This is a genomic window from Micromonospora kangleipakensis, assembly GCF_004217615.1.
In the GTDB taxonomy this organism is placed as follows: domain Bacteria; phylum Actinomycetota; class Actinomycetes; order Mycobacteriales; family Micromonosporaceae; genus Micromonospora; species Micromonospora kangleipakensis.
The window spans coordinates 1,296,545-1,406,718 of the sequence record NZ_SHLD01000001.1 but is presented as its reverse complement, the minus strand read 5'-3'; the positions used below and the strand labels follow the sequence as shown (position 1 = coordinate 1,406,718).

113 protein-coding genes and 3 pseudogenes (2 of these 116 running past the window's edge) are annotated in these 110,174 nt (G+C 73.2%); 52 read left to right on the top strand and 64 right to left on the bottom strand.

Features of this window, described 5'->3' with window-relative positions:
- On the top strand, positions 1-802 hold the 3' portion of the coding sequence (locus tag EV384_RS06840; RefSeq protein WP_130331157.1) for a coiled-coil domain-containing protein. 221 nt of this gene lie to the left of the window's left edge; only the last 802 of its 1,023 coding nucleotides appear in the window; the start codon falls outside the window, past its left edge; its stop codon occupies positions 800-802.
- A gap of 70 nt (positions 803-872) precedes the next feature.
- On the opposite strand, the gene EV384_RS06835 is transcribed toward EV384_RS06840, so the two are convergent.
- Positions 873-1,544 carry a carbonic anhydrase gene (locus tag EV384_RS06835; protein ID WP_130331156.1) on the bottom strand — a complete coding sequence of 224 codons (672 nt, stop codon included), beginning with the start codon at positions 1,542-1,544 and terminating at the stop codon, positions 873-875.
- Positions 1,545-1,774: 230 nt separating this feature from the next.
- Between EV384_RS06835 and EV384_RS06830 the strand changes: the two genes are divergently transcribed.
- Positions 1,775-2,104 carry a helix-turn-helix transcriptional regulator gene (locus EV384_RS06830; protein WP_130331155.1) on the top strand — a complete coding sequence of 110 codons (330 nt, stop codon included), beginning with the start codon at positions 1,775-1,777 and terminating at the stop codon, positions 2,102-2,104.
- An 80-nt stretch (positions 2,105-2,184) separates the two neighbouring features.
- Positions 2,185-3,420, top strand: coding sequence for a type VII secretion-associated serine protease mycosin (mycP, locus tag EV384_RS06825; protein WP_242623963.1), 1,236 nt, complete (start codon positions 2,185-2,187; stop codon positions 3,418-3,420).
- Positions 3,421-3,482: 62 nt separating this feature from the next.
- On the opposite strand, the gene EV384_RS06820 is transcribed toward mycP, so the two are convergent.
- The 6 genes from EV384_RS06820 to eccCa form a co-directional block, all read right to left on the bottom strand.
- Positions 3,483-4,850, bottom strand: coding sequence for a WXG100 family type VII secretion target (locus EV384_RS06820; protein WP_130331153.1), 1,368 nt, complete (start codon positions 4,848-4,850; stop codon positions 3,483-3,485).
- Positions 4,851-4,866: 16 nt separating this feature from the next.
- On the bottom strand, positions 4,867-5,427 hold the full coding sequence (locus EV384_RS06815) for a hypothetical protein (RefSeq protein WP_130331151.1): 561 nt from the start codon (positions 5,425-5,427) through the stop codon (positions 4,867-4,869).
- Positions 5,428-5,465: 38 nt separating this feature from the next.
- Entirely contained in the window at positions 5,466-6,914 is a 1,449-nt protein-coding gene (locus EV384_RS36685; RefSeq protein WP_130331149.1) for a S8 family serine peptidase, read from the bottom strand.
- A gap of 85 nt (positions 6,915-6,999) precedes the next feature.
- Positions 7,000-7,278: a WXG100 family type VII secretion target gene (locus EV384_RS06805; protein WP_130331147.1), complete on the bottom strand. Its 279-nt coding sequence runs from the start codon at positions 7,276-7,278 to the stop codon at positions 7,000-7,002.
- A 28-nt stretch (positions 7,279-7,306) separates the two neighbouring features.
- Positions 7,307-7,615 (bottom strand): WXG100 family type VII secretion target, encoded by a 309-nt coding sequence (locus EV384_RS06800; protein ID WP_109801118.1) that lies wholly within the window; start codon positions 7,613-7,615, stop codon positions 7,307-7,309.
- A gap of 218 nt (positions 7,616-7,833) precedes the next feature.
- Complete coding sequence (eccCa, locus tag EV384_RS06795; protein ID WP_130331146.1) at positions 7,834-11,796, bottom strand: type VII secretion protein EccCa; 3,963 nt, start codon at positions 11,794-11,796, stop codon at positions 7,834-7,836.
- Positions 11,797-11,968: 172 nt separating this feature from the next.
- On the opposite strand from eccCa, the gene eccD reads away from it, so the two are divergent.
- A complete protein-coding gene (gene eccD, locus EV384_RS06790; RefSeq protein WP_130331144.1) occupies positions 11,969-13,366 on the top strand; it encodes a type VII secretion integral membrane protein EccD in 1,398 nt (465 codons plus the stop codon).
- Here the strand turns inward: eccD and EV384_RS06785 are convergent.
- Positions 13,350-14,522 (bottom strand): type VII secretion protein EccE, encoded by a 1,173-nt coding sequence (locus EV384_RS06785; protein WP_130331142.1) that lies wholly within the window; start codon positions 14,520-14,522, stop codon positions 13,350-13,352. The two genes, eccD and EV384_RS06785, sit on opposite strands and share 17 nt — an antisense overlap.
- A gap of 163 nt (positions 14,523-14,685) precedes the next feature.
- On the opposite strand from EV384_RS06785, the gene eccB reads away from it, so the two are divergent.
- The 9 genes from eccB to EV384_RS06740 all read left to right on the top strand — a co-directional run bounded on the left by eccB (position 14,686) and on the right by EV384_RS06740 (position 22,402).
- Positions 14,686-16,167: a type VII secretion protein EccB gene (gene eccB / locus EV384_RS06780; protein ID WP_130331141.1), complete on the top strand. Its 1,482-nt coding sequence runs from the start codon at positions 14,686-14,688 to the stop codon at positions 16,165-16,167.
- Between the two features lie 119 nt (positions 16,168-16,286).
- Complete coding sequence (locus tag EV384_RS06775) at positions 16,287-16,658, top strand: hypothetical protein (RefSeq protein ID WP_130331139.1); 372 nt, start codon at positions 16,287-16,289, stop codon at positions 16,656-16,658.
- Complete coding sequence (locus tag EV384_RS36680; RefSeq protein WP_130331137.1) at positions 16,651-17,940, top strand: WXG100 family type VII secretion target; 1,290 nt, start codon at positions 16,651-16,653, stop codon at positions 17,938-17,940. Before EV384_RS06775 ends, EV384_RS36680 begins: the two co-directional genes overlap by 8 nt.
- Positions 17,941-18,059: 119 nt before the next feature.
- Positions 18,060-18,512 (top strand): hypothetical protein, encoded by a 453-nt coding sequence (locus tag EV384_RS06765; RefSeq protein WP_130331135.1) that lies wholly within the window; start codon positions 18,060-18,062, stop codon positions 18,510-18,512.
- A gap of 186 nt (positions 18,513-18,698) precedes the next feature.
- Positions 18,699-19,526 (top strand): hypothetical protein, encoded by an 828-nt coding sequence (locus EV384_RS06760; protein WP_130331133.1) that lies wholly within the window; start codon positions 18,699-18,701, stop codon positions 19,524-19,526.
- 58 nt (positions 19,527-19,584) lie between these two features.
- Positions 19,585-19,938: a YkvA family protein gene (locus tag EV384_RS06755; protein ID WP_130331131.1), complete on the top strand. Its 354-nt coding sequence runs from the start codon at positions 19,585-19,587 to the stop codon at positions 19,936-19,938.
- A 214-nt stretch (positions 19,939-20,152) separates the two neighbouring features.
- Positions 20,153-20,584, top strand: coding sequence for a pyridoxamine 5'-phosphate oxidase family protein (locus EV384_RS06750; RefSeq protein WP_130331129.1), 432 nt, complete (start codon positions 20,153-20,155; stop codon positions 20,582-20,584).
- Positions 20,585-20,989: 405 nt separating this feature from the next.
- A complete protein-coding gene (locus EV384_RS06745) occupies positions 20,990-21,634 on the top strand; it encodes a C39 family peptidase (RefSeq protein ID WP_130331127.1) in 645 nt (214 codons plus the stop codon).
- 108 nt (positions 21,635-21,742) lie between these two features.
- Positions 21,743-22,402, top strand: coding sequence for an HAD family hydrolase (locus tag EV384_RS06740; protein ID WP_130331125.1), 660 nt, complete (start codon positions 21,743-21,745; stop codon positions 22,400-22,402).
- Between the two features lie 62 nt (positions 22,403-22,464).
- Here EV384_RS06740 and EV384_RS06735 read toward each other — a convergent pair.
- The 4 genes and pseudogenes from EV384_RS06735 to EV384_RS06720 all read right to left on the bottom strand — a co-directional run.
- Positions 22,465-22,578 (bottom strand): annotated as a pseudogene (locus tag EV384_RS06735) (Lrp/AsnC family transcriptional regulator); the annotation flags it as partial.
- A gap of 12 nt (positions 22,579-22,590) precedes the next feature.
- Positions 22,591-22,833 carry a ferredoxin gene (locus tag EV384_RS06730; RefSeq protein ID WP_130331123.1) on the bottom strand — a complete coding sequence of 81 codons (243 nt, stop codon included), beginning with the start codon at positions 22,831-22,833 and terminating at the stop codon, positions 22,591-22,593.
- Between the two features lie 40 nt (positions 22,834-22,873).
- Entirely contained in the window at positions 22,874-24,082 is a 1,209-nt protein-coding gene (locus EV384_RS06725; RefSeq protein ID WP_130331121.1) for a cytochrome P450, read from the bottom strand.
- Positions 24,083-24,277: 195 nt separating this feature from the next.
- A complete protein-coding gene (locus tag EV384_RS06720; protein WP_130331119.1) occupies positions 24,278-24,463 on the bottom strand; it encodes an antitoxin in 186 nt (61 codons plus the stop codon).
- Between the two features lie 285 nt (positions 24,464-24,748).
- On the opposite strand from EV384_RS06720, the gene EV384_RS06715 reads away from it, so the two are divergent.
- Entirely contained in the window at positions 24,749-25,861 is a 1,113-nt protein-coding gene (locus EV384_RS06715) for an AI-2E family transporter (protein WP_242623962.1), read from the top strand.
- Between the two features lie 3 nt (positions 25,862-25,864).
- Here EV384_RS06715 and EV384_RS06710 read toward each other — a convergent pair whose 3' ends face one another.
- On the bottom strand, positions 25,865-26,527 hold the full coding sequence (locus EV384_RS06710; RefSeq protein ID WP_130331117.1) for a dienelactone hydrolase family protein: 663 nt from the start codon (positions 26,525-26,527) through the stop codon (positions 25,865-25,867).
- 131 nt (positions 26,528-26,658) lie between these two features.
- Between EV384_RS06710 and EV384_RS06705 the strand changes: the two genes are divergently transcribed.
- From EV384_RS06705 to EV384_RS06695, 3 genes are all read left to right on the top strand, one after another.
- Positions 26,659-27,051, top strand: coding sequence for a MerR family transcriptional regulator (locus EV384_RS06705; protein ID WP_130331115.1), 393 nt, complete (start codon positions 26,659-26,661; stop codon positions 27,049-27,051).
- On the top strand, positions 27,021-27,368 hold the full coding sequence (locus EV384_RS06700; RefSeq protein WP_130331113.1) for a thioredoxin family protein: 348 nt from the start codon (positions 27,021-27,023) through the stop codon (positions 27,366-27,368). The genes EV384_RS06705 and EV384_RS06700 overlap by 31 nt, the downstream gene beginning before the upstream one ends.
- A gap of 88 nt (positions 27,369-27,456) precedes the next feature.
- The gene (locus EV384_RS06695; protein WP_130331111.1) at positions 27,457-27,636 is read left to right on the top strand and encodes a hypothetical protein; all 180 of its coding nucleotides are present in this window, start codon (positions 27,457-27,459) and stop codon (positions 27,634-27,636) included.
- Positions 27,637-27,688: 52 nt separating this feature from the next.
- Here EV384_RS06695 and EV384_RS06690 read toward each other — a convergent pair whose 3' ends face one another.
- From EV384_RS06690 to EV384_RS06650, 9 genes are all read right to left on the bottom strand, one after another.
- Positions 27,689-30,061: a glycoside hydrolase family 65 protein gene (locus EV384_RS06690; RefSeq protein ID WP_130331109.1), complete on the bottom strand. Its 2,373-nt coding sequence runs from the start codon at positions 30,059-30,061 to the stop codon at positions 27,689-27,691.
- Positions 30,058-30,807 (bottom strand): beta-phosphoglucomutase family hydrolase, encoded by a 750-nt coding sequence (locus tag EV384_RS06685; protein ID WP_130331107.1) that lies wholly within the window; start codon positions 30,805-30,807, stop codon positions 30,058-30,060. Before EV384_RS06685 ends, EV384_RS06690 begins: the two co-directional genes overlap by 4 nt.
- A gap of 51 nt (positions 30,808-30,858) precedes the next feature.
- Positions 30,859-31,326 carry a DUF4442 domain-containing protein gene (locus EV384_RS06680; RefSeq protein WP_130331105.1) on the bottom strand — a complete coding sequence of 156 codons (468 nt, stop codon included), beginning with the start codon at positions 31,324-31,326 and terminating at the stop codon, positions 30,859-30,861.
- Positions 31,327-31,385: 59 nt separating this feature from the next.
- Positions 31,386-32,690, bottom strand: a complete 1,305-nt coding sequence (locus EV384_RS06675; protein WP_130331103.1) for an ABC transporter ATP-binding protein — start codon at positions 32,688-32,690, stop codon at positions 31,386-31,388.
- Positions 32,691-32,795: 105 nt separating this feature from the next.
- On the bottom strand, positions 32,796-35,033 hold the full coding sequence (locus EV384_RS06670) for a bifunctional glycosyltransferase/CDP-glycerol:glycerophosphate glycerophosphotransferase (protein ID WP_130331101.1): 2,238 nt from the start codon (positions 35,031-35,033) through the stop codon (positions 32,796-32,798).
- A 17-nt stretch (positions 35,034-35,050) separates the two neighbouring features.
- Positions 35,051-37,000 carry a DUF5941 domain-containing protein gene (locus tag EV384_RS06665; RefSeq protein ID WP_130331099.1) on the bottom strand — a complete coding sequence of 650 codons (1,950 nt, stop codon included), beginning with the start codon at positions 36,998-37,000 and terminating at the stop codon, positions 35,051-35,053.
- Positions 36,997-37,737, bottom strand: a complete 741-nt coding sequence (locus EV384_RS06660; RefSeq protein WP_130331097.1) for an ABC transporter ATP-binding protein — start codon at positions 37,735-37,737, stop codon at positions 36,997-36,999. The genes EV384_RS06665 and EV384_RS06660 overlap by 4 nt, the downstream gene beginning before the upstream one ends.
- Positions 37,738-38,565 carry an ABC transporter permease gene (locus tag EV384_RS06655; protein WP_130331095.1) on the bottom strand — a complete coding sequence of 276 codons (828 nt, stop codon included), beginning with the start codon at positions 38,563-38,565 and terminating at the stop codon, positions 37,738-37,740. It lies immediately after the preceding gene.
- 69 nt (positions 38,566-38,634) lie between these two features.
- Positions 38,635-40,005, bottom strand: a complete 1,371-nt coding sequence (locus tag EV384_RS06650; protein WP_130331093.1) for an L-serine ammonia-lyase — start codon at positions 40,003-40,005, stop codon at positions 38,635-38,637.
- A 616-nt stretch (positions 40,006-40,621) separates the two neighbouring features.
- Here EV384_RS06650 and tnpB point away from each other — a divergent pair.
- Together tnpB and EV384_RS06640 are read left to right on the top strand one after the other, a co-directional pair.
- On the top strand, positions 40,622-41,851 hold the full coding sequence (gene tnpB, locus EV384_RS06645) for an IS607 family element RNA-guided endonuclease TnpB (RefSeq protein WP_207232248.1): 1,230 nt from the start codon (positions 40,622-40,624) through the stop codon (positions 41,849-41,851).
- A 155-nt stretch (positions 41,852-42,006) separates the two neighbouring features.
- Positions 42,007-42,213, top strand: coding sequence for a PspC domain-containing protein (locus tag EV384_RS06640; protein ID WP_130331091.1), 207 nt, complete (start codon positions 42,007-42,009; stop codon positions 42,211-42,213).
- A 63-nt stretch (positions 42,214-42,276) separates the two neighbouring features.
- Here EV384_RS06640 and EV384_RS06635 read toward each other — a convergent pair whose 3' ends face one another.
- The 7 genes from EV384_RS06635 to pdxH form a co-directional block, all read right to left on the bottom strand.
- The gene (locus EV384_RS06635; RefSeq protein WP_130331089.1) at positions 42,277-43,041 is read right to left on the bottom strand and encodes a DUF4230 domain-containing protein; all 765 of its coding nucleotides are present in this window, start codon (positions 43,039-43,041) and stop codon (positions 42,277-42,279) included.
- Between the two features lie 99 nt (positions 43,042-43,140).
- Positions 43,141-44,301, bottom strand: coding sequence for an acyl-CoA dehydrogenase family protein (locus EV384_RS06630; RefSeq protein ID WP_130331087.1), 1,161 nt, complete (start codon positions 44,299-44,301; stop codon positions 43,141-43,143).
- Positions 44,302-44,332: 31 nt separating this feature from the next.
- Complete coding sequence (locus EV384_RS06625) at positions 44,333-44,638, bottom strand: type II toxin-antitoxin system VapB family antitoxin (RefSeq protein WP_089011473.1); 306 nt, start codon at positions 44,636-44,638, stop codon at positions 44,333-44,335.
- A gap of 179 nt (positions 44,639-44,817) precedes the next feature.
- Positions 44,818-45,420: a nitroreductase family protein gene (locus EV384_RS06620; protein WP_130331085.1), complete on the bottom strand. Its 603-nt coding sequence runs from the start codon at positions 45,418-45,420 to the stop codon at positions 44,818-44,820.
- A gap of 18 nt (positions 45,421-45,438) precedes the next feature.
- Entirely contained in the window at positions 45,439-46,368 is a 930-nt protein-coding gene (locus EV384_RS06615) for an aldose 1-epimerase family protein (protein ID WP_130331083.1), read from the bottom strand.
- An 80-nt stretch (positions 46,369-46,448) separates the two neighbouring features.
- The gene (locus tag EV384_RS06610; protein ID WP_130331081.1) at positions 46,449-47,750 is read right to left on the bottom strand and encodes an MFS transporter; all 1,302 of its coding nucleotides are present in this window, start codon (positions 47,748-47,750) and stop codon (positions 46,449-46,451) included.
- Complete coding sequence (gene pdxH / locus EV384_RS06605; protein WP_130340297.1) at positions 47,747-48,376, bottom strand: pyridoxamine 5'-phosphate oxidase; 630 nt, start codon at positions 48,374-48,376, stop codon at positions 47,747-47,749. Before pdxH ends, EV384_RS06610 begins: the two co-directional genes overlap by 4 nt.
- 273 nt (positions 48,377-48,649) lie before the next feature.
- Here pdxH and EV384_RS06600 point away from each other — a divergent pair, with 273 nt between their 5' ends.
- From EV384_RS06600 to EV384_RS06585, 4 genes are all read left to right on the top strand, one after another.
- Positions 48,650-49,756 carry a citrate synthase 2 gene (locus tag EV384_RS06600; protein WP_130331079.1) on the top strand — a complete coding sequence of 369 codons (1,107 nt, stop codon included), beginning with the start codon at positions 48,650-48,652 and terminating at the stop codon, positions 49,754-49,756.
- Between the two features lie 244 nt (positions 49,757-50,000).
- On the top strand, positions 50,001-51,128 hold the full coding sequence (gene serC / locus EV384_RS06595; RefSeq protein WP_130331077.1) for a phosphoserine transaminase: 1,128 nt from the start codon (positions 50,001-50,003) through the stop codon (positions 51,126-51,128).
- A 186-nt stretch (positions 51,129-51,314) separates the two neighbouring features.
- Positions 51,315-52,385 (top strand): septation protein SepH, encoded by a 1,071-nt coding sequence (sepH, locus tag EV384_RS06590; protein WP_130331075.1) that lies wholly within the window; start codon positions 51,315-51,317, stop codon positions 52,383-52,385.
- A gap of 170 nt (positions 52,386-52,555) precedes the next feature.
- Positions 52,556-53,542 carry an aldo/keto reductase gene (locus EV384_RS06585; protein ID WP_130331073.1) on the top strand — a complete coding sequence of 329 codons (987 nt, stop codon included), beginning with the start codon at positions 52,556-52,558 and terminating at the stop codon, positions 53,540-53,542.
- A 71-nt stretch (positions 53,543-53,613) separates the two neighbouring features.
- Here the strand turns inward: EV384_RS06585 and thpR are convergent, their stop codons facing one another.
- The 5 genes from thpR to EV384_RS06560 form a co-directional block, all read right to left on the bottom strand.
- A complete protein-coding gene (gene thpR / locus EV384_RS06580; protein ID WP_130331071.1) occupies positions 53,614-54,192 on the bottom strand; it encodes an RNA 2',3'-cyclic phosphodiesterase in 579 nt (192 codons plus the stop codon).
- Between the two features lie 12 nt (positions 54,193-54,204).
- Positions 54,205-54,714: a hypothetical protein gene (locus EV384_RS06575; RefSeq protein ID WP_130331069.1), complete on the bottom strand. Its 510-nt coding sequence runs from the start codon at positions 54,712-54,714 to the stop codon at positions 54,205-54,207.
- A 121-nt stretch (positions 54,715-54,835) separates the two neighbouring features.
- Positions 54,836-56,122, bottom strand: coding sequence for an MFS transporter (locus EV384_RS06570; protein WP_130331068.1), 1,287 nt, complete (start codon positions 56,120-56,122; stop codon positions 54,836-54,838).
- A 69-nt stretch (positions 56,123-56,191) separates the two neighbouring features.
- Positions 56,192-56,641, bottom strand: coding sequence for a MarR family winged helix-turn-helix transcriptional regulator (locus EV384_RS06565; RefSeq protein ID WP_207232247.1), 450 nt, complete (start codon positions 56,639-56,641; stop codon positions 56,192-56,194).
- Between the two features lie 116 nt (positions 56,642-56,757).
- Positions 56,758-58,236, bottom strand: coding sequence for an NCS2 family permease (locus tag EV384_RS06560; protein ID WP_130331066.1), 1,479 nt, complete (start codon positions 58,234-58,236; stop codon positions 56,758-56,760).
- Between the two features lie 89 nt (positions 58,237-58,325).
- Between EV384_RS06560 and EV384_RS06555 the strand changes: the two genes are divergently transcribed.
- Positions 58,326-58,583 carry a DUF2530 domain-containing protein gene (locus EV384_RS06555; RefSeq protein WP_130331065.1) on the top strand — a complete coding sequence of 86 codons (258 nt, stop codon included), beginning with the start codon at positions 58,326-58,328 and terminating at the stop codon, positions 58,581-58,583.
- A gap of 3 nt (positions 58,584-58,586) precedes the next feature.
- On the opposite strand, the gene EV384_RS06550 is transcribed toward EV384_RS06555, so the two are convergent.
- Positions 58,587-59,426 (bottom strand): DUF3027 domain-containing protein, encoded by an 840-nt coding sequence (locus EV384_RS06550; protein ID WP_130331064.1) that lies wholly within the window; start codon positions 59,424-59,426, stop codon positions 58,587-58,589.
- An 87-nt stretch (positions 59,427-59,513) separates the two neighbouring features.
- Between EV384_RS06550 and EV384_RS06545 the strand changes: the two genes are divergently transcribed.
- Together EV384_RS06545 and EV384_RS35825 are read left to right on the top strand one after the other, a co-directional pair.
- The gene (locus EV384_RS06545; protein ID WP_130331063.1) at positions 59,514-61,109 is read left to right on the top strand and encodes an MFS transporter; all 1,596 of its coding nucleotides are present in this window, start codon (positions 59,514-59,516) and stop codon (positions 61,107-61,109) included.
- On the top strand, positions 61,106-61,756 hold the full coding sequence (locus tag EV384_RS35825; RefSeq protein ID WP_242623961.1) for a futalosine hydrolase: 651 nt from the start codon (positions 61,106-61,108) through the stop codon (positions 61,754-61,756). Before EV384_RS06545 ends, EV384_RS35825 begins: the two co-directional genes overlap by 4 nt.
- Here the strand turns inward: EV384_RS35825 and EV384_RS35820 are convergent.
- A complete protein-coding gene (locus tag EV384_RS35820) occupies positions 61,728-62,603 on the bottom strand; it encodes a GNAT family N-acetyltransferase (RefSeq protein ID WP_242623960.1) in 876 nt (291 codons plus the stop codon). The two genes, EV384_RS35825 and EV384_RS35820, sit on opposite strands and share 29 nt — an antisense overlap.
- Positions 62,604-62,942: 339 nt before the next feature.
- On the opposite strand from EV384_RS35820, the gene EV384_RS06535 reads away from it, so the two are divergent.
- Positions 62,943-63,773, top strand: a complete 831-nt coding sequence (locus EV384_RS06535; RefSeq protein ID WP_130331062.1) for a 1,4-dihydroxy-6-naphtoate synthase — start codon at positions 62,943-62,945, stop codon at positions 63,771-63,773.
- Here EV384_RS06535 and EV384_RS06530 read toward each other — a convergent pair.
- Together EV384_RS06530 and EV384_RS06525 are read right to left on the bottom strand one after the other, a co-directional pair.
- Positions 63,734-64,120, bottom strand: coding sequence for a cold-shock protein (locus EV384_RS06530; protein ID WP_130331061.1), 387 nt, complete (start codon positions 64,118-64,120; stop codon positions 63,734-63,736). The genes EV384_RS06535 and EV384_RS06530 overlap by 40 nt on opposite strands.
- A 28-nt stretch (positions 64,121-64,148) precedes the next feature.
- Positions 64,149-64,772 (bottom strand): HAD family hydrolase, encoded by a 624-nt coding sequence (locus EV384_RS06525; RefSeq protein ID WP_130331060.1) that lies wholly within the window; start codon positions 64,770-64,772, stop codon positions 64,149-64,151.
- Between the two features lie 83 nt (positions 64,773-64,855).
- On the opposite strand from EV384_RS06525, the gene EV384_RS06520 reads away from it, so the two are divergent.
- A complete protein-coding gene (locus EV384_RS06520) occupies positions 64,856-67,330 on the top strand; it encodes a helicase-associated domain-containing protein (protein ID WP_130331058.1) in 2,475 nt (824 codons plus the stop codon).
- Positions 67,331-67,339: 9 nt separating this feature from the next.
- Here the strand turns inward: EV384_RS06520 and EV384_RS06515 are convergent, their stop codons facing one another.
- On the bottom strand, positions 67,340-67,588 hold the full coding sequence (locus EV384_RS06515) for a hypothetical protein (protein WP_130331056.1): 249 nt from the start codon (positions 67,586-67,588) through the stop codon (positions 67,340-67,342).
- Between the two features lie 92 nt (positions 67,589-67,680).
- A complete protein-coding gene (locus EV384_RS06510; protein WP_130331054.1) occupies positions 67,681-68,556 on the bottom strand; it encodes a L,D-transpeptidase family protein in 876 nt (291 codons plus the stop codon).
- Positions 68,557-68,729: 173 nt separating this feature from the next.
- Here EV384_RS06510 and EV384_RS06505 point away from each other — a divergent pair, with 173 nt between their 5' ends.
- From EV384_RS06505 to EV384_RS06495, 3 genes are all read left to right on the top strand, one after another.
- Positions 68,730-70,409, top strand: a complete 1,680-nt coding sequence (locus EV384_RS06505; RefSeq protein WP_130331052.1) for a DNA repair helicase XPB — start codon at positions 68,730-68,732, stop codon at positions 70,407-70,409.
- A gap of 1,441 nt (positions 70,410-71,850) precedes the next feature.
- Entirely contained in the window at positions 71,851-73,671 is a 1,821-nt protein-coding gene (locus EV384_RS06500; RefSeq protein WP_130331050.1) for a WD40 repeat domain-containing protein, read from the top strand.
- A 441-nt stretch (positions 73,672-74,112) separates the two neighbouring features.
- Positions 74,113-74,733 carry a hypothetical protein gene (locus EV384_RS06495; RefSeq protein WP_242623959.1) on the top strand — a complete coding sequence of 207 codons (621 nt, stop codon included), beginning with the start codon at positions 74,113-74,115 and terminating at the stop codon, positions 74,731-74,733.
- A gap of 183 nt (positions 74,734-74,916) precedes the next feature.
- Here the strand turns inward: EV384_RS06495 and EV384_RS35280 are convergent, their stop codons facing one another.
- The 3 genes from EV384_RS35280 to EV384_RS06485 all read right to left on the bottom strand — a co-directional run bounded on the left by EV384_RS35280 (position 74,917) and on the right by EV384_RS06485 (position 76,374).
- Positions 74,917-75,219 carry a hypothetical protein gene (locus tag EV384_RS35280; RefSeq protein ID WP_207232246.1) on the bottom strand — a complete coding sequence of 101 codons (303 nt, stop codon included), beginning with the start codon at positions 75,217-75,219 and terminating at the stop codon, positions 74,917-74,919.
- Between the two features lie 28 nt (positions 75,220-75,247).
- Positions 75,248-75,517, bottom strand: coding sequence for a hypothetical protein (locus EV384_RS06490; RefSeq protein WP_130331048.1), 270 nt, complete (start codon positions 75,515-75,517; stop codon positions 75,248-75,250).
- Positions 75,518-76,146: 629 nt separating this feature from the next.
- Positions 76,147-76,374: a winged helix-turn-helix domain-containing protein gene (locus EV384_RS06485; protein ID WP_207232245.1), complete on the bottom strand. Its 228-nt coding sequence runs from the start codon at positions 76,372-76,374 to the stop codon at positions 76,147-76,149.
- Positions 76,375-76,738: 364 nt separating this feature from the next.
- Between EV384_RS06485 and EV384_RS06480 the strand changes: the two genes are divergently transcribed.
- Both EV384_RS06480 and EV384_RS06475 read left to right on the top strand, forming a co-directional pair.
- Positions 76,739-77,035, top strand: a complete 297-nt coding sequence (locus EV384_RS06480) for a DivIVA domain-containing protein (protein ID WP_408630975.1) — start codon at positions 76,739-76,741, stop codon at positions 77,033-77,035.
- Positions 77,032-77,301 (top strand): hypothetical protein, encoded by a 270-nt coding sequence (locus EV384_RS06475; protein WP_130331044.1) that lies wholly within the window; start codon positions 77,032-77,034, stop codon positions 77,299-77,301. The genes EV384_RS06480 and EV384_RS06475 overlap by 4 nt, the downstream gene beginning before the upstream one ends.
- 45 nt (positions 77,302-77,346) lie before the next feature.
- On the opposite strand, the gene EV384_RS06470 is transcribed toward EV384_RS06475, so the two are convergent.
- A complete protein-coding gene (locus EV384_RS06470; RefSeq protein WP_130331042.1) occupies positions 77,347-78,261 on the bottom strand; it encodes an RNA polymerase sigma-70 factor in 915 nt (304 codons plus the stop codon).
- A 167-nt stretch (positions 78,262-78,428) separates the two neighbouring features.
- Here EV384_RS06470 and EV384_RS06465 point away from each other — a divergent pair, with 167 nt between their 5' ends.
- Complete coding sequence (locus EV384_RS06465) at positions 78,429-78,914, top strand: carboxymuconolactone decarboxylase family protein (RefSeq protein WP_130331040.1); 486 nt, start codon at positions 78,429-78,431, stop codon at positions 78,912-78,914.
- Positions 78,915-78,938: 24 nt separating this feature from the next.
- Here the strand turns inward: EV384_RS06465 and EV384_RS06460 are convergent, their stop codons facing one another.
- The 3 genes from EV384_RS06460 to EV384_RS06450 all read right to left on the bottom strand — a co-directional run bounded on the left by EV384_RS06460 (position 78,939) and on the right by EV384_RS06450 (position 81,340).
- The gene (locus EV384_RS06460; protein ID WP_242623958.1) at positions 78,939-79,790 is read right to left on the bottom strand and encodes a GNAT family N-acetyltransferase; all 852 of its coding nucleotides are present in this window, start codon (positions 79,788-79,790) and stop codon (positions 78,939-78,941) included.
- A gap of 146 nt (positions 79,791-79,936) precedes the next feature.
- Entirely contained in the window at positions 79,937-80,692 is a 756-nt protein-coding gene (locus tag EV384_RS06455; RefSeq protein ID WP_130331036.1) for a TIGR03089 family protein, read from the bottom strand.
- 75 nt (positions 80,693-80,767) lie between these two features.
- The gene (locus tag EV384_RS06450; protein ID WP_130331034.1) at positions 80,768-81,340 is read right to left on the bottom strand and encodes a TetR/AcrR family transcriptional regulator; all 573 of its coding nucleotides are present in this window, start codon (positions 81,338-81,340) and stop codon (positions 80,768-80,770) included.
- An 89-nt stretch (positions 81,341-81,429) separates the two neighbouring features.
- Here EV384_RS06450 and EV384_RS06445 point away from each other — a divergent pair, with 89 nt between their 5' ends.
- Positions 81,430-81,801, top strand: coding sequence for a DUF4267 domain-containing protein (locus EV384_RS06445; protein WP_130331032.1), 372 nt, complete (start codon positions 81,430-81,432; stop codon positions 81,799-81,801).
- Between the two features lie 31 nt (positions 81,802-81,832).
- Complete coding sequence (locus tag EV384_RS06440) at positions 81,833-82,327, top strand: cupin domain-containing protein (protein WP_130331030.1); 495 nt, start codon at positions 81,833-81,835, stop codon at positions 82,325-82,327.
- Between the two features lie 140 nt (positions 82,328-82,467).
- On the opposite strand, the gene EV384_RS06435 is transcribed toward EV384_RS06440, so the two are convergent.
- From EV384_RS06435 to ligD (EV384_RS06425), 3 genes are all read right to left on the bottom strand, one after another.
- Positions 82,468-83,673, bottom strand: a complete 1,206-nt coding sequence (locus EV384_RS06435; RefSeq protein ID WP_130331029.1) for a low temperature requirement protein A — start codon at positions 83,671-83,673, stop codon at positions 82,468-82,470.
- Positions 83,674-83,833: 160 nt separating this feature from the next.
- Entirely contained in the window at positions 83,834-84,748 is a 915-nt protein-coding gene (ligD, locus tag EV384_RS06430; RefSeq protein WP_130331027.1) for a non-homologous end-joining DNA ligase, read from the bottom strand.
- Positions 84,738-85,679 carry a non-homologous end-joining DNA ligase gene (gene ligD / locus EV384_RS06425; RefSeq protein ID WP_130331025.1) on the bottom strand — a complete coding sequence of 314 codons (942 nt, stop codon included), beginning with the start codon at positions 85,677-85,679 and terminating at the stop codon, positions 84,738-84,740. The genes ligD (EV384_RS06430) and ligD (EV384_RS06425) overlap by 11 nt, the downstream gene beginning before the upstream one ends.
- An 85-nt stretch (positions 85,680-85,764) precedes the next feature.
- On the opposite strand from ligD (EV384_RS06425), the gene ku reads away from it, so the two are divergent.
- Positions 85,765-86,796, top strand: coding sequence for a non-homologous end joining protein Ku (ku, locus tag EV384_RS06420; protein WP_130331023.1), 1,032 nt, complete (start codon positions 85,765-85,767; stop codon positions 86,794-86,796).
- A gap of 50 nt (positions 86,797-86,846) precedes the next feature.
- On the opposite strand, the gene EV384_RS06415 is transcribed toward ku, so the two are convergent.
- Positions 86,847-87,239, bottom strand: a complete 393-nt coding sequence (locus tag EV384_RS06415) for a PPOX class F420-dependent oxidoreductase (protein ID WP_130331021.1) — start codon at positions 87,237-87,239, stop codon at positions 86,847-86,849.
- A gap of 156 nt (positions 87,240-87,395) precedes the next feature.
- Between EV384_RS06415 and EV384_RS06410 the strand changes: the two genes are divergently transcribed.
- The 4 genes from EV384_RS06410 to EV384_RS06395 all read left to right on the top strand — a co-directional run bounded on the left by EV384_RS06410 (position 87,396) and on the right by EV384_RS06395 (position 90,055).
- Positions 87,396-88,076, top strand: coding sequence for an FKBP-type peptidyl-prolyl cis-trans isomerase (locus tag EV384_RS06410; protein ID WP_130331019.1), 681 nt, complete (start codon positions 87,396-87,398; stop codon positions 88,074-88,076).
- 139 nt (positions 88,077-88,215) lie between these two features.
- Positions 88,216-89,046, top strand: coding sequence for an SCO6745 family protein (locus EV384_RS06405; RefSeq protein ID WP_130340293.1), 831 nt, complete (start codon positions 88,216-88,218; stop codon positions 89,044-89,046).
- A gap of 45 nt (positions 89,047-89,091) precedes the next feature.
- On the top strand, positions 89,092-89,352 hold the full coding sequence (locus EV384_RS06400; protein WP_130331017.1) for a YciI family protein: 261 nt from the start codon (positions 89,092-89,094) through the stop codon (positions 89,350-89,352).
- Between the two features lie 49 nt (positions 89,353-89,401).
- Positions 89,402-90,055, top strand: a complete 654-nt coding sequence (locus tag EV384_RS06395; protein WP_130331015.1) for an HAD family hydrolase — start codon at positions 89,402-89,404, stop codon at positions 90,053-90,055.
- Positions 90,056-90,083: 28 nt separating this feature from the next.
- Here the strand turns inward: EV384_RS06395 and EV384_RS34705 are convergent, their stop codons facing one another.
- Positions 90,084-90,239, bottom strand: coding sequence for a hypothetical protein (locus EV384_RS34705; protein WP_165439883.1), 156 nt, complete (start codon positions 90,237-90,239; stop codon positions 90,084-90,086).
- A gap of 123 nt (positions 90,240-90,362) precedes the next feature.
- Between EV384_RS34705 and EV384_RS06390 the strand changes: the two genes are divergently transcribed.
- Entirely contained in the window at positions 90,363-91,376 is a 1,014-nt protein-coding gene (locus EV384_RS06390) for an NADPH:quinone reductase (protein ID WP_130331013.1), read from the top strand.
- A 185-nt stretch (positions 91,377-91,561) separates the two neighbouring features.
- Here EV384_RS06390 and EV384_RS06385 read toward each other — a convergent pair whose 3' ends face one another.
- Positions 91,562-93,196 (bottom strand): fatty acid--CoA ligase, encoded by a 1,635-nt coding sequence (locus EV384_RS06385; RefSeq protein ID WP_207232560.1) that lies wholly within the window; start codon positions 93,194-93,196, stop codon positions 91,562-91,564.
- Positions 93,197-93,294: 98 nt separating this feature from the next.
- On the opposite strand from EV384_RS06385, the gene EV384_RS06380 reads away from it, so the two are divergent.
- Positions 93,295-93,786, top strand: a complete 492-nt coding sequence (locus EV384_RS06380; RefSeq protein WP_130331011.1) for an NUDIX domain-containing protein — start codon at positions 93,295-93,297, stop codon at positions 93,784-93,786.
- Positions 93,787-93,815: 29 nt separating this feature from the next.
- On the opposite strand, the gene EV384_RS06375 is transcribed toward EV384_RS06380, so the two are convergent.
- Positions 93,816-95,492, bottom strand: coding sequence for an MDR family MFS transporter (locus EV384_RS06375; protein WP_130331010.1), 1,677 nt, complete (start codon positions 95,490-95,492; stop codon positions 93,816-93,818).
- Between the two features lie 58 nt (positions 95,493-95,550).
- A complete protein-coding gene (locus EV384_RS06370) occupies positions 95,551-96,099 on the bottom strand; it encodes a type 1 glutamine amidotransferase domain-containing protein (protein WP_130331009.1) in 549 nt (182 codons plus the stop codon).
- 163 nt (positions 96,100-96,262) lie between these two features.
- Here EV384_RS06370 and rfaE2 point away from each other — a divergent pair, with 163 nt between their 5' ends.
- Complete coding sequence (gene rfaE2, locus EV384_RS06365; RefSeq protein WP_130331008.1) at positions 96,263-98,173, top strand: D-glycero-beta-D-manno-heptose 1-phosphate adenylyltransferase; 1,911 nt, start codon at positions 96,263-96,265, stop codon at positions 98,171-98,173.
- On the top strand, positions 98,170-99,048 hold the full coding sequence (locus EV384_RS06360; RefSeq protein ID WP_130331007.1) for a glycosyltransferase family A protein: 879 nt from the start codon (positions 98,170-98,172) through the stop codon (positions 99,046-99,048). The genes rfaE2 and EV384_RS06360 overlap by 4 nt, the downstream gene beginning before the upstream one ends.
- Before the next feature lie 8 nt (positions 99,049-99,056).
- On the opposite strand, the gene EV384_RS06355 is transcribed toward EV384_RS06360, so the two are convergent.
- From EV384_RS06355 to EV384_RS06345, 3 genes are read right to left on the bottom strand one after another with little or no spacing between them, the layout of a single operon-like run.
- Positions 99,057-100,163: a glycosyltransferase family 9 protein gene (locus EV384_RS06355; RefSeq protein ID WP_130331005.1), complete on the bottom strand. Its 1,107-nt coding sequence runs from the start codon at positions 100,161-100,163 to the stop codon at positions 99,057-99,059.
- Positions 100,164-100,171: 8 nt separating this feature from the next.
- Positions 100,172-100,708: an Hsp20/alpha crystallin family protein gene (locus tag EV384_RS06350; protein ID WP_130331003.1), complete on the bottom strand. Its 537-nt coding sequence runs from the start codon at positions 100,706-100,708 to the stop codon at positions 100,172-100,174.
- Positions 100,705-101,211: a DUF2231 domain-containing protein gene (locus tag EV384_RS06345; protein ID WP_130331001.1), complete on the bottom strand. Its 507-nt coding sequence runs from the start codon at positions 101,209-101,211 to the stop codon at positions 100,705-100,707. The genes EV384_RS06350 and EV384_RS06345 overlap by 4 nt, the downstream gene beginning before the upstream one ends.
- A 160-nt stretch (positions 101,212-101,371) precedes the next feature.
- On the opposite strand from EV384_RS06345, the gene EV384_RS06340 reads away from it, so the two are divergent.
- From EV384_RS06340 to EV384_RS35275, 4 genes and pseudogenes are all read left to right on the top strand, one after another.
- Positions 101,372-101,989 carry a pyridoxamine 5'-phosphate oxidase family protein gene (locus tag EV384_RS06340; protein ID WP_130330999.1) on the top strand — a complete coding sequence of 206 codons (618 nt, stop codon included), beginning with the start codon at positions 101,372-101,374 and terminating at the stop codon, positions 101,987-101,989.
- Positions 101,990-102,042: 53 nt separating this feature from the next.
- Entirely contained in the window at positions 102,043-102,507 is a 465-nt protein-coding gene (locus tag EV384_RS06335) for a hypothetical protein (protein ID WP_242623957.1), read from the top strand.
- Between the two features lie 175 nt (positions 102,508-102,682).
- On the top strand, positions 102,683-102,967 hold the full coding sequence (locus tag EV384_RS06330) for a DUF4190 domain-containing protein (protein WP_130330997.1): 285 nt from the start codon (positions 102,683-102,685) through the stop codon (positions 102,965-102,967).
- Between the two features lie 186 nt (positions 102,968-103,153).
- Positions 103,154-103,617: pseudogene (locus EV384_RS35275) on the top strand (SRPBCC family protein); the annotation flags it as partial.
- 418 nt (positions 103,618-104,035) lie between these two features.
- Here EV384_RS35275 and EV384_RS06320 read toward each other — a convergent pair.
- Together EV384_RS06320 and EV384_RS06315 are read right to left on the bottom strand one after the other, a co-directional pair.
- A complete protein-coding gene (locus EV384_RS06320; RefSeq protein WP_130330993.1) occupies positions 104,036-104,689 on the bottom strand; it encodes a GNAT family N-acetyltransferase in 654 nt (217 codons plus the stop codon).
- 56 nt (positions 104,690-104,745) lie between these two features.
- On the bottom strand, positions 104,746-105,228 hold the full coding sequence (locus EV384_RS06315) for a MarR family winged helix-turn-helix transcriptional regulator (RefSeq protein WP_130330992.1): 483 nt from the start codon (positions 105,226-105,228) through the stop codon (positions 104,746-104,748).
- 84 nt (positions 105,229-105,312) lie between these two features.
- Between EV384_RS06315 and EV384_RS06310 the strand changes: the two genes are divergently transcribed.
- Entirely contained in the window at positions 105,313-105,528 is a 216-nt protein-coding gene (locus tag EV384_RS06310) for a hypothetical protein (protein ID WP_130340289.1), read from the top strand.
- A gap of 50 nt (positions 105,529-105,578) precedes the next feature.
- Here the strand turns inward: EV384_RS06310 and EV384_RS06305 are convergent.
- Positions 105,579-106,459, bottom strand: a pseudogene (locus tag EV384_RS06305) (sigma-70 family RNA polymerase sigma factor).
- A 102-nt stretch (positions 106,460-106,561) separates the two neighbouring features.
- On the opposite strand from EV384_RS06305, the gene EV384_RS06300 reads away from it, so the two are divergent.
- The gene (locus tag EV384_RS06300) at positions 106,562-107,332 is read left to right on the top strand and encodes an SDR family oxidoreductase (RefSeq protein WP_130330990.1); all 771 of its coding nucleotides are present in this window, start codon (positions 106,562-106,564) and stop codon (positions 107,330-107,332) included.
- 56 nt (positions 107,333-107,388) lie between these two features.
- Here EV384_RS06300 and EV384_RS06295 read toward each other — a convergent pair whose 3' ends face one another.
- The gene (locus tag EV384_RS06295) at positions 107,389-108,540 is read right to left on the bottom strand and encodes an epoxide hydrolase family protein (RefSeq protein ID WP_130330988.1); all 1,152 of its coding nucleotides are present in this window, start codon (positions 108,538-108,540) and stop codon (positions 107,389-107,391) included.
- A gap of 166 nt (positions 108,541-108,706) precedes the next feature.
- Positions 108,707-108,901: a CPCC family cysteine-rich protein gene (locus EV384_RS06290; protein ID WP_130330986.1), complete on the bottom strand. Its 195-nt coding sequence runs from the start codon at positions 108,899-108,901 to the stop codon at positions 108,707-108,709.
- Between the two features lie 208 nt (positions 108,902-109,109).
- Here EV384_RS06290 and EV384_RS06285 point away from each other — a divergent pair, with 208 nt between their 5' ends.
- Complete coding sequence (locus tag EV384_RS06285) at positions 109,110-109,874, top strand: TMEM175 family protein (protein ID WP_130330984.1); 765 nt, start codon at positions 109,110-109,112, stop codon at positions 109,872-109,874.
- 93 nt (positions 109,875-109,967) lie between these two features.
- On the opposite strand, the gene EV384_RS06280 is transcribed toward EV384_RS06285, so the two are convergent.
- A protein-coding gene (locus tag EV384_RS06280) for an ArsR/SmtB family transcription factor (RefSeq protein ID WP_130330982.1) crosses the window boundary here: on the bottom strand, positions 109,968-110,174 show its 3' end. Its footprint extends 387 nt past the window's final position; 207 of the gene's 594 nt are visible here — the last part of the coding sequence; its start codon lies off the right edge, out of view — the gene reads right to left on this strand; the stop codon is at positions 109,968-109,970.

Here is a 110,174-nt window from a genome sequence, read left to right as displayed (position 1 = left end):
CCAGCTCCAGCTGGGCACGGAGGTGCGCGCGGCGCAGAACCAGCTGGACGCCCTGCGTCCGCAGGTGACCCAGATCGCGGCGCAGTCGTACCGGACCGGGCGGATCGGCGCGGTGGCCATGCTGCTGGAGAGCAACACCCCGGACTCGTTCGTCCGGCGGGCGGCCGCGCTCGACGAGCTGAACATGGTCAACGCGCAGAAGCTCGCCGCGGTCAACGCGGCCAAGACCCGCGCCGAGCAGGCCAAGCTGGCGCTCGACGCCGAGGTGCGCGAGCAGCAGAAGCAGGCGAACGCGATGGCCCGGGAGAAGAACGAGGCGGAGAAGGCGCTCGCCCTGGTCGGCGGGAAGGGCTTCACCGGCGGCCTGGTCTCGGCCACCTCGCCGGTCGCCCGGATCGGTCCCGGCCGCACCGCCGACGGGGACTGGAAGCCCGAGTCGTGCAGCGAGAACGATCCCACCACGTCCGGCTGCATCACGCCGCGCACGCTGCACGCGTACAAGGAGGTCAGGCGGGCCGGCTTCAACCGGTTCGCCGGCTGCTACCGACCGGGCGGGCCGTGGGAGCACCCGAAGGGCAAGGCCTGCGACTGGTCGCTGCAGAACAGCGGGTTCGCCCCCTGGCACAACAACGACACCCGGATGTACGGCAACAACGTCGCCGCCTTCCTGATCCGCAACGCGGACCGGCTCGGCATCTACTACGTGATCTGGAACCGGCAGATCTGGTTCCCGGCGACCGGCTGGAAGTCCTACAGCGGGCCTTCCAACCACACCGACCACGTGCACATGTCGCTGCTCTGATCGACGACGTGCCCGGCCGAGGGGCCGTCCCGCCGATGCGGGACGGCCCCTCGGCCGTTGCGTGGGGGCGTCAGCCGCCGACGGCGGTGGGCGCGGCGCGCTCGACCTGCGCGGGGGGCGGCATGGTCGCCGCACCCGCCGGGACCGTCGCCACCGTCCGCACCTCGCCCGCGCTGAGCTGGTACGACATGCCGACCACCGCGCACCGCCCGGCGGCCACCTCAGCGGCCAGGACGGAGGAGTTGGCCAGCAGCGCCTCGACGGTCCGCGCGATGTGGATGTCGACGATGCCGTCGATCTCCTCGACGCCCTCCGCCGCCGCCCGGCGCAGGCTCGGCACCACGGCGTCGACCAGCGCGCCGAGGTGCCCGGCGGGGGTCCTGCCGGTGGTGACCGCCTCCCGGGCGGCCTGCACCGCGCCGCAGGAGTCGTGCCCGAGCACCAGCACCAGCGGCGTGCCGAGCACCGTCACGGCGTACTCGACGCTGCCGAGCACCTCGGGGCCCGCCGTGTGGCCGGCGGTCCGGACCACGAAGAGGTCGCCCAGGCCGCGGTCGAAGATGATCTCGGCGGCGAGGCGGGAGTCGGAGCAGCCGACGACCACCGCGAAGGGGTGCTGCCCGTCGGCGACGGCCGCCCGGTGGCCGGCGTCCTGGTTGGGGTGGCGCGGAACGCCGGTGACGAACCGGCGGTTCCCGGCGTGCAGTTCGGCGAGCGCCTGCTCCGGAGTGGTCGGGGTCAATTCCCTCACCTCGTCCTCGCGCGAAACGACCTGGTCAGCCGGGCCGGCGGCGGAGGCGGCCTCAGCACCCACCGTCACACGCAGCCAAAGGTACGTCAAGCTTTACGTGATACAGATTTCATACATTGAGTGGGACTTGACGGCGGCCCGAGTGCGGCCGCCACGGCCGCGGCGGCCCGGGGCAGCCCGGGCGAGGGCAGGGGTCGGAAACCCGAACGAGGGGCCATACGATGACGCACATGGCGACGACAGCAGGCCAGAACGGGAGCAGCCGGAACTGGACGTTCCTCACCAACCACGGGCACGTGCTGCTGGCCATCGCGCGCAACCCCACCGCCCGGCTGCGCGACGTCGCCGACGAGGTGGGGGTTACCGAGCGGGCCGCCCAGGCCATCGTCGCCGACCTCGAGGCGGGCGGCTACCTGCGCCGCACCCGGGTGGGCCGGCGCAACGAGTACACGGTCAACCCGAGCGGCCACTTCCGCCATCCGGCCGAGGCCGACCAGCAGGTCGGCGCCCTGCTCGCCCTCTTCACCGCCGAGCCCGCCACCGAATCCTGAACCGGGGCGGTGGGCGGGCCGCGGTCGGCCCGGGCGCTCCCGTGACCGCGCGACGGGCGCAACGGCGGTAATCTCACCGCGTGCGCGACAGCTTGCGGCCGGACGGGACGACCTTGCGCGCCCGTACCGGGCACCGGTCCCGGTCCGTCCTCTGTGGAGCGGTCGCGGCGCTGCTCGGCACACTGCTGGTGGCCCCGCCGCCCGCGGCGGCAGCGCCGAAGTGCGGCCGGCCCGGCGGCCCCGGCCCGACCGAGGCCCCGTGGGCACTGCGCCGGCTCGACCCGTCGTCGGCATGGCGGATCACCCGGGGCGAGGGCGTGACCGTGGCGGTGGTGGACTCCGGCGTCTCGCCCACCCACCCCCTGCTCAAGGGCCGGGTGCTCGGGGGTGGTGACTTCAACGGCCTGGCCCAGCTCCGGGGGCAGTGCGACCTGGCCGGCCACGGCACCATCGTGGCGGGCATCATCGCGGGCCAGGAAGGGACCGGCGCACCGTACAGCGGCATCGCGCCCGAGGCCCGGATCCTGCCGGTACGGGTGCTGGCCTCCACCGAGCGCACCACCGACGAAGCGCTCCCCGCCGAGATCGCCGAGGCGATCCGCTGGTCGGTGGACCACGGCGCCGACGTGGTCAACCTCTCCCTCGTGACGCTGGACCGGCCCGAGTTGAAGGACGCGATCGACTACGCGCTCCGCATGCGGGTCGTCGTGGTGGCCGCCGCCGGCAACCGGCAGGAGAACCAGCAGGACCAGCCGGCGTACCCGGCCGCGTACCCCGGCGTGATCGCCGTGGCGGGAGTCGACGCGCAGGGCGGCCACGTCGGCACCTCGGTCGCCGGCGACTACGTCGACATCGCCGCGCCCGGACTGGACATCGTCGGCCCCGCCCCGCAGGGAGCGGGCTACCTCGCCGAACCGCAGGGCGGCACCAGCTTCGCCGCCGCGTACGTCTCCGGGGTGGCCGCGCTGGTCCGCGCCGCCCACCCGGAGCTCGCCCCGGCCGACGTCGCCTTCCGGCTGACCCGGACGGCCGACAACCCGCCCGACGGGCACAACGCCGAGATCGGGTACGGGGTGGTGAACCCGTACCGGGCGGTGACCAGCCTGCTGGGCACCCGGACGGACCCGCCGCCCGGCGCGCTGGCGGAGCCGGCCCCGCCGGCCGACCCGCTGGACTGGCAGCGCACCGTGGCGGTCTGGGTGGCCGCGGCCGGCGCGCTCCTGGCGGGCGTCCTGCTGGCGGTCCGGCCCGTCCTGGCCCGCGGCCGCCGGCGGGGCTGGCGACCCGGACGCCGCTCGACGCCGCTCGACGCCTGACCGTCGACATCGGAACGCGCGACGGCGCCGCCCACGTCACCGTGGCCGGCGCCGGTCGATGATCAGCGCAGGATGCCCGGCGTGCCGCCGCTGTCGGCGCCCCAGATGTCCTCGTCCTCCTCCAGCCAGGTGTTGCGGGAATTGTCCTCCTCGCCGTACCCGGCGCCGCCTCCGTGCCCCATGCCGGCCGTGCCGCCCCGGGCACCGGCGCCCCGCGCCCCGCCGGCGGCACCGGCCGCGCCGCCCCGGGCCGCGCCCCGGCCACCGCCCCCGGCCATGCCGCCGCCCATGCCGGGCGCCATGCCGCCCGGGCCGAGCTTGCCGCCCGCCCCCAGCTTTCCGGCACCCGCGCGGCCACCGGCGCCGCGACCGCCGGCGCCGGCCATGCCGCCGCCGCCCATCATCGGCGGCAGGCCGGGGCTCACCGCCCGGCCGATGCCGCCGCCGCCCAGCCCGCCACCGCCGAGCCCACCGGCGCTGCCGCCGAGGCCGGTGCTGCCGGGCAGCCCGCCGCCCGAGCCGAAGCCGGAGCCGAGCCCCGGCGCGGTCGCGGTGCCGGCGCCGGCCAGCCCGGTGCCGTAGTCGCCGCCGGTGCCCGTGGACGGGTACCCGGTGGAGGGGGTGTAGCCGGTGCCGGTCGACGGAGTGTAGCCGCCGCCCGAGGTGAGGTCGGGGTGCGCGCTCGACCCGACGCTCGGGCCGCCCGAGCCGAGGTCGGGCATCTTGCCCGCCGAAGCCGACGGGCCGCCCAGGCCGCCGGCCGAGGGCGTCCCGCCGATCCCCGGCACGCCGCCGCCACCGCCGGTGCCGGGGCCGGTGCCCAGGTTGGGGATGTCCGGGCGAGGGCTGGTGACGCTGCCGCTCGGGCCGCCGCTCGGCGACTCCAGGACGCGGTCCTGGTAGTCGCCGTTGACCCCGTTGTAGACCTTGCGGGCGTCCTCCTCCTGATCGGAGAACCAGCCGGACACCCAGTCGCCCAGCTCACCGATCTTCTCCATCGGCCAGCTGCCCATCAGGTCCGCCTTGACCCGGGTCTCGAAGAGACCCGCGCCGATCACGACCTCGCCGTTACGGGCCGCCAGGACGTCCCCGACGCAGGCGGACGGGATGGGCATGCTGTCCTGGGCCGCCTGGAGCTGGCGGGCGGCGGTCTCCAGGTTGGTGACGATGCTGACCCGGTCCCGGCCCGGCTTCTCGGCCGCGTCGACCAGGCCGCCGGCCTGCTTGGCCAGGGCCTCGACGTGCGACTTGAACGCCTCGTAGGCCGGCCCCTTCCAGACCACGCCGAGGTCCTTGACGTTCTGCTGAAGGCTCTCCTGGACCTGCCCGATGTTCTTGAGCAGCTCCTTCCAGCCGAGCGCGGCGCTCTGCACCTTGTCCGGCCGGCCCGCCACGAGCACCTCGCGGGCCATCTGCTCCCAGTCGGCCATCTCCCCGCTCCCCCGTCTAGCCGTTGCCGCCGCTGGCGGCATCGTTGAACGCCTGCTGCATCTCCTGCGCCGACATGGCGTTGGCGTGCTCCGCGTCCTCGTACTTCCGCTTGACCTCGCGCAGCGCCTCGGCGGCCGCCCAGAGCCCGTCCGAGAGGGTGCGCAGGCCCTGCTGGGTGGACGAGAAGAGGGCGTCATGGTTCCGGGTGAGCTCCTGGGCGTTCGGGAATCCGCCCAGCGCGCCGTGACCCGGCTCCGCCCACTCGTTCGGGGCGAGCTCGTCCTTGATCGTGGACATGTCGTAGGAGAGCCGGTGCACGTAGCTGGCGTGGGTCTCCAGCCAGGTCACGGCCGAGTCGAGGCTGCCGGCGTCCCACTCGGTCTCCACGCCCCGCTCGCCGTCGCCGGCGACCAGCTTGCTCGGCGTCTGCGCCTGGTTGACCCCGACCCGGTCGAAGTTGACGCCCCGCAGATCACCTACGAGCGGCATGCCCGGATTGAGCGGCATCGGGACGTCGAACCGCTGCTCGACCCGGTCCGGGTCCTCGCTGACGTTGTGGATGTTGTCCCAGCTCATACCTGTCCTCCCCCTGACGGTGCTCGTGGTGCCAGGCGTCAGCCCTGTTCAGGGCCGGTAGGTGGTGGAACCGGCCCGGTCGCCGGCGGGTACGGGTGCGGCGCCGTCGGCTGGCTCACCGGCCGGGGCTGGTACGGGCGCGGCGACACCGGCCCGGGTCCGGGCGGCGGACCGGAGCCCGCCGGCGGGTAGCCGGGTGGCTGACCCGGGCCGGGCGGCGGGGCGTACCCGGGCGGCGGGCCGAAGCCGGGCGGCCGGTAACCCGGCGGCGGGCCGAGCGGCGGGTGCGGGCCGGACGCCGCACGGCGCCGCACGCCGCGCCGGGTGAGCCAGACCAGCAGCACGACCAGGGCCGCCGCGACCAGCAGGCAGAACGCGGTCGCAACGGCCGGACCCGCGCCCTTGGCCAGCCCGAAGCTGACCATCGGCTCGTCGTCGCGGCCGTCCCGGCTGCTGCTGGCGGTCGGCTCCGGCGGCGCGGCCTCGAGCAGCGGGTTGGCGGAGACCGGGGGCACCGCCCGGGTCAGCGCCGCGAGCGGGTCGACGACGCCGAACCCGAATCGCGGGTCCCGCCCCGACGGCCCCTCGTCCCGCGCGGTCCGGATCAGGCGGTTGACCACGTTGGCCGCGTCGAGGTCCGGATAGCGCGACCGGACCAGGGCGGCCACCCCGGAGATGATGGCGGTGGAGAGGCTGGTGCCGTCGTTGACCACGTAGCCGTTGGGCGAGACCGTCGGCGGGGCCGGGGCGATGATCCGCTCCCCGGGCGCGGCCAGCACCAGCTCCGGGCCGGTCGCCGAACCGCTCCACAGGCCACCCGAGCGGCCGGTGCCGCCGGCCGCGACGACGCCCGGGATGCTGGCGGGCGCCTGCACCCCGACCATGCCCTGCTCGAGGTTGCCGGCCCCGGCCACCACGACCGCGTCCTTGCTCAGCGCGTACCGGACCGCCTCGGCGAGCTCGCGCTTGCGGGAGTCGTTCACCAGCGACACGTTGATGACGTCCGCGCCGTGGTCCGCCGCCCACCGGATGCCCGCGGCGATGTCGGCGTTGCGGTCGTCCGCGCCGAGGCCGACCGGGAGGATCTTCGCCTCCGGGGCGATCCCCAGCTCGTGCATCGCACCACCGCCGCGGCCCGCGATGACGCCGGCCATCCCCGTGCCGTGGCCCTTCTGCCCGTCCGGGTCGCTCCGGCCGTCGGCCGCCACGTCGGCGCTGAGCCCCTTGCCCGGCAGCACCTGGCCCTGCAGGTCGGGGTGGGCGGCGTAGACGCCGGAGTCGACGACCGCCACCACCACACCCCGACCCTTGGCGAGCTTGTGCGCCTGGGGGATCTTCAGCGGGTCGAGATACCACTGGAGACCGCGTACGGTGTCGGCGGCGCGGGCCGGGGCGGGCCCGACCAGCAGGCCGGCGCCGGCCGTGGCGACCAACGTCACCATCGCGGCGGCGGAACTCAGCAGTGCTCGGCGCTTCCCCGTACCCATGGCACTCCCAGGACCTCGGTCGACACGTGACGCACAACGGCTCCGGTCCGGTCGAGCCGGACCGGAGCCGCAGCGGCCGATTATCTCACTGCCAGACCTTGGCGTTGCTCATCTCGGTGGAGACGTAGTTCTCGCGCGCGATGCCCACGGCCGCGCCGATGTCGTTCAGGACCTTGTTGATGTCCCGCACGGCGGCGTCCCACTGGGCCTGGTGCTGCTCGTACGCGGCGCGGTCCTGACCATCCCACTCCAGCTTGGACAGCATCGAGCGCAGCGTGTCGAGCTTCTCGTCGATGGTCCGCGAGATGGCCTGCATCTGCTGGTTGCTGCTCTCGAGGACTGCGTAGTCAACCTTGATGCTCATGAGTTCCTCCTCTGCTCGCCTGCGCGGATCACGGGTTGAGAGCAGAGTGGAACTTGTCCAGCATCTGCTGCTGCTCTTCGTCGTTGACCTGGTGCGTCGTACCCGACTTGTCGAGCAGGTCGGCGATGCTGTCCATCGCCGTCAGCAGCTTGACGGTGTCCTCGTTCCAGCGATTCATGAGCTGCTGGAAGCCCGTGGACGCCTGACCCTTCCAGGCGATGGCCAGGTCGTCGACCACGTTCCAGAGCTTCTTCAGCTCGCCGTCGACCTCGCTGCGCGTGGACCGCACGTCACTCGCGGCGGTATGGAGAGTCGCAGCTTCGACCTCGAACGCCATGCTTCACACCCTTCCGTCATCTTCGTGGCGGCGGATCTGCCGCGCCCCACCCCGCGGCAAGGCAAACCAACCCCACCGACGGACATCCTCGCTGAGACGGTAACCCACGGCGGCAAGCGGTCGCAGCCCACCAAAGCGGCAAATGGCGCGAGTCCGCAGTGGAGTTCCCGACACCGGCCGGCTCCCAGCCGTCCACAAGGGAGATCGATGAGCCCGGATCAGGACGGCTCGACCCAGGCGGTCTGGATGAGCTGCTGACCGTCGCGCCGGCGCACCAGGGTGCCCCGGCCCGGCGGCTGCGGGCTCGGTCGCAGGGTGCCGAAGACGGCGCCCTCCTCCCGGTTGCCCGACATCAGCAGGCCCGGCGAGTCCAGCTCCCGCAGGCGCTGCAGCACCGGCTCGTAGAGCGCCCGGGCCACGCCGCCGACCCGGCGCGTAACGATCAGGTGCAGGCCGATGTCCCGGGCCTGCGGCAGCAGCTCGTGCAGCGCGCTGAGCGGGTTGCTGCCGCCGGAGGCGACCAGGTCGTAGTCGTCGACCAGGATGTAGAGGTCCGGCCCCTGCCACCAGCTCCGGTCGCGCAGCTGCGCGGTGGTCACGTCCGGTCCCGGCAGCCGGTTCTGCAGCGCGCTGCGGATCGACCCGAGCCCCTGGCTGAACACCTGGTTGGACGGCGCGTAGTCGAGCAGGTGGTCGCCCTCCACCGCGCCGAGCAGGCCGCGCCGGTAGTCGGCGATCACCAGCCGGGCCTGGGCCGGGGTGTACCGCTCGACGATGCCCCGGGCGATCAGCCGCAGTACGTTGGTCTTGCCGCACTCGGCGTCACCGAAGACGGTCAGGTGCGGCTCGTTCGCCAGGTCCAGGTGGACCGGGGCGAGCGCGGCCTCGTTGACCCCGATCGGCAGGCCCGGCGCCGACCGGTCGACAACCTTGGCCAGCTCGGCGACCGGCAGTTTGCGCGGCAGCAGCCGCACCTTCGGGGCCGGGCGGCCCGGCCAGTTCGCCGCCACGTGCCCGGCCAGGGCGACCGACGCCTCGGTCAGGTCGTCGACGTCCCGCTTGCCGTCGATCCGCGAGACGGCGGTCAGGAAATGCAGCTTGTCGCGGGTCAGGCCGCGACCGGGCGAGCCGATCGGGACGTTCTGCGCCGCGCGCCGGTCGATCTCCGACTCGGCCGCGTCGCCGAGCCGCAGCTCCAGCTTCGTGCCGAGCAGGTCCCGCATGTTGATCCGGATCTCCGCCCAGCGCACGGCCGTGATGACCACGTGCACGCCGAAACCCAGCCCCCGGTTGGCCAGGTTGGTGATGGTCTGCTCCAGCTCCTCGTACTCCTGGCGCAGCGTGTTCCAGCCGTCGACCACCAGGAACACGTCACCGAACGGGTCGTCGGAGAACTCGCCCGCCGCCCGTCGCCGCCGGTAGCTGGCCACCGAGTCGATGCCGTGCTGGGCGAACCGGGTCTCCCGGTCGTCGAGCACGGCGACCACCTCGGCCACCGTCCGGCGGACCGCCTCGGTGTCCCGCCGGCCGGCCACCCCGGACACGTGCGGCAGCCCCTCCAGGCTGCGCAGCGCCCCACCGCCGAAGTCGAGGCAGAAGAACTGCACCTCGCGCGGGGTGTGGGTGAGCGCCAGCGACGCGATCATCGACCGCAGCATGGTGCTCTTGCCGCTCAGCGAGGCGCCCACGACGACGACGTTGCCGCCCGCGCCGGCCAGCTCGACCAGCATCGGGTCGCGGCGCTGCTCGTACGGGCGGTCCACCACACCCACCGGCACCGTGAGCCGACCCCGGCCGGGCCAGTTCGCGGTGCACAGCCCGAAGGTCGGGTGCACGCTCAGCGGCGGCAGCAGCTCGCCCAGGCCCGGCGGCTCGGCCAGCGGCGGCAGCCAGACCTGGTGCGCCGGCCGGCCCTGACCCTTGAGTCGGTCGATCAGCACGTCCAGCATGGCGACCGCCTTGCCGTCCGCCGGCTGCTCCGGCTCCGGCGCCGCCTCCACCGCGGTCTGCGCGACCGGCACCGGCACGAAGTCCACCCCGTACGGCACGATGCGGCGCTGCACCTGCGCCCGGGTCGACCGCTGCACCTGCCCCGGCGCCCGGTACGGCCCGGAGACGTACGCCGCCCGGAACCGCAGCATGGTGCTGGTGTCGGTCTTCAGGTAGCCGTGGCCCGGGGCGCTGGGCAGCTCGTACGCGTCGGGCACACCCAGCACGATCCGGCTCTCCACGGCGGAGAAGGTGCGCAGACCGATCCGGTACGACAGGTGGGTGTCGAGCCCCCGTAGCTTCCCCTCCTCCAACCGCTGGCTGGCCAGCAGCAGGTGCACGCCGAGCGACCGGCCGAGCCGGCCGATCATCACGAAGAGGTCGATGAAGTCGGGCTTCGCGGCGAGCAGCTCGCTGAACTCGTCGCAGATGATGAGCAGGCTGGGCATCGGCTCCAGCTGCTCGCCGGCGGCCCGGGCCTGCTCGTAGTCGTACCGGGAGACGTAGTTGCCGGCGGCCCGCAGCACCTCCTGCCGGCGGTTCATCTCACCCGCCAGGGCGTCCCGCATCCGGTCGACCAGCGGCAGCTCGTCGGAGAGGTTGGTGATCACCGCGCTGGTGTGCGGCAACGCGTCCAGCGAGGCGAAGGTGGCGCCGCCCTTGAAGTCGACCAGGACGAAGTTGAGCTCCTCCGACGAGTGCGTCACCGCCAGCGCGGCGACCACCGTGCGCAGCAGCTCGCTCTTGCCGGAACCGGTCGCGCCGATGACCAGGCCGTGCGGGCCCATGCCCTCGTGCGCGGACTCCTTGAAATCCAGCTCCACCACGTTGCCGTCCGGCCCGACGCCGAGCGGGATCCGCAGCCGGTCCCGGTGGCTGCGCGGCCGCCAGCTCTGCCGCACGTCCACTGCGGCGGCGTCGCCGACGCCGAGCAGGTCCGGCAGCTCCGTGCTGCGGGCCAGCGGCTCCTCGGAGCTGGCCTGCTGCTGGGAGAGCCGGTAGGGGGCGATCAGCCGGGCCAGCCCCTCGGCCGCCGCCTCGCTCAACCGGTCCGGCCGGCCCAGCCGGGACGTCGAGGAGCCGCGGACCAGGTCCAGCCCGCTGCCGTCGCCGGCGTCGAGGCAGAGCAGCCAGCGGCCCGCGTCTCGCGGCACCGTCCCGGAGAAGTCGATGACGGTGGCGGCCAGCAGGCCCGGCCCCATCAGGTGGCAGGTCGGCGAGATCTCACCACCGTCGACCACCACCACGACGTGCGGGGCGGTGGTGAGCGGCTTCGCCTCCGGGGCGAACCGGGGCCGGCCGGCCAGCTCGTCGGCGAGAGCCGACTCGGCCTCGGCGAGGCTGGCGAAGACCAGCCGGCGGGCGCCCGCCGCGTCGGTACGCCCGTGGTGCTGGGCGTGCGGCAGCCACTTCACCCAGTCCCACACCGGCTGCCGATCGGGCGCGGCCACCACGGCGACGATCAGGTCGTCCGGGGCGTGGAAGGTGACCAGCTGGCCCAGCGCGGCCCGGGCCAGGTCGAGCACCGGCTCCCGGTCGCCTCGCAGCACGATCCGGCTGAACGCGCGCAGCGACAGCGCGGTGGGCAGGTCCGGCACCGTGGAGTGGGCGCGGACGAAGCGCCGCAGCGCGATCGCGCTCATCGGCTCCAGGTCCTCCACCGGCTTCGTCTCCGGCGGCACGATCTCCACCGCCAGCCGCTGCGGGCCGAGCGCGATCCGGGCCTCGCCGAAGTCGTCCTCGGTGATCCGCCGCTCCCAGAGCCGACGGGACGAGGCGATCGACCAGAGCGCGTCCGGCTCGGGGTGCCGCCAGGACATCGCCGCGCGCTGCTGCTCGGCGGCCCGCCGGGTGCGCTTGCGCATCTGGGCCAGGTAGCGCATGTAGTCCCGCCGCTCGGCGTTCAGCTCGGCCTTGTCGTTGCCGCCGTTGGACATCGTGCCGACGGCCATGCCCAACATGGACACCCCGAAGAGGCCGCCCGCGACGTACGTCATCATGCCGCCGCCGCGCCCGGCGTAGAGGAAGGCCATCGCGCCGACGCCGCAGATCATCGGCAGGATCATCAGCAGCTGGCCCATCCCGCGTGGCTGCGGCTCGGGCAGCTCGGGCGGGGACTCCAGCAGCACCTCGCCGCGCGGCAGCGCGGGCCCCGGTTGACGCGGAAGCCGGCGGAACACCACGGTGCTCACGGCTTTCTCCTCCCCAAGAGCCGCCCCGATGCGGTCCGCGACCGACCGGAGTCGTCGGGTGGGCATCCTATGCGCCCGCCATCGTAGGTAATCTCCCGTGGGCGTCGTGGACCCACTAGGGGGGCGACGCCAACGGCCGAGGTGGATCGTAGGCGAGCACGAGGAGGCCACAGTGGCGACGAAGACGGCGACCGGCGGGCTGAGCCGGATCACCATCGTGGCGCCGCGGACCAGGATGGATCTCGCCCTGCCGTCCGACGTGCCCCTGGCCGACCTGCTGCCCACCCTGCTCCGGTACGCCGGCGAGGACCTCGCCGACGAGGGGGTCCGGCACGGCGGGTGGAGCCTGTCCCGGCTCGGCGGGCAGCCGCTGGACGGTGGTCGTACCGCCGCGCAGCTCGGCGTCCGCGACGGCGAGGTGCTCTACTTCAGTCCGCGTGCCTCCGCCGCCCCGGAGATCGTCTTCGACGACGTGGTGGACGCGGTGGCCACCGCCACCAACCAGCGGCCCGGCACCTGGCAGGTCGGCACCACCCGGTCCTTCGCGGTGCTCTTCGCCGGGGCGGCCCTGTCGGCCGGCGCGCTGGCCGCGCTCTTCGCCGGCCCACCCCAGCTGCCCGGCGCGCTGGCCGCGCTGGTGGTCGCGGTCGCCCTGTTGGTGAGCGCCGCGGTGGTGTCCCGGGCGGGCGGTGACAGCCGGACCGGCGCGGTGCTGGCCGTGGGCGCCCTCGGCTACGCGGCGGTCGGCGGGCTGCTGGTCCTGGCCGGCGACCGGAAGCTGGCGGACCTGGCCGGCCCGCACCTGCTGCTGGCCGCGACCGCGGTGGTGCTCTTCGGGGCGATCGCGGCGCTGGCCGTCGGCGACCGGCTGCCGCTCTTCTTCGGCGCGACCGCGGTCGGCGCGGCCGTCGGTCTGGGCGCCGTGCTCTGCCTGGTCCTCGACATCGGCGCGGCGGCCGCCGCCGCGGTGGTCGCCACCGTCGCGTTCGCCGTCCTGCCGGCCCTGCCGATGATCGCCTACCGGCTGGCCCGGCTGCCGGTGCCGTCGATCCCCACCGGCCCGGAGGACCTGAAGACCGACGCGGAGAGCGTCGACGGCCGGCAGGTGCTGCGCGACAGCGAGCGCGCCGACCAGTTCCTCACCGGGCTGCTGTGGACCGTCGCGCTGCTCGTCCTCGGCGGGCAGGTCGTCCTCGCCGACAACGGCCGGCTGCCGGCGATGCTGCTCTGCCTCGTGCTGGCGCTGCTGTCGCTGCTGCGGGCGCGGCCGTTCATCGGCCGGGCCCAGCGCACGCCGGTGCTCTTCGCGGGCACCGCCGGCCTCGGGCTGGCCGCCGCGGCCACCTTCGGCGCCGGATCGCTGCCGGTCCGGCTGGGCCTGATCCTGGGTGGACTGCTGCTGGCCGCGGTGATCAGCCTGATCTACGGGTTGACCGTGGCCGGCAAGCGGATCTCGCCGGTGTGGGGACGCACCCTCGACATCGTCGAGGTGCTGCTGATCATCGCCCTGGTGCCGCTGGCGGCCTGGGTGTGCGGCCTCTACGGCTGGATCGTCAACCTTCGGCCGTGACCGTGCCCATCGCGGTGCCGACCGGCGCGGTGGCGTAGACGCCGGGACCGTGCTCGCCGTCCAGCGGGCGGGCAGGCACGCCGCAGCGCTTCGCCACGTCCCGGACGGCCTTCACCAGCGCCGCCGCGTGGCCGTCCATCGCCGCCACCCGCAGCAGCGGGGGCACCCGGCGCCCGCCGGGCAGCACCACCGCGGCCACCGTGTGCGACGGCGCGGAGGTCGCGGTCACCGCGTCGACCAGCACGCCGAGCGAGCCGTTCGGCCGTGGGCGCAGGGCCAGGCAGCGCTGGGTCCAGCCGCCACCGCGCAGGCTGGTCCAGCTCTCCGCGGGGGACTCCGGCGCCAGGTCCAGCCCGGCCGCGGAGACCACCGCCGCGTACAGCTCGTCCCGGCCGAGGACCCGGTGGCTGAGGCCGGCGGCGTTCAGCGCCTTGCCGAGCCGGCCGACCCCGGCCGCGACCGTACGGTGCACGCCGCGCATCCCCCCGCCCCGGCTGACCGTCTCGGCGCGGGCGTCGGAGACCGAGAGCCGCAGCGCCACCCAGACGGTCCGGTGCGCGGCCGGCGGCGCGCCCGGCGCCGGGTACCAGACCAGGGTGTGCGAGACGACCTGGGTCTGGGTGACCGGCCCGGTGAAGTCGGCGAGCACCGCGAGCGCCCGGTCCACCACCGCCGCCTCGACGGAACCGGCCGGCGCGCCGGCCCGCCCGGTCAGCGCGACCGCGGCGAACCAGCCCCGGTCGTCCTGGCCGATGCCGAGCCGGGTGTTCCGCTCGGTCAGCTCGACGACGGTCAGCTCCGGGGCGATCGCGGTCAGCCGGGGATCGCCGGCGGACACCGCCGCCCGCGACCGCTCCCGGCGACGCCGCAGCCGGCGGCGGAGCGTCAGGTCCTCGTACCACCAGCGGCCGCCGCGCCGGGCGAAGGCCGCGCCGACGGCCAGCACGGCGAGCCCGCCGACGAGACCGAGCAGCCAGCCGGGGCCGCCCGTGGCGAGCCAGACGGCGAGCGCGGCGCACTCCAGCACCACCAGCTGACCGACGACCACCGGCCCGAGCCGGCCGCGCCGCCGCCGGTCGACCGGGGTGACCGGTCGGTCCGCCGGCACGACGGGGACGGCGGCCGTACGACCGGGTGGCGCCTGGACCTGCGTCATCGGTGAGCGTCCCTTCTGGACATCCTGGGCATCCGCCGGGGCGGTGTGCCGCCGGAGGACGGGCGGTGGTCCCGGTGAACCGCCGACGGCCCCTTATCGTAGGGAAGCCCGCGGCGGAGTTCGGACCTGATCGTCGCGGACCCACCCCCGCCGGAGGTTAGTCATGCGGACCCGCCGCGACCAGGTGCAGGCCTACCGCTTCGTCACCCGCCGCATCGTCTCCGCGCTGCTCTCCGGCGACCCGGAGACCAACGACCTGCCGATGCGGCGGCTCGGCATGGCGGTCTTCGGCAGCGTGCTGGTGGCGGCCATCGTGCTCGGCGGCGCCGGCGCGTACGGCCAGCTCACCGGCAACGCCGCGCCGCTGGAGGCGAACACCCTGGTGATCGAGCGGGAGACCGGCGCCACCTACGTCTTTGCCGACGGGCTGCTGCACCCGACGCTCAACTACGCCTCCGCCCGGCTCATCCTCAACGAGGCGGACCCGCCGGCGCGGACCATGTCGCAGGCGTCCATCAAGGACCGGCCGCGGGGCCGCACCGTCGGCATCGTCGGCGCCCCGGACGACCTGCCGGACCGCAGGTCGCTGGTGGGTCTCCCCTGGTCGGTCTGCGACGTGCCCGACCCGGCGGACCCGCGGCGCTCCCGCACCCGGGTGGTGATCGACCACCCGCTGCCGGGTGGCACCCCGCTCACCGACCAGGCCGTGCTGGTCCGGACCGACGACGCCCGGTACCTGCTCACCGCTGGCTCGCAGCTGCGCATCACCGGCGACGAGCAGGCGCTGGTCGCGCTCAAGATGGCCGGCGCGGCCACCCTGACCGTCGGGCAGCAGCTGCTCAACGCGGTGCCGGCCGGGCCGCCGCTGCGCAGGCCGACCATCGACGGCGACGGACGCCCCAGCGGCCTCGCGGTGGCGGACCGTCCGGCGAAGATCGGCCAGGTGTTCCGGGCCGCCGGCCGGCACTACGTGCTCACCCGGCAGGGGCTCGCCTCGATCGGCGAGGTCACCGCGCTGCTGCTGCTCGGCGACGGCGGTCAGATCACCGACATCACCCCGGACCAGGCCGGTCAGCTCCTCACCGACCAGCGGCTGGAGGCCGAGGGCACGCCGCAGCGGCTGCCCGCCCTGCACGAGGTCCGCGCGGGCCAGACCGTGGTCTGCGCCAGCTACCGGGCCGGCGCCGCCGGTGGGCCGCCGACCACGACGCTGGAGGTCTTCGACCGCGCGCCGGCCGAGTTGACCGGGGACGCCGGGGTCGCCGTACGCCAGGGCGCCCGGGACGCGGTTCGCACCGCGGAGAGCGTGCTGCTGCCCGGCGGGAAGGGTGCCCTGGTCCAGGCCGGGGCCGGGTCGGGCGAGGGTGGCGCCGCCGCGGCCGGCTCGACCGTCTACCTGGTCAACAGCCAGGGCGTCCGCTACCCGCTGGGCACCCGCTCCGGGGACGCGCTGACCGCGCTCGGGTACGGCGGCGTGACCCCGCTGGCGGTGCCCGCGTCGCTGCTGGCGCTCATCCCGACCGGTCCGGCGTTGGAGCGGTCGGACGCGCTGGCCTACTACGAGCCGGCGGCCGACGGCTCGACGCCCGCCACGGTGGGGCCGGCGGCGGAGAGCCCGGATGCGACGCCGGCCCAGGGCGGCTGAGCAACCGCCCGTCCGATGTGGAGTCGACCTGCCATGGTCGACGGGTCGCCCCCGTTGGCCCCGGTCGACTAACCTGGGCGTGGGCAACGGTTATCGACGATGACGACGGGGATGCAGCCATGACCGGGCGCACAACAGTCGACGTACTGTCCTTGGAGGATTTCCACCAGCGGTTGGCGGGCCGGCTGACCGAGGTCGAGTCGGTGCTGCGGAAGCTCAACACCGAGCTGCAGTGCCGGCCGCCGGCGCTCGGCGCGTTCGCCCACGCCACCGAGAACGCCCGCCGGTACAACGACACCCACGCCAGCTACGTGGCGCAGGTCGAGCGGCTGCGCAAGGCGATCATCGCGGCTCGGTCGGCGACCAGCACGATCATGGCGAACTACCGGACCGCCGAGGCGCGCAACGCGGCGACCGCGGCCGACATCCTCGCCGCCCTCGCGGGCGTCGACGAGGCGCTGAAGCCGGCGGAGGGGGACCCCCGTGTCTGAGTACACCCAGCGCTACCAGCACGTCAGCCACCAGGAGCTGTACGACGGCGTCAAGTCCGGCGACCCCCGCCAGGTGGACGGCCTGAGCGCGCAGTGGAGTTCACTGAAGGACACCCTGGAGGGCCTCGGCCGGGACCTCACCGGTGACCTGGACGCGCTGGCCCGGTCCTGGACGGGCGACGCCTCCCGGGAGTTCCAGCGCCGGCTGGACCTGGTGGTCGGCTACTCGGGCGACCTCGCCCAGGGGATGACCGACGTCCGTCGGGCGCTCACCATGATGGCCGAGGAGCTGCGGACCGCCCAGGCGAAGGCGGAGAGCCCGGAAGCGACCGACGACAACGACAAGGCGCTCTCCGGCGCCGGCAAGGGCTTCCTCCTCGGCGGTGTCCCCGGCGCACTCGTCGGCGGGTTCATCGGCCACGAGCAGGACAAGGCCGAGCAGGAGAAGGCGCACCAGCGGATGGTGCAGGTGGTGGCCGCGCTGGCCGAGGGGTACGACTTCTCCGCGTACGGGCGGGTCGTCACCGCCCCGACGCCGGATCCGGACCTGCCGGGCCACACCGACCGGACGGGCGCGACGACGAGCGGTGGCCCGTCCGTGGGCACCCCGTCGGCCGCGCCGCACTCCGGCTCGTTCACCCGTACCACCGGCGCCACCGCGACCACCTCCGGCGTGCACCACACGGCACCGTCCAGCGGCTCCGCGGGCCAGGGCACGACGGGGCACGACGGTCCCACGGTGGGCGCCGGCGCGACGGGCCACCCTGGCGGGACCCCCGGGGTGGTGGACCCGGACGCCGGCACCTCGCTCGCCGGCGCCGCTCCGCTGCTCGGCGGCGGCCTGCTGGCCGGCGGCCTCGCCGGGGGCGGGACGGCCGGCGCGACCGCGACGACCTCGACCGGCGGGGCCGGTCTGCTCTTCGGGTTCCCCGCCGGCACGCCGGCCGGGGGCGTGGTCGGCACCGGTTCGCTGGCCGGGTCGGGGCAGGGCACGTCGACCTCCGCCCGGGCGGGTGGCGCCACGGCGGAGAGCCGGTCGGCGGCCGGCACCGGTCGACTGGCGTCGGGCCGGGCGGGCGCGGTCGACGGGGAGGGCCGCGGCGGCGCGGGCCGCGGCGCCACCGGGCGGTCCGCCCTGGCCGCGGGCCGCAACGGCGTGCTCGGCGGGCGCGGCGAGCCCGACACGGACGAGTCGGACGAGCGGCTGACCTGGCTGACCGAGGACGAGATGGTCTGGGGCGACGGTGGGGCGGCCCCGCCCCCGGTGCTCGGCACCAACTGATCCGACACTTGCCGCGGCGCGGCATCCCTCCTCCGTCCACAGCGCATGGTGGGGCGGGTCACGTCGACCCGGAAGATCGTCGAGCTGCATGAGGCGGACCTGACCGATAGGTTGAGGTGGTGCTGCTCGTAGCGTTCGCCCCGCCCCTCTGGGCCGCGACGCTGCGCACCCTCCGGGGACTGACCCGCCCGGCGGTGACGGCCCTGGTGCTCGTCGTCGGGCTCGGCGGCCCGGCCGCCGCCCCTGCCTCCGCCGAGGCTGTCCGGCCCACCGCAGAGCCCGGCCGGATCGCCGCGTTCCAGGTCCCCCCAGCTCCGATCACCGACTCCGCGGCCGCCGGCTCGGCGACCGCCGGCCGGAGCGCCGGGTCCACCGTCGAATGGGTCGCCGCCCCGAGCGGGGCCTCCGCCGTCGAGCGGGTCACCGGCACGCCGAGCGAACGCCCGGCCGGGGCCGTTTCCGCGCGGCCGGCCCGGTGCGCTCCCGCACCCTCGCCCGCCTCCGCGGCCGGCCCGGCCCGCGCCGACCCGGGCCGGGACGCCGTCGGCCGGCGCGGTCCGCCGCGCGACTGATCCGGCCCGGCCCTCGCCCCGAGGTCCGACGAACCCTCCCGCCGCCGGCCCTGCTGATTGCCCGCCGTCCCGATCGGGTACGGCCACGCGGACCGTTCCGCGCCGCCGTCGCTCCCCGCGGCGACCTCCGCCCGCCGGCCGGGCCACGACCGTCCGTTCCTAACGATCCACCACGAGGTGCTGGTGATGCAGACCGTCTTCTCCACCGTCCTGCCCGACGTCCCCCAGGCCGCCGGGATCTGGCTGACCCTGCTCGCCGTGGCGGCGATCGCCGTCGCCGCGCTGTTCGTGCACCCGGGTCGGTTCCGGTCGGTGCTCGGCGACCGGATCAGCGAGGCCGCGATGCCGAGCAGCTTCGAGCTGGCCGAGGAGTCCCGGGAACAGGCCCGCTACGCGCAGGAGATTGCGGTAGCCGCGGAACGCGCGGCGACCACCGCCGGGCGGCGCCGCGCCGAGTGGCTGGCCGCCCAGGAGGAGGCCGAGGAGGCCTGGCGGGCGTACGAGGCGGCGGAGGAGGACGTCCGACGGCTGGCGGCCGCCGCCGCGCTGCCGCTGCCGCGTACCCCCAGGACGCCCGCCGAGTACGCCGACCGGGAGCGCTGGCTGCACCGGGCGGCGCTCGACGCGCAGTGGCGGCAGGAGATCACGGTGCAGCAGCTCAGCGACATCCTGGGCCACCGCGGCTGGGACCCGAGCCGGCACCCGGTGGAGCAGGAGCTGCTGCTGCGCCGGCTGGTCCGGGAGAACCTGCTCACCCGGCAGCAGGCCGCCCGGGAGCGGGAGCAGGCCGCCTGGCAGGCCGCCGAGCTGGCCGCGGCCTCCGCCCGCAGCCTCCGCGACGAGGCGTACACGGCGACCGGCCGGGCACCCGCGGCGCAGTCGCTGCTCTCCACCGTGGACGTGGCCGGTGCGACCGGCACCCGGGAGACCGCGCCGGCGACCCGGGCGGCGACGGAGACGACCCGGGAGACCGCGGCCGTGGCCCGGGGTCGGGCGGCCGTGCCGGCGTACTGAGGCCGGGGGCCTGGCCGGGCCGCTCGCGGGGGTGGTCGGACTGGGTTAGCGTGACCGGGTGTCCCGCGAGACCTGGATCGTGGTCGTGCTCGCCGCCGTCGTCGCGCTGGCGATGCTGGTCGGGGCCGTGCTGCTCGCCGTCCGGTTGGTGCGCGCCCGCCGGCTGCTCGGCGCGCTCGGGGTGGGCGGCAAGGTCGCCTTCTACGGCGCGCTGATCTACACGATCTTTCCGGTGGACGTGCTCCCCGACCCGATCTACCTGGACGACATGGGTGTGCTGGCCGGTGCCCTGATCTATCTCACCCGGCTGGCCCACAAGCACCGAGCGGCGTCCCGGATGCCGCTGCCGGGCCCGGCCGAGCTGTCCGGACGATCGCCGGACCCCCGGGGCCGTTCTCGGCCCCGGCCCTGATCCCGGCCACGCCTGACCGGGGGCGTCCCCTGCTCCCAACGAAAGCAGGGGCACGGGTGACCCACGACACGGGCGTCGGCTGTGACCGGGTGGTCGGAGCCGACCGTGGACGTTCGGACGTACAGAACCGCGTGGCCCCCTGTGGGGTTCGCGATCAGAGCGCGCTCCGCCCGCGTGTCATGATCGGGGTCGGGACGGGAGACAGGGGGCAGGGATGCCGGGCGACCACCGGTTGGACCCGCGGGACGAACGGGTCGCCGCGTTCTTCCGGGAGCGGCACCTCGCCACGCTGACCACGCTGCGCGCGGACGGCACCCCGCACGTCGTACCGGTCGGGGTCACCTTCGACGCGGACGCCGGGCTGGCCCGCGTGATCACCTCCGGGGGCTCGGCCAAGGCCCGGCACGTGGCGACGGCCGGGCCGGACGGCACCCCGGTGGCGGTCTGCCAGGTCGACGGACGGTGGTGGCTGACCGTGGAGGGTCGGGCGGTGCTCCGCCGCGACGCGGAGTCCGTGGCCGAGGCCGAGCGCCGGTACGCCGAGCGGTACCGGCAGCCCCGTCCGAATCCGGCCCGGGTGGTCATCGAGATAGCGGTCACCCGCCTGCTGGGCAGCCTGCCCGCCACGCACGTCGCCGCTGGCTGACCCGCGCCGGGGATCCGGTCACGTCGCGGTCGCTACGGGCCTGACGACACAGGCGGACCGGGGTGGCCTGTCTGTCCGGGCCGTCCGTTTCAATGCCACCTGGGTCCGCTGCGAGGTCTGATCCGTTGTCGTCATCAGGTCGATAGGGCGCTGCCCAATCGGCGCTGGGAGTGACCGGTGGCGCACCCGCCCGGAATCGCGGTCGGTCCCGGGTCGTTACATCTGCGTACGACCGAGCAGGACGGCCGAGCAGGCGGAATGCCCTGGGACAGCCGCTCGTTGCACCGCCGGTGGGCGAGCGGGCTCCGCGCCCCGGCCCGCCGATCCCCTGGACAAGCCGAGGGCCACTCCCGGTGCTGCGTCTCCGTTCCCCGGAGGCGCCAATACCCGAATGGAGCTTCGACAATGAATTTCCGTAACAGCATGCTCTCCTTCGCCGGTCTGATCATGTGCGGTGGCGTGGTCGCCAGCCCCGCCATGGCCGGGCAGGCCGCCCCGGCGTCGGCCAAGCCGGCCAGCTCGGTGACCGTTGACAAGAGCAACGGCAAGAGCGAGCGCCGCGCCGGCTACGAGTACCAGGCGCAGCCGAACTTCTACTACTGCGGCCCGGCGTCGACCCGGATCGCGCTGTCGGCCGAGGGCAAGTCGGTCAGCCAGGACGAGCTGGCGCAGAAGCTCGGCACGACCGAGAACGGCACCGACTCGGCCTTCGACATCACCCGGGTGCTCAACGAGTACTCCGGCGGCAAGTACAAGACCACCGAGATCCGTGACGACGTGGCCACCAAGGAGCAGGTCGAGCGCCTGCGGGCCGACGTGAAGGCCGCGGTCGACCAGGGTCGCCCGGTGGTGGCCAACATCCTCGGCGGCGCGCTCGACGTCGACGGGGTGGAGCACAACTACCCCGGCCACTACCTGACCGCGGTGGAGTACAAGGACGACGGCAACACCGTGCTGATCGCCGACCCGGCCAACCCGGCCGAGCCGGAGTACTGGATGGACGTGACCGAGCTGGCCAACTGGATCGCGGGCCGCGGTTACAGCTCCTGATCCACGAGCACGATCGACGAAAGGGCCGGTCTCCCCGAGCGGGAGACCGGCCCTTCGTCGTGGGTGACCGACGTCATGACTGCGTGAGGGGCTGGGTAGCATGTGGACGTGCCGCGGCCGGTGGTCTTCGACCTCTTCCACACCCTGATCCACGGCGCGGACGACGAACGCGACCGGGTGGTCGGCGAGATGGCCGTGATGGTCGGCGTCGACCCGCCGGCGCTGGTCGCCGCGTACCACGCTTCCTGGCGCGATCGGCTGGTCCGCTGGGACGTGGCGGAGACCGTCCGGATCCTGGCCGGGCGGCTCGGCGGCACACCCTCGGACGAGGCGGTGGCCCGGGCTGCCGCGCACCGGCGCGCGCTGGCCCGGCGGGTGCTGGCCTCGGTGTCACCGGCCACGCTGGCCGCGCTCGACGCGCTGCGGGCCGCCGGCCACCCGCTCGCCCTGGTCAGCAACGCCACCTCGGAGACCGCCGAGGCGTGGCCGGGGAGCGCACTGGCCCGGCGACTGGACGCGGTGGTCTTCTCCTGCGAGGTCGGCGTGGCCAAGCCGGACCCGGCGAGCTACCTCGCCGCCGCCGACCGGCTGGGCGTCGCACCCGCCGACTGTGTCTACGTCGGCGACGGCGCCGACGGTGAGCTGGCCGGAGCGGCGGCGGTCGGCATGACCGTGCTGCGGACCACCGAGCACAACGACACCGACCCGGCCTGGGACGGCCCCGCACTCACCTCCCTGGCCGACCTGCCCGCCCTGCTGCGCGACTGAGGCTTCCTCCGCCGCAAGCGCCGCGCCTCCCGCCCCGCCAGTCGGGCGGGAGCGCCGCCGTCTCAGGGGCTAGGCGGGTACGGGTCCAGCGGCCGGTCGAAGAAGGTCTCCAGCACCACGATGGTTCGCGTACCGGTGACGCCGTCCACCTGGAACAGTCGGCGCAGGCTGGCCTGGGCTGGTGACCCTCACCCCTCCGGCGCGATCCGGCGGAAGCTCTCCACGTCGGACACCACGATCGCCTCCATCGGGCAGGACTCGGCCGCGTCCAGCACCGCGTCGGCCGGCGCGATCCGCTCGGCCAGCGGCCGGGACAGCCCGTCCACCAGCACGAAGTGGCCGGGTGCCGTGCCGGCGCAGATGCCCGAGCCGATGCAACGCGTCGGGTCGACGTGCAGCCGCCACTCCGCCCCGCCGTCCGCACCGCTCATCGGGCCCTCCCTCCGCTCGCGGCCGGCCCGTTCCGCGCGCTCACCAGGCCACCGTCATCGCGACCAGGCCCCGGACCAGCAGGCCGCTCTTCCAGGTCAGCTCCGAGTCCGGTACGGCCAGCCGGAGCCCCGGCGTCCGGGCGAGCAGCGTCTCCAGGACCACCTGGAGCTCCATCCTTGCCAGTTGCGCGCCGATGCAGTGGTGCACGCCGTGGCCGAAGCCGAGGTGCGGGTTGACCTGCCGGGTCAGGTCGAGCCGGTCGGCGTCGGGGAAGACGGCCTCGTCCCGGTTCGCCGACGGGATGGAGACCACCACGGGCTCGCCGGCGCGGACCAGCACCCCACCGAGTTCGACGTCCTCCAGGGCGTACCGGGGGAAGGCGGCGGTCGCGCCGAGCGGGATGAACCGCATCAGCTCCTCGACGGCGGTCGGCACCAGCTCCGGCCGGTCGCGCAGCGTGTCCCACGCGCCGGGGGTGGTCAGCAGGACGTACAGCATGTTCGGGATCTGGGTCACGGTGGTCTCGTGCCCGGCGGCGAGCAGCCCGGCGGCGAGGATGACCATCTCCTCCTCGGTGAGCCGGTCGGCGTTCTCGTCGCGGGCCCGGACCATCGCGCTGAGCAGGTCGTCGGCCGGTTCCACCCGCCGCCGCGCGACCAGCGCCGCCATGTAGGCGAGCAGGTTGTCGAGGTAGTGCTGGGCCAGCCCCGGTTCCAGCGAGGTGGTCGAGACGATCGCCTCCGACCAGGTGTGGAACCGGTCCTGATCGGAGGCCGGCACGCCGAGCAGGTCGCAGATGACCCGGATCGGCAGCGGAGTGGCCAGGTGCGCGACCAGGTCGGCCGGCGGCCCGGCGGCGAGCATCCCGTCGACCAGCTCGTCGGCGACGGACCGGGTGCGGGGGCGCAGCTCCTCCACCCGGCGGGCGGTGAACGCCCGGGCCACCAGCCGGCGCAGCCGGGTGTGGTCCGGCGGGTCCATCGCCAGGATGCCGGTCTCCTGCTGCCGGGGGGTGTTGCGCGGCTCGTCCCGGCCGACCGAGGCGGCGCGGCTGAACCGGGGATCGCCGAGGACGGTACGGACGTCCGTGTGCCGGGTGGCCAGCCACGCCGGCTCGCCGTACGGGAGCTGGACCCGGGTGAGCGGCTGCTCGCGGCGCAGGCGCGCGTAGCGCGGGTCCAGGTCGAGTCGTTCGGGGGCGCTGAACGGGTAGCGCTGCGGGATGGTCGCCCGGGAGGTCTCGGTCACCGGCTGGCTCGCTCTCGTCCACGGCACCGCCGCGCGGTGCGGGTCGGCTCCGCACGACTCGACGCTGAGTCATGCCCCGACTGCGGATCGTAGCGAGATTCGTCGATCCAGACCAGGGGCCCGGCGCGGAATTCCATCCACCGGAGACGCCGCTCCCGGGCCACCGACGGTACGGCGGCCCGGGAGCGTACGAGGTCAGCGGCGGTCGGTGTCGCCCTGGCCGGTCCGCTGCTGCGCCATGTCGACGCCCTTGTCGGTCTGCTCGTCGTACTTGCCGCCGGTGCGCTGGTCGGCCATCTCCCCGGCCTTGTCCAGCCCCTGGTCGACCTGCTTGTCGTGCTGGTCGGCGAAGTCTTCAGCCTTGTCCACGAAGTCACTCATGCGCGGATCTCCCTTCCTCGCCCTCATGCCTTCCCTCGAGTCGGGGGCCCAAACGCGCGGATCTTGGTCCGGGGAGGGGCCGTAGGATCCGCTGCGAGTTCTGCCGAAAGGGGCCAGCGCACCTGGAACGCCGCTCACCGCGGACCTGCGGCGTACCATGTGGACGGTCCGCACCGACGACGGCGCCGGCGCGGTACGCGGCGTGGCCGCCGGCGGCCGGGCCCGGCCGGGGTGTCGGATCGGGGCCGGGCGGGTACCGAGCGGCCACGATCGAGGAGGTCCGACGTGGTCGAGGACGGTACCGGGCGGACGCCCGAGGTGACGGCCGGGCACACCCGCGCGGCGGGACCCCGGCAGGCCTGGGCCGGCCTGCCCTGGCCGGTCCGGACCGCGGTGACGTGGAGCGCCTGCCTGGTGGTGGTGATCGCCGGGTTGTGGCTGCTGGGGAAGATCGCGGTGCTGCTGGCGCCGCTGGCCATCGCGCTGGCCGGCACGCTCTTCCTCACCGCGCTGCTCGACCCGGTGCTGCTCCGGCTGCGTCGGCTCCGGGTGCCGGCGGCGCCCGCCGCCCTGCTCACCATCCTGCTGCTGCTCGGGATCCTGGTCGGGGTGGGCGTGCTGGTGTGGAACCTGACCGCGAGTCAGTTCGGTGAGCTGAGCCAGCAGCTCGACCAGGGCCTGGAACGCAGCCGCGACTTCGTCACCTCCAGCCTGCCTATCACCGACGCCCAGCTGGACCGGCTGATCCGGCAGACCCGGGAGGGGCTGAGCGGCAGCGCCCCGGACCCGGTCGGCGGGGCGCGCACCGCCGCCGAGGTGGCCGGGTCCGTGCTGCTGGCGCTGGTGCTGCTCTTCTTCCTGCTCAAGGACGGTCGGTCCATGTGGCGCTGGGTGCTGCGCCGGATGACCGGCCCGAACCGGGCGGTCACCGCGGAGGCCGGGCGGGTCGGCTGGCGGACGCTCGGCTCGTACAGCCGCGGTACGATGATCATCGCGGCGATCGACGCGACCGGCATCGGCCTGGCGCTGGTGCTGCTCGGGGTGCCGCTCGCCCTGCCGCTGGCGCTGATCACCTTCCTCGGCGGGTTCGTACCGATCATCGGCGCGACGGTCGCGGGCGCGGTGGCGGTGCTGGTCGCGCTCGCCGCGAACGGCCCGACCACCGCGCTGCTCACGCTGGCCGCGGTGATCGCCGTCCAGCAGATCGAGGGCAATCTGCTGGAACCGCTGATCATGAAGCGTCAGGTGCAGCTGCACCCGGCGGTGATCCTGGTCGTGGTCACGGCCGGCACCCTGATCGCCGGGATCGCGGGCGCGTTCGTCTCGGTCCCGATCGCGGCGGTGACCTGGCGGGTCATCGACACCGTGCAACGGCACCGGGCGCCGGCACCCGCCTGACCCTCACGCCGGGCGGGGCACGCGGGTCAGGTGCCCGGAGAACCAGGACGCCGCCTGGTCGGCGACCTGCTCCAGGGTGCCGGGCTCCTCGAAGAGATGGGTGGCACCCGGGACGATCCGCAGCTCGGCGACGTCGCCCAGCTGCGCCTTCGCCTGCTCGTTGAGGACGATCACCTGCTCGTCCAACCCCCCGACCAGCAGCAGCGTCGGCGCCCGGACGGCCGACAGGGACGCACCGGCCAGATCGGGGCGGCCACCCCGGGACACCACCGCCCGTACCCGGTCCGGACGTTCGGCCGCGGCGACCAGGGCGGCCGCGGCGCCGGTGCTGGCCCCGAAAAGCCCGACCGGCAGCGGGCGCAGCGTGGAATCGGTACCCATCCAGTCGACGATCTCGGCCAGCCGGTCGGCGAGCATCGGGATGTTGAACCGCAGCTCGGCGGTCTGCGCGTCGATCGCGTCCTCTTCCGGGGTGAGCAGGTCGACCAGCACGGTGGCGAGCGGCCGGTCGTTGAGCGTGTGGGCGACGGCGACGTTGCGCGGGCTGTGCCGGGAGCTGCCGCTGCCGTGCGCGAAGAGGACCACACCCTTCGGTTCGTCCGGAAAGATCACGTCGGCCGGCAGCCCACCGGCCGCCACCGGGATCGTCACTTCGCGCATCTCCATCTCCGACCTCCGCAACCGCCGGGCACGCGCCGGCTGCGCCCCGCATACCCGGTCGGCACCCGGGCTCACCTGTTGCGTTGACGCCGACGACAAGGTTTAGCGTGGCGTCCAGGGCGGGCGAGGGAGGTCGGATGCTGATCGGTGAGCTGGCGGAGCGGGCCGGCACGAGCACCCGCACCCCGCGGTACTACGAGACCCGGGGGCTGGTCCGACCACGCCGGTCGGCCAACGGCTACCGGATCTACGACGAGGCGGAGCTGCGCGTCGTGCACGAGATCCGGGCGCTGTTGGCGGTGGGCTTCGACCTCGACGACATCCGGCCGTTCGTGGCCTGCCTGCGGGCCGGCAACAGCTCCGGCGACGTCTGCCCGGACTCGGTCGCCGTGCTGCGACGCAAGCTCGCCGAGGTGGACGACTACCTCGACCGGCTCGGCACGGTACGGCGGCAGCTGCACGACCAGTTGGCCAGCGCGATCGCCCACCGGGAGAAGACATGCCTCAGGACACGGAACAGGCCCGACTGACCACGGTCACCGACGAGACGTTCGCCGCCACGGTGCTGGCCAGCACCCGGCCGGTGGTGGTCGACTTCTGGGCGGAGTGGTGCCCGCCCTGCCGGGCGGTCTCGAAGCACCTGGCGGAGCTGGCCGGGGAGTTCGGCGATGCGCTGCTCTTCGCCGCGCTCAACTCCGACGAGAATCCGGCCACCACCCGGGCGTACGGGGTGATGTCCATGCCGACCCTGCTGGTCTTCCGGCACGGCGAGGTGGTCGGCTCGATCGTCGGCGCCCGGCCGAAGAACCACCTCCGGCTGAGCTTCGCGCGCCACCTGGAGGGGTGAGCCGCCGTTTGCGGCCGGGTCGAGCGGGAAGGCGCAGGGGGACCGTAGATCGGCGCAGCCGCGCCCCCAACGGATCGCGAGGATCGTCATGGCCCAGCAGCAGGACAGGTCCCGGCAGCAGACCGCCGAGCGGGAACGGCAGGAAAGGGACGCCGAGCACGCCCGGAACTTCGGGGACGAAGCGGCCGAGGCCCGGACATCGGAGGACCCGCGGGCGGTGGCGCCCCGGGACGCGGCCGGCCGCCCGTCCAACGGCCGCCAGTTCTGACCGCACCGGCGCGTCCCCGCCCGCCCGGGCGGGGACGCGCCGCGTACCGGGCTCAGCTGGCGTTCTCCGGCAGGTGCAGCAGCGGCGCCCGGCCGGGCGGCTGCTCCGGCGGCGGACCGGACGCGTGGGCCGGCGGCACCGGCAGGGTGACCGGCTGCGCGCAGGTGACCCGGACCGGCTCGCCGTGGTGGCGCAGCTCCAGCACGGCGTCCGGCCCGCCGTGCCGCAGCGAGTACGTCGTCTGGTGCGGCCGGACGTCCACTCGCAGGTGCATCGACCGCCACTGGAGCGAGAACTCGAGTCGGCTGAGCCGGCTGGACAGCCGCGGTGAGAAGGAGAGCGTCCCGTCGTGGTCGCGCAGCCCGCCGAAACCGGCGACCAGGGCCATCCAGGCGCCGGCCAGCGAGGCCATGTGCACGCCGTCGCGAGTGTTCTCGCTCAGGTCGTGCAGGTCCATCAGGGCGGCCTCGCGCAGGTAGCGGTGGGCCAGCTCCGGATGACCCACCTCGGCCGCCATCACCGCCTGGGTGCAGGCCGACAGCGACGAGTCCCGCACGGTGCGGCGCTCGTAGTAGAGGAAGTTGCGCAGCTTCTGCTCGCCGGTGAAGGCGTCCCCCCGCCAGTGCATGGCGAGCACCAGGTCGGCCTGCTTGACCACCTGCTTGCGGTACAGGTCGAAGTACGGGTAGTGCAGCAGCAGCGGGTACTTTTCGGGCGGGGTGTGCTCGAAGTCCCACTCCTGCAACCGGGCGAAGCCCTCGACCTGCTCGTGCACGTCGAGGTCGTCGTCGTACGGGACGTGCATGGCGTGCGCGGCGTCCCGCCAGGCGGCCGCCTCCTCCTCACTCACCCCGAGGTCAGCCGCCTGGTCCCGGTAGTGCATCGCGCACTCGGCGGCGGTGAGCAGGTTCCGCTGCGCCATCAGGTTGGTGTAGATGTTGTCGTTCTTCACCGCGGTGTACTCGTCCGGGCCGGTCACCCCGTCGATGTGGAACTGGCCGTCGCGGTCGTGGTGACCCAGCGAGCGCCACAGCCGGGCGGTCTCCACCAGCAGCTCCAGGCCGATCTCCTGTTCCAGCACGTCGTCCCCGGTGACCAGGATGTACCGCCGCAGCGCGTCGGCGACGTCGGCGGCGATGTGGAACGCGGCCGTGCCCGCCGGCCAGTACGCCGACGACTCGGGGCCCTCGATGGTCCGCCACGGGAAGGCGGCGCCCTTCAGGTTCAGGGTCCGGGCCCGCTCGTGCGCCTGGGCCAGGGTGGAGTGCCGCCAGTACAGCGCGTCCCGGACCGCGCTCGGCTGGGTGTAGGTGAGCACCGGCAGGACGAACATCTCGGTGTCCCAGAACGCGTGCCCGTCGTAGCCCGGGCCGGTCAGCCCCTTCGCGGAGATCGGCCGCCGCTCGGTCCGGGCGCCGGCCTGGAGCACGTGGAACAGCCCGAAGCGGACGGCCTGCTGGACCTCCGGGTCGCCCTCCACCCGGACGTCGGCGGCGTCCCAGAACTCGTCGAGGTACTCCCGCTGCGCCCGGCGCAACCCGTCCCAGCCGTCCAGCCGGGCGGCGGCGAGGGCCGCGCCGACCTGGTCGCGCAGTGCCGGCAGGGAGCGCCGGCTGGACCAGCCGTACGTCAGGTACTTGACCACCCGCAGCGTCTCGCCGGGCTTGAGTACGCAGCCGACGGTGGTCCGGACCCAGTCCTCGTACCCCTCGGACTCGACGGTGGTCCGCTCCGGGCCCTGCACGTCGTGCTCCATGGCGGCGGCGACCCGCAGCCCGCTGACCTTGGTCCGGTGGACGAGCAGGCCGCCGTCGTCGGTGGTCAGCTCCTCCTCGGCCTGCAGCGGCGACTCCAGCACCGCGGCCACCCGCGGGTCGCGGCTCTGCGCCGGCAGTGTCTCGTTGGCGACCAGCTCGGACTGGAGGATCAGCCGGATCGGCCCGTCGACCGCCTCCACCTCGTAGTTGATCATGGCGGCCGACCGCTGGGTGAACGACACCAGCCGGGTGCTGCGGACCTTGACCTCCCGCCCGGCCGGCGAGCGCCAGTGCAGCTCCCGGTGCAGGGTGCCGGCGCGCAGGTCGAGGATCCGCTCGTGGAAGAGGAGTTCGCCGTACCGGACGTCGAGCGGCTCGTCGTCGACGAGCAGCCGGATCAGCTTGCCGTTGGTGACGTTGACGATGGTCTGGCCCGACTCGGGGAAGCCGAACCCGGCCTCCGCGTACGGCAGCGGGCGCAGCTCGTAGAAGGAGTTGAGGTAGGTGCCGGGCAGGCCGTGCGGCTCGCCCTCGTCGAGGTTGCCGCGCAGACCGACGTGCCCGTTGGAGAGGGCGAAGACCGACTCGGACTGGGCCAGCACGTCCATGTCGAGGCGGACCTCGCGGACGTGCCACGGTTCGACCGGATAGGCGCGTTCGCGGATCATGCCGCCGGCTCCTTCAGCAGATCGGCGAGGTCGGTGACCACCACGTCGGCGCCGTGGGCGCGCAGCTCCTCGGCCTGGCCGACCCGGTCGACGCCGATCACGTACCCGAAGCCGCCGGCCCGGCCGGCGGCCACCCCGGCCAGCGCGTCCTCGAAGACGGCGGCGTTCGCCGGGGCCACCCCGAGCAGTTCGGCGCCGGCCAGGAAGGTGTCCGGGTGCGGCTTGCCGCGCAGCCCCCGCTCCCGGGCGACCACCCCGTCGACCCCGGCCTCCAGCAGCCGGTCCAGACCGGCGGCGGCGACCACGGCCCGGCAGTTGGCGCTCGCCGAGACCACGGCCCGGCGCAGGCCGGCGGCGGCGGCCGCCTCCAGGTACGCCACCGAACCGGGGTAGACGTCGACGCCGTCGGTCTGGATCCGCTTGAGCAGGATGATGTTCTTGCGGTTGCCCACCCCGTTGACCGTGTCCGCCTCGGGCGGGTCGTCCGGCGTGCCCTCGGGGAGGGTGATCCCACGGGAGCCCAGGAAGGAGCGCACCCCGTCGGCGCGCGGCTTGCCGTCCACGTACCGGTTGTAGTCCGGTCCCGGGTCGAACGGGCGGTACGGCTCGCCGGTGGCCGTCGCGCGGTCCCGTAGGAGCGCGTTGAAGGTCTCGGTCCAGGCGGCGTTGTGCACCCTGGCGGTCTGCGTCAGCACACCGTCCAGATCGAAGAGACAGGCGGTCACATGAGCGGGTAGGCCCAGCACACGTCGAATCTATCCATCGGACGGGCCGGGCAAACCCGATTCGTCCGCCCGTCAGCGGTTCGGGCGCAGCGTCCAGACCACGGTAAGCACGGAGGTGACCGTCCCGTCCTCGGTGCCGATCTCGATCTCGACCGGGAACTCGGGCCGCTTGCCGGCGTCCAGCTCGGCGATCACCTCGGCCGGCGGGCGGCCGAGCCGGGCGGTGGCGAGCACCGGGCCCATGGCCACCTTCTTGTACGCGATCTCCGCCCGGACGGCCAGCGGCACCGCCCGGTCGAGCACCGGGCCGAACGCGGCGAGCACCACCGCGCCGGAGGCGGTCTCCCCGAGGGTGAACATCGCCCCGGCGTGCGGGCCGGCGACGTGGTTGTGGGTGGCCGGCGAGTCGGGGAGCCGGACGACGGCGCGGACCCCGCCCTCCGCCTCGGGCGCAACCTCGACGAATTCGATTCCGAGCGTGCGGGCGAACGGCACGGCCTCCAGCAGACCGGCCGCCACCTGGCGAGAGTCGATGGACATGCCCAGACGCTACTCGTCGGTAACTTCTCCGGCAAGGGCCGCCCGGCCGCGGGTCCCGCTCACCGCCAACCGATGTCGATCCGGTCGCCGCGCTCGTCGAAGAAGTGCAGCGCGTCCATCCGTACCTGCACGGCCAGCGGGTGACCCGCCGACACGGCCGGGTACGGGGCGAGCCGGACCGCCAGCTCGGCCGGGCGGCGGTGGTGCCGGCCCGGGTCGTTGAGCACGCTGGTCCGGTTGCCCCCGCCGCTCGGCGCGGAGACCGGCGCCTCGGCGGCCCGGCCGGTCAACCGCTGCATGACCTGGCCGAACCGGCGCAGGCCGCGCTGGCCGTTCTCGCCGGACTCCACCGGGCCGCCCATCTCGTCCACCATGATCGCGGTGGCGCCGATGTCGAGGAAGGCCAGCGACTCGTGCCCGTGGTGCTCCAGGTAGCGGATCCGGCCCTGGAGCACGTCGCCCGGGGTGTCCGGGGCGACCGGGGTGAGCGCCTCGGCCCGCATTCCCACCACGATCCGCTCGCCGTGGTAGTGCGCCACCACCCGGCTGCGGATGTCGTCCCAGGGCAGGTAGAGCGACTGCTCGCCGAGGTTCAGCGTCACGTACCGGTCGAGGTGGACGTAGACCGACGCCTCCAGCAGGTTCATCCGCGGGCTGCCCAGGAACGCGGCGACGTAGAGCGTGGCCGGGCGGCCGTACACCTGGGTGGGGGTGCCGACGTCCTGGAGCACGCCCTTGCGCATGATGGCGACCCGGTCGGCCATGGTCAGCGCCTCGGCCTGGTCGTGGGTGACGTAGATGGTGGTGACGCCCAGCTCCCGGGTGAGACCGGAGATCTCCGCCCGCAGCTCCGCGCGGAGCCCGCTGTCCAGGTTGGACAGCGGCTCGTCCATCAGGAACAGCCCCGGGCGGCGCACGATCGCCCGCCCCATCGCCACCCGCTGTCGCTGGCCGCCGGAGAGCTGGCTCGGCTTGCGGCCCAGCACGTCGCCGATGCCCAGCACGCTGGCCACGTCGGTGACCCGCTCGCCGCGGGGCGTCGGCTCCACCCCGGCCAGCCGCAGCGGGAACGCGATGTTGTCGCCCACCGTCATGTGCGGGTAGAGCGCGAAGTCCTGGAAGACCATGGCGATCTTCCGCTCCAGGGGTGGCAGGTCGTTGGCCAGCTCGCCGTCGAGCATCACCGCGCCGGTGGTCGGATCCTCCAGGCCGGCGACCATCCGCAGCACGGTGGACTTGCCGCAGCCGGACGGGCCGAGCAGCACCATGAACTCGCCGTCGTTGACGTCCAGATTGACGGTGTCGACCGCGACTGTCCCGTCCTGGAACACCTTGGTCACATCCTTGAGCGCGACGGTGGTCACCGTCTCCTCCCCCAGTTCGTCGGCCGAACCCGGGAATGACTGTGACCAGGATCATCGGATCAGCACATCGGGTGAACGTGCGATGTTCAGTTCGTGACATACCTATTACGGCGCATCGACCCCGCCGGATCGCTCCACGCCGCCGGCTGGGCGCCCAGGCCGGTCGTCGAGGAAGACCCGGCGGACCACCCGCTCGGCGGCGTGCCCGTCGTCCAGCGCGCAGAACCGGGCCCGGAACCGTTGCCGGGCCTGCTCGGCGGGCGTCGACCGGATGGCGTCGGAGCGGAACAGTTCGAGCAGTCCGGGGAAGTCCACGGCCACCGCGCCCGGCGGCTCCGCCAGCGGGTCGAAGTAGACACCCCGGGCCACCCGGTACGCCTCCCAGTCCGGGGCGTAGACGACGATCGGCCGGTCCAGGACGGCGTAGTCGAACATCGCCGACGAGTAGTCGGTGACCAGCACGTCGGCGACGAGGTAGAGGTCCTCCACCCGGTCGTGGGAGCTGACGTCGAGCAGCCCGCCCGCCGCCGGCCCCCGGGGCCGGCGGTCCCGGTCGTGGAAGTAGTGGCTGCGCATCAGCAGCCGGCCGGCCGGACCCAGCGCGTCGAGCAGCCGGTCCGGGTCGAACGGCGGCCGCCAGCCCGGCAGGTGCTCCCGGTGGGTCGGCGCGTAGAGCACGACCCGCTCGTCCGGGCCGATGCCCAGCTCCGCCCGGAGCTTGCGGATCTCCTCCGGGGTGGCCAGCGCCAGCCGGTCGTTGCGCGGGTAGCCGACCTCCAACGTGGTGTACGCGGCCGGGTACGCCCGCTCCCACATCTGCGTGGAGAAGCTGTTCGAGGTGACGCTGTAGTCCCAGCGGTCCACCCGGCGCAGCAGCTTCGCGAAGTTCATTCCCATCGCGCCGACCGGGTACCGCTGCTGGTCCAGCCCCATCACCTTCACCGGCGTGCCGTGATGGGTCTGCAGGTGCACCGAGCCGGGCCGCTTGCGGACGAAGTCCGGGAAGTTGACGTTGTTGACCAGCCAGCGGGCCCGGGCCAGCGCCCGGTAGTAGGCCGGGGTGCCGGCGACGACGTACTCCACCCCGGGCGGGAGCGTGTCGACCCGGTCCCGCCGGACGATCCACACCCCACGGACCTGGGGGGCGAGCGCGCGGGCCGCGGCGTACACGGCGGCCGGGTTGCAGGCGTACCCCCGGTACCAGTAGGCGGCGAAGAGGGCGAGGGTCGGGTCCAGCGGCCGGCGCAGCTCGGCCCGGTAGTACTCCCGCAGCGCCGCGTTTCGGGTCACCCGCGCGGTCCGCCGGGCCACCGGCAGCACCCGGCGGCGGACCCGCCGCACCGAGCGCCGGGCGGCGTCCCCGGCCTGGTTGGCCGCGCGCAGCGCGCTGAAGGTACGCCACCGGCCGGCCGCCACCAGCCGGTGCTTCAACCCCTCGACGCCGCCGGGGACCGGGTACCCGCCGGGCGGCCGGAACCGGTTGAAGTCGGCGTGGATCTGGGCGAAGAACGCCGGGCGCAGCTCCGGGGCGGTCCGCTCGCCGTTGCCGAGCACCGTCAGGTAGTGCCAGATCATCCGCTCGAAGACGGCGGGCCGCAGCTCCTCCACCGCCGGCCCCCACCGGTCCATCAGCCGGAACACCCGGTGCCACTGGGCGAAGACCTCGAAGTGCCGGTCACCCCGGGTCCGGGTGATCGCCCCGGTCCGCCGCTGCCGGTAGTTGAGACAGACCCGGTCCAGCACCCCGATCCGCTCGGCGGCCATCAGCGCCGGGTAGCTGAACGAGACGTCCTCGTACCAGCCCGGGGCGAATCGCAGCTCCCGGTCGACGAGGAACTGCCGGCGGACCACCCGGTTCCAGGCGGTGTGCAGCAGCCGCATGGTCTCCGGCCGGTCGCGCAGCCGGAACGTCGCCTCGCCGGGCGGCTCCGGGAAGACGTCGCGCATCGCGCTGCGGGTGCCGACGTTGTTCCAGTGCGCCCGGACGTGGTCGACGATCAGCGCGTCGGGTCGGGTGGCGAGGAGCCGGTCGGCGACGTGCGGCAGGCAGCCGGCGACCAGCCAGTCGTCGCCGTCGACGAACCAGACGTACTCGCCGACGGCCCGGTCCAGCCCTATGTTGCGGGCCGGACCGAGGCCGACGTTCTCGGCGAGGCGGACCGGGTGGACCCGGGGGTCGCGGGCCGCGTACTCGGCCAGGATCTCGCCGCTGTCGTCCGGGGAGGCGTCGTCGACCCCGATCACCTCCAGGTCGGCGTACGGCTGGTCGAGGATCGAGTCGAGGCATTCCCGCAGGTAGCCCTGCACCTTGAAGGCCGGTACGACGAAGCTGATCAGAGTCATCCCGGCCTGGCCCTCCGTCAGCCCGGCGAGCGGTCACCTCCGCCCACCGGGACCGGCGTCCGGCGGGCGCGGGCCGGCAGGACCACCCAGGCGAGGACCACACTCGCGACGAAAACCACGAGAAGGTACGTACCGAGTGTAGCCAGAGCGATACTCGCGATTCCGGCGATTGACGCGACAGCCAGCACCGCCGACCGGCCCTCCCAGCCCAGCGTGGCGGCGTGCAGCGGCGGGGCCGCCTGCCGCTTCTCCAGCCGGGCGGTCAGGTCGTAGTGGTGCAGGGTGAGCACGAAGACGTACCCGAAGATCAGCCAGGCCGGCGCGCGGCCGGCGACCCCGACGGCGATCGCGAAGAGGTACTCCCCGGCCCGCAGCGCGGCGGGCACCAGCCAGTCCAGCGGCCCGGCGTGCGCCGCCCGCGCCCCCTGCGCCCCGCTCAGCAGGACCACCAGCCCGATCGTCACCGCCCACCCGGGCAGCCGATGCCCGGCGTGGACCGTCACCAACGCCCACAGCAGCAGCGCCCCCGCGCCCGACGCGCCGAACACCGCCAGCGCCAGCGGCCCGCGCACCACCGGCATGGTCCGGGCCAGCGGGCCGTCGTCGCGGTGCAGGGTGGCGTCGACCGTGGTCAGCACCGGCACCCGCATCCAGCGGGCCCGCAGCGTCCGCAACGCCCCGGTGTACGCGAACGCCAACGTCCCCCAGACCAGCACCGCGCAGAGCGCCACCAGCGGACCGAAGAGCGCGGCGGCCAGCGCCATCAGCGCCCACCGCTCGCCGATCGGGAAGACCACCGTCCGCTTCAGCCAGTACGACACCGAGCCGGTGTCCGCCTGCACCTTCGTCGAGGCGGCGTTCAGCTTCCCGCCGATGCCGCCGGCGTCCTCGGCCGGGCGGGGCCGGCGGGCGGCCTCGTCGTGCAGCACGCCGTACCAGGTGTCGGTCATGTGCCGGACCGTCTGCAGGGTCATCGCGGCGATGGCGAGGGCCCAGCCGTAGCGGAAGCCGGCGTGCGTGGCGCCGTAGCCGAGACCGGCGTAGACCACGTACTCCTTGGCCCGGTCGGCCATGGTGTCCAGCCAGCCGCCCCAGGCGCTGAAGTGCCGGGTGTAGCGGGCCAACTGGCCGTCCACGCAGTCCAGCACGAAGCCCAGGTAGAGCAGGACCGCCCCGGCGACCAGCGCGGGCCGCCCGCCGACGCCGAAGAGCACCGCCGCCGCCACCGCGAAGGCCACCGAGATCATGGTGACCGCGGTCGGGCCCAGGCCGATCCGGGCCGCCGCCTTCGTCACGTACGGCGACCAGGTGCTGACGAAGAACGTGGTGAAGAAGTCGTCCCGCTCCTTCACCGACAGGCGCAGCTCGGCCTTGTCCTCGTCCACCGCGGCGACGGCCGCCTCGGCGGCGGCCCGGCCGGCCGGATCGACGACCCGGTGCGCGACGAGCAGGCGTACCCGGTGGGCGAAGGTCAGGGTGCCGCGGGCCGCGAGGTCGGCGAAGAGCCGGTCCACCGCAGGCCCGGCCGGCGCGCTCCCGGCCGCCGTCGCGGCCGACCGGGCGGCGTCGACCAGGGCCGGCAGGTCGCCGACGCCGACCCGCAGCGCGCCGCCGAAGATCCCGGTCGCGTCGGCCAGCTCGCCGGGGGCGCCCACCGCGACCACCTGGCCGCGCTCCTCCCGGACCGCGACCTGCCCGGGCGCGGGCGGGTCGGTGAGCACCAGCGCCACCGTCGGCCCGACCGGGCTGGTCGCCAGATGCTTGAGTACGGCGGTGTGCGCCACCAGGTCCGCGCCGCTGACCAGCACCGGGCCGGTGGCGGCGGCCACCAGCGCGGCCAGCTCGGACAGGTCGGCGACGACCCGCGCCTCGGTCACGCCGGCCCGCCGCCACTGCCCGGCCAGGCGCTCCCCGGCGTCGTCCGCCCCGCCCGCCGCCTCGGCGGCGAGCACGATCGCGAGCGTCACCGCGGTGCCGCGCTGGCGTAGGCGGCGAGCGCCTCGTCGATCGTCCCGTCGACGGTCAACCGGCCCGCGTCGAGGTAGAGCCCCCGACGACAGAACCGGGTGAGGTCCTTTTCGTTGTGTGACACCAGCACCAGCGTGCGCCCTTCCGCGAGAAGTCGCTCGATGGTCGCATAGCACCTGGCGCGGAACTCCGCGTCCCCGACCGCGGTCACCTCGTCCACCAGCAGGACGGGGTGCGGCAGGTGCGCGATCACCGCGAAGCCGAGCCGGACCTTCATCCCGGACGAGTAGTGCCGCACCGAGGTGTCGATCGAGCGCTCGACCTGCTCGCCGGCGAACGAGACGATCTCGTCGAAGTGCCGGCGCAGGTAGCCGGTGGAGAGCCCGTGCAGGCCGCCGACCAGATAGAGGTTCTCCCGGCCGGTCAGGTCGTTGGAGAATCCGGCGGAGAGTTCCAGCAGCGGCGCGACGTCCCCGTGGACCCGGATCCGGCCCTCGTCCGGGATCAGCACCCCGGCGATCAGCCGGAGCAGCGTGCTCTTCCCGGTGCCGTTGCGCCCCACCACGCCGACCGTCTCACCCGGCTCGATCCGGAACGACACGTCGCGCAGCGGCCAGAACTGGCCGGTGGCCGCGGTCCGCCCGCCCCGGTGGATGAGCAGCTCCCGCAGCCGGAGCTGGCGGCGCCGGTTGCGGACGAAGCGGATGCCGAGGCCCTCCGCCTCAATGATCGCCATTCACAGTTCCTTGAGCACGGCCGGTTCGAGCCGGCGGAACGACCACCAGCCGAACGTCAGCACCAGCAGGCTGCCCAGCACGGTGGTGGCGAGCAGCCGGGCGTCCGGGAACTCGTCCGGGTACCAGATCGCGTGGTGCAGCTGGAAGATGCCGACCAGCGGGTTCAGCTCGTAGGCCAGCTTCACCCAGGTGGGCATGCCGGAGTCCCGGACCAGGCTGAGCGGGTAGATGATCGGGGTGGCGTAGAAGAGCACCCGGATGATCAGCCGCATGAACCGCTCGATGTCCCGCATCAGCACGTTCCACGCCGACAGCAGCAGCGCGATCCCCACCAGCAGGACGAGCTGCACGGCCACGGCCAGCGGCAGGGCGAGCAGGGACCAGCCGGGGTGGATCTTCCCGTGCGCCGCGTAGACCGCGGCGATGCCGACGAGGATGGGCAGGCCGGCGGCGTACTCGGCGAAGCGGCCGGTGACCCGGCCGATCGGGAAGACCTGGCGGGGCACGTTCATGGTGGTGATCAGCCGGGCCTGACCGGTCAGCGCGTTCGTCGCCTCGTTCATCGCCGAACTGGCCCACATCCAGGCGAAGATGCCGGTGACCAGGAAGAGCGGGTACGACCCCGCCGCGTCGCCGAGGTGCCGGCGGGTGGCCCCGGAGTAGAGCACCCCGAACACGAACCAGTAGATCGCGCCCATGCCGAGCGGCTCGATCAGCGACCAGAGGTAGCCGAGGACCGACTGCTGGTACTTGACCGCGAGATCCCGCTTGACCAGGATCCGCAGCGAGTTACGGGCCGACCAGAGCGCCCCGACGCCTGACGTCACCGGCCCCTCCTCGCTTCCCGCCGCTCGTCGCCGACATCGGCGGGGTCGGCCCGGGTCACCCCGCCGGGCTCAGCACTCGATCACGTTGACCGCCAGGCCACCCCGTGCCGTCTCCTTGTACTTGACCTTCATGTCGGCGCCCGTCTCCCGCATGGTCTTGATGACCTTGTCCAGCGAGACGGCGTGCACCCCGTCGCCGCGCAGCGCCAGCCGGGCGGCCGTGATCGCCTTGATGCTAGCCACCGCGTTCCGTTCGATGCAGGGGATCTGTACCAGGCCCCCGACCGGGTCGCAGGTGAGCCCGAGGTTGTGCTCCATGCCGATCTCGGCCGCGTTCTCCACCTGCTCAGGGGTGCCGCCCAGCGCCTCGGCGAGCCCGGCGGCCGCCATCGAGCAGGCCGAACCGACCTCGCCCTGGCAGCCGACCTCGGCGCCGGAGATCGAGGCGTTCTCCTTGAACAGCACCCCGATCGCGCCGGCGGCCAGCAGAAAGCGGACCACGCCGTCGTCGGAGGCGTCCGGCACGAACCGGGTGTAGTAGTGCAGCACCGCCGGGATGATGCCGGCCGCGCCGTTGGTCGGCGCGGTGACCACCCGACCGCCGGCCGCGTTCTCCTCGTTCACCGCCAGGGCGAAGAGGGTGACCCAGTCCATCACCCGCAGCGGGTCGGTGGAGTCGGTCTCCGCCTCCAGGCTGCGGCGCAGCTCGGCCGCCCGGCGCCGCACCTTCAGCCCGCCCGGCAGGGTGCCGTCCCGCTCGCAGCCGCGCTCGACGCACTCGCGCATCACCCGCCAGATCTCCAGCAGCCCGGCCCGCACCTCCCCCTCGGTACGCCAGGACAGCTCGTTGGCGAGCATCACCTCGCTGATCGACAGGCCGGTGCCGGTGGTGACCGCCAGCAGCTCCGCGCCGGTGAGGAACGGGTACCGCACCCGGGTGGTGTCCGGGGTGATCCGGTCCGCCCCGGCCGCCGCCTCGTCGACCACGAACCCGCCGCCCACCGAGTAGTACGTCCGGCCGCGCAGCTCCGCGCCCGCCGCGTCGTACGCGACGAAGGTCATCCCGTTCGGGTGGTACGGCAGCGACCGGCGCCGGTGCAGCACCAGGTCCCGGTCCGGGTCGAAGTCGATCTCCTGGGCGCCGAGCAGGCTGAGCCGCCGCTCGGCGCGGATCCGGTCCACCCGCGGCCCGACCGTGTCGGTGTCGACCGTCTCCGGGGCCTCGCCCTCCAGCCCGAGCAGCACCGCCCGGTCGCTGCCGTGGCCGTGCCCGGTGGCGCCGAGGGAGCCGAAGAGCTCGGCCCGCACCCGCGCGGTGTCGGCGAGGAGCCCGTCCGCCTTGAGCCCGGACACGAACGTCCGGGCGGCTCGCATCGGCCCGACGGTGTGCGAGCTGGACGGCCCGATGCCGACGCTGAAGAGGTCGAAAACACTGATCATGGCTGCACTTTCCTCGCCGTCGTACCCCGTTGTGCGGAACACGGCCCGGTCGTGCCGACCCGGTCCGGGGCGGCTGGCGGGTGCCCGGGGTGTGGGCGCCCGACCGTCCAGCCTACCCGTCCAGCTCACCCCGTCCGCGCCGGCGCACTCCCGCACCCCACCCACCCTCCGCCCCCTCCCGTCTTTCCTCCGTCACCGCTTCGGCATCCGCCCTCCGGGCCCGACTCGCTGGCGGGACGCGCAGTGGCGGGTCGACGCGGACCCCCCGGGGGGTGACCGCTGTTCGGGATGGAAGGAGCCTTAGTGCGCATCGCTGTGTTAAGAGTGGCGTTGTGAAATTGAAGAAATGGGCGGCTTCCCTGGGTCTCGTGGTGCGGCCGGTAATGGAGTGAAGATCCTGACCCGGCTTTGTGCCCGCCTTTATCGTCGTCGGGCTGTGGCGTATTGGGTTTGCCTGGCGGTGGAGGGTGTTGCCGGGGGTGAGACGGCGTGAAGACGGTGCAGGCGTACCGGTTCGCGCTGGATGTGACGCCGTTGCAGGAGCGGGCGTTGCTGGCGCACGCCGGTGCGGCGCGGGTAGCGCCACAACTGGGCGCTCGCGCGCATCAAGGCCGTCATGGAACAGCGTGCCGCCGAGCGGAGCTACGGCTTGGCCGAGGCGGACCTGACGCCGATGGTGGGCTGGTCGCTGCCCGCGCTGCGCAAGGCGTGGAACGTGGCGAAAAGCGACGTGGCGCCGTGGTGGGCGGAGTGTTCGAAGGAGGCGTTCAACACCGGCCTCGACGCGTTGGCTCGGGGGTTGAAGAACTGGTCGGACTCGCGGACGGGTAAGCGGGCCGGGCGGCGGGTCGGGTTTCCCCGGTTCAAGTCCCGCCGTCGGAGTGCGCCGAGCGTCCGGTTCACCACTGGGGCGATTCGGGTCGAGGCGGACCGGAAGCATGTGGTGTTGCCGCGGTTGGGTCGGCTGAAGACCCACGAGTCGACCCGCAAACTCGCCCGCCGCTTGGAGGCCGGGACGGCCCGGATCCTGTCCGCGACGGTGCGCCGCGACGGTGGGCAGTGGCATGTCGCGTTCTGCGTCGAGGTCGATCGCGCCGAACGGGCCCCGATGTGTCCGGAGGCCGTGATCGGCGTGGACGTGGGGCTGAAGCACCTCGCGGTGCTGTCCACCGGCAAGCTCGAGCCCAACCCCCGCCACCTCGAGGGCGCGGCCCGGCGGATGCGCCGCCTCGCCCGGCGCATGTCCCGCCGGGTCGGTCCCGACCGGCGTACCCGGCAGCGGCCCTCAAATCGGTGGGAACGCGCCCGCCGGCAGGTCGTCCGGGCGCACGCGCGGGTGGCGAACCTGCGGCGCGACGGCCTCCACAAGCTCACCACCCGCCTCGCCCGCGAGTACGGCACGCTCGTGGTCGAAGACCTGAACGTGGCCGGGATGCTGCGCAACCGCCGCCTGGCCCGACACATCGCCGACGCCGGGTTCGCCGAACTACGCCGGCAGTTGGCGTACAAGACTGGATGGAACGGTGGCCAGCTCTTGGTGGCCGACCGCTGGTATCCGTCCTCGAAGACCTGCTCGGGCTGCGGCGCGGTGAAAGCCAAGCTGGCCCTGTCCGAGCGCACCTACACCTGCACCACCTGCGGCATGACCCTCGACCGGGACCTGAACGCCGCACGCAACCTCGCCGCGCTTGCGTTTGAGGTTGACACCGCCGGGAGTGGCCCGGTGACAGGACGTGGAGCCGACTGTAAGACCCGCCCCTGCGGGCTGGTGGCTGTGAAGCGTCAACCCGGCACCGCCTCGGCGGGTAGGACCGGGACCGTCCCGCCGCAAGGCAGGACTGCATGAGCGCTCACAAGCACTCACTTGCAACGGTAAGCACCTACGGGTACTCCCTGGGTTACCGGGGACCGTCGATCATCCTCGTGACCGAGGGCAGGTTCGGCGCCCCTTTCTACCGTGGATGTCAGCGCGGCGGATCGCCGCAGAGTGGGAGTACGACGATGAGTCGCAAACTGGTCCGGCCCCGTGAGGGGCGCATGCTCGCCGGTGTCTGCGCCGGCCTGGGGCAGCGGTTCGGCATGTCGGCCGGCATGATCCGGCTGCTGTTCCTGCTGTCGCTGCTGCTGCCCGGCACCCAGGTGATCGTCTACCTGGTGCTCTGGATCCTGATGCCGAGCGAGGACCGCTACGCCGCCACCCGCCACTGATCCCCGGTAGCCGAACGCGACGCGTCCGCCCCTTTTCCGGGACGGGCGCGTCGGCGTACCCGGTCAGGGGGCGGTGTAGGTGACTGTCACCTTCTCGTAGCCCAGCGAGCGCAGCAGCCCTTCCAGCATCTTGCGGGTGTTCTCCTCGGCGCGGGCGGTCAGCCCGCTGTCCCGGGCGGCGGCGGTGATCCGGTCCTCGGCCAGCTTGTACACCTGCTGCTGCCGGTTGGGGTCGCCCTGCACCAGGTCGTTCAGCCGGTTGAGCAGGCCACGCTGCTCGGCGAAGACGTAGCTCTTCTCCAGGTCGAGGTTGGTCTCGCCGAGCTGCGGCGCGGGGAGCTTGATCTCCACCGACTTCCCGTCGGCGGACTCGACCACCGCCCCGTCGGCGATCTTGGCGAAGTCGACGTACGCCTCGATGCTGCCCGCCCCGACGAAGAGCGTGCGCTCGTTGAGCAGGAAGTCCGGCACGTTCTGCCGGTCGTTCTGCAGGTCGACGACCACCTGGAAGTTGCCCTCGGCGGCCACGTACCGGCTGAGGTCGCGGATCGACTTCAGCAGCGGCGGCTGGCTGCGGTCGGTCTGCTCCTTGGCGAACGGGTTGCGGAAGTCGGGCAGGATCCCGGTGGCCTGCACGCCGAGCAGCACCACCACCGCCAGCGCGGCCGCGCCGAGCACCCAGAGCAGGCTCCGGGCCGGCCCGCCGGGCGACGCCGGGTCGCCGGACGCCGGCTCGGGTGTGACGTCCGACCGGGCCCGGAGGGCGTCGCCGGTCGGGTAACCGGGGAACTCCCTGGTGGGCTCGTTGATGTCACCGTCGCGGGCCATCGCCCTCACCGTCCTCGTCAGACAAATCGACTGATGATGACGGTACGTCCCCGGTACGACACCCGCTCGTCGAGCGGCCCGGAACGACGCAGGAGCAGGTCAGGCGAATGCGGAGAGCCCGGTCAGCCGCTGCCCGATGACCAGCTGGTGGATCTCCGAGGTGCCCTCGTAGGTCAGCACGCTCTCCAGGTTGTTGGCGTGCCGCATCACCGGGTACTCGCCGGAGACGCCGTTGGCGCCGAGGATCGTCCGGCACTCCCGGGCGATCGCCAGCGCCTCCCGCACGTTGTTCAGCTTGCCGACGCTGACCTGCTCGGGGCGCAGCTTCCCGGCGTCGGCGAGCCGGCCCAGGTGCAGCGCGAGCAGCAGGCCCTTGTTCCACTCGACCGCCATGTCGGCGAGCTTGGCCTGGGTGAGCTGGAAGCCGGCCAGCGGGCGGCCGAACTGGGTCCGGGTGGTCGCGTACGACAGGGCCGTCTCCAGGCAGTCGCGGGCCGCGCCGAGCGCGCCCCAGACGATGCCGTGCCGGGCCTCGGTCAGGCAGCTCAGCGGCGCCTTGAGCCCGATCGCCTCCGGCAGCCGGGCGTCCGCCGGCAGCCGGACGTCGTCGAGGGCGATCTCGCCGGTCAGCGACGCGCGCAGCGACATCTTGCGCCGGATCTCCCGCGCCGTCACCCCGGGCGTGTCCATCGGTACGGCGAAACCCCGCACCCCCTCGTCGGTGCGCGCCCAGACCACCCCGACGTCGGCGATCGGCGCGTTGGTGATCCACATCTTGGCGCCGTTGAGGATCCAGTCGTCCCCGTCCCGGCGGGCCCGGGTGGTCATCGACGCCGGGTCGGAGCCGTGGTCCGGCTCGGTCAGCCCGAAGCAGCCGATCGCCTCGCCGGCCGCCATCGCGGGCAGCCAGCGCTGCTTCTGCTCCTCGCTGCCGAAGCGCCAGATGGCGTACATGGCCAGCGAGCCCTGCACCGAGACCAGCGAGCGGACGCCGGAGTCGCCGGCCTCGAGCTCCAGGCAGGCCAGCCCGTACGCGACGGCCGAGGCGCCGGCGCAGCCGTACCCGGTCAGGTGCATGCCGAGCAGGCCGAGCTTGCCGAACTCCCGGGCCAGCTCGCGGGCGGGCACCTGGCCGTCCTCGTACCAGCCGGCGACGTGCGGGCGTACCCGGTCGTCGACGAGCTGGCGCACGACGGCCCGGATCTGCCGCTCCTCCTCGCCCAGCGACGCGTCGACGTCCAGCAGATCGAGAGGGCTCATGCCGTCACCTTAACGAGTCTTCAGGGGGGCGTCACTCGGCCTGGCCGCTGAGCACCAGCACCCGGGCGTGGATCTGATTGCGCTGCTGGAGCGCCGCGCGCAGCGCCCGGTGCAGGCCGTCCTCCAGGTAGAGGCCACCGTTCCACTGGACGACGTGCGGGAAGAGATCGCCGTAGAAGGTCGAGTCCTCGGCGAGGAGCTTGTCCAGCGCCAGCTCCCGCTTGGTGGTGATGAGCTGGTCGAGCCGCAGCGGACGCGGCGGGATCTCCGCCCACTGCTTGAGCGTGAGGTTGTGCTCCGGGTAGGGACGCCCGTCCCGGACCGCCCTGAAGATCACGGCACGCTCCCCTCCCCCTGGTCCGGCCGGCCCCCGGCGCCGCGCCGGTGAACGGCGGGGCACCACACGGCGTGGCGCTGATGTCCGTGCCAGCCTAGCCGCCCCCGCCACACCGCGTTTTACTCCCTCATGTCGGTTTCGCTACCGCCCGTACCGTCGCTCGACCGGACGAATCACGCTCAACTCCACCGACCCCGGCGGACCACCTCACCGACCGGGCGCCGACCCCGGCGCAGCGACGGCGACCGGTGGTCGGCTGCCCGGTAACCCACCGTCACCGCGCCGATCGGCTGGTACTCCGCGGGCACCCCGAACGCCTCCCGGTAGGCGTCGAGCCGCTCCGGCGGGATGCCGAAGAAGCACGCGCCCAGCCCCTCGTCCACCGCGGTGAGCAGCATCAGCAGGGCGGCAAAACCGGTGTCCACGTACCAGTACGGCACCGGCCAGCGCTCGGCCGAGCGGTCCGCCCAGCCCTTGTCCGGCTCGGCGTACCGCTCCAGGTACGCCGAGCGGTTCGCGTGCGGCACCACGATCAGCGGTGCCCGGCGCATCCCGGCCAGCCAGCGTTCCCGGCCGCCGCCGCCCGGGGTGGCCGCCGTCCAGAACCGCTCCCGGTCCTCCGGCGTCTCCAGCACCAGGAAGCCCCAGCCCTGCGCGAAGCCCGCCGACGGCGCCCGCACCGCGTGGTCCAGCAGCCGGTCCACCACGTCGGGCGGGACCGGGCGGTCCGGGTCGTAGTTGCGCACCATCCGGCGACGCCGGACCACCTCGGCGAACTCCATGCCGCTCCCCCGCGCCGCTCAGGCCCCGGGCCGGACGCCCCAGGCGCCCCGCCAGGTCTGCCCCGGGGCCAGGACGATGACGTCCTTCCCCGAGCGGAACGCGTCCGCCGGGCAGGTCATCGGCTCGACCGCGACCGAACGGCGGTGCCGCTCCCCGCTGAGGGTGTCCCCGGTGAAGACCTGCCACCAGCCGAACTCCCGGTCCGCCCAGACGTGCACCGCGGCCGAGCCGTCCGGCGCGGCGAGGGTCACCGCCGAGCCGCCGTCCTCGTCCCGGACGATGTCGCCGAAGGCCACGTCCAGCACCGCGTCGCCGATCGCGCGGGGCTCGGTGAAGTCGTACTCGGTGCCGGCGACCGCGGTGGCGCCGATCGGCAGCAGCCGGCCGTCCAGCAGCACCCGGGTACGCCCCGGCACCCGCAGCGTCAGCTCGTTCACCGAAACCGCGGGCAGCCGCAGGTAGGGGTGCATGGAGTAGCCGAACGGGCAGGGCTCGCCGCCGAGGTTGGTGGTCTCGTGCTCCACCCGCAGCCCCGCCGGCCCCACGCTCCACCGGGTCCGCAGCCGCAGCGGCCACGGGTAGCCCGGGCTCGGCGGCAGGTCGTAGCCGACCGTCACCGCGTCCGCGGACTGCTCGACCAGGTGCCAGGAGACCCAGTTGACCAGGCCGTGCATGGCGTTGTGCCGGTCCGGGTCGCTGAGGTCGAGCTGCAACGACCGCTCGCCGAAGGTGTACGCCCCGTCCCGGATCCGGTTCGGCCAGGGCGCCAGCACCTGCCCGGCCGAGCCGGGGCAGAGTTCGTCCGCCGCGTACCCGTCGACGTAGTCCACCCCGTCGTGCCGGTACGCCCGCAGCCCACCGCCCACCTCGACGATGATCGCCTCGTGGCCGTCGGCGGCAATTGTCCACTGTGCGCCGGACGGTGACCGGTTCGCGGCGTGCTCCATGCCGGCGACCTTAGCCGGTCGGCCCCGGCCCGCGGTGAACCCCGCGACCACCGTCCCGGCCGACGGCCGGCCGACCGGGGTCAGTCCCGGTCGGCGGCCGGCGCGGCGGCGGCCCGGTACCGGAGCAGGGCCGGGAAGGCCACCACCAGCAGCACCGCGAGGGCGGTCGCGGCGAGGCCGCCGCCGACCCAGGCGACGCCGGCGCCGAAGCCAGCCGCCACCCCGCCGGCCCGCAGGTCGCCCAGGCGCGGACCACCGGCGACGACGACGGTGTTGACCCCCTGGAGCCGGCCGCGCATCCGGTCCGGCGCGTAGATCAGCAGCATCGACTGCCGAAGCACCGAGCTGACCAGGTCGGCCGCGCCGGCCACGCCGAGCAGCACCACCATCAGCCAGAGCTGGCCGGCCAGCCCGGCGGCGGCGACGGCCAGCCCCCAGCCGGCCACCGCCACCACCAGCGCCAGCCCCTGCCGGCGCAGCCGGCCGATCCAGCCGGAGGTGAGCCCGCCGAGCATCGACCCGATGGCGATCGCGCTGTAGAGCCAGCCGACCGCCGCACCGCCGCCGAAGCGCTCGTGCGCCACCTCGGGGAAGAGCGCCCGGGGCATGGCCAGGACCATCGCGATCAGGTCGATGGCGAACGAGAGCAGCAGCACCGGGGTGGTGGCCAGGTAGCGGAACCCGTCGACGATGCTGGCCAGGCCGGCCCTGCGCGGGATCGCGGCGTGGTCCGGATCCGGTTCGGGCGGCATCGCGGGCAACCGCAGCGTGGCCCAGAACGAGACGGTGAACAGCAGCGCGTCCACCGCGTACGCGATCGGCAGTCCGACGTCGGTCCGCCAGGTGGCGAAGATCAGGCCGGCGGTCAGCGGCCCGAAGACCGAGGTGGCCGTGAAGGTGGTGAAGTTCAAGGTGCTCGCCGCCGGCACCAGCTCGGCGGGCACCAGGCGGGGCAGGATCGCGCTGCGGGCCGGCGACGTGATCGCGAACGCGATCGACTGCACCGCCACCAGCACGAGGAGAAGCACCGGGCTGCCCACCCGGAACAGCGCCTGCACCAGCAGCGCCAGCGTCGACGCCCAGAGCAGCCCGCCGCCGACGAGCAGCACCCGCCGCCGGTCCCGGGCGTCGGCCACGGCGCCGCCCCAGAGCCCGAAGACCAGCAGCGGCAGGAACCCGGCGATGCCGAGCAGCCCGACCCAGAGCGAGCCGCCGGTCAGCATGAACATCTCCACCGGTACGGCCACGGCGGTGAACTGGAAACCGAACATCGCGACGCCGTTGCCGAGCCACACCCGCCGGTACGCGGGCACACCCAGCGGGCGCAGGTCGATCGCCCAGCGGCGCCCCCCGCGCGGCCGGGCCTCCTTGACTCCGGTCACGGCGCCAGCCGCTCGGTGACCCAGTCGCCGCCGTCGGTACGCCGGAACCGCAGCCGGTCGTGCAGCCGGCTGGCCCGCCCCTGCCAGAACTCCACCGATTCGGGGCGGACCCGCAGCCCGCCCCAGTGCGGTGGCGCCGGGATCGGCTCGACCCCGGCGAAGCGCTCGGCCACCGCCTCGAACGCGTCGTCCAGCGCGGCCCGGTCGGGGATCACCCGGGACTGGGCGCTCGCCCAGGCACCGAGCTGGGAGCCGCGCGGCCGGCTCGCGAAGTACGCCTCGGTCTCCGCCCGGTCGACCCGCTCCACCTGCCCGGTGACGACCACCTGGCGCTGCATCGCGAACCAGGGGAAGACCAGGCTGACCCACGGGTTGGCGGCCGCCTCGGCGCCCTTGCGCGAGCCGTAGTTGGTGTAGAAGACGAAGCCCTCCGGGTCGTACCCCTTGAGCAGGACGGTCCGGCCGCTGGGGCGCCCGGCGGCGTCGGCGGTGGCGACGACCATGGCGTTCGGCTCCGGGAGGGGGAACGCGACCGCGTCGGCGAACCAGCGGTCGAACTGGGTGTGCCAGTCCGGCGCCAGATCCGCCTCGGAAAGGCCCTGGTCGGCGGCGTACTCGTTACGCATGGCCGCCGGCACCACTGTGTCGCCCGTCACGTTGCTCTGCCCCCTCGGCGGGCCGCCCGCGTCCCGGAGACGCTGGCCAGGCCCCACCGCCAAGTCTGGCCGAGAGCGTGAGCTTGTCCACCGCCGGGGATGTCGCGTGCGGCACAGTCGCGGCGGGTCGCGCAGTCGGTTACCCAGCAGGCAAGATGGCACGAACACATCCCTGAGGGTCGCCTAAGGTGCGGGGCCGGCTGAGCCCGCTCGGGCGCACCGAGCCGGAAGCCAGGAGACGACATGTCGGACTTCAAACCGGGTCTGGAGGGCGTCGTAGCCTTCGAGACCGAGATCGCCGAACCGGACCGCGAGGGCGGCGCCCTGCGCTATCGCGGGGTCGACATCGAGGATCTGATCGGTCAGGTCTCGTTCGGCAACGTCTGGGCGCTGCTGGTCGACGGGCGGTTCGGCCCGGGCCTGCCGCCGGCCGAGCCGTTCCCCGTGCCGGTGCACTCCGGCGACATCCGGGTCGATGTGCAGTCCGCCGTCGCCATGCTCGCCCCGTACTGGGGGCTCAGCCAGCTCCTCGACATCTCCGACGAGCAGGCCCGCGAGGACCTCGCCCGGGTGTCGGTCACCGCGCTCTCCTTCGTCGCCCAGTCCGCCCGCGGTCTGGGCCTGCCGGCGGTGCCGCAGAAGGAGATCGACAAGGCGGAGACGATCGTCGAGCGGTTCATGAAGCGCTGGCGGGGTGAGCCCGACCCGCGGCACGTCAAGGCCGTCGACGCGTACTTCATCTCGGCCGCCGAGCACGGCCTGAACGCCTCCACGTTCACCGCCCGGATCGTCGCCTCCACCGGCGCCGACGCCGCGGCCTGCATCTCCTCCGGCATCGGCGCCCTCTCCGGCCCGCTGCACGGCGGCGCGCCGTCCCGGGTGCTCACCATGCTGGAGGCCGTCGAGCGCAGCGGCGACGCCGAGGGATACGTCAAGGGCGTCCTCGACCGGGGCGAGCGGCTGATGGGCTTCGGCCACCGGGTCTACCGGGCCGAGGACCCGCGCGCCCGCGTGCTGCGCCGCACCGCCAAGGAGCTGGGCGCGCCGCGCTTCGAGGTCGCCGAGGCGCTGGAGAAGGCCGCCCTGGCCGAGCTCCAGGCCCGTCGCCCGGACCGGGTGCTGGCCACCAACGTCGAGTTCTGGTCGGCCGTGGTGCTGGACTTCGCCGAGGTGCCGGCGCACATGTTCACCTCGATGTTCACCTGTGCCCGGATGGGCGGCTGGTCCGCGCACATCCTGGAGCAGAAGAAGCTCCAGCGGCTGGTCCGCCCGTCGGCCCGCTACGTCGGCCCGGGCAGCCGCAAGCCGCAGCAGGTCGAGGGCTGGGACGCCATCCCGCACGGCGTCTGATCCGGGTACGTCGAGGGGCCCCGTCCGCGCGGACGGGGCCCCTTCGCGCATCCTGTGGCGCACGCCTCACCCCGCCGGCTGGGACCAGCCGCCGGACGACCCGCCCAGGGTGCGAGGATGAAGGCCGGCAGTGTCGCCGGACCGGGCCCGGACCCCGGTCGCGTCGCGCCCCGCGCGCCCCGGCCGTCGATCCGCGCCCGCTGAACGGGCCCGCCCTCGCCCTTGCGGAAGGATCTCGACCACCGTGGCTGACGCACCGACCATCCGGATTCCCGACGACATCAAGCCCGCCGACGGGCGGTTCGGCTGCGGGCCGTCCAAGGTCCGTCCGGCGGCGGTGTCCGCCCTTGCCGACGTGGCCACCAGCTACCTGGGCACCTCGCACCGGCAGCAGACCGTCCGCGACCAGGTGGCCCGGCTCCGCCGGGGCATCGCCGAGTTCTTCGCCCTGCCCGAGGGGTACGAGGTGGTGATCGGCAACGGCGGCACCACCGCCTTCTGGGAGGTCGCCACCTTCGGCCTGGTCCGGGACCGGGCCCAGTTCGCCAGCTTCGGCGAGTTCGGCGCCAAGTTCGCCAAGTCGGTCAAGGACGCGCCGTTCCTGGGCGAGCCGACCGTCCGCAAGGCCGAGCCGGGCAGCGCGCCGACCCTGGTCGCCGAGGCGGGCGTGGACGTCTACGCCACCCCGCACAACGAGACCTCCACCGGCGTGGCCGTGCCGATCAACCGGGTGGCCGGCGCCGACGAGGGCTCGCTGCTGCTGGTCGACGCCACCTCCGGGGCCGGCGGCCTGGACGTCAACGTCGGCGAGACCGACGTCTACTACTTCGCCCCGCAGAAGTGCTTCGGCTCGGACGGCGGCCTCTGGCTGGCCCTGATGTCGCCGGCCGCACTGGAGCGGGCCACCGAGATCAAGGCGTCGGGCCGCTACATCCCGGCCTTCCTCGACCTGGTCACCGCGATCGACAACTCGCGGCTGGAGCAGACGTACAACACGCCCGCGCTGGCCACCATCTTCCTGGCCGCCGAGCAGACCGACTGGATGAACTCGCAGGGCGGCCTGTCCTGGGCGGCGAAGCGGACCGCCGAGAGCGCCGGCATCGTGTACGGCTGGGCCGAGCGCTCGGCGGTGGCCACCCCGTTCGTGGCCGACCCGGCGCTGCGCTCCAACGTGGTCGCCACCATCGACTTCGCCGACGGGGTGGACGCCTCGGCGATCGCCAAGGTGCTGCGCGCCAACGGCATCGTGGACACCGAGCCGTACCGGAAGCTGGGCCGCAACCAGCTCCGGGTCGCGCTCTTCCCGGCCGTCGAGCCGGCCGACGTGGAGGCGCTGACCGCCTGCATCGACTACGTGGTGGAGCGGCTCTAACAGCTGTCACGGTGGGTGGTCGTCGGAGCTCCGGCGACCACCCACAGTGATCATCGCCGCAGCTCAGTCGCGACATGCCGGGTGTCGCATCCCCCACCTCCGGGTAGATGAGCGTACGGTGGTCCGAGACGCCCGGGTGGCCGGCTCGTGGCGTGACGGCCAGCGAAGCGGGACGGAGGCAACGCCATGCGCCCAGTACGCTTCGTCGCCCTCTCGGAGGACGGCCAGGCTATGGTGCTCGCCGACGAGGTCGGGCGCCTGCTCGCCCTCCCCATCGACGAACGCATCGCCTCGGCGCTGCACGCCGAGCCCGGCGCGGCCCCCCTCGCGGTGGTGCCGACCGCCGCCGACCCGATGCCGTCGCTCTCCCCGCGGGACATCCAGGCCAAGATCCGCTCCGGCGAGTCCGCCGAGGACGTCGCCCGGATCGCCGGCGTCCCGGTCGACCGCGTCCTGCGCTACGCCGGCCCGGTGCTCCAGGAGCGGGCCATGCTCGCCCAGCACGCCCGGCGCACCCGGCTGAAGGGCGCGGAGAAGCCGACCCCGCTGGCCGAGGTGGTCAACGGCCGGCTGGCCCAGCACGGCATCGACACCGAGAAGATCTCCTGGGACGCGTACCGGCGTGACGACGGCACCTGGCGCATCGTCGCCACCTGGCCGTCGGGCAAGGCCACCGCGCAGGCGGTCTGGGATCTCGACAAGCTCCGGCAGAACGTCACCCCGCACGACGACATGGCGCAGTATCTGTGCGCCGAGCGCCCCACCCCGATCCTCGGCCAGGAGCCGGCGCCGGAGCGGGGCGGCCACGCGCTGCCCGGCCCGTCGCGCGGCGAGCCCAGCCGGGGCGGGCACGGCCTGCCGTCGGCGGGCGAGCACGCGCGTCCGGGTCGGGACCCGATCCGGGCCGGGCGGGACGCGCTGCTCGCCTCGCTGGACCGGCCGCTCGGCTCGACCTCGGGGCGCGGGCTCGACCCGCGTTCGCCGGCCGCGCAGGACGCGCCCCGCCAGCGGGCGGTCGGCGGCGGGGCGGCGGCCCTGCTCGGCGGCGGTCAGGGCTCGGCGTTCGACGACGACTCGGACGCGCCGAAGGAGGTCCCGGCCGTACCGTCGCTGGCGGTGCTCCGACCGCGCCGGACGGGCGCGGCGGCGGCCGCTGGCGGCGAGTCCACGGACGCCTCCGGCAAGCCGCGCAAGCGGCTGCCGAGCTGGGACGACGTTCTCTTCGGCACCGGTCCGGCGGCCCGCGAGTCCTCCTGATCCATCGGCCACCCCGGTAACGCGCGACGGCTCCAGGTCGCAGCGCGGCGTCAGACCGGCCTTCATTCGGTCCGGAGCGCCGCCAAGCGGCGCGGAGGCCGAATGATGGCCGTCAGCCGAACTGGGGTTGTCGTAAGGCACTCGAAGTGCCCGCGTGCCAGGGTGGACCCATGGAGTACACGAACCTGGGACGCACCGGTCTCTCGGTGAGCCGGCTCTGCCTCGGCACCATGAACTTCGGGCCGCAGACCACCGAGCCGGACAGCTTCGCCATCATGGACCGGGCGCTGGAACACGGGATCAACTTCTTCGACACCGCGAACGTCTACGGCTGGCAGCTCGGTGAGGGCATCACCGAGCAGATCATCGGCCGCTGGTTCGCCCAGGGCGGCGGTCGGCGCGACAAGGTCGTGCTGGCCACCAAGGTCTACGGCAAGATGGGCGACTGGCCCAACGACCAGGGCCTGAGCGCCCGGCACATCATCCGGGCCTGCGAGGAGTCGCTGCGCCGGTTGCAGACCGACACCATCGACCTCTACCAGATGCACCACATCTCCCGGACCACTCCGTGGGAGGAGATCTGGCAGGCGATGGAGACCCTGGTCGCCCAGGGCAAGGTCATCTACGTCGGATCGTCCAATTTCGCCGGTTGGCACATCGCGCAGGCGCAGGCGGCGGCGGGCCGGCGCAACTTCCTCGGCCTCGTCTCCGAGCAGTGCATCTACAACCTGATGACCCGGCACGTCGAGCTGGAGGTGGTCCCCGCCGCCCAGCACTACGGGCTGGGCATCATCCCCTGGTCGCCGCTGCACGGCGGGCTGCTCGCCGGGGTGCTGCGGAAGATGACCGAGGGCGGCGCGGCGCGCGGCACCAGCGGCCGCGCCGCCGACGCGCTCGCCGAGCACCGGCCGACCGTCGAGGCGTACGAGAAGCTCTGCGCCGACCTGGGCCACGACCCGGCCGACGTGGCGCTGGCCTGGCTGCTCTCCCGCCCCGGGGTGACCGCCCCGATCATCGGCCCGCGCACCCTCGACCAGCTCGACCGGACCCTCGGCGCGCTTGAGGTGGACCTCGACGAGGCGACGCTGAAGCGCCTCGACGAGCTCTTCCCCCCGGTCGGCAACGGCGGCCCCGGCCCGGAGGCCTGGGCCTGGTAGCGCCGGTGGAGTTTTGCGGCATGTCGCGGTGTCCCGCACGGGGATGACCGCGACATGCCGCAAAAATGCGGTCAGATCGGCCAGGTGGCGAGGCGGTCGTACGTGGGGCGCGGGCCCGGGTGGCTGCGGACCAGGACCAGCTCGCTCGCCGGCCACTCCGGCCCGAGGTAGTTGGCGAGGGTCTCCCGGTCGGCGAGCACGTCGGCGCGGTCGATCCGGTCGCCCGGGCGGGCGATGGTCAGGTGCGCCCGGAACGGCTTCTCGTCGTGCGGCAGCCGGGCCCGGCGCAGCCCGAACCGGATCAGCCGGGCCAGCATCGCCAGCGCCTCGACGTCACCCCGGAGGTCCACCCAGAGCACGGTGAACTGGCCCCGCCCGAAGCTCCCCCCACCGCCGAGGCGCAGCCGGGGCGAGCTGTCCCGTCCGTCCCGGAACGTCTCCGCGGCCAGGCCGAGCGTGCTCTCCACCTCCACCAGCCGCCCCTCCTCGACGTCGCCGAGGAAGGCGAGGGTGAGGTGGGCGTGGGCCGGGTCGGCCAGCCGGACGTTGGTGCCGGCGGTGGAGGCGGCACCCACCCGGAGCCCGGCCACCTGGGCGGTCAGGTCGTCGACCGCCGGCCGGGGCGGGTAGACCGCGACGAAGAGCCGCACTTGAAACCCCGCTCAGCGGTGCCGCTGGCGGTGCCCGGCCCGGGCGGTCGGCAGGGTGATCCCGGCGGCGTGCAGCAGCCCCTCCACCCGGACCCGTTCGATCTCCCGGTCCACACCCTCGAGCTCGGCCAGGTGCTCGGGGATGTCCAGCGCCCGGCAGGCGGCCCGCAGCCGCTCGTCGTACGCGTCGATGACCGCGCCGTGCCAGACCACCGAGCGGTCGGCGGCGGCGAGCCGGTGCCCGCCGAAGCGGCGCAGGTCGGCGGCGATCTGCTCCAGCGGACGGCGGCCGTTCCGGTCGAACTCGGTCAGGTCGATGTCGCGGGTGAGGGCGTCCGCCTCGATGGCCCGGTCCAGCCGGGCGATGGTGCGGCGTTCCCGCCGCTGCTCCCGCCACTCGGCCCACCGGCAGGCCACCCGGTCGATGATCTCGTCGGCGCAGAAGAGCAGCGCGAAGGCGGCGGGCAGGCAGCAGACGGCGAGGATCGCCAACATCAGCAGTAGACCCCGCCCTACTCCCATGCATCGACGCTAAGCGCCGCCGTGACCGCCCGCCACCCGATTGCCGGTATCCGGACGCGAATGAGTGCGCAAAGACCGGTCCCCGGGACGGGAACCGGTCTTTCGAGGGCGATCTCCGGCGTCACTCGCCGGTGGGCGACACCACGTAGAAGCGCGGCATGGGCAGCACCCGCATCCGGAGCCGGGCGCCGGAGCGGCGCAGCTGCCAGGTGAGCGCGAGCAGCGCGGCGCCCAGCGAGATCAGCCCGCCGATCCAGATGCTCGCCCCGGCGCCGAAGGTCTCGGCCACCCAGCCGATCACCGGCGCGCCCACCGGGTTGGTGCCCAGGAACACCAGCACCCAGAGCGCCATGACCCGGCCGCGGAAGGCGGCGTCGACGCCGAGCTGGACCCGCTGGTTGGCGGCCTGGGCGAAGAAGACCATGAAGAACCCGGTCGGCAGCAGCAGCGCCACCACCAGCCAGTACGCCCCCGCGAGCCCGACCAGGGTGCCGAAGCTGGCGCAGCCGATCGCCGCGCCGAGCACCAGCCAGACCGACGGGCGGCTACGTCGTCCGGTGCCGGCCAGCGCTCCGGCCAGCGCGCCGCAGGCCAGGGCGGTGCTGAACAGGCCGAACGAGGCGGCGCCGGTGTTGAACACGGTCTTGGCGAGCGCGGCGAGGGTGAGCTGGAAGTTGAACAGGGTCATGCCGACCACGGACATCAGGGCCATCGGCAGCAGCAGGTCGGCCCGGCGCCAGACGTAGCGCAGCCCGTCGATCACCTTCGCCTGGTCCCGCTCGCCGACCGGCGGGAGGTCCTTGCGGTGCAGGTCGGTCGCGCGCATCCGGACCACGTTGACCAGCGGGGCGATCGAGCTGAGCGCGCTGAAGAGGAAGACCGGGCCGACGTCGAAGGCGGCGATGGCCAGGCCGGCGAGGGCCGGGCCGATGATCCGGGCCGAGTTGAAGGTGGCCGCGTTGAGGGAGAGCGCGTTCGGCAGCAGCGGCATGCCGACCAGTTCGGAGACGAAGGCCTGGCGGACCGGGGTCTCCACCGCGTTGGCCACGCCGAGCAGGACCGCGAACGCGAAGACGTGCCATAGCTGCACCAGCCCGGTAAGCACCAGGAGGCTCATCCCCAGCGCCAGCACGGTCCAGAACGCGTTGGCGACGAAGAGCAGCAGCCGCTTGTCGTACCGGTCGGCGAGGCGGCCGGAGAGCAGGGTGAGCAGCAGTACGGGGGTGAACTGGAGCGCGGTGACCACGCCGAGCGCGGTGGCGGAGTTGTCGGAGAGCTCGAGGACGAGCCAGTCCTGGGCGATGAACATCATCCAGACGCCGATCAGTTTGATCAGCTGTCCGGTGGCGAAGAGTCGGTAGTTACGGACTCGTAGGGACTGGAACATCGTGCTCAGCTTCGCCTGCACTCTTGGTGCGCCTCCTTGCGGTCGTACGCGTCATCCAGCGTGGACGGCGCGGACCGCGGGGCGCTCGAGTCAGGCGCGAGCGAGCTGCTGGAGGATCTCGGCGGCCCGCCGCAGCGTGTCGCGTTCGTCCTCCGTGAGCGCGGCCAGTCGGCTGGCCAGCCACTCGTTGCGGGCCCGCTCGAACTGGTCGAGCACGGCCCGTCCCCCCTCGGTAGGCGCCAGGATGACCTGCCGGCCGTCGGTCGGATGGGGGGTGCGCTGCACGAGGCCGCGCTCCTCCAACTTCGCGACGATCTTGGTCATCGTCGGCGGCTGCACCCGCTCGATGTCGGCCAGTTCCCGGGGCGTCAGCGCGCCCGCCAGCTTGAGGCTGGTGAGCGCGGAGAGCTGGGTGACCGTGAGGTCGCCGACCGGTCGGGCCTGTCGGACCCGCCGGTTGAGCCGGGTGATCGCATCACGCAGCTGAGGGGCCAGCTGCGCCGGTGGCACGCGTTTCGCCGTCACCGTCCGCTCCGTCACAATCGTTAGCTTAACTAATGAGCCTGGCTAACGACATGCGATATGACCATGCTCACCAGGAGGTTTATCCTGTTCCGGGCTGGGCATCCGATTCGACACCCAGCCACGGCCCAGATCTACAGCACCGCGGACTCGATCGGCCCGCGCAGGAAGTACAGCACGAAGAGCGCCGCCACCGCGTACAGCAAGGGGTGGATCTCCCGCGCCTTCCCCCGCGCCAGCTTGACCAGCACGTAGGTGATGACGCCGGCGCCGATGCCGTTCGAGATCGAATAGGTGAACGGCATCAGCACGATGGTGAGGAACGCGGGAATCGCGATCTCGTAGTCGGTCCAGTCGATGGTCCGCACCGCCGTCATCATCAGGAAGCCGACCACCACCAGCGCCGTCGAGGCCGCCTCGAACGGCACCACCACGGCCAGCGGCGCCAGGAACATGGCCAGCAGGAACAGGCCGCCGGTGACCAGGTTGGCCACGCCGGTCCGGGCGCCCTCCGCGACACCGGCCGCGCTCTCGATGTACGACGTGTTGCTGGAGACGCTGGCCGCACCACCCGCCGCCGCGGCGATCGAGTCGACCAGCAGGATCTCCTTCGCCCGCGGCGGGGTGCCCCGCTCGTCGAGCATGCCCCCCTCCTGGCCGATGGCGACCATCGTGCCCATGGTGTCGAAGAAGTCCGTGATCAGCAGGGTGAAGACGAACATCAGCGGGACCAGCCAGCCGACCCGGCTCCACGAGCCCAGCACGTCGAAGTCGCCGAGCAGCGAGAGGTTCGGGACGTCGACGATCTTCTCCGGCAGCGTCGGCACGTTCAACGCCCAGCCCTTCGGGTTGGGCTTCCCGTTCACGAAGGACGGGCCGATGTGGCCGATCGCCTCCACGATGATCGCCAGCACGGTGGAGGTGAGGATGCCGATCAGGATCGCGCCGCGTACCCGGCGGACCACCAGCACCACGGTGAGCAGCAGGCCCACCACGAAGACCAGCATCGGCCAGCTGACGATCTTGCCGCTGACGCCCAGGCCGACCGGCACGGTGGTGTTGGCGATGTCCGGCAGCCGCCGGACGAAGCCGGCGTCGACCAGGCCGATGAGGGTGAGGAAGAGACCGATGCCGACGCCGATCGCGGTCTTGAGCTGGGTCGGCACCGAGCGGAACACCGCCGTGCGCAGCCCGGTGAGCACGAGGATGCCGATCACCACACCCTCGATCACCACCAGGCCCATGGCGTCCGCCCAGGTCATCTCCGGCGCGATCTCGAACGCCACCAGCGCGTTCACGCCGAGACCGGCGGCGAGCGCCATCGGGAACCGCCCGACGACCCCCATCAGGATGGTCATCAGGCCGGCGACCAGCGCGGTCGCGGCGGCCAGCGCGGGGATGGCGAGCTTCCGGCCGGCACCGTCGACGGCGCCGCCCAGGATGAGCGGGTTGAGCACCACGATGTACGCCATCGTGAAGAAGGTGGCCAGGCCCCCGCGTACCTCGCGGCCCGCGGTCGAACCGCGGGCGGAGATCTCGAAGAACCGGTCGACCGCGTTGCGGGGGTGGGTGGGATCGGGCGGGGTACCGCCGTCCGGCGGGGCAATGGCCATCAGGTCCTCGCAGGTGATCTACCGTCGGTCGCGCGCATCGTCCCAGATCACCCGGCCGGCGGGGAAGGCCGATCGCGTACCCTTTCCCCGTGCCAGAAGAGCAACCGCCGCGGCCCGAACCCCTCGACCCCCCGATGGTGCCGATCGCCGTCGCCGGGCTGGTCGCCTGGGCGGTGGTCGGGCTGGTCCTGCTGATCTTCTGTCGCGATTGGCTCACCGAGCACGGGCATCAGAACTGGCTCTGGACCTGCCTGGCCGGATTCCTGTGGGGCTTTCCCGGTCTCGCGGTGATGATGCGGCACGACGCCAACCGGCGCCGCCGCCGGGCGGCGCCCCGTCAGGACTGACGCTCAGGAGTGGCCGTACGGCTCCGCCGGCTCGGCGGACTCCACCGAGCCCGGGGCGCGGCTGACCGACACGGCCTCGACCGCGCTGTCGTCGTAGACGGTGGGCAGCTCGTCGACCGGGGTCTCGGCCGCCTCCACCAGCGTCTCCGAGTGGGCGCCGCAGCCGTGGTCGGCGCTCACCACCCGGCCGTCGTCGGGGGCGTAGAAGTTGCCGCAGGCGCCGAAGGACTGCCGGAGCGCGCCGGCGAGCGGCAGGTAGAACCCGCAGGTGCCGCAGCGGGCGGCGGCGGGCGCGGCCACCGAGATCGGGGCGGAGGGGCCGTGGTCGCCTTCGTACCAGCGCTGGGCGGCCTCGGTGCGGCCCTCGCGGGAGAGCACCCGGGGCCGGCCCAGGCCCAGCTCCCAGGCGGTCTCCTCCACGGCCGGGTCGTCGGAGAGCAGGTAGCCCGGGGCCAGCCGCTCGTCGTCGGCCGGGGTGGGCAGCAGGTCGCCGGGGCCGAGGTCACCCGGCTTGAGCCGCTCCTGCCAGGGCAGCCAGCCCGGGGCGAGCAGCGCGTCGGGGCCGGGCAGCAGGACCGTCTCGCAGATGGTGACGTGGCGGCTGCGCGGCACCCGGGTCACCGTGACGGCCCAGCGCCAGCCGCGGTAGCCGGCGAGGCGGCACTCGAAGTAGTGCGTGACGAGCCGGTCGCCCTCGGCGACGGCCTGCAGGTGGTCGCCGACGTCGGCGGGCTCCACCTCGGTGATGCCGGCGCGGGCCACCTCGACGGCGGCGGCGCAGACCTGGTCGAGGCGGGCGGCACGGGTGGAGGCGGGCCTGGTCACCCACCCATTGTTCCCCATGCCCACGGTCGAGTGACAGGCACTCCCCGGAGTCGTTCTCACCGGGTGGCGCGGCACACGTGGATCAGATGGGCGAGGATGGTGCACATGCCGCTGTCCTCCCGCTCCGGGCGGTCCGTCCTCGGGCGGACCGTCGGCACGGGCATCCGCGCCACCCGCCTGCTGCTCCGCGGTTCGGTCTCCGGCGGACGCTGGATGACCCGCCGGGCCGGGTCGGCCCGGGCGCGCAGCGCCGGCAACGAGGTCGGCATGGTCCGCCTCTTCGACCTGCACGCCATCTCCTGCGCCGGGGACACCCTGATCGCGATCGGCCTGGCCGGGACGATCTTCTTCGACGTGCCGCTCGGCGAGGCCCGCAACAAGGTCGCGCTCTACCTGCTCGTGACGATGGTGCCGTTCGCCATGCTCGCCCCCGTGGTCGGGCCGCTGCTCGACCACTTCCGGCACGGCCGCCGGTACGCCCTGGCGGCGACCATGCTGGGCCGGGCCTTCCTCGCCTGGTTGATCTCCGACTACATCGGCAGCTTCGGCCTGTACCCGGCCGCGTTCGGCGTGCTCGCCCTCTCCCGCGCGTACGGGGTGGCCCGCTCGGCGGCCGTGCCCCGGCTGCTGCCGGAGGGGATCGGGCTCTCCCAGGTCGGCGCCCGGGCCAGCGTCTACGGCACGGTGGCCGGGGCGCTGGTCGCCCCGATCGGGCTGGCCGCGTTCTGGTTCGGGGCGCAGTGGCCGCTCCGGGTCGCCTCGGTGATCTTCCTGGTCGGCATGGTGATCTCGCTGCGGCTGCCGCCGCGCGCCGACTCGGAGCCGCCGGAGCGGGTGCCCCGGCCGCTGCGGGCGCTGCGCCGACGGGACGGAGAACGGCCGCTGGGCCGGGGCCGCCCGGCCGGCCGGCTGGTGATCGCCACGCTGATCGGGGCGGCGGCGCTGCGCGGGGTGTACGGCTTCCTGCTGCTCTTCCTCGCCTTCGCGATCAAGGCGGGCGACCTGACCACCGACTTCTTCGGTCGCACGCTGAGCGCCGAGGTCGCGCTGGGCCTGGTCGGCGGCGCGCTGGCCATGGGGAGTTTCCTGGCCACCGCGGTCGGCACCCGGCTGCGCATCCACCGACCGGCCGCGATCCAGTCCAGCGGCACCATCATCGTGGCCGGCGTCGCGGTCCTCGCCGCGCTGAAGTTCTCGCTGCCCATGGTGGCGCTGCTCTGCCTGGTGGCCGCCCTGATCAGCGGGATCGCCAAGCTCGCGGTCGACGCGTCGATCCAGGAGCGGATCCCGGAGCGGCTGCGGGCGAGCTCGTTCGCCCACTCCGAGACCGCGCTGATGCTCGCCTTCGTGGCCGGCGGCGGGCTCGGGCTCGTGCCCTTCACCGGCCGGATCGGGGTCGCGGTGGTGGCCGGCGTCGCGGCCCTGGTGGCCGCGCGCGGCCTGGTGGTGGCCGGCCGGCTGCGCAACGAGCGGCTGCTCGGGCGGCCGCTCGGTGACGACGAGCTGGCCGCCGAGCAGGGCGGGTTCGGCGATCCGACGCCCACCTCGCCGGCCCCCTCCCGGGGCGGTACGCCGGCCCCGGTCGACGACGAGGGTCTAGCGCCGCCCGGCTACCACATCTACCGGCCCTCCTCCTCGGTCGGCGGGCCGGGCGGGGCCGAGGAGGAGAACCGGCGGGAACCGCGCGGACCGGTCGCGTGACCGGCCTGCTGGTGGTGACCGCCGTGCCCGCCGAGGCGGCGGCGCTCCAGGCGGGCCTCACCGACCCCTCCGTCACCGTCACCCCGGTCGGGGTGGGCCCGGCGGTCGCCGGCGCCGCCACCGCCCGGCTGCTCGCGCTCGCCGAGGCGGCCGGGCGACCGTACCGGGCGGTGGTGAGCGCGGGGATCGCCGGCGGCTTCGCCGGCCGGGTGGCGATCGGCGGGACCGTGCTGGCGACCCGCAGCGTGGCGGCGGACCTCGGCGCCGAGTCGCCGGGGGGCTTCATCCCGGTCGACGAGCTGGGCATGCCGGCGGAGCTGCTGGGCGGCGGGGTGTCCGTCCCCGCCGACCCCGGGCTGCTCGGGGCGCTCCGGACGGCGCTGCCGGGGGCGACGGTCGGCGCGGTGCTCACGGTCAGCACGGTGACGGGCACGGCCGCGAGCACCGAGGCGCTGGCCGAACGGCACCCCGACGCGGTGGCCGAGGCCATGGAGGGGTACGGCGTCGCCGTCGCCGCCGCTCAGGCCGGCCTGCCCTTCGCGGAGCTGCGGACGGTGTCGAACCCGATCGGACCGCGGGACCGGGGGACCTGGCGGATGAAGGAGGCCTTCGCCGCCCTCACCGAGGCGGCCGCCGCCCTGCGCTGACCGGCCGGTCCAGCCGGAGCGCCGAAGGCCGGCGCCACTCGACCCGGAAACCGCAGGCCCGCAGGAATCCGACACCGCCGAACTCGGCGACGGCGTGGACGGTGGCGACACCGGCGCGGTCCATCTCGGCGCGGAGCGCCTCCACCAGCCGGCGCCCGATGCCCAGCAGCCGGTGTTCGGGGGCGACCAGGACGCCGTCGAGGACCAGCTCTCGCTGGTCGTCCAGGTCGTACCCGAGCAGCAGGTCGACGCTGCGCTCGTGCGCCCGCAGCTCGCCGACGAGCTCGCCGTCGGGCAGCTCGGCGAGGAACCGCCACGAGGTCGCGGGGAGGCCATCGCCCGCGAACCGCCGCACCCGGGCCTCCCGCCGAACCTGGTCGCCCCGCCGCAGCCGATCCCGCTCGCCCCGATCCTGTACGTAGGTCACGGCCGGCAGGGACACCGGCCAGCGCTGAGGGGGAAGGTCCTGCCAGTGCGCCCACCAGGCGCCCGGCCAGTCCCGTGGCTGGCGTACCTCGCGGGCGTCCAGGTGGGCCGGGCAGTGCCGGCCGGCCGCGTCCCGCAACTCCTCGTGCGGCACGGCCGGCAGCGAACGGGCCGCGCCGGCCCTCGTCAGGGCGGCTGAGGCGGCCCCGACGACGGAGATCACGACGTGGCCGCCGACCGCCTCGACGAGCCGTTCGATGGTGCGGAAGCTCGGGTCGGGCGTCCGGCCCGACTCGATCCGGGCGATCGTCGCCTGCGGCACCCCGGACCGCTCGGCCAGTTGTCGCTGGCTCAGGTCGGCCTGGCGGCGTAGCGCCCGGAGCCTCACACCGAGGTCGACCCGTGGCCCGAACTCCGTCACCCCGCCATGCTCCGCCCCGCCCCACCCGCCTTCAACACCCTCCGGGCGGCTGTGGAAAACCCTGTGGAAAACGGCTGACGCTGGGGACGAGGATCAGGTGAGGAGCTACTACGAAGCTGATGACGTGGATGACTCACCTCGCCCGCCGGCCGGCCCGACCGGTGGCCGAGGTGCCTGATCCATTTACGTCATCAGCTTCGTAGCACCCGACACCGACGTTGCCGGTCCGCCGCATCCGAGCGCCGGCCGACCACGCCGGCGGCCGGACCGGCGGCGGGCGGGCTCACAGCGGGACGGGCGGGCCGGAGGCGGGGACGGGAGCGGGGCTAACGTGGGGGCGTGGCGCTCTCACTGGCGATCTCGCCCTGCCCCAACGACACGTTCGTCTTCGACGCCCTGGTGCACGGTCGGGTGCCCGGCGCCCCGCCGGTCGAGGTGACCTACGCCGACGTGGACGTCACCAACACGGCCGCCGAGCGCGGGGCATTCGACCTGGTCAAGGTGAGTTACGCGGCGCTGCCGTGGCTGCTGGACGACTACCACCTGCTGCCCTGCGGCGGGGCGCTCGGCCGCGGCTGCGGCCCCCTCGTGCTCACCCGGGGCGCCCGGACCGACCTCTCCGGCGCGACCGTGGCGGTGCCCGGCGAGCGCACCACGGCGTACCTGCTCTTCCGGCTCTGGTCGGCGGAGCGGCCACCGGCGCGGATCGAGGTGGTGCCGTTCCACGAGATCATGCCCGGGGTCGCCGCCGGCCGGTACGACGCCGGCCTGGTGATCCACGAGGCCCGGTTCACCTACCCGCGGCACGGGCTGACCGCCCTGGTCGACCTCGGCGAGTGGTGGGAGGGCGACACCGGCCTGCCGATCCCGCTCGGCGCGATCCTGGCCCGCAAGGGTGCCGTCGACCCGGTCGAGGCCGCCGCCTGGATCCGCGAGTCGGTACGCCAGGCGTGGGCCGACCCGGAGGCCAGCCGGGAGTACGTGCTCTCCCACGCGCAGGAGATGGAGCCCGACGTGGTGGACCGGCACATCGGCCTCTACGTCAACGAGTTCACCGCCGACCTGGGAGAGGCCGGCTTCGCCGCCGTCGAGGCGCTGCTGGGCCGGGCCACCGACGCCGGGCTCGTCCCTCAGACCTCCAGCTCGCGGGCGACCGCGTGGACCAGCTGAGCGACCTTCTGCGCGGTCTTCCGGTCCGGGAAGCGGCCCCGGCGCAGGTCCGGCTGGACCTTCGCCTCCAGCACCTTGATCATGTCCTCGACCAGGCCGTGCAGCTCCTCGGCCGGCCGGCGGCGCAGCTCCGCCACGGACGGCGGCGCCTCCAGCAGCTTGACCCCCATCGCCTGGGCGCCCCGGCGGCTGTCGACCACGCTGAAGTCGACCCGCTGACCACCCTGCAGGTCGCTGACGCCCGCCGGTAGCGCGCCCTTGGGCAGGAACACGTCGCCACCCTCGTCACTGGTGACGAACCCGTATCCCTTGGCCGCGTCATACCACTTCACTCGACCCGTCGGCACCTGAGAACCCCTGCTTCGCTCGAGACGTCTACTGCTCCCAGGCTAGCCCGATGATCCGGTCCAGCGCCGCCGGGAATCCGGTGAGATCACCCAGCACCAGGTGCGCCCCGGCGGCCGACAACTCCGCCGGCGAGCAGGGCCCGGTCGCCACCCCCACGCCCGGGATGCCCGCCGCCTCCGCCGCGACCATGTCCGCCACGTGGTCCCCGACGTAGAGGGTGGCCCCGTGCTCCCGCAGCGCGGTCGCCTTCTCCTCCGCGAACAGGTCCCCGGCCAGCTCGTCGACCGCCAGCCCCAGGTGGTCCAGGTGCAGCTTCGCCAGCCGGCCGATCTTCGAGGTCACCACCATGACCCGGCCGCCGCGCGCGTGCACGGCCCCGATCGCCGCCGCCGCGCCGGGCATCGGCAGGGTCGGCGTGATCGCGTACGCCGGGTAGAGCTCCCGGTACGCGGTCACCGTCTCCTCCACCCGCTCCGGCGGGAACCACCGGGCGATCTCGGTACGCAACGGCGGGCCCAGCCGGGACACCGCCGCGTCGGCGTCCACGTACACACCGGTCCGCGCGGTCAGGGCCCGGTAGGCCGCCGCGATCCCGGGACGGGAGTCGACCAGGGTCATGTCGAGGTCGAAACCGACCATCAGAGCAGGCATGCCGAGAACGTACCCGCCCAACCCCGGCGAGCCGGACGTCCGAGGGGCGGGACGGCCCCCGGCCGGGCTAGCGTGGAACGACGATGACCACCTCACTCGCCGACCAGCTGCGGACGCTCCCCGACGAGTCCCTCGCCGCCCTGCTCCAACTGCGGCCGGACCTCGTCGTGCCGGTGCCGGCCGACATCTCCGCCCTGGCCATCCGCGCCCAGTCCCGGGTCTCCGTGGCCCGCGCCCTCGACGGGCTGGACCAGTTCACCCTCCAGATCCTCGACGCCGCCCGGCTCACCCGCGACCCCGGGTCCGGGGGCACCGCCACCGAGGCGATCCTGGCGATGGCCACCGCCGGCCCGCACCCGCCCGCCCCGACCGCCGTCCGCGCCGCGGTGAGCAGGCTCCGCGCGCTCTTCCTGCTCTACGGCCCCGAGCACGACCTGCACGTGGTGGCCGGCGTCGACGAGGTCTCCCCGTACCCGGCGGGACTGGGCCGACCGGCGGCGGACCTGGACCCACGCACGGCGGCCCTCTGCGCGGACCCGGCGAAGCTGCGCCGGACGCTGCTGGCCGCTCCCCCGTCAGCCCGGGCGATCCTGGACCGGCTCGCGGCCGGCCCGCCGGTGGGCAGCGTGCCCCCGGGCGCGCTGCAGGCCCCCGCCGTCGGCGCGGAGGACAGCCTGCCCCCGGACGCCACCAACGGCGGCGCGCCGACCGGCTCCCCGATCCGCTGGCTGGTCGACCACCGGCTGCTCGTGCGGGTGTCGGGCGGCAAGGACGGCGGCACCGTCGAACTCCCCCGCGAGGTGGGCCTGCTGCTGCGTCGGGACAGCGGCCCGCTCGGCCCGCTGCGCACCAGCCCACCCCGGCTGGCGAGCCCGACGCGGGAGCCGAAGGCCGCCGACTCCGCCGGGGCCGGGCAGACCATGGAGGTGGTACGCCACACCGAGGCGCTGTTGGAGGCGCTCGCCGCCGAACCGGCCACGGTGCTCCGCTCCGGCGGCGTCGGCGTCCGCGACCTGCGCCGGCTGGCCCGGGGCCTCGGCCTGGACGACCCGACCACCGCGCTGCTCTTCGAGGTGGCGTACGCGGCCGGGCTGCTCGGGGAGCTCGACCTGACCGGCAGCGCCACCACCCGGTACGGCGGCGACCAGCAGGTCCTGCCCACCGGCGGGTACGAGGTGTGGCGGGCCAGTTCGCTCGCGCAGCGCTGGGAGCAGCTGGCCCGGGCCTGGCTGACCATGACCCGTCAGGTGGGCCTGGTCGGCCAGCGGGACGACCGGGACCGGCCGATCTCGGTGCTCTCCGCCGAGGCGGAACGGGCCGGCGCGCCGGCCGCCCGTCGGGCCGTGCTGGGGGTGCTGGCCGACCTGGAACCGGCGACCGCGCCGACCCCGGACGAGGTGCTGGAGCTGCTGGACTGGCGGGCGCCCCGGCGCGCCCGGGGCCGGGAGACCGCGCACCGCGAGGTGCTGGCCGAGGCGGCCCAGCTCGGCGTGACCGGGCTCGGCGCGCTCACCTCGTACGGGCGGCTGCTGCTCGCCGACGTGGCCGAGGCCGACGAGCGGGGCGCGGACGACCCGCTGGGGCTGCGCTCCGACGCCGAGTCGGGCGAGCCGTCCACCGCCGTCCGCGCGCTGGACGCCCTGCTCCCCGCCCCGGTCGACCATTTCCTGGTGCAGGCCGACCTGACCGTGGTGGTGCCCGGTCCGCCCGACCCGGCGCTCGCCGCCGAGCTGGAGGTGGTGGCCGAGCACGAGTCGGCGGGCGGGGCCAGCGTGCACCGGGTCACCACGGCCAGCGTCCGGCGTGCCCTGGACGCCGGCTACTCGGCCGGCGACCTGCACAGCCTGTTCCGCCGCCGGTCCCGGACCCCGGTGCCGCAGGGGCTGACCTACCTGGTGGACGACGTGGCGCGCAAGCACGGCGGGCTGCGGGTCGGCTCCGCCGGGGGCTACGTCCGCAGCGACGACGAGGCGCTGCTCACCGAGGTGCTGAGCGACCGGCGGCTGGAGCCGCTGGCGTTCCGCCGGCTGGCCCCGACGGTGCTCTCCACCCCGTACCAGGTGGGACGGATGCTGATCGCGCTGCGCGACGCCGGCTACGCGCCGGTGCCGGAGGACGCCAGCGGCGCGACGGTGCTGGCCCGGCCGAAGACCCGGCGGGCGCCGGCCCGGGTGCCGGTGTCCAGCCGGACCCTCGACCCGCTGGCGGCGCCGAAGCTGGCGCTGCCCCGGCTGCTCGGCGTGGTGGAGCAGATCCGGCGCGGCGAGGCGGCGGCGCGGGCGGCCCGGCGGGCCCCGGCGGTGGTCCGCGGCGGCGTGGCGCGCACCGGGCCGGCGCCGGCGCACGGGCACAGCGAGGCGCTCGCCGTGCTCCAGCAGGCGGTCCGCGACAAGGCGCTGGTCTGGGTCGGGTACGTGGACGCGCACGGGGCGACCGCGTCCCGGCTGCTCCGGCCGGTGTCGATCGGGGCGGGCTACCTGCGCGCCGAGGACGAGCGGACGGAGATGCTGCACACCTTCGCCCTGCACCGGATCACCGCGGCGGTGCTGGAGGACTGAGCCGGCCGGTCAGCGCCCGTTGCGCCGGACCGTGCCGATCACCGAGACGGCCAGCAGCAGCGCGAACCCGGCGCCGGCCGACTCGCCGACCGAGTCGACGAAGCCCTGCCGCTGCACCAGCAGCCCGAAGAGGAACCAGCCGACCAGGCCGACGGCGGCCGCCGTGTAGCCGACCAGGGCGGCCGTGGAGACCTCGTGGGCCGGTGCCCGATCGTCGTCGGGGATCGCGTCGTGGATCGCGTCGTGGTCGACCGTCATCTCCCGCCCCCGTCCCGTGCGGACCTGACCTCCAGCGTGTCACCCGGCGGGCGGCGGTGACAGGGGACAAAACCCTGATCCGGTTGGCCCGATCAGGTGCCGGGGCGGCGGCCGAAGACGACCACCCGGGTGCCGATGGAGCCCAACTCCCAGAGCCGGACGGCGTCGGCGTGCAGCAGGTTCACGCAGCCGTGCGAGCCGATCGCCCCGTTGTGCAGGTACGTGGTGGTCTCGTGGAAGCCGATCCCGCCGTTGAACCGCTGCCAGTAGGGCAGCCACACCTCGTACGGGTTGGACCACTCCCGGAGGTTCCGCCCGCCGACCCGGTAGGTGCCGGTCGGGGTCGCGTACCCGGCCATGCCGGTGCGGGTGACGGTGGGCCCCATGACCACCGTGCCGCCGCGCATCGCCCAGACGGTCTGCCGGGTCAGGTCGATGCAGAAGGTGAGCCCCGCACCCGCCCGGCAGCGGCGGACGTCGGTGCCGGCGAGCCGCTTCGCCACGTCGTACGTGGTGGCGCCGGCGCGGCCCGCGGCCGGGCTGATGCCGTAGCGGCGCTGGAACCGCTTGATGGCGGCGCAGTCGGCGGCGGACTGCCGGCCGTCCACGGTCAGCTTCCCGAACCCGCCCAACCGGGCCAGGTACGTCTCCACGGCCCGTTGGTGCTCGCCCTGCGGGCAGCCGGTGAAGCCGGAGCTGCTCGGCTTCGGCGTGGCGCTCGGCTTCGGTGTCGCCGTGCGGCTGGGCTTCGGCGTGGCCGTCCGGCTCGGCTGCGCCGGCGGGGACCCGGTCGGTTGGCCCGGCGTGGGCGCCGCGCTCGCCCCCGATGCCCGTTCCGTCACGCCGACGGGGGCCGGCGCGGCAGCGCCGGATCCGTCGCCCTGCGGATCGAGCGCGCACGCACCGACGCCGACCAGCAGAACCGCTGCCAGGGCGACGGCCCGGGCGACAAACCGGACATGCTGCATGGGCCCTCCCCTGGACAGTTGTTCCGCTCTCTAGACGTGCGGGAAGACCAGCACGTTGCCTGCCGGCCGTGACTTTTTCCGGACACCTTCCCGCGTGCAACACTGGATGGTCCGCCTTCGGCAGGTCAGCCGGCCGACGGGCGAGGAAATCCGGCAAGGGAGAGGGCGCTGGCGTGAGCGGTGGACCACTGATCGTGCAGTCGGACAAGACCCTGCTGCTGGAGATCGACCACCCGGACGCGCAGGCGTGCCGGATGGCGATCGCGCCCTTCGCCGAGCTGGAGCGCTCTCCCGAGCACGTGCACACCTACCGGCTGACCCCGCTGGGGCTGTGGAACGCCCGGGCCGCCGGCCACGACGCCGAGGGCGTGGTGGACACGCTGATCAAGTACTCCCGCTACCCGGTGCCGCACGGGCTGCTGGTGGACGTGGCCGAGACGATGGACCGGTACGGCCGGCTCCAGCTCGCCAACGACCCGGCGCACGGCCTGGTGCTGCGCGCGCTGGACCGGCTGGTGCTGATCGAGGTCGCCAAGAGCAAGAAGCTCGCCGGCATGCTCGGCGACCGGATCGACGACGACACCATCCAGGTGCACCCGTCCGAGCGGGGCCGGCTCAAGCAGGCGCTGCTGAAGCTGGGCTGGCCGGCGGAGGACCTGGCCGGGTACGTCGACGGCGAGGCGCACCCGATCGAGCTGGCCGAGGCCGGCAAGGACGGGCGCAAGCCGTGGACGCTGCGGTCGTACCAGCGGGAGGCCGTGGAGGCGTTCTGGGCCGGCGGGTCGGGCGTGGTCGTGCTCCCCTGCGGCGCGGGCAAGACGCTGGTCGGCGCGGCGGCGATGGCCGAGGCGAAGGCGACCACCCTGATCCTGGTGACCAACACCGTGGCGGGCCGGCAGTGGAAGCGGGAGCTGATCGCCCGCACCTCGCTGACCGAGGAGGAGATCGGCGAGTACTCGGGCGAGCGCAAGGAGATCCGTCCGGTCACCATCGCCACGTACCAGGTGCTCACCTCGCGGCGCGGCGGCCAGTTCACCCACCTGGACCTGTTCGGCGCCCGCGACTGGGGCCTGGTCATCTACGACGAGGTGCACCTGCTGCCCGCGCCGATCTTCCGGTTCACCGCGGACCTCCAGGCCCGCCGCCGGCTAGGGCTGACGGCGACGCTGGTCCGCGAGGACGGCCGGGAGGGCGACGTGTTCAGCCTGATCGGCCCCAAGCGGTACGACGCGCCGTGGAAGGACATCGAGTCGCAGGGCTGGATCGCCCCGGCCGAGTGCACCGAGGTACGGGTCACGCTGACCGACGCGGAGCGGATGACGTACGCGACGGCGGAGGCCGAGGAGCGGTACCGGATGGCGGCGACCGCCCGGACCAAGCTGCCGGTGGTTCGCGCGCTCGTGGACCGGCACCCGAACGACCAGGTGCTGGTCATCGGCGCGTACATCGACCAGCTGCACCAGCTCGGCGAATACCTCGACGCGCCGATCATCCAGGGTTCGACGACCAACAAGGAGCGGGAGCGGCTGTTTGACGCGTTCCGCTCCGGGGAGATCCGCACCCTGGTCATCTCCAAGGTCGGCAACTTCTCGATCGACCTGCCCGAGGCGGCGGTGGCGATCCAGGTGTCGGGCACGTTCGGCTCGCGGCAGGAGGAGGCGCAGCGGCTCGGCCGGGTGCTGCGGCCGAAGGCCGACGGCCGGCAGGCGCACTTCTACACGGTGGTCTCCCGGGACACCATCGACACCGAGTACGCCGCCCACCGGCAGCGCTTCCTCGCCGAGCAGGGGTACGCCTACACCATCGTGGACGCCGACGACGTCCTCGGCCCGAAGCTGCCGAGTGTGGACTGACCTGCGTTGATCGGCTCCGCCTCCGGGATGTTGCGGTGTCCGGGTCACCCCGACACCCCCACGTCCCAGAGACGGAGCTGATAACTGTGCGAGCCTCGGGGACATGCGCCGGGACCACTTGTCCTTCGTACTCGCTATGGACCTGATGTCGTAAACGACTCAGCCGTTAGCGCCTTCCTCGACTCGACAACGAACACTCCGAGTCCAAGCGGCTGAGGCCGCCGATCCGGGCGAGGTGAAGATCGCCTTGGAGCGCCCCGGGCCAGCTACTGGACGGGTGCGGTCCGCGGCGACGGTGCCACAGTCAAGATCCCGGAGTGCCCGGGCGTTCGCCGCGACAAACTGCCGCTCACGGTCGAAATGCTCCCGGTGCCTGGACACGCCCCGCCGTGCAGGTGGAGCTCCGGTGGTACGGCCGCCGTCCACTGTGTTGCTGTCGACAGCGTTCCCGCCGGCGCTCCGGCCGGACCTGACCCCCGCCGGGGGGAGCCTGGTCGGCGTTGTCGGCCAGTGTCAGCGGGTGTTGTTCCCTGTGGTCCTGCCCTCGGTGTCTGCCGGCCGCGACCGTCGCTGTCGATCGCGCACCACGGCGTTTCGCTGACTTCCTGCTGACTCGTGGGGCATTGGGCGACGGCGCGTCGCGGTGTTTCCACCGCCGACCTTCCGATTTTCAGATCCAGGCGTCCGGTCATACACGCGCTTTTGCCGATGCGTAAGCGGCTGCTGGCTGTGGGGTCGTTGTTACGGGAACAGACGCTGTTGTCGTCATGCTGCCGTCAGGAATGTCCGGTCGGCTGCCTCCAGCAACCCGGGTCGGTGTTGTCGCAAACTGGCCCGTCCACCACCCCACACGGCTAATCATCTGGGGGTGTGGCGGAGCGTGACCTCTTCGTCCCGAACGGCCGTCGATGCTGGCAGCCGCTATCGGACGCCGCCGCTTATTCGCGGCGACCCGAGGTCGGCGGCCGCCTCCGCTTTTGCGTGACCCAACGCAGCGTCCGGGCACGCCGCTGACCGCACGTCTCTGACGGACCGTCCCAGTCCGCCCCGGCATCCGGCTGAGTAGGAAGCCGATGTAGGAGCGGCAGCCCCAGGTGGCGCCGCCACGTTCAGCCTGACGAGCACACGGAAGCCGTCCGGTAAACCGGGAAGCTCACATCGTTTCGGCCGTTTGGATGATGGACGGGGATGAAGGACTCTCGCGTAGCCTCGCTTGGCCGTGCTCTGAGTTGGGGCGCGTGAATCATGGGGGTGCTGCGTGCGCACACGGAGTGTTCGTGCGGTTGTGGCCGCTGCCGTTCTGGCGGGGGCTACCGGGTTCTTCGTCTCTTCCGGCACAGGCTCAGCGCTGGCCGATACCGAGGTCATCACACCGCCGGCGGATAACCAGTACTTCTTCCCGGCCCTCCTGGATTCGCTCGGCGACCTTGTGGTCGACGGCATGCACCAGAGGCTGATCGCGAGTGACCCGAAGAACGGCGTGATCGCGTCCACCACCTATACCGGGTCGGGTGGCTCGACCGTCACCAACCTTCCCGGCGTCGCGGGGCTGACGCTGGCCGCCGACTCCAGCACCCTCTACGCCGCCGTGCCCAACTCGCACGTCATCATCGCGTACTCCACGACGACGTACGCCGAAACCGGGCGCATCACCCTCGGCGACAGGATCTACCCGCGTGACGTCGTCGTGGCCGGCGGTCGTCTCTGGTTCTCCTACGACGACGGCGGCGCGAGCGGCAACTTCGGCTCGATCGACCCGGCCTCCTCCGCCGTGACGCTGCACAGCTTCACCGGCATCAGCCCGTACTACGGCGCGCCGCTCATCGCCGCCAACCCGGGCGCACCCAACCTGATCGCACTCTCCGACGGCAGCGGCACCTCCGGAAGCCGGGTCGTCGTCTACGACGTCTCGGCCGGAAGCGAGCAGAAGATCGTCGAGAAGTCCATCGACGGCCTCAGCTACCTGCGAGACCTCGCGCTCTCCGCGGACGGCAGCCAGGTGGTGGTGGGCGGTGCCGGTGGCGCGCTCCAGCTGTCCAGCACCGATCTCTCGACGGTCGGCAGCTACCTGAACACCGTGGGCTACGCGGTGGACACCGCCCCGGACGGCCGGGTCGCTGTCGCCACCCGCACCGAAATCGGCACGCCCGACCTCTACACCTACGACGCCGGATCCACCACCGCGCGGCAGGCCTTCGACATGCCGGGCTCCACGCTCTTCAACCATCCGGGCCCCGACCAGGTGATGGTGAACGGCATCGTCTGGCAGCCGAACGGCCCTCGCCTGTTCGTCGTCACCGACAACAACGGCCTGATCGGCTTCCGGGCGCTGAACGAGCCGGTCGCCACCACGATCACACTGACCACCCCGACCAGCGCCGCCCGAGCGGCGTCGCTCACCATCGCCGGCACGATCACCGGCTCGCTCCCGGCCGGCACCGCGCTGACCGTGACCCGTACCGACATGGAATCGACGTCCGGCAAGGCGCTCGCCGACGTGACCACGGACGCGTCGGGCAACTTTACGGTCACCGACGCCCCGCCGGCCGGCGGCAAGGTCACCTACACCGTCAGGTACGCCGGCGATGCCACCCATCTCGGCGCCACGGCCACCGCCACGGTCACGGTGTCCCGGGCCACGCCGGCCTTGACGCTGAACCGCAACGGCACCGTCAACGCCTACGGGGCGACCGTCGCCATGACCGCCCACCTGGGCAGCACCTACACCAACCGGACCGTGGAGATCTGGGCCGACCCGGCTGGCACCGACCAGGGCAACAAGCTGCTCAAGAAGGGTGTCGTCGACAGCAGCGGCAACCTGACCGCCAACCTGACCCTGACCCGCAACACCACTGTCACCGCGGTCTTCACCGGCGACGCCAGGTACGCGCCGCTGTCGGTCAAGTCGACCGTCTACACCAACGTCAGCGTGAGTACGGCCGTCAGCGGCTACTACAAGACCAGCAGCGGCTACTACTACTACCGCAAGACCACGAATCCGGTCTTCACCACCACCATGACCCCGAACGCCGGGCGCAAGCAGAAGCTCATCTTCGAGTACTACGCCAGCGGCACGTGGCGCGCCTGGAAGTCGTACATGCTGCCGCTGAGCAGCACCGGCAAGTCCACGTACACCCTCACCGGCACGCACAGCACCGGCGTCAAGTACCGGGTCCGCGCCGCCTACATCGCCGGCACCTCTGGCGACAGCCTCAACTACACGACGTACGGCGCCTACCGCTACTTCACCTTCACCAACTAGGCAGCCCGCAGCACAGCAAAGTGAATCAGCTGCACAGGCCCTGATCGGAGCATCGGTCGCCCCGGTCAGGGCCGCTGGGGTCTGCGGTGGCTGTCCCTTGTCGGACCGACGCCGAAGCCCAGGCTGGACCCAAGCCCGAGCCGCAGCGGGCCGACCCCACGTGGCGGATCCAGCACGAACTCCATGCGCTGATAATTGCAGCCCTCTCGTCGGCGCCGGAACTGGGCGTGAGGATCGTCTAGCCGAGATCGGCCGGGCGGATCACCTCGCCGGGCACCACAAGGGCTACCAGCCTCCCCGGACGGGGCCAAGGTCGTTCGGCTGGTAAGGCGCTCCACCTTGTCCCCGTCCGGGGAGGCTGGACGGTCTACGACTGCCCGACGAGGAGATCCGCTCCCCCTTCCTGGTTGCTACGCTTCGCGACCTGAAAGGGAGGAAGCCGTGGGCAATTTCCTGGACCGCTTCCGCAAGGTCGGTCGAGCTCACCCTGCTCCGGACGTCAACCCGGAAGGGGCTGCCCTCGGTATCGCAGCAGCCCGCCGTCTAAGGGAACTCGGACACGTCAAGATTCAGCGTGGCCTGACAGAAGCGGAGCTTGCTCGCGTGGAGCACACCTTCGGCTTCCAGTTCGCCGACGACCACCGCGCGTTCCTGGCCGCCGGGCTACCGACCGGCCCTTCTTGGCCTGACTGGCGACGAGGCGACCACGCTACCCTCCGCGATCGCCTTGGCTGGCCCCTCCATGGCGTGCTGTTCGATATCGAACACAACGGCTACTGGCATGAAAGCTGGGGAGACCGGCCACACGACCGCCGTAAGGCGGTGGCAGGCGCCGAGCCTCACCTCCGAAAGGTGCCGCAGATGGTGCCCGTGTTCGGCCATCGGTTCCTGCCCTCCGGACGTGGCTCGTACGGGCACCCGGTCCTGTCGATGTATCAGACCGACATCATCTACTACGGCCACGACCTAGAGGACTACATCCACTCGGAGTTCGGTGGACCTGCGCCGCACCGAGGTCAGGAGCCAGAAGCCACCGTCGCCTTCTGGAGAGACTTCGTCTGACAGGTTCGCATCGATCTCCTTCAAGGCCATCATGGGCCATCCATGGGCCAATAACCGTGGCGCGCAGCGGTCATGAGCGGGCACGAGGGGGAACCAGCTCCGCCGCCGGCCGCAGGCGTTTCGGGCATCACGACCACTTGATCGCGCTCTTCCAAACTGAGCATCTGTGGCGGAGTTGAGCGGCTACCGCGCGCTGTAGGACCACATCCAAGCCAGAGCCTTAGCCGCCTCTGCATCAAGCTCAGGATGGCGGACGGCCATTGCTGCACCAACACGATCTGCGGCCTGCGCTAGCCCCTCGGGGCCGACATCCCAGACCGGGAACTGATCGAACATCTCCTGAACCACGCGTTCGGCGTATCGAAGGAGATGCTCAGGGGATGCGCCGGACATGCCGAGCACCGCGTCCGGGTTGGTGCGAGGCCACGGGTTACGCCCCCAGCTCGTGTAGAGCCGGACAGCCTCGCTCTTCGCGGAATCAACCATGGCGGCGGCAAATCTCGTGATCCATCGGTCACCCAGTCTCGGCCTGCTGGTGTCCACCTCCGCGGATCTCGGCCCAGCAGTGGTCGCACCAGATGTAGTCCGCCTGCTCCACGAGGTGCACCTTGTCATCGAGTGGTACACCACGAAGAATCCGAAAATCAATCGGCTTCGTGAGCTGGCAGTAGTAGCCGCCTTGGCTTGGACGGAAGGGCTCTTCGGTTGCCGGGTGAGGTTCGAGGGCATTGCCGGCGGCAAGCAAGGCGTCTACGAGGGGCACCAGGTGGCGGTGGTCGTCCATGCCAGGCATCCTGACAACCCGCCGCCCCTGCTGGTAGGAAGGCGCCATTGATTGATTAGCAACCAGTGACAGCAACGCCGCCGGACGGGCGAGAACGAGCGCGGACGATCGCTGGCGTCGGAGCACTGGTCGAAGTCTCGCCGAACCGCTCTGGACAGCGTCGCCGAGGCTACGGATCAGGCGGTCGGCGTGGACCAGGATAGAGCTCGGCCGGCCCTCATCGGAGCATGTCGGCGTAATCCGTCTCCTGATCAACACCGATCCGGATCGGCCAGCCGAAGCTCACGATGTGGCACAGTCGCACACCATCTGCAGTTTGTACCCGGCCGGTCGTTACTTCTTGCACCGCCGGAAGCTCCCGACCGCCCCACTTCAGTGATCATGAGCCAAGTCGGGTCCTATCACCGACATGCTTGGCGCTGGCTCCCGCAGACGGGTGGCACGATCCCACGGCCAGCGGCATGAGGAGACTCACGCGAGGAAGATCAGCAGCGCGACCGAACGCCGCGTTGTTCCCGTTCAGACCTCGGGAGCGCCGGCCGACTGAGGTTTTGATCTTCCAGTAACAAGGTTAGGACCGCTGTATGCCGACCGGGCAGCAGATCAGCTCACCGGCTCGCCGGTGCGGGTCAGGGGCGGGTGGACTCAGCAACGAAGACACCGCGACCCGGGCGGTCAACCAGCACGCCCTGTTCCCGCAGCGTCGCCACTGCCCGGTGAATCGTCGAGAGCGACAGGTCGTAGTGATCGGCCAGTTCCTGGGTGGACGGTATCTGTGACCCGGGCTGGAACTCGCCCACCTCGATCCGCTTCAGCAGATCCTTGATCAACTCGTCCATGGTTGGCGGAATCGGCACGTGGAGGCCCCTTGCAGTCGGTTGGCCCTACCAGTATCGAGCACCAGCTGAAAGAGCGGCAATAACTGGAAGGGAAGCAGGAGGAAGCACGCCAGGCAGATTCGACAGGTAAGAGAGCGTTGACAGAGGTGAGAGGTATCGGTAGCGTCGCTCTCGGTGATGCGGTGCTGCTGCGGTCGGTTGGCGCCTCTCGTACCGGTCTCGCATCGCCGCCGAGACCTCACCCTCCGCGCTCCCCCGGCGCGGCCCTGCAGCCGTACCGCCGATCGAGGCTGCGGCGGCAGGGCGGGGCGGTCTCCGCCGACCACAACAGGCGGAGGCCGTCCCCTCCACTTCGACGCGATCCGACGATGGGCGGTCACCCGTGCGCAACCTGATCCGTCGGCTGGCGAGCCGACACGACCAACGACGTCCGACGGAAAACGCCGGCCCACTCCAGGGTCGGCTTCCACTGCGGCCCTGGCAGATCCGCGACCGGTGCTTCAACGTCCGCCGGCACGGCCTCGACCCGGTCGAGATCCGCGCGTTCCTGCACCGCGTGGCCGACGAACTCACCGTCGCGCAGACCGCCCTGGTCGCGGTGCAGGAGGAGAACGTACGAATCAAGAACGCCCTGCGCGCCTGGCAGAGCGCCCAGTCGGCGAACCACCGCTACCGATGACCGACCGCTGGGTGATCCATCTGCCGATCACTGCGCCCGACCTGCTCCGGGCCCGGATCTTCGCCCGGACCGCCGCCCGGGTGCTGGCCCGGCTCAGCGCACGCGTCGAGCCGGGCGGGGTGACCGTCTCGGCCGAGGACCAGCAGGGCGTACGCCATTGGGTCTTCTGTGATCGGCCGTTGCCGGACGGCCGCGGGCGGTGCGCGCTGCCGGTGGACCACACCGCGCGCTGCGCGCCGCGCCCGCCGTGGCTCAGGCGGCGGTGACGAGCCCCGAGCGCAGCCCGATCACGTGCCGGGCCACCTCCCGGCTCAGCGGCTCAGGGCGGTCTCCCGCGCCATGTGGGACAGCTTCTCGGGATTGCGTACGGCGTAGATGCCGCTGATCAGGCCGTCGTCGATGCGCAGGGCCAGGACGCTGTCGAGTTCGCCGTCGAGCCGGACGACCAGCGCCGGGTGGCCGTTGACCTGCGCCGGCCGCAGCGACGTGATGTCGGCGATCCTGCCCCAGCCGCCGGCCAGCAGGCGGGCCACCTTGTCGACCCCGACGATCGGCCGCGGGACGGCCTGCTTGACTCCGCCGCCGTCGCCGAGGAGGACGACGTCCGGCGCGAGGATGTCGAGCAGGGACTGCAGGTCGCCGGTTTCTAGCGCCCGCTGGAACGCGTCGAGCGCGTGCCGGGTCTCGGCCGCTGACACGACCTGGCGCGGCCGGCGCGCCGCAACGTGTGCCCGGGCCCGGTGGGCGATCTGGCGGACCGCGGCGGGGCTCTTGTCGACGGCTTCGGCAATCTCGTCGTACCCGAGGTCGAACACCTCGCGCAGCACGAACACCGCGCGTTCGGTTGGCGCGAGCGTCTCCAGCACCAGCAGCATGGCCATCGAGACGTTGTCGGCCAGCGCGACGTCCTCGGCCACGTCGGGGGTGGTGAGCAGCGGCTCGGGCAGCCAGGGGCCGACGTAGGACTCCTTGCGGCGGCCGAGCGTACGCAGCCGGGTGAGCGCTTGGCGGGTCGTGATCCGGACCAGGTAGGCGCGCCGGTCCCGGACCGTGTCGAGGTCGACGCCGGCCCACCGTAGCCAGGTCTCCTGGAGGGCATCCTCCGCGTCGGCGGCCGAGCCGAGCATCTCGTACGCGACGGTGAAGAGCAGGTTGCGGTGAGCGAGGAACGCCTCGGTGGCGGGGTCCGGGCGGTCGTCGGCTGCGGTCTGCGGCGTGCCCACCATGGGTGACTCCTCTTCGCTCGCGGCTGTGCCACCCATCAGATGCCGGACCTCGCCGTTCTGTGACACGACAGGCTGTGACGGCCGTCACGTGGCCGCGCCGTCACAGGGATCTGATCGCCGGCATCTCGTGTTCGTCCAACCGAACACCACGAGTGAAGGACGGAACCATGGACGCCCGATTCAACATGTTCGACAACGAGATCGCCATGAAGTTCTTCAAGCGGTTCGCCAACGCCGGCATGGTCATCCAGCAGTCGCCGCTGCCGAAGTCCACGCAGGAGCTGGTGTCGCTGCGGGCCAGCCAGATCAACGGCTGCGGGTGGTGCATCGACATGCACACCAAGGAGGCCGTGGCTGAGGGTGAGAGCGCCGTGCGGCTCAACCTGGTCGCCGCCTGGCGCGAATCCACCGTCTTCACCGAGGCCGAGCAGGCCGCGCTGGCGCTCGCCGAGGAGGGCACCCGGCTCGCCGACGCCTACCAGGGCGTCTCCGACGAGACCTGGGCGCAGGTGCGCAAGCACTACGACGACGACCAGATCGCCGCGCTGGTCTCCCTGGTCGCCCTGATCAACGCGGCCAACCGGCTCGCCGTGATCGTGCACCAGAAGGGTGGTTCCTACCAGCCGGGTATGTTCGCCGCCGCGTTCGACTGAGTGGCAGTCCGGCCCGGGCCAGGATCATCTGATCCTGGCCCGGCGCAGGTAGCGGGCGCGGCGGCCGGCGTCGCGGAAGCCGAGCCGCCGGTAGAGCCCGGCGGCCGGGTTGTCGTCGTTGACGCAGAGCCACGCCGCCCCCGCCCCGGCCCCGGCCAGGCCGCGCAGCGCCTCTGCCACCAGGTACGCCCCGGCCCGCCGCCCCCGCCAGCCGGGCACCACGCCCACCTGGTCGATCCAGTCGTCGATGACGTTGACGAAGCCGACCGCCGTCCCGTCCGCCGCGCGGGCGATCAGCGACAGCTCCGGCCGGTACCCGTCGTCGTCGCGCAGCTCGCCCAGCCACTCGTCGGGCTCCGGGGCGGCGAAGCCGGGCCGCTCGGCGAAGGACGCGCGGTAGGTGTCGAACAGCTCCGGGCCGAGCGCCGCCGGTTCGAGCCGCACGCCGTCGGGTGCCGGCACGTCGGGAAGGGTGTCGAGGTCGTGCCGGAGCACCCACTCCAGGAAGGTGCGCGCGAAGCCGCGCGCGGTGAACAGGGCCTCCGCGTCCGGGCTCCACGTCTCGGTGGTGACCAGCAGGTCCGCGTCACCGGCCTGCTCGCCGGCCCAGTCCAGCAGCCGGCCGCCGAGCCCCCGCCCCCGCCAGGCCGGATGCACCAGGCCGGTGGCGGTGGCCGGCGCCCGCCCGGTGCCGACCCCGACCGCCGCGACCAGGTCACCGGCGTGCCAGTCGCCGAGGGTACGGGTCTGCAGCAGCCGCGCCCGCAGCAGCGGCGTACGGGCGAACAGCGGCAACCCGCCGTCGACGGCGAGGCACGCCTCGGCCAGCCCGGCCAAGGCGGCGAGGTGCTCCTCGCCGAACTCTTTCCAGGTCACACCCGTACGGTCCACCGTCGATCCTCCACCGTCCTGTCTCCGACGGCCCAGTAGGCGTCCCGCCCACCAACCCTGTCAACGCGGTTTCACCCCACCCTCTCGGGGCGACCCGCGGCCAGGCCACCCGATCACAGCGGCAACGAGGCTCAGAGAACTCGGGTGACCTGCTCGGCGGCGGCCACCGCGTCCCGCCGGGTTCGGTCGAGATTGGCGCAGATGACCACGGACGCGCCGGCGGCCAGGGGCGCGAGGAGCCATTTCAGTGGCTGCTCGTGCTCGGCGGCGTCGACCAGCAGCCGGTCGTCGGCCCGCAGGTCGAGCTGCTCGGCGATCCCCTTTGCCACCGCGGCCCACTCGCCGTAGCTGGTGCCGTCCGGGGTGGCCGCGTCGGACGGGTGGATGGCGCCGTAGTCCGGCGGGGTGTCGGTGTGCCGGAGCACCTCGGCGGACCAGTCGAGCCAGCCCACGGGCACGTCGGCCAGCGGGCCGGGCCTGGTGCCGACGAGGTAGCGGTGGGCCCCGTCGGGCACGTCCTCCAGCCAGTCGTCGAGGCGTTCCGGGGTCACGAAGACCACGTCGTACGGCAGGTCGCCGCCGGGTTCGAGCACCGGCAGCCCGGCGGTGGCCCGCGGCCGGAACGAGACCGCCATCCCGACCGACCAGGCGCCGACGAGCACCGCGGCGGTCCGCCAGTGCGGCGGCAGCAGCACCGCGACCCGGCTGCCGGGGCCGAGTCCGCAGCCGTCGCGAAGCAGCGCGGCGCTGCGCGCCGCCCAGCCGCCGAGCTGGTGCGCGGTCAGCTCGGTGCGCTCCCCGGTCGCGTCGTCGTAATAGGTCAGCAGCGGAAGGTCGGCCGCGCGCGGCGCGTCGGCCGGAACGGGTACGGGCGTGTGGACAGCCATGGGGACACTCCTCCTGCCGGTCGGTCCACCCTAGCCAGCGGCCCGCCACCCGACGGCTGCGGCAGGCCGGAGGGTTCAGCGGGCGAACCGGTCCACCAGGAGCGCCAGCCGCCGCTCGTGGTCCGTACGCCGGAGCCGGCCGCTGCGCATGAGCGTGACCAGGCCGTGCAGCCCGCTCCAGAAGGTCTCGGTGAACGTCTCCAGGTCGTCGTCGCCGGCGACCGGCCGCAGCGTCTCGGCCAGCTCGGCGAAGGCCCGGGCCGGGTCGACCGGGACGTCCTGGCTGGCGAACGGCAGGTCGACCGCGAGGGTGAACATCGCGTCGTAGAGCGCGGGCCGCCGCTCGGCGAACGCGGCGTAGGCCGCGGCGACATCGGCCACCGCCTGCCGCTCGTCGGTCGCGGCGGTACGCGCGGCGGCCAGCTCCCGGCCCAGATCGCCGAAGCCCTCCACGGCGACGGCCGCCATGATGGCGTCCTTGCCCTTGAAGTGGCTGTACAGCACGGGCTGGCTGTACTCGATCTGGGCGGCGAGCCGGCGGGTGGTGACGGCGTCCCAGCCCTCCGACTCGGCCAGCTCCCGGGCGGCGGCCACGATGGCCCGCTCCCGTTCCGCACGCTCACGCTCGCGGCGCTCTCGTATAGCCATGACCGCAACTCTAGCACTGCTAGCGATTCTGCCGGCGGTCTGCTAGCTTCGCTCTCAGACCTAGCAGCGCTAGCACTTGGGAGTCGGACATGCTCAGCCCCCTCGCCTACGGACTCGCCGTCGTCATCAGCCTCCTCCTCGTCGTCATCGGTGCCCGGTTCCTCCTGCAGCCCGAGGCCGCCGCCGCCGGTTACGGCGTCCCGGCCAAGCCGGACGGTGACCGCGCCTACCTCACGGTCAAGGGTCTGCGCGACCTCACCTACGGCCTGCTCGGCCTCGCCCTGATCGGGTTCGCCACCCCCACCGCGGTCGCCTGGTACATGCTGCTCGGCGCGCTCGAACCGCTGGGCGACACCGTGATCGTGCTCCGGCACGGCGGTACGAAGGCCGCCGCCTTCGGCATCCACTTCGCCACCGCCGTGGTCGTACTCCTCGACGCCGTCCTGCTGTTCGCCCTGTAGAGACCCGCGATCCCCGCTAAGGAGCCGTCAGATGTCCCTGATCACGCCCGACTTCGACGAGTCCGTCATCGTCCGCGCGGCCGACGCCGAGGTGGTGGGCCGGGCACCGACCACCATCCGGCTGCTCGCCGACAGCAGCGCCACCGGTGGCGCGCTCTCCACCCAGCGGGTCACCCTGCACGACGGCGCGGACGGTGCCCGGCCGCACCACCACGCCAACTCCGCCGAGCTGTTCTACCTGCTGGACGGCACCGCGCAACTGCTCTCCGGCGACCAGGTGGTCACCGCCGAACGCGGCGACCTGGTCATCGTGCCGCCCGGCCTGGCGCACGCGTTCGCCGCCGCCCCGGGCGAGAACGCCGACATCCTCATCGTCATCACGCCCGGCGTCGAGCGGTTCGAGTACTTCCGCCACCTGGAGCGGATCGCGTACGGGAAGGTGCCGCCGGAGAGCCTGCTGGAGGTGCAGGAGCTCTACGACACGTACTTCCGTAGCAGCGCCGCCTGGGAGGCCGCCCGCCGCTGATCCCCGGACCCGCACCGCCCCGGCGGCTCAGGACCCGGGGCAGCGCGGGCCCCTCAGCAGCGGACCAGCCGTCTTCTCGACCTGCCTGGCACCTCGTCCGCCGTGCGCCAGCTGCTCGGCGCGGCCGCCCAGCTGTGGCGCTACCGGCGTCGGTACGGTCCGCCGGGCGGCGGCGGCTTCGGTTTGCTCGGGCGGAAGCGCCAGGAGATGGTGTCCGAGGTGGCGATCGCGGTGAGGATGACAACGGCCACGACGGCGATCAGGACCGGTGGCAGGAACGCCACCACGGGTGACAGGACGACGAGCAGGAGTAGACCGATCACTCGGGACACGGCGACCTTGCTGAACGACAGGTAGTCGAGTCGGGCACGGCCGGCCAGGTAGATCGCGGGCCCGCAGAGAATGACGGCAGACCAGACCAGGTTGGCCTCGGCGAACGGGTGGTTGATGATGATCTCGTCGCCAACCGAGCTGAGTACGATGCCGCCGGCCATGACGAGATGGGCATACGAGGCGGACCGGCTGAAGAATGCCGGCGCGGCGCTGGCCGCGATCACAGCCGGGAGGAGCAGGCCCGCACGGTAGAAGTAGATCCGCCATAGCAGCGCGGTGATGGTGAACGCCAGGACGAACGCGATCACTCGATCCCGCTCGAACCCGAACGCGGCGAACTGCCCGCCTGCTGCCAGGATCGACTCACCAAACGCGATGATCATGATTTGCTGGTAGCGCTCGGCGAGATGCTCCGCGGAGACGGCCTGTGCGGTGATCCGGGCCGGGCCGAGCTTGGGCAGCCGGAAGTCCAGCCGGCTCATGGTGTAGCCAAGGACCGCCGCGAGGAGCCAGATCACCACCCGAGGGGTGCCCTCGGTCAGTGCGCCCGCGATCCACAGCACTCCTGCGAAGCAGTTCCAGATGAGCTGCTGCAGCGAGCCGATCGCCACCTCCGGCCGGCGGCGCAGCGCCGACGTGACGAAGAGGGCCCGGCCGACCTGGATGATCACGTATGTGGCGGCGAAGATCATGCCATCCTCGCCGAATGCAGTGGGCGCCGCACCCGCCATGATCAGGGTGCCGAGCATGATGGGGATGATCACGAGCTGGATCGCGGGCTGGGCAGGGTTGAGGCGGTCCGTGGTCCAAGCGGTGAAGACCCAGACCCACCAGAACGCGGCGAGCAGGATCACGGTGTGCAGAGCGCCGAGCCAGGTGAGGTCGGTGAACAGGGTGTGCGACAGCCGGGTCAGAGCGAAGACGAGGATCACGTCGAAGAAGAGCTCGACGTAGGTGGCGCGCTGCGGCTCGGCGTGATCCCGCAGGAGGTCGCTCGAGTTGCCGGCGGTCATCGGCGCGCCCGTTCTGTCAGTTCTGCCGCATTTATGCCGTCAGTCGTACCACGCGCCGCACAGCCCGGGACTCTCCGCCGGGAATCCAAGCGGGTCGACAAACCACGAACTGGCCGCGGCCGGGCATGCCGCTGCGGGCACCGCCAGAAACCGGCTGTCGTCAGGATTCGGGGAGCTCGGGGCCGCCCTCCAACAGCGGGGCGAGCAGGTCGCCCTGCTTCTCGACGCGCTTGAGCACCTCACCCGCCGTGTACGGCTTCGTCGACGGCCGCTTCCCGGCCGCCCCGGCGGAGACCTCGTCCCAGGTCAGCGGGGTCGACACCGACGGCACCGACTGGGCGCGCAGCGAGTACGGCGCCACCGTCGTCTTCGCCGCGTTGTTCTGACTCCAGTCGATGAAGATCTTCCCCGGCCGCAGGTTCTTCGCCATCTTCGACACGATCAGCTTCGGGTGGGCCCGCTCCAGCTCCTGCGCGATCCGCTTGGCGTAGTCGGAGACGGCATCGGAGGACTGCGTCCCCGCGATCGGGCAGCAGAGCTGCATGCCCTTCTTGCCCGACGTCTTCGGGTACGCCTCGACGCCGTCGGCCGCCAGCCGGTCCCGCATCAGCAGCGCCACCTGGCAGCACTGCTTCAGCGCCGCCGGCGCGCCCGGGTCCAGGTCGACCACCATCATGTCCGGGTGCGCGCCGATCTTCCACTGCGGCGTGTGCAGCTCCAGCGCGGCGAGGTTGGCCAGCCAGACCAGGGTGGGCAGGTCCTCGGCGACCACGTAGTCGATGGTCTCCCGGCCCTTGGTCGACCCGGGGGCGGGCAGTGTCTCGGTGCGTACCCAGGCGGGGGTGGCGGCCGGGGCGTTCTTCTCGAAGAACGAGCCCCCGCCGACGCCGTTGGGGAACCGGATCCGGGTGAGCGGCCGGTCGGCCAGGTGCGGCAGCAGCACCGGGGCGATCCGGGTGTAGTAGTCGATCACCTCGCCCTTGGTGAACCCGGCCTCGGGGTAGAGCACCTTGTCCAGGTTGGACAGTTCCAGCGAGCGCCCCTCGACGTCCACCTTCAACCGGTCAGCTGGCATCCTCGACCTCCTCGGGCGGCTTGTCGGGGCGCAGGCGCAGGATCCGGGGGAAGCGCAGCCGCCCGTCCGGGGTGCGCTGGCCGTACTTCACCTCCACCACGATCTGCGGTGTTACCCAGTTCGCGCCCTTGGCATCCTCGCGCGGCACGTCCCCGGCGAACGGCGACGCCGCCGTGCGCAGCGGCTCCAGCTCGCGCAGCAGCTCCCGTTCCAGGGCGGCGCCGATCCCGCCGCCGACCCGGCCCCGGTAGGTGAGCCGGCCGTCCTTGCCGGGCACCCCCACCAGCAGGCCACCGATCTTCCGGGCGCCGGGCCGCCAGCCGCCCACCACGAAGTCGCCGGTGACCTCCAGCTTGACCTTCAGCCAGTCCGGCGAGCGCACCCCCGGCCGGTAGACCGAGTCGACCCGCTTGGCCATCACCCCCTCCAGGCCGTGCTCGCCGGCGGCCTCGTAGGTGGCCGGGCCGTCGTCGAAGGTCGGCGGGACCGCCCACCGCGCGGCTCCCAACCCGAGCGACTCCAGCGCCGCCCGCCGCTCCCGGTAGGGACGGCCGGTCAGGCTCTCGCCGCGCAGCCGCAGCAGGTCGAAGATCATGTACGTCACCGGCGCCGCCGCCGCCAGCCGGGCCGCCTTGGCCGGGTTCCGGACGTGCATCCGCTCGGCCAGCGCGGTGAACGAGGGCTGCCCGCGCTCGGTGAACAGCACCACCTCGCCGTCCAGCAGCGCGTCGTCGACCTGCTCGGCCAACGGGAGCAACTCGGGGTACGCGGTGGTGATCTCCACGCCGGAGCGGGCGTACAGGTGGTGGTCGCCGTAGGAGATGTCGGCGAGCGCCCGGACGCCGTCCCACTTGAACTCGTACGCCCAGCCGGCACCGGCCGGGAGCTGCCCGGTCATCGCGAGCATCGGCTTCAACGGCGCGCCGGGCACCTTCTGACTGTAGTTGCACGGCGAAGAGCGTGCGTCCCGTTCGATCGTTTGCGATCCTGAGCAGAACCGGGGAGAGGAGCGCGTGATGCGGGCGATCTGGAAAGGAGCGGTGTCGTTCGGGCTGGTGTCGATCGGGGTGAAGCTCTACTCGGCCACCGAGGAGAAGGACATCCGCTTCCACCAGGTGCACCGCGACGACGGCGGCCGCATCCGCTACAAGCGCACCTGCTCGGTCTGCGGCGAGGAGGTCACCTACGACGACATCGCCAAGGGGTACGACATCGGCGGCGGCGAGATGGTCATCCTCACCGACGAGGACTTCGCCGAGCTGCCGCTGACCACCTCGCGCGCGATCGACGTGCTGGAGTTCGTCCCCGCCGAGCAGGTCGACCCGATCCTCTACAACAAGGCGTACTTCCTGGAGCCGGAGGGCTCGGCGACCAAGCCGTACGTGCTGCTGCGGAACGCGCTCGCCGACTCGGAGCGGGTGGCGATCGTCAAGGTGGCGCTGCGCCAGCGCGAACAGCTCGCCACCCTGCGGGTACGCGAGGGCGTGCTGCTGCTCAACACGATGCTCTGGCCGGACGAGGTGCGTACCCCCGACTTCGGTTTCCTGGACGAGGATCTCAAGGTCCGGCCGCCGGAGCTGGCGATGGCCAGTTCGCTGATCGACTCGATGGCCGGGGAGTTCCAGCCGGACGCCTTCACCGACGACTACCGGGCGGCGTTGCAGGAGGTCATCGACGCGAAGGTCGAGGGCCGCGAGGTGGTCCAGCCGGAGGAGGTGGAGGCCGCGCCGGCCGCCGCGGTCGACCTGATGGCCGCCCTGAAGGCCTCGGTGGAGCGGGCCCGGGCCGCCCGCGGCGAGGAGGCCGCCGGCGCGGCCGCCGAGCCGACCCCGATCTCGGCCGCCCGGTCGGCGCAGAAGGCCGCCAAGGCGCCGGCGAAGAAGGCGGCCGAGAAGAAGGCGGCCAAGGCCCCGGCGAAGAAGGCCGCCGCCAAGAAGGCCGAGCCGGCCAAGAAGGCGGCGGCGAAGCAGACCGCGGAGAAGAAGGCGGCCAAGGCCCCGGCGAAGAAGGCCGCCGAGAAGAAGGCCGCCCCCCGCAAGACCGCCTGACCTGCGACCGCCCCCTGCCGCGCCGGATCGGACGGCAGGGGGACCGGACGTCAGCCGCGGCCGAGCTTGCCGGTCGGGGTGATCCGGACGATGACCCGCTCCTCGCCCGGCTGGCGGAACGGGTAGGTGTCCTGGCCGAGGTACTTCTTCGCCATCCGGTCGATGTGCTCGTCGGCGCCCTCGGCGACGAACTCGGCCGTGCCCTTCACCCAGAGGGTGCGGAAGTCGTTCGCCTTGTCCACGACCGAGACCGCGACCACCGGGTTGCGTTCGATGTTGACGTACTTCTGCCGGCCCTTGGCGGTGTTGAACACGATGTGCTCGCCGTCGGTGTCCACCCAGACCGGGGTCACGTGCGGAGAGCCGTCGGCCTCGACGGTGGCCACGTGGGCGAGCTGCGGCTCGGAGAGCAGGGCCAGGTCTTCTTCGGTGAGGATCGCCATGCTCGTGAACCTACTACCGAAAACCGGCATCGACGGGCCTGCTGTCCGATCCGGCCCCGGGCGAGGGGACACCGAGGGCGTCGCGGCGGGTACCGTGTGCGCTGGTCTCGGCAGCGGCCGCCGGGCCGCACCCACCACCCAGCAGGGGAGTTCGACGTGAGCGAGCGTGTGCAGAACCGGTCGGCGGGCCAGGGCCCGGGCACCAAGGCGGAGCGGCGGCTGGCCGCCCAGCTGGCGGCGAAGAAGGCGGCCGAGGCGAAGCGCCGCCGGCAGTCGCTGCTCGGCGCGCTCGCCGGTGTCGCCGTCGTCGCGGTGCTGATCGGTGTCTTCGTCGTCGTCAACGGCGGGGACGACGACAAGAAGGAGGCCGCCGGCACCCCCGCGGCCAGCGCCACCGCTCCGGCTCCCGACGCCACCGCGCCCGCCGCGCCCGCCGCGCCGCCGCAGCAGCTCCCGGAGGGCGTGGATCCGGCGCTCGCCACCAAGCCGAAGGTCGACCCGGGCAAGGGCGAGCTGACCAAGCTCACCCTCACCCCGCTGATCAAGGGCAAGGGCCCGGCGGTCAAGGCCGGCCAGACCATCACCACCAACTACGTGGGCGTGTTCTACAAGGACGGCAAGGAGTTCGACGCCTCCTGGAACAACGGGCAGCCGGCCAGCTTCCCGATCGGCGTCGGCCAGGTCATCAAGGGCTGGGACCAGGGCCTGGTCGGGGTGACCGTGGGCAGCCGGGTGCAGCTGGACATCCCCGCCGACCTGGCGTACGGCAACGACTCCGCGGGTGGCCGCCCGGCCGGCCCGCTGCGCTTCGTCGTTGACGTCCTCGCCGCGCAGTAGGTCACACCGGTCTTCCGTCCGGTCACCTACCGGCAGTAGGTTCATGGTCACCGTGGGCGGCACCATCCGCCCACGGTGACTTGCCACCGACGGGGAGGTGCACGTGGCGGCGCTGGAGGATCCCGGGCTGGCCCGGGTGATGTGGACGCACTTCGAGCCGGTCCACGCGGTGACCTACTTCCACCCGCGCGCCCGGGCCGCGTACGAGGCGGTCGGGCTGCGCGGCTACTGGCGGGGCTACTTCGCCGGCCGGGCCGCCCCGCTCGGCCCGACGCCCGCCCCGCCGGTGATCGCCGCGTTCTTCAGCTTCGCGCCCCGGATGGTCGCCCGGGCGCTGCCCTCGGTGTGGCGGCTGGCCACCCCGGAGGAGGCGCTCCGGGCCCGGCTCACCGGCGCCGTCCAGGCACTCGCCGAGTTCACCTACGAGCTGCCGGAAGCCCATCTCGTCGAGGCCGCCGAGCTGCTGGAGGCGGCCGCCGGGCAGGTGGAGACCGCCGGCCGGGTGCTCGGCGCGGTCAACGCCGCCCTGCCGGCCGGCGAGTACCCGCTGGCCCGGCTCTGGCAGGCGGCCACCACGCTGCGCGAGAACCGGGGCGACGGGCACGTCGCCGCCCTGGTCACCACCGGGCTGGACCCGGTCGAGGTGCTGGCCTGGCGCTGCCGGGTCGACCAGTCCCGGGAGTTCCACCAGCCGGCCCGGGGGTGGACCGACGAGGAGTGGGCCGCCGCCGAGGAGCGGCTGGTGGCCCGCGGCTGGCTGACCGCCGAGTGGGAGCCGACCGCGTACGGCAGCGAGGCGTTCCGCGCGGTCGAGGAGGCCACCGACCGGGCCGCCGCCGGCCCGTGGCGGGCGCTCGGCGCCGAGCGTACGGAGCGGCTGCGCGAACTGCTCGAACCGATCGCCCGCCGCTGCCGCACCATCATCCCGAGGCAGAGCCCGATCGGCCTGTCCGCAGCCCGGCCGAGCTGACCACCGGCCGGTCCACCGGGCGCCGGAGGGCGTAGCGTCCCCGGCATGTGGATCGTGGAACTCGCCTTCACCGACGCACCGGAGCGGTTCGCCGCCCGATCGGCCCACCGGGAGCGGATCACCGCCCTGCACGCCGAGGGCAAGGTACGGATCTCCGGGCCGCTCGCCGACGACTCGGGCGCCGTGCTGGTCTTCGACGTGCCGGACCGGCCGGCACTGGACCGGCTGCTGGCCGCCGACCCGTACTACACCACGCCCGGCGTCGAGATCGTCAAGATCCGGGAGTGGGCGCCCTTCCTGACCTGAGCCGACCCGCCGCCGGGAGGGCAGTCGCCGGTTCGGGCAGGATGGGCTCATGGTGGACGCGGTGCTCTTCGACCTGGACGGCGTGATCGTGGACTCCGAGCCGGTCTGGGAAGAGGTCCGGCGGGCGTACGTGGCCGCGCACGGCGGCACCTGGCAGTCCGACACCCAGCGCCGGCTGATGGGGATGAGCACCGGCGAGTGGGCCGCCTACCTCAGCGACGAGCTGGGCGTCGACCGGAGTCCCGAGCTGGTCGCCACCGAGGTGATCGCGGAGATGACCCGGCGGTACGCGGAGCGCGTACCGCTGATCGACGACGCCGACGCGGTGGTCCGCCGGATGGCCGCGCGGTGGCGGCTGGGGCTGGCCAGCTCCTCCCCCACCCGGCTGATCGCGGCGGCGCTGGCCGCCACCGGCCTGGCCGACGCCTTCGGCGCGACGCTGTCCACCGAGGAGACCGCCCGGGGCAAGCCGGCGCCGGACGTCTGGCTCGCCGTCGCCGCGCGGCTCGGCGTCGACCCGACCCGCTGCGTGGCGGTCGAGGACTCCTCGAACGGGGTACGCTCCGCGGCCGCCGCCGGCATGCGGGTGGTGGCGATCCCGCACGGCTCCTACCCGCTGGACCCGGACGCGGCGGCACTCGCGGCCGTGCTGCTGCCCTCGGTCGACGCGCTCACCCCGGAGGTCGTGGAGCGGCTCGGCTGAACCGCGCCTGACACCCGAGAGACCGCGCTCAGACCGCCCGGCTCCGGCTGGACCTCGGCAGGAACCGCCGGGGCGCCGGGTCGGGCGGCCGGACCGGCTCGTCCGCGGGCCGCTCCTGGCCGCCGGCCTCCGTCGCGGCCCACGTCGGGGCAGGCGACCGCTCCACCACCGGTACGTCCCGCATGTAACCCCTCCTGCCGCCGACTACCTGGTTGTACGGTTTCCGGGTCGGGCCGGATCGGAATGATCAGGGATCGTCCGGGTACGGCAGGCCGCGGTGCCGGCGTCCGGCGGGGAGGAGACGGCGATGAAGGCGATCGTGTACGAACGCAACGGGGACGCCTCGGTGCTCCAGCTCGTCGACCGGCCGATACCGGAGCCGGCCCCCGGCGAGGTGCTGGTGCGGATGGCCGTGTCGGGGGTGAACCCGACGGACTGGAAGGCCCGGCGCACCTGGCCGGTGGCGGGCGGCTGGCAGATCCCCGACCAGGACGGCGCCGGGGTGGTCGAGGCGGTCGGCGAGGGGGTCGACCAGAACCTGATCGGCGAGCGGGTCTGGATCTGGGAGGCGGCCTGGCAGCGCCCCTGGGGCACCGCCGCCGAGTACACCGTGGTGCCGGTCCGGCACGCGGCACTCCTCGGCGACGCCTCCTTCGACGTGGGGGCCGCGCTGGGCATCCCGTTCATGACGGCGCACCGCTGCCTGACCGCCGGCGAGTTCATGCCGGACCGGCTGCACGCGGGCGCGCTCAGCGACCACGTGGTGCTGGTGCAGGGCGGGGCGGGCGCGGTGGGCAACGCGGCGATCCAGCTCGCCCGGTGGGCGGACGCCTGCGTCATCACCACGGTGAGCAGCCCGGAGAAGGCGCAGCTCGCGGCGGCGGCCGGCGCCTCCCATGTGATCAACTACCGGGAGCAGGACGTGGTCGAGGAGGTCCGCAAGATCGTCCCCGACGGGGTGCACACCATCGTCGAGGTCTCCGCCGCGCGCAACGCCGCCGACGACGTCCAGCTCCTCCGGAGCGGCGGCGCGGTCTGCGTGTACGCCGACGACGGCGGCGCGGAGGTGACCCTGCCGATCCGGCCGCTGATGATGCCGAACGCGCGGTGGCAGTTCGTCCTGATCTACACCGCGCCGACGGCCGCCAAGGCGCAGGCGGTGGTGGACGTGTCGGCGGCGGCGGCCCAGGGCGCGATCCGGGTGGGCGAGGAGGCCGGCCTGCCGCTGCACCACTACTCGCTGGGGGCGACGGCGGCGGCCCACAAGGCGGTCGAGGGCTCCGTGGTCGGCAAGGTGCTCATCACCACGAGCGAGACGTAGGACCACGAAACGGATTTCTCCGTCATCGAGACAGAGGCGAACAAGTTTCGCGACAATTGTTCTGCGGGTCGCCCCAAGGACGGGCGGCCCCGGCGCGGTGCGAACGCCGGGGCCGCCCCTGGGGAGGGATGCCTTCTCTGCGAATCACGTCCCTACCCGTGCAGGCGACGGTACGCCGGAAAGTGTTACGGCGCGGTCAGTTCGCGCACCTCCAAGCCCCCGTCGGCGTACCGGGAGCGGACCACCTTCTTGTCGAACTTGCCGACGCTGGTCTTCGGCACCGCGTCGATGAACGCCCACCGCTCGGGCAACTGCCAGCGGGCCACCGACTTCGCCAGGAAGTCACGCAGCTCCTCGGCCGTCACCGACGCGCCCTCCCGGACCACCACGGTCGCCAGCGGCCGCTCGTCCCAGCGCGCGTCCGGCACGCCCACCACGCACGCCTCCAGCACCGCCGGGTGCGCCATCAGGGCGTTCTCCAGCTCGACCGAGGAGATCCACTCCCCGCCCGACTTGATCACGTCCTTGGCCCGGTCGCTGAGGGTGATGTAGCCGTCCGGCGAGAGCGTGCCGACGTCGCCGGTACGCAGCCAGCCGTCGCGGAACTTCTCCTCGTCCGGCGCCTCGTCCCCGATGTACCGGGCGGTCACCCACGGCCCGCGGACCTCCAGCTCGCCGACGGAGGTCCCGTCGGCGGGCAGCGGCTCGCCCAGCGGGCCGACGATCCGCGCGGCGACCCCGGCCGGCACCCGGCCCTGCGTGTACCGGTAGCGCCAGGCCTCGTCGCCGATCGCGCCGGCCGGCGGCCGGGAGACCGAGCCGAGCGGCGACATCTCGGTCATCCCCCAGGCGTGGATGACGTCGATGTGGTGCCGCTCGTGGAAGGCGTGCATCAGCGCCGGCGGGCAGGCCGAACCGCCGACGATCACCTCCTTGAGCGAGGAGGTGTCCACGTCGTGGCTGTCCAGGTACGCCAGCAGGTCGGTCCAGATGGTCGGCACCGCGCCGGCCAGGGTGGGCCGCTCGGCGGCGATCATCTCGGCGATCGGGGCGGCCTGGAGGAACCGGTCCGGCATGATCAGCGACGCGCCGGAGAGGAACGCCGCGTAGGGCAGCCCCCACGACATCGCGTGGAACATCGGCACGATGGCCAGCTCGCGGTCGGTCGGCCCGAGACCGAAGCCCTCCGGCATGCAGATCTGCAGTGAGTGCAGGTACATCGAACGGTGCGAGTAGGCGACGCCCTTGGGGTTGCCGGTGGTCCCGGAGGTGTAGCAGAGGGCGGCGGCGTCGCGCTCGTCCACCTCCGGCCAGTCGTACGTCTCCGGCCGGTCGGCCAGCAGCGCGTCCCAGTGGTGCACGGCGATCCGGTCGCCGGCCGCGGCCACCAGCGGCGCCGGGTCACCGCCGCCTACCACCACCACGTGCCGCACCGTGGTCAGCTCGCCGATCACCCGGGCGAGCAGCGGGATCAGCGTCGAGTCGACCAGCACCACCCGGTCCTCGGCATGGTTGGCGATGTAGACGACCTGGTCGGGGAAGAGCCGGATGTTGAGGGTGTGCAACACCGCGCCCATGCTGGGCACGGCGAAGTACGCCACCAGGTGCTCGTTGTTGTTCCACATGAACGTGGCGACCCGCTCGTCACCGGTCACCCCGCACTCGTCGCGCAGCGCGTGGGCCAGCCGGGCGGCGGTCCGCCCGACCTCCGCGTACGACATCCGTCGGGGCTCGCCGCCGGTCCAGGTCACGACCTCCGCCGTGCCGTGCACGGTGGAGCCGTGTTCGAGGATCCGGGCGACCTGGAGAGGGGCGTCCATCATCGTGCTACGCATGGGTAACAAGCTAGTGTCGGCGGTCACACCTTGGGAACCCTGGAAAACCGGTCGGCCTCGACGAACCGCCGTAAATTGTCCGGGTGAGCATCTCCTGGGCCGATTCGTACGTGGGGCAGCTCCGCGCCCTGGCCGGTGACCGCACCCTGATGTTCGTCGGCGCCCGCGCGGTGGTCCGCGACAACGCCGCCCGGGTGCTGCTGATCCAGCGCTCGGACAACGGCCAGTGGGCGCTGCCGGCCGGCGCCATGGAGCTGGGTGAGTCGATCGCCGACTGCGCCGTCCGCGAGGTACGCGAGGAGACCGGGCTGCGCGCCCTGCGGGTCAGCGCGTTCGCCCTCTACACCGGCCCGGACCGCACCCACACCAACATGTACGGCCACAGGTACCAGATCTTCACCACCGCGTTCCGGGTCGACGAGTGGGACGGCGAGCTGCTCAGGATCACCGACGAGACCAACGACGCCGGCTTCTTCCACCCGGACGAGCTCCCCGCCCCGCTCTCCGCCAGCGTCACGGAGACCCTCGCCGACCTGGACGTCTTCGAACAGACCAACCGCCTCATCCTGAAGTAACCCCAGCCCCGGCCGGGTTGGCCGGCGGGTCACAGCATGGTCTGGGACTTGGCCTCCATCTCGGCGGCGGCTTCCTCCCGGGACTCCCTGGTCAGCGGCTTGCCGCCGGGGGCGGCGGCCTTGCCGCCGAGCGGGTCGGCGCCGCCGGTGGCGCCCTCCGGGCCGGTGCCGCGCAGCTGCTGGTCGGGCAGGGCCAGGGTGACCAGCACGGCCAGGATGGCGATCAGCCCGGTGGTCAGGAAGACCAGGTGCAGCGAGTCGACGAACGAGGCCTGGATCGCGGCGCGGACCGGGCCGGGCAGGGCGAGGATGGTCGCCGGGTCGTTGATCGAGATGTCGGCGCCGCCGCTGGCCGCCACCGCGGCCCGCTGGTCCGGCGGAAGCTGCGCGATCGCCGCCGGCAGCCGGTCGGCGAGGTGCTTGGTGAGCTGCGACGACAGCACCGCGCCGAGGATGGCCACCCCGAACGACCCGCCCAGCGACCGGAAGAACGTCGCCGACGAGGTGCCGGCCCCCAGGTCCCGGACGTCCACCGCGTTCTGCACGGCCAGGATCAGCGACTGCATGCAGAGGCCCAGCCCGACGCCGATCACCACCATGAACCCGAACGCCACCCAGAGCGACGTGTCCACCTGCAGCCGGGTGAAGAGCAGCATGCCGGTGAGCAGCACCGCCGATCCCACCACCGGGAACCACTTGTACCGCCCGATCCGGCTCATCGCCCGGCCGGTCAGCACCGAGGTGATGATGATGCCCGCCATCATCGGCAGCATCAGCAGACCGCTGCGGGTCGGCGAGGCGCCCTTGACGATCTGCAGGTAGAGCGGGATGAAGATGATCGACCCGAACATCACCAGACCGAGCACGAAACCCGCCGAGTTGGCCAGCGCGAACGTGGCGGTGCGGAACAGCCGCAGCGGCAGGATCGGCTCGGCGACCCGGGCCTCCTGGAGCACGAAGAGCACGCCGAGCACCGCGCCGGCCACGAAGAGCCCGATGATCACGCCCGAGTCCCAGGCGTACTGGCTGCCACCCCAGCTCAGCGCGAGCAGCAGGCAGCTCACCCCGGCGACCAGCAGCGCCGCGCCGAGCCAGTCGATGGCGTGCTCCCGCCGCTCGAACGGGATCAGCCGCATGACGTGGTAGCAGACCACGATCGCCAGGATCGCCAGCGGCACGTTGATGTAGAAGATCCAGCGCCAGTTGGTCTCCGCGAAGTACCCACCGACCAACGGCCCGGCCACCGACGACACCCCGAAGACCGCGCCGAAGAGCCCCTGGTAGCGGCCGCGCTCCCGGGGCGACACCACGTCCGAGATGATGGTGAACGCCAGCGTCATCAGGCCACCCGCGCCCAGCCCCTGCACGCCCCGGGTGACGATCAGCTGGGTCATGTCCTGCGACAGGCCGGCCAGCAGCGAGCCCAGCAGGAAGGTGCCGATCGAGAAGAGGAAGACCGGACGACGCCCGTACAGGTCGGCCATCTTGCCGTACAGCGGGGTCGAGGCGGTGGAGGCGAGCAGGTACGCGGTCACCACCCACGAGTAGTGGTTGATCCCGCCCAGCTCGCCGACGATGGTGGGCAACGCCGTACCGACGATGGTCTGGTCCAGCGCGGCCAGCAGCATCCCGGTCATCAGGCCGAACATCAGCAGGCGGATCTGGCGGGCGTGCAGCACCGGCCGAGCGTGAGCTTCCGTGGTCATCCCGCCTTCTCCCCCCCGCCTCCCGGAACATGCCCGGACGGCGGGGGAAATCGGCAGGTCAGTGCCGGCCCTCGGCGAACTCCTCGACGATCTTGCCGCAGAAGGCGGCCAGGTCGTCGGGCTTGCGGCTGCTGACCAGCCCGTTGTCGGTCACCACCTGCTCGTCCACCCAGCTGGCGCCGGCGTTGGTCAGGTCGGTGCGCAGACTGGGCCAAGAGGTCAACCGGCGACCGCGCACCACGTCCGCCTCGATCAACGTCCACGGGCCGTGGCAGATCACGCCGACCGGCTTGCCGGCGTCGAAGAACGCCCGCACGAACCGGACCGCGTCCGCGTCGGTACGCAGGAAGTCCGGGTTGGCCACCCCACCGGGCAGCACCAGCGCGTCGTACGCCCCGGCGTCCGCCTCGGCCGCCGTCACGTCCACGTCGTACGCCTTGCCGTGGTCGAGGTGGTTGAAGGACTGGATCGAACCCGACTTGAGCGAGACGAGCTCGACCCGGGCGCCGACGTTCTCGACCGCCTCGCGCGGCTTGACGTACTCGACCTCCTCCACGCCGTCGGCGGCCAGGAAGGCGATCCGCTTGCCCTGAAGTGTCGCTGCCATTTCGGTTCTCCTCTCGGGGTACCAGGAATCCCTTCCCGGGCCCGGATGCCCGAAACGCGACCCAACGGGTGTCCCGGCGCACGGCGGGTCGACGATGCGTGGTTCCCGCCCGGCGGCGCGCGACCCAGGTTTGACCGACCGGCCTGGGGGGACCCCGGAAGGCATGGCAGCAGCAGCGGAAGAGCGCCGGCTCGCCACCGTCGTGGCGGGCTGGCAGGGGCGTCCCGTGCTGGTCGTCGGCGACGCCATGCTGGACGAGTGGCGGTTCGCGGAGTCCGAGCGGCTCTGCCGCGAGGCGCCCGCCCCGGTCCTCACCCTGCGGCGGCGCATCTCCGCGGCCGGCGGGGCGGCGAACACCGCGGTCAACGTCGCCACCCTCGGCGGCCGGGCCGTGCTGGTGGCCCCGGTCGGCGCCGACGTGGCCGGCGACGAACTGCACGACTGCCTCGACCGCGCGGGCGTCTGGGACCGGACGGTCAACCAGCCCGGCCGGCCGACCCCGGTGAAGCGGCGGATGCTCGCCGGGAACCAGATCCTGCTGCGCGAGGACTCCGGCGACCCGGAGGACGCGCTCGAGGACGACGGCGTGGCGCGGCTGCTGACCGCGCTCGACTGCGCGACCGAGGAGCTGAAGGCCGCCGCGGGCGGTCAACCGCCGACGCTGGTGGTCTGCGACTACGGCCTGGGCGCGCTGCCGGCGGCGGTACGCGCCTGGCTGGTCGCCAACCGGGACGGCTACGCCACGGTGGCCCTCGACGCGCACGACCTGGCCGACTGGCGCGGCCTCAACCCGACGGTGGTGACCCCGAGCTTCGCCGAGGCGGCCCGGCTGCTGGCCCGCGCCGCGGCCGGCTTCAACGCCGACCCGCGCCCCGCGACCCGCGGGCACGCCGGCCCCGACCTGCACCTCGACCACCCGGTCGCCGACCCGGCGGACGGCCCCTCCGAGCTCAGCGTCGGCGCGGCCCCCGGCGGGGCGGGCGAACGCCCGGCCGGGTCGGCGGACCTGCACCCGCCCGCGGCGGGCCGGGGCGCCAACTTCGGCCCGGCCGGAGCCGGCCCGGGTCTCCACCCGGGCGGCGGGCCGACCGGGGAGCCGACGCCCGGCGAGGACCGGGTGGCGATGACCGGCGACGGGCTCAGCGTGACCGGCACCGGCGTCACCGTGAACGCGGCGGCCGGCGAGGGGGTCGACCGGGCGGTGCTCGCCGAGTCGCGCCTGGCCGAGCTGCGCGCGCACACCGGCGCCGACGTGGTGGCGGTGACCCTGGACACCGAGGGCGCGGTGGTCGGCGGGGCCGACGGGGAGCCCCGGCGCAGCCACAGCACCCCGGTACCGGCCAGCCACGCGGTCGGCGCCGGGGACGCGTACCTGGCGGCGATGACGCTGGCGCTGGCGGCCGACGCGACGCTGCCCACCGCCGCCCAGCTCGCCCAGCTCGCCGCGACCATCACGGTCTCCGACACCGGCACCTGCGTGTGCCGGCGGGGGGACCTGCTGGAGGCGCTGGGCACCGGGCCGGACGAGACCGGCCACCCGGCCGTGGTCGACGCCGACGAGCTGGCCTCGATCGTCGAGGACCACCGCCGCTCCGGCCGCTCGGTGGTCTTCACCAACGGCTGCTTCGACGTGCTGCACCCGGGGCACGTCCGCTACCTGACCCAGGCCCGCACGCTCGGCGACCTGCTGGTCGTGGCGGTCAACTCGGACGGCAGCGTACGCCGGCTCAAGGGGCCGGACCGGCCGGTGAACCCGGTCGAGGACCGGACCATGCTGCTCGCCGCCCTGGAGTGCGTCGACCACGTGGTGGTCTTCGAGGAGGACTCCCCGGCGCCGCTGATCGAGGCGGTCCGCCCCGACGTCTACGTCAAGGGCGGCGACTACCCGCCGGAGATGGTCCCGGAGGCGCCGCTGGTCCGCCGGCTGGGCGGCCAGGTGCGCACCCTCGGCTACGTGCCGGACCGGTCCACCTCGGCGATCATCGACCGGATCCGGGCGCAGGCCGTCGCCGGCAACGGCGCCGCGCCGCGCCCCTCGACCGTCACCGACGGCGCGCCCGGCAGGCCGACGTGAACCGACCGCTCGACCCCGGCACGCCCGCGGAGTTCCGCCGGCAGCGGCAGCTCGACGTGCTGATCCCGACCCGCAACCGCCCGGCCGAGCTGGCGGTCACCCTCGCCGGGCTGGCCGCCCAGGAGGGCGTACCGGACTTCGGGGTGGTGGTCAGCGACCAGTCCGACGGCGAGCCGGCGTACCTCGATCCGGCGGCAACGACCATGGTCCGGGCGCTCCGCCACCGGGGCCACCCGGTACTGCTGACCCGCCGGCTGCCCCGGCGCGGCCTGGCCGAACACCGCGCCTACCTGCTGGACCGGTCCGTCGCCCGGTACGTCCTCTGCCTCGACGACGACGTCTGGCTGGAGCCGGGCACGTTGTCCCGGCTGGTCACCGCGATCCGCGAGCTGGGCTGCGGTTTCGTCGGCAACGCCGTGCACGGCCTGTCCTACGTCGACGACGTGCGGCCGGAGACGCACGGGCACTACGAGGAGTGGCAGGACGCCCCGACCCCCGAGCGGGTACGCCCCGGCACCCCGGCCTGGGACCGGGCGCGGATCCACCCGGCGGCGAACCTGCTGCACATCACCGAGAAGCTGCGGCTGCCGGCGGGCGCGTGGCGCGCGTACAAGATCTCCTGGATCGGCGGGTGCGTGCTCTACGACCGGGCCAAGCTGGTCGACGCCGGCGGCTTCGAGTTCTGGCGCCGGCTGCACGAGCGGCACCAGGGCGAGGACGTCGCCGCGCAGCTCGCGGTGATGGCCCGGCACGGCGGCGCGGGCGTCCTGCCCAGCGGCGCGTACCACCTGGAGTCGCCGACCACGGTGACCGAGCGGGACGTGGAGGCGTGGGAGGTCGTCCTCACCGAGTCCGACACCCCGCAGCCCGCCTGAGCGCCCGGTCAGCCGCCGAGCAGATCGCGGGCCGCCTCGACCACCTCGACCGAGGGCACGTCGGCGACGAAGGAGTCCCGGTGCGGGCAGTCGCCGTCGCCGGGGCGGTGCGGGTAGATCCCGGGGGTGCAGTCGACGCCGCAGACCGGGCAGTGGGTCGTCCAGGAGGCGATCGGCCGGTGCCGGGCGCGCAGCGGGGTGGCTCCGTTGATCAGGTTGCCGATCCAGTAGACGCCCACGGTCGGGGCGCCGACCGCGGCGGCCAGGTGCAGCGGACCGGTGTCGTTGGAGACCATCAGCGCGCAGCCCGCGTAGCAGGCGGCCAGCCCGCCGAGGCTGAGCGTGCCGACCTGCGGGCGCACCGGCACCCCGGCCGCCGCGACCACCGCCTCGACCACCTCGCGCTCGGCCGGCGTGCCGGTGACCAGCACCTCGTACCCGTCGCCGACCAGGGCGCGGGCGACCTCGCCGAAGCGCTCCGGCGGCCAGCGCCGCCGGGTGTCGGTGGCCCCCGGGTGCAGCGCCACCCGGGGCAGCCCCGGCTCGCCGAGCACCTGCCGGGCCTCCGCCCGGTCCGCGTCGGTCACCGTGAGGGCCGGGATGATCGTGGTGGCCGGCGCCCCGACCAGGCCGACGACCTCCAGGTAGCGGATCACCTCGTGCTGGTAGTAGACGTACCGGATCCAGCGGTCCAGCGGCGGGGCGTCCTCGGCGCGCAGGCCGGCGGTGACCCGGGCGCCCAGCGCGGCGACGACGGGGTTGGAGTTGCCGCCGCCGCCGTGCAGCTGCAACGCCAGGTCGAAGCGCTCCTCGCGGGCCGCGGCGAGGAAGTCGTCCATGGCGGGACCGGCCTCGTCGGGGGCGGGGTCGCGGATGCCGGGCGCGGGCGGGACCACCAGCACCCGGTCCACCGGGCCGGGCCGGTCGCGCCAGAGCGTCGCGTGCCAGGGCGCGCCGAGCAGCACGATCTCCGCCGACGGGTACGCGGCCCGCAGCGCCTCCAGCGCGGGCAGGGTGAAGATGAAGTCGCCGAGCGCGTTGGCCCGCAGCACGGCGATCCGCTGGACGTCGGGCACCCGCTCGCCGACCGGCCCGAGCAGGGACGGGGCGTCCACGCGCGCCGCTACAGCCGGTCGATCTCGTCGACCGTGGTGTCCGGGTGGTGCATCTCCCGGTCCGCGGCCGGGTCGGCCAGGGTGGTCGTACCGGTGCGGGCGGGCCGGGAGCCGGTGCGCCCGACGGTGATGGTGCGCGGCGCGGGCCGGGACGCCCGGGGCAGTCGGACCCGGAGCAGGCCGTGGTCCATCACCGCGTCGATCCGGTCGGGGTCCACCCGGGCCGGCAGGTCGACCCGGTACTCGAAGCCGCGCGTCTCGAAGCCGCCGGGGATGCCCTGGTCGGCGTTGACCTCGGCCTCCGAGCGGGCCCGGACGCAGAGTTCCCGGTCGTCCAGCTCGACGGCCACCTCCTCCGGCGCCACGCCGGGCAGCCGGACGACGACCTCCCACCCGTCGGCGGTCTCGGTCAGCTCGACCTCGGGCGGGCCGGACCGGCCGCCGACCAGGCGGCTCAGCTCGGAACGCAGCGACTGCAGCTCGCCCATCGGGTCCCACCCCTGTTGCCGGCCGCGCCAGCCCCGGCCGCTCGGCTGTTCCGTCATCGCACGTCTCCGATCCGCTGGTTGGCCGTGGGGGGTCGCAGCGAGCTCGGGGCGTTCAGGTCGGCTTGCGGGTCGACCCCGACGCCGAGCCGGTCGACCAGCTCACCACCGAGCCAGGCGCTGATGCCGAGGATCGCCACCGCCACCACCTCGATGGCGATGAGGGCGCCGCCGGCGGCGCGGGAGTCGGCGTTGAGCCGGACCACCCACACCGCGGCGAAGAGCAGGATCACCGCGACGTTGGCGGCGGCGTGGGTGAGACCCACCCGCTTGGCCCGGGTGCCGGTGGGGAGGGCGAGCAGGTCGACCGTCCCGGCCGCCGCGGCGAGCAGGCCGCCGACCAGGCCGACGGTGATGTTCCAGTACGCCACCTCGCCGAGGAAGTCGGGCCCGCCGACGGTGTCGACCACGTCGAAGATCACCGCGGTGACCAGGAGCGCCACCGGGAACATCACCAGCATCGGGTGCACGGGGTGACCGAGCACCTTCAGTCGGCTCTCCATGGGGCCTCCATCGGTCGCGTCCGGGCGCGCTGCGGCTTAGGCGGTACCCGTCGGGATCCCGGGCAAACCTCGCGTTCGACGCGCTCGCCTAGGCTGGCGGCGTGGGGACCGGCCGTTCCGCCGGCCCGCCCACCCGGGTCAACGGACGGGGGAGGCACACGTGACGGTGGAGATCACTTCAGACGAGGAGCTGCGCGAGCTGCTGGGGGCGCCGATGCCGCGGGCGGTCGCCAAGGAGCGGGCGGTGCTGCACGAGCGGGACCGGCAGTGGCTGGCGGCCTCGCCGTTCTGCCTGGTCGCCACGGCGGGCGCGGACGGCAGCTGCGACGTCTCGCCGAAGGGTGACCCGCCCGGCTTCACGCTGGTGCTCGACGAGGCGACGATCGCGATTCCGGAGCGACCGGGCAACCGCCGGGCGGACGGCTACCGCAACATCCTGGACAACCCGCACGTCGGGCTGATCTACCTGATCCCCGGGCGCACCGACACGCTGCGGATCAACGGCCGGGCCCGGCTGGTCCGGGACGCGCCGTTCTTCGACGACATGGTGGTCAAGGGCCACCGTCCGGTGCTGGCCGTGGTGGTGGAGATCGAGCAGATCTTCTACCACTGCGCGAAGGCGTTCCTCCGCTCGAAGCTGTGGCAGCCGGAGACCTGGCGGCCGGAGGCGCTGCCGTCCCGGCCCCGGCTGATCAAGGAGGTGGAGGCCCCGGCGGAGAGCCTCGCCGACCTGGAGCGCCACTACGGCCCGGCGTACGCCGCGAACATCTACTCCTGAACGACGAGCTACGCAGCCGGCTGCGCAGCCGCGGCGTCACCGACACCGCCGACATGCACAAGGACGACCTGGTCAAGGCCCTGGTCAAGAGCCTGCTCGCCGATTCCGGCCCGGGTTCGCGGGGCGGCTCGGCAGCCTCCGACGGCGGCGTCCGGACCGGTCAGCACACCTCGAAGTCGATCAGGTACTCCCAGGAGATCACCTCCGTCGACGACGAGCCGGAGCGCCCGGGGCGCAGCCTGGTCACCACCGACCACGAGGTGATCCGGCGGTGGGCCGAGGCGCGCAAGGGCGTACCGACCACGGTCGACGGCAGCGAGCACGACGGGCATGCCGGGGTGCTGCGCTTCGACTTCCCGGCCAACGGCCGCGAGGCGCGCCTGCGCGAGATCAGCTGGGCGGAGTGGTTCCGCGCGTTCGACGAGCGCCGGCTCAACTTCATCTACCAGGAGGAGCGCTCCGACGGGAAGCAGAGCAACTTCTTCCGGCTGGAGAGCCCGGACCGCGAGGACGGCTGAGACGTACGCGGGGGGGCACTCCCGCGTCCGGCCGGGGGCCCAGGTCAGCGCGTTGACCTGGGCCCCCGGCGTGTAGCTCGAACGACGGCGCCACCTGGCCATCGATCGTCATGTTTGCGCAGGTGGCGGGATGGAAATCAGGAAGCCGCCAAGTCGCTTCACTTAGGAGGGTTCGATGAGCCAGCCGTCGTACGCCGACAATCCGCACGCCGCCGCGGCGCCCGCGGTCCGCGGCACCAACGTCATGGCGATCCTGTCCCTGGTCTTCGCCTTCGTCTTCTCCCCGGTCGGCATCGTCCTCGGACACATCGCCAAGAAGCAGATCCACCGGACCGGTGAGCAGGGCAGCGGCCTGGCCACCGCCGGCCTCGTGTTGAGCTACATCTTCACGATCCTCGGCATCCTCTGGATCATCTTCGTGTTCGTCCTCGCCGCCAACTCCGGCAGCACCGCCGCCTGATCCCCCGTTGGCCGGGCACGGAGCTGGCGGGGGAGGCACCGAGCGAGGATCAGGTCGTCGCGGGCCCGCGGCGGGGGTGCACCCCGTCGAGGGCCCGTCCCTTGTGCACGCCGTCCATCCCGGTTGAGCGTCTTTTTCGGGGGTAGGAAGTTCGGTGGACGCAAGAAGACGACCCAAGGAGTGCCCATGACCACGAAGGTCGAGAAGTCCATCGAAGTCAACGTTCCGGTCAGCACCGCCTACAACCAGTGGACCCAGTTCGAGGAGTTCCCCCGCTTCATGGGGGGTGTCCAGGAGGTACGCCAGCTCGACGACAAGCGGATGCACTGGGTCGCCGAGATCGCGGGCGTGAAGCGCGAGTGGGACGCCAAGGTCCTGGAGCAGGTCCCGGACCGCAAGGTGGCCTGGGCGGCCACCGAGGGCGCGACCAACGCCGGCGCCGTCTACTTCCAGCCGGTCGGCACCGACCGCACCCAGGTTCGGCTCTCCCTCGAGTACGAGCCCGAGGGGCTGGTCGAGAAGGCCGGCGACAAGCTGCACATCGTCGAGAAGCGGGCCGAGGCGGACCTGGAGAAGTTCAAGTCGTACATCGAGGCCCGGGGCACCGAGACCGGCGCCTGGCGCGGCACGATCGACGACGGCCGCAACCTCGGCACACCCGGCGTGGAGCACGCCGCGGCCTCGCGGGGCGACGACGGCAAGGCCGGCGTCTCCGGCAAGGCCGTGGCGGCCGGCGCCGCCCTCGCGGGCGCGGCCGGGGCCGGCGCGGCGGCGCTGGCGAAGCACCGGTCGGGCGACGACGACAGCACCACGCCGGAGACCGAGACCGAGTACGTGGTGACCGACGTCCCGTCGCCCCGGACGGGCGCCTTCCCGGCCGATCCGGCCGACCCGCGCCGCAACCTCTGACACACGTCCTCCCTGCCGGTTGAGCCCGGCGGGCCGGCTTCGAGCCGAGCCCGCCGGGCTCGTCCGTCGGGAGCGTGGTGACGGCACCACCGCTCGGCTTCACCGGGTGACGATCGACCGAGCCGGTTCCGGACAGCTACCCGGTCCGGCCCGGCCGGCTCACTCCGCCGCCGCGAGACCGAAGAGCGGCAGGCACGGCTCCAGCCCGCTCACGGTGACCGCCGGTCGCTCGGTCCGCTCCCAGTCCTCCCGGCTCAACCGCAGCCGCTGGGAGACGACCACCTGGCCGTGCAGGACATCGCGGGTAATGCCGTCCGGCCGGTAGCCCAGCCGCCCGGAGATCGCCAGTGGCGCGACGTTGTCGAGGAACGAGGCCGTCGTGGCGTGCGCGGCGCCGAGGCCGGCGAAGGCCAGGTGCAGCATCGCCGCGCGCATCTCTCGGCCGACGCCCCGCCCCTGGTGGTCGAGGCCCACCCACGACCCGCTCCGCACCTCCCGCGCGGTCGCGAAATCCCGGGCCCGCATGGTCTGTACGCCCACCGGGCGGCCGGCCGAGAACACCGCCAGCTCCAGCGACCAGTCCTGCGGCGTCCAGGAGCCGCGACCGTGCCAGTGGGACTGCACCAGGTGGCGGGCGCGCTCGGCGGGCGGCAGGTCGGTCCACGGCGTGAGGAACGGCCGCTGGCCCGGCTCGTGGACCCCCCGCGCGGCGAGATCGGCCAGCTCGGCCAGCTCCTCGTCGGTCGGCGGACGCAGTTCCAGCCGGTCGGTCCGGACGCGCAGTCCGAGCAGGGGCCAGTGGTCGATCAGCACGCCACATTCTGTGCGGGGGCCACAGCCACGGCAACGGGTTTCACCAGCGGCCGGCCTCAACCCACGCCGTCATTGGCGGGCGGCGCCTTCGACGCCTGCCGCGCCGCCTCGATGACGTCGGTCAGCGTGGCGTGCAGGCGCTTGAGGTCCTCGATCGGCATGCCCAGACGCTCGACGATGGCCGGGGGGATGCGCTCGGCCTGGCTCCGCAACGCCCGGCCCTTGGCGGTGAGCGTCACGGCGAGGCTGCGCTCGTCGGCCGGATCGCGCTCGCGCCGGAGGTAGCCGATCGCCTCCAGCCGCTTGAGCAGGGGCGACAGGGTGCCCGGATCGAGTTGCAGGAGGCGGCTCAGCTCGCGTACGGAGAGGGGCGCGTGCTGCCAGAGGGCGAGCATCACCAGGTACTGCGGGTGCGTGAGTCCCATCGGTTCGAGCAGCGGCCGGTAGACGGCCACCACTCCGCGGGCCGCGACGGAGAGGGCGAAACAGACCTGCTGTTCCAACGCCAGCGGATCATCGATGCCGTCCAGGTCACCCATCCGGTCACCCCCTCCCTCTCACTGTTACCGTACCAATCGTTGGTGTACCAATCGTTGGAGTACCAATGATGAGGGGTGGACGACATGGCGGAGGAGAACAAGACGCCGGACCAGGGCGGCCGGATCCTGGGCTGGGTCTACCGGACGCTTGCCGGCCCCGCGACGGTCGACAACGCCATCCACGGCTGCTCCAACGAGGCCCGGGACCTCTGGAAGCGGGACCTGGAGAAGCGTAAGCAGTGGAGCCGGGAGCAGCGCGAGCGCAAGCGCGCCGAGCGCGAGGCACGACGCGGGCTGTGACCTGAGGCCCACGGGTTCCGGCCGGCCACCCGGCCGCCCGCGTCGGGTGGTCAGGCGTCGAGGACCGACAGGTCGAGCCGGCCCAGCCGCTCGGGGTCGGTGAGCACGTCGATGGAGACGATCTGCCCGGCCACGACGGTGAAGCCCATGACCGAGACCGGCCGGCCCTGTACGACGACCACGACCCCGGCCGCGCCGTTGACCAGCGCCGGGCGCGCGAACGGGGAGAGCCGCCCGAAGGTGAGCGCCTGCCCGGCCACCGTGTGCGCGCCGGTGAGCACCACCGTGTGCCGGGCCCGCGTGAGCCCCCCGTCGGCCCGCAGCACGACGTCGGGGTGGAGCACCGCGACGAGCGCGTCGAAGTCGCCGTCGCGGCGGCGAAGAACGCGCTGACGACCGCCCGCTGACGGCTGGCGTCGGGGTCGGGCTCCGGGGCCTGCCCGCGTACCCGGCGACGGGCCCGGCTCGCCAACTGCCGGGCCGCGGTCGGGGTCCGCTCGATCATCGGGGCGATCTCCTCGAACGGCACGGCGAACATGTCGTGCAGCACGAACGCCAGCCGCTCGGCCGGCGTCAGCGTCTCCAGCACCACCAGCAGCGCCAGCCCGACCGAGTCGGCGAGCACCGCCTCCCGCTCGGGGTCGTCGCCGGACTCCGGGCCGATGATCGGGTCGGGTACGCGCACGTCCAGCGGCTCCTCCCGCCGGTGCGCCCGCGCCCGCAGCGTGTTCAGGCAGACCCGGGCCACCACCGTGGTCAGCCAACCGCCCAGGTTCTCCACGTCGCGGGCGCCGGCCCGGTTGACCCGCAGCCAGGCGTCCTGCACGGCGTCCTCCGCCTCGCTCACCGAACCGAGCATCCGGTACGCGACCGCCCGCAGCCTGGGCCGCTGCTCCTCGAACTGCTCGGTCAGCCATTCGCGCTCGTTCACCGGTCACATTCCCTTCTCGCCGGGTGTCACAGCGGTAGACCCACGAAACATCGCCGATGTGACCGGGGACCGACTCCCGGACCGTACGAGTTTGGAGCAGCCATGACGTCACCCATCCTGGTCACCGGTGGCACCGGCACCCTCGGCCGCCTCGTCGTACCGCTCCTGCGGGACGCCGGCCACGACGTGCGGGTGCTCAGCCGGGGCCACCACCAGCCGGGGAACGGCGTCGAGCACGTCACCGGCGACCTGCTCACCGGCGCGGGAGTCGAGTCCGCGGTCGCCGGGACCGAGACCGTCCTGCACCTCGCGGGCGGCCCCAAGGGCGATGACGAGGCGACCCGCAACCTGGTCCGGGCCGCCTCCCGCGCCGAAGTACGGCACCTGGTGTACATCTCCGTCATCGGCGCGGACCGGCTCCCCCTGAGCTGGCTCCGGTCCAAGCTGGCCGCAGAGCGGGCGATCGCCGACTCCGGCCTGCCGTGGACGACGCTGCGGGCCGCCCAGTTCCATGGCCTGGTCCTCACCATGGTGCAGAAGATGGCGAAGCTGCCGGTGATACCGGTCCCCGGCGGGCTCCGGCTCCAGCCGGTCGACGCACGGGACGTGGCGGCCCGGCTCGTGGAGTTGACCCTCGACAAGCCCGCCGGCCTGGTGCCCGACCTGGCCGGGCCCCGGGTGTACGGGATGGCCGAGCTGGCCCGCGGCTACCTGCGGGCCCGCGGCAAGCGCCGCCCGATGATGCCGGTGCGGATGCCGGGGAAGGCCGGCCGGGCGTACCGGGCGGGCGAGAACCTGACGCTCGACGGCGCCGACCTGGGCGCGCGGACCTGGGAGGATTTCCTGGCCGAACAGCTGCGCCCGGCCCACTGAGCACCGGGCAGGGTCAGCGTGGCGGAGCCGGATCGGTGACCCGGCTCCGCCACTGATCAGGGCCGGTGGAGCGAGGTGAAGAACCGCGTCAGTTCACCGGCGAGCAGGTCCGGCTCCTCCAGCGGCATGAAGTGGCCGCCCCGGCCCGGCTCGCTCCAGTGCCGGATGTCGGTGCAGGCGCGTTCGGCGATCTGCCGGGGAAAGTTGGCCTGCGAGGGCTCGGTGCTCACCGTGAACGCGGCGGGCACCGTGATGTCGGGTCGTGGGCTGTTGTGGTCGAAGTCGAAGTACTGCCGGAACGACGAGCCGATCGAGCCGCTCGCCCAGTACAGGGTGATGATCGTCAGCAGGGTGTCCCGGTCGAACCGGCTCTCCAGCTCGCCGTGGTTGTCGCTCCAGTCCCGGTACTTGTCGACGAGCCAGGCGGCCAGCCCCACCGGGGAGTCGATCAGCGCCGCGGCGATGGTGTCCGGTCGGGTGCCCATGATGGCGCTGTAACCCCCGTCGGTCCGGTCGTAGGCCACCTCCGCGTCGAGATACGCCTGCTCGGCCGGGGAGAGCGGATGCGCGTCGAAGCTGGCCGGGAAGGGTGGGTGGATCATGTGGATGCCGGCCACCTGCTCGGGGTACAGCGCGCCCAGCCAACCGGTGACCACGCCGCCGACGTCACCGCCGAAAGCGCCGTACCGGTGATGGCCGAGGATGTCCGTCATCAGCAGGTGCAGGGTCCGCGCCATCGCGGCCCGGGTGAGCGGACCCTCCGGCAGCTCCGACCAGAGGAACCCGGGCAGCGAGGGCACCACCACGTCGAACGCCTCCGCCGGGTCACCCCCGTAACGGGCGGGGTCGGTCAGGCGGTCGACCAGCGGCAGCATCTCCACGAAACTGCTGGGCCAGCCGTGGCTCAGGATCAGCGGCAGCGGCGCGGGCGCGCCCGCCGGACGCTTCCCGGCGACCCGAACGAAATGCAGGCGCCGGCCGCCGATCTTAGCCCGGTAGTGCGGCAGTGCGTTGAGCTCGGCCTCGCGAGCCCGCCAGTCGAACCCGTCGGCCCAGTAGGACACCAGGTCCCGCAGGTAGTCAGGATCCGCGCCACCCTGCCAGGGCCGGTCGCCACTGCGGTCGGTGAAGCGGGTACGGGCCACACGGGCCCGCAGATCATCGAGTACCTCGTCGGATACGTCGATGCGGAACGGGGTGAAGGTCATTGTTCCTCCGGTTGGAGGACGCTCCCCGACTCGAGGTCAGCTGAAAGGGATGGCCGGGTGGAGCGCCCAGACGTGACTGTGGGTCTTCACCGGGCTCACCTCCCCTCATCGCTGACGGGCGTCACCCTACACAGGCTCGGCCACCGCGGACCCGGAGGCCCTCCGGTCAGGCCGGCGGATGCTCGTCCCGGGGCGGACGTACCCGCGCGCGACGTCGCCTGTCCGACGCTCCGAAGCCGGCGAAGTTCTGGCGCGCCCGCGTGAGGCTCAGCTGCCCGTTGGCCCCGCCCCGGACCCGGTCGGCGTCGTGGGTGTCCTGCCCGTCGTCCTCCCAGAAACACACCGGGCAGATCTCGTACATGCCACGGTCCTGCGTTGTCGGGCCGTTCCGATCGGTGCCGAGCAGTGTTGGTGCGCATCCTCGTTGGAGGGCTGGTGGGCAGGTCGGAGCGTTGGCAGTAGGCCAACCGGCGCCCACTGACCAAGCGCCATGACCAAAAGTTCGCGGTGTTGGATGACACGCCGCTCGGCTCCGCGCCCAGCGACGGTTCGTGTCCCAGTCTGGGGCGGTGGCAGAAACTGCTCGTGGAGTAGCAAGGTCCACGACGTTCGGTGCGGAACGCAATCCCGCGCGGCTCGTCGCCTTCAGCGATGCGGTCTTCGCCATCTCCATCACCCTGCTCGTTCTGGAGATCAGCCCGCCGGAGGACACCCGGCACCTGGCCCACGGCCTCGCCACGCTGTGGCCGTCCTACCTGGCGTACGCCCTCACCTTCCTTCTCATCGGGCAGGTGTGGGCCAACCACCACGTCATGTTCGATCACCTTCGCGGCACCGACTGGGTGGTGCTGTTGCTCAACACCCTGCTGCTGATGAACATCGCGTTCCTGCCATTCGCCGCTTCCGTTCTGGCCGCCGCGTTCCGGGACGGACACGGGCAGCGGACCGCCGTGGTCTTCTACGGGTTCGCGCTCGGACTGGCAGCCTCTCTGCTCAACGCGATCTGGGGGTACGCGAGCCGTGGCCGCCGGCTGCTCAGCACCACCGTCGATCCCGCCGCTGCGAGAGCCATCGGCAGGCGCTTCCGGCTCGCTCCCCTCTGGATCGCCGCCGGAATCCTGCTGGGCGCCCTGCTCCCCGTCCTCGGCGTGGCCGTGATCACCGCGCTGATCCCCTTCTACTGGCTCCCGATCCCCGGCGAGATCGCCAGGGCGAAGCGTCGGCGCGGCGGCGACGGTCAGGAGCGACCCAGGGACGCGTGCGGACGGGGTCTGGTCAGTGTTGCCGCCAGGCGAAGCCAGGAAGACCATCACCCGACTCGGCCGGATCAGTGAGCCGGTAGCTCGACGGGCGCTCCGCGGCAGTCGTAGACCAAGGCACCAGGTCGGCCAGGATCGCGCTGACGAGCCGGACGACGGCGGAGGTCCTCAGTCCGAGTCCTCGGCGGATGCGTGGTCCGGGTCGGGCAAGACGGGGTGGTCGGTCGGGTAGAGGCCGGCGACGAAGCCGTAGACCGTGTCGCCGGAGCGCGGCAGCTCGGTGAACTCCTGGATGAGCGCCTCGACGCGCCGCCAGAACTGCGCAGCGCTCTCCCTGGGGATGCGGGCGTGCCGCACCGTCGTGTAGAGCGCGTC

Bases quoted from the DNA above. Each gene is read 5' to 3' on its own strand.
- EV384_RS06630 (WP_130331087.1), bottom strand. From the start codon at position 44,301: ATGAGCCCTCTCGATCTGCTGGACGTCGACGCGTCGCTGGGCGAGGAG.
- EV384_RS06465 (WP_130331040.1), top strand. From the start codon at position 78,429: ATGGACGCCCGATTCAACATGTTCGACAACGAGATCGCCATGAAGTTC.
- EV384_RS06350 (WP_130331003.1), bottom strand. From the start codon at position 100,708: ATGACGGAACAGCCGAGCGGCCGGGGCTGGCGCGGCCGGCAACAGGGG.
- EV384_RS06510 (WP_130331054.1), bottom strand. From the start codon at position 68,556: ATGCAGCATGTCCGGTTTGTCGCCCGGGCCGTCGCCCTGGCAGCGGTT.
- EV384_RS06295 (WP_130330988.1), bottom strand. From the start codon at position 108,540: ATGACCTTCACCCCGTTCCGCATCGACGTATCCGACGAGGTACTCGAT.
- EV384_RS06660 (WP_130331097.1), bottom strand. From the start codon at position 37,737: ATGGCGATCATTGAGGCGGAGGGCCTCGGCATCCGCTTCGTCCGCAAC.
- EV384_RS06830 (WP_130331155.1), top strand. From the start codon at position 1,775: ATGACGCACATGGCGACGACAGCAGGCCAGAACGGGAGCAGCCGGAAC.
- EV384_RS06400 (WP_130331017.1), top strand. From the start codon at position 89,092: ATGTGGATCGTGGAACTCGCCTTCACCGACGCACCGGAGCGGTTCGCC.
- EV384_RS06620 (WP_130331085.1), bottom strand. From the start codon at position 45,420: ATGGAGTTCGCCGAGGTGGTCCGGCGTCGCCGGATGGTGCGCAACTAC.
- EV384_RS06545 (WP_130331063.1), top strand. From the start codon at position 59,514: ATGCCGCTGTCCTCCCGCTCCGGGCGGTCCGTCCTCGGGCGGACCGTC.
- ligD (WP_130331027.1), bottom strand. From the start codon at position 84,748: ATGCCAGCTGACCGGTTGAAGGTGGACGTCGAGGGGCGCTCGCTGGAA.
- EV384_RS06370 (WP_130331009.1), bottom strand. From the start codon at position 96,099: ATGGCAGCGACACTTCAGGGCAAGCGGATCGCCTTCCTGGCCGCCGAC.
- EV384_RS06470 (WP_130331042.1), bottom strand. From the start codon at position 78,261: ATGGTGGGCACGCCGCAGACCGCAGCCGACGACCGCCCGGACCCCGCC.
- EV384_RS06335 (WP_242623957.1), top strand. From the start codon at position 102,043: ATGCACAAGGACGACCTGGTCAAGGCCCTGGTCAAGAGCCTGCTCGCC.
- EV384_RS06500 (WP_130331050.1), top strand. From the start codon at position 71,851: ATGCACCAGAGGCTGATCGCGAGTGACCCGAAGAACGGCGTGATCGCG.
- EV384_RS06385 (WP_207232560.1), bottom strand. From the start codon at position 93,196: ATGGACGCCCCTCTCCAGGTCGCCCGGATCCTCGAACACGGCTCCACC.
- EV384_RS06450 (WP_130331034.1), bottom strand. From the start codon at position 81,340: ATGGCTATACGAGAGCGCCGCGAGCGTGAGCGTGCGGAACGGGAGCGG.
- EV384_RS06760 (WP_130331133.1), top strand. From the start codon at position 18,699: ATGCAGACCGTCTTCTCCACCGTCCTGCCCGACGTCCCCCAGGCCGCC.
- pdxH (WP_130340297.1), bottom strand. From the start codon at position 48,376: ATGCGTAACGAGTACGCCGCCGACCAGGGCCTTTCCGAGGCGGATCTG.
- EV384_RS06560 (WP_130331066.1), bottom strand. From the start codon at position 58,236: ATGGCCATTGCCCCGCCGGACGGCGGTACCCCGCCCGATCCCACCCAC.
- EV384_RS06345 (WP_130331001.1), bottom strand. From the start codon at position 101,211: ATGGAGAGCCGACTGAAGGTGCTCGGTCACCCCGTGCACCCGATGCTG.
- EV384_RS06680 (WP_130331105.1), bottom strand. From the start codon at position 31,326: ATGTCCATCGACTCTCGCCAGGTGGCGGCCGGTCTGCTGGAGGCCGTG.
- EV384_RS06525 (WP_130331060.1), bottom strand. From the start codon at position 64,772: ATGCCTGCTCTGATGGTCGGTTTCGACCTCGACATGACCCTGGTCGAC.
- EV384_RS06440 (WP_130331030.1), top strand. From the start codon at position 81,833: ATGTCCCTGATCACGCCCGACTTCGACGAGTCCGTCATCGTCCGCGCG.
- EV384_RS06375 (WP_130331010.1), bottom strand. From the start codon at position 95,492: ATGACCACGGAAGCTCACGCTCGGCCGGTGCTGCACGCCCGCCAGATC.
- EV384_RS06705 (WP_130331115.1), top strand. From the start codon at position 26,659: ATGCTGATCGGTGAGCTGGCGGAGCGGGCCGGCACGAGCACCCGCACC.
- EV384_RS06405 (WP_130340293.1), top strand. From the start codon at position 88,216: ATGTGGACGCACTTCGAGCCGGTCCACGCGGTGACCTACTTCCACCCG.
- EV384_RS06730 (WP_130331123.1), bottom strand. From the start codon at position 22,833: ATGAGCGGTGCGGACGGCGGGGCGGAGTGGCGGCTGCACGTCGACCCG.
- EV384_RS06445 (WP_130331032.1), top strand. From the start codon at position 81,430: ATGCTCAGCCCCCTCGCCTACGGACTCGCCGTCGTCATCAGCCTCCTC.
- EV384_RS06650 (WP_130331093.1), bottom strand. From the start codon at position 40,005: ATGATCAGTGTTTTCGACCTCTTCAGCGTCGGCATCGGGCCGTCCAGC.
- EV384_RS06700 (WP_130331113.1), top strand. From the start codon at position 27,021: ATGCCTCAGGACACGGAACAGGCCCGACTGACCACGGTCACCGACGAG.
- EV384_RS06750 (WP_130331129.1), top strand. From the start codon at position 20,153: ATGCCGGGCGACCACCGGTTGGACCCGCGGGACGAACGGGTCGCCGCG.
- ku (WP_130331023.1), top strand. From the start codon at position 85,765: ATGCGGGCGATCTGGAAAGGAGCGGTGTCGTTCGGGCTGGTGTCGATC.
- EV384_RS06415 (WP_130331021.1), bottom strand. From the start codon at position 87,239: ATGGCGATCCTCACCGAAGAAGACCTGGCCCTGCTCTCCGAGCCGCAG.
- EV384_RS06745 (WP_130331127.1), top strand. From the start codon at position 20,990: ATGAATTTCCGTAACAGCATGCTCTCCTTCGCCGGTCTGATCATGTGC.
- EV384_RS06585 (WP_130331073.1), top strand. From the start codon at position 52,556: ATGGAGTACACGAACCTGGGACGCACCGGTCTCTCGGTGAGCCGGCTC.
- EV384_RS06475 (WP_130331044.1), top strand. From the start codon at position 77,032: ATGACCGACCGCTGGGTGATCCATCTGCCGATCACTGCGCCCGACCTG.
- EV384_RS06600 (WP_130331079.1), top strand. From the start codon at position 48,650: ATGTCGGACTTCAAACCGGGTCTGGAGGGCGTCGTAGCCTTCGAGACC.
- eccB (WP_130331141.1), top strand. From the start codon at position 14,686: ATGCGGACCCGCCGCGACCAGGTGCAGGCCTACCGCTTCGTCACCCGC.
- EV384_RS34705 (WP_165439883.1), bottom strand. From the start codon at position 90,239: ATGCGGGACGTACCGGTGGTGGAGCGGTCGCCTGCCCCGACGTGGGCC.
- EV384_RS06290 (WP_130330986.1), bottom strand. From the start codon at position 108,901: ATGTACGAGATCTGCCCGGTGTGTTTCTGGGAGGACGACGGGCAGGAC.
- EV384_RS06300 (WP_130330990.1), top strand. From the start codon at position 106,562: ATGACGTCACCCATCCTGGTCACCGGTGGCACCGGCACCCTCGGCCGC.
- EV384_RS06710 (WP_130331117.1), bottom strand. From the start codon at position 26,527: ATGGAGATGCGCGAAGTGACGATCCCGGTGGCGGCCGGTGGGCTGCCG.
- EV384_RS06490 (WP_130331048.1), bottom strand. From the start codon at position 75,517: ATGGACGACCACCGCCACCTGGTGCCCCTCGTAGACGCCTTGCTTGCC.
- EV384_RS06615 (WP_130331083.1), bottom strand. From the start codon at position 46,368: ATGGAGCACGCCGCGAACCGGTCACCGTCCGGCGCACAGTGGACAATT.
- EV384_RS06720 (WP_130331119.1), bottom strand. From the start codon at position 24,463: ATGAGTGACTTCGTGGACAAGGCTGAAGACTTCGCCGACCAGCACGAC.
- EV384_RS06670 (WP_130331101.1), bottom strand. From the start codon at position 35,033: ATGACTCTGATCAGCTTCGTCGTACCGGCCTTCAAGGTGCAGGGCTAC.
- EV384_RS06435 (WP_130331029.1), bottom strand. From the start codon at position 83,673: ATGACCGCCGGCAACTCGAGCGACCTCCTGCGGGATCACGCCGAGCCG.
- EV384_RS06820 (WP_130331153.1), bottom strand. From the start codon at position 4,850: ATGGCCGACTGGGAGCAGATGGCCCGCGAGGTGCTCGTGGCGGGCCGG.
- EV384_RS06390 (WP_130331013.1), top strand. From the start codon at position 90,363: ATGAAGGCGATCGTGTACGAACGCAACGGGGACGCCTCGGTGCTCCAG.
- EV384_RS06785 (WP_130331142.1), bottom strand. From the start codon at position 14,522: ATGACGCAGGTCCAGGCGCCACCCGGTCGTACGGCCGCCGTCCCCGTC.
- EV384_RS36685 (WP_130331149.1), bottom strand. From the start codon at position 6,914: ATGGGTACGGGGAAGCGCCGAGCACTGCTGAGTTCCGCCGCCGCGATG.
- tnpB (WP_207232248.1), top strand. From the start codon at position 40,622: ATGGAACAGCGTGCCGCCGAGCGGAGCTACGGCTTGGCCGAGGCGGAC.
- EV384_RS06315 (WP_130330992.1), bottom strand. From the start codon at position 105,228: ATGGGTGACCTGGACGGCATCGATGATCCGCTGGCGTTGGAACAGCAG.
- EV384_RS06775 (WP_130331139.1), top strand. From the start codon at position 16,287: ATGACCGGGCGCACAACAGTCGACGTACTGTCCTTGGAGGATTTCCAC.
- EV384_RS06395 (WP_130331015.1), top strand. From the start codon at position 89,402: ATGGTGGACGCGGTGCTCTTCGACCTGGACGGCGTGATCGTGGACTCC.
- EV384_RS06455 (WP_130331036.1), bottom strand. From the start codon at position 80,692: ATGGCTGTCCACACGCCCGTACCCGTTCCGGCCGACGCGCCGCGCGCG.
- EV384_RS06515 (WP_130331056.1), bottom strand. From the start codon at position 67,588: ATGACGGTCGACCACGACGCGATCCACGACGCGATCCCCGACGACGAT.
- EV384_RS06520 (WP_130331058.1), top strand. From the start codon at position 64,856: ATGACCACCTCACTCGCCGACCAGCTGCGGACGCTCCCCGACGAGTCC.
- EV384_RS06805 (WP_130331147.1), bottom strand. From the start codon at position 7,278: ATGAGCATCAAGGTTGACTACGCAGTCCTCGAGAGCAGCAACCAGCAG.
- EV384_RS06330 (WP_130330997.1), top strand. From the start codon at position 102,683: ATGAGCCAGCCGTCGTACGCCGACAATCCGCACGCCGCCGCGGCGCCC.
- EV384_RS06690 (WP_130331109.1), bottom strand. From the start codon at position 30,061: ATGATCCGCGAACGCGCCTATCCGGTCGAACCGTGGCACGTCCGCGAG.
- EV384_RS06550 (WP_130331064.1), bottom strand. From the start codon at position 59,426: ATGGGGAACAATGGGTGGGTGACCAGGCCCGCCTCCACCCGTGCCGCC.
- EV384_RS06815 (WP_130331151.1), bottom strand. From the start codon at position 5,427: ATGAGCTGGGACAACATCCACAACGTCAGCGAGGACCCGGACCGGGTC.
- rfaE2 (WP_130331008.1), top strand. From the start codon at position 96,263: ATGGCAGCAGCAGCGGAAGAGCGCCGGCTCGCCACCGTCGTGGCGGGC.
- EV384_RS06635 (WP_130331089.1), bottom strand. From the start codon at position 43,041: ATGGCCCGCGACGGTGACATCAACGAGCCCACCAGGGAGTTCCCCGGT.
- EV384_RS06310 (WP_130340289.1), top strand. From the start codon at position 105,313: ATGGCGGAGGAGAACAAGACGCCGGACCAGGGCGGCCGGATCCTGGGC.
- EV384_RS06695 (WP_130331111.1), top strand. From the start codon at position 27,457: ATGGCCCAGCAGCAGGACAGGTCCCGGCAGCAGACCGCCGAGCGGGAA.
- EV384_RS35280 (WP_207232246.1), bottom strand. From the start codon at position 75,219: ATGGTTGATTCCGCGAAGAGCGAGGCTGTCCGGCTCTACACGAGCTGG.
- EV384_RS06800 (WP_109801118.1), bottom strand. From the start codon at position 7,615: ATGGCGTTCGAGGTCGAAGCTGCGACTCTCCATACCGCCGCGAGTGAC.
- sepH (WP_130331075.1), top strand. From the start codon at position 51,315: ATGCGCCCAGTACGCTTCGTCGCCCTCTCGGAGGACGGCCAGGCTATG.
- EV384_RS06640 (WP_130331091.1), top strand. From the start codon at position 42,007: ATGAGTCGCAAACTGGTCCGGCCCCGTGAGGGGCGCATGCTCGCCGGT.
- EV384_RS06575 (WP_130331069.1), bottom strand. From the start codon at position 54,714: ATGGGAGTAGGGCGGGGTCTACTGCTGATGTTGGCGATCCTCGCCGTC.